This is a genomic window from Shewanella nanhaiensis (assembly GCF_019457885.1).
Taxonomy (GTDB): Bacteria; Pseudomonadota; Gammaproteobacteria; order Enterobacterales; family Shewanellaceae; genus Shewanella; species Shewanella nanhaiensis.
Genome location: NZ_JAHZST010000011.1, coordinates 1 through 114,721 on the forward strand (window position 1 = coordinate 1; position 114,721 = coordinate 114,721).

A 114,721-nucleotide genomic window follows, 5' to 3' on the forward strand; every position below is an offset into this window, starting at 1 on the left:
TTAGTCTGGAAACAATAGCATTGTGGTCCCACCTGATCCCATCTCGAACTCAGAAGTGAAACGCAATCGCGCCGATGGTAGTGTGGGGTCTCCCCATGTGAGAGTAGGTCATTTCCAGGCGCCTAATTTAGTTTTATGCGTAAGCTTGAAACTAAAGGAGCGGTAGTTCAGTTGGTTAGAATACCGGCCTGTCACGCCGGGGGTCGCGGGTTCGAGTCCCGTCCGCTCCGCCAACACAAAGACGAAAGCCTCTACAGCAATGTAGAGGCTTTTTTCGTTTAAGAGAAAAAAGTAAAGGAGCGGTCACTTTCGACCATCCATGGTCTACGTGACATTTGTGCATCCATGCACTTTACCGTTCGCGACCATCCTTGGTCTTCACGGCATTTGTACTTCCATGTACTTTGTAGTTCAGTTGGACTCACATTGTTCCAGACAATGTTGAGCATACACTCCATCCATGGAGGTATTAGGGCTTTTAATTAGAGATAGTCGGCCTGTCTCACGTGCCGAAGGCACACGGGTTCGAGTCCCGTCCGCTCCGCCAACATTACGATAAGCCCTAGTAGAAATGCTAGGGCTTTTTCGTGTCTGGAATTTAATGTTTTTGATGTAGTGGCAGTCCCGTCCAACAGCATCCATGCTTAACAACCAAGTTCGGCATCCGCCCCTTCCGTTAATGAACACATCGCTATCGCCACTCTCATTCACAAATATGACGATCATTTTTGATTTTGTTTCGTCCAGCGGCTCCTTCTATTTTCTTTGTTTAGCTGTTTCAGAATATATTCGTAATACTTGTCTGAGAATAAGGTTGCTTATGCTGTTATGCTGTACACTGCGTTCCAAATTTTTATATTGCTATACTGAGATCAGTATTAGTTCTGATTATTGTTGAATATCTAGAAGGGTAGAAGTCACTCATGAATTGTCGTCTCGGATGCGGAGCATGTTGTATCGCCCCATCAATCACTAGCCCTATTCCTGGTATGCCAAGTGGAAAGCTGGCTGGTGAGCGCTGTGTACAGCTTTCTGATGATAATTTATGTAAGATATTTGGTATGGATGAACGCCCAGAAGTATGTAGCTCTTTTTCTGCTGCAATAGATGTGTGTGGAAAAACCAATGCCGAAGCGCTTTATCTAATTTCAACATTAGAGTGTCAAACTAGTTAAATATTAAGTAGGTCAATTATGCAGTTAACTCGTTATACCGATTTTGGTATTCGTACCTTAATGTATCTAGCGTTACAGCCTGAAAGAGAAACTCTGTTTCGCATTGCTGAGATCACTGATGTATTTGAGTTATCGCCTAATCATGTTTCTAAAATTGTTCACCATCTTGGCAAGCTTGGTTATTTAGAGACAGTTAGAGGTAAGAGTGGTGGATTTAGATTAGGCATGCCTGCGAGTGAGATCAATATCGGTCAATTAGTGCGGGTGCTTGAAAACTCTCTGGCTCCTATCGATTGTAACAAACCCTATTGCCGTTTTACGCCGGCTTGTAAACTTAGAGGCGTACTCGCTGAGGCTGTTTCAGCTTATCTTGCCGTACTAGATAAGCATAGCTTGGAGGATGTTGTCAGTAATCGTCAGCAACTATTGAAGCTTCTTCCTGAACACAAAATCCCAGTGCTAGAGCTGGTTGGCTAGTTATATCCATTTAGATTGAGTGACATTAAAGTCTTAGCTCCTCTTCTGTTGTATGGCTCTCCTTACTGGCAAGTCTGTAAGGGAGTAGTTCAGAGGTTTTTACTAGCTTAATACCTGCTTTTTGTAACCTAGGTAGATTAAGCTTTAAAAATTCGATAGTTTCTGGGTAAGGATGGGCGATGGCAACTATTTGACCTTGGTTATGGGCTAAAGTGATTAGTTTTGAAAACTGCCTGTCTAAGGCCGCTGCAGATATATCGTTATCTAAAAATAGCTCGCGTTTTAATTGAGGTATGCCTAGCTGATCGGCAGTTGTTCCCGCTTTAGTAAAGCGTGTTGTCACACTGTCTACAAAGTAGAGATCTTGCTGTTTTAGGCTCTCCATTACCCAAAGCATAGGTTCCTCAAGTTGAGTCAATAAACTTCCCATATGGTTATTGGCTCCCTTAGCAAAAGGTACGCTGAGAAAGGCCGATTGAATACTCTTTTTTAGTTCACTCTCCCCCATAGTATTGGTTAGCCCCCCGGGACCTAATGCTTTCCCGTTAAGAGCCTGCATCGGGAGGTGTACCATTATCTCATGGCCTCTCTCATGGGCTGCATTTGCCACTGAATGACCCAGTGGAGTGTGGGGTAATACTGATAGCGTTATGTTTTCAGGGAGTGTCAGTACGGCTTCATCGGATTGACGATAACCGATATCGTCAATGATGATCGCGACTTGAGCTGCATGTGTAAAACTACTTATAAAAACTGCTAAAAAGATTAATGTTAAGCGCACTATAATTATTATCTTTTAGTACCTTATACACGTGGTATTAAAGGTATTTATTGTTTTGTTTTAATCCAAGTAATTGCAGAATTCAGAATTTTATCCTGTGTGTTTTCATCTTGAATTATGATTTCGTCGATTATAGGCACATTTTTGTTATTTGTAACAGTCGTAAGATCCAGTTTTATATCGGGCTCTATACCTTTGCTGTTGATGTCACGCCCATTTGGCGTTGTGTATTTAGCTATGGTGAGTTTAATAGCGTTTCCCTCAATTAGTGTGGGAATTAAACTTTGCACGGTTCCCTTACCAAAACTGGTCTCCCCTATCACTTTGGCTCTGTTGTTTTCCTGCAGCGCGGCTGCAAGCACCTCTGAGGCCGAGGCCGAACCTTTATTGATGAGTATGGTCATTGGAATATTGGAGAGCATGGTTTGTGGTGAGGCGTAATATTCTGAATTAGCATCAAAAAAACGTCCCTCTGTGGATACTATTCTTCCTTTAGATAGGAAGATATCTGCAATTTTTATGGCTTGATCTAACAGACCGCCAGGGTTGTTTCTTAGATCGAGAATGATGCCGGAGAGTTCGACATCTTGCCACTGAGTTAACTCTTTAACCAACTCCTCTGTAGAGTTGTCTTGAAAGCTGGCCAATCTTATATAACCAATTTGATCTTCAAGAACTTTGGCTGTAACCGACTGGATTGAGATAATACTAGGGATAAGAGTTACTTCAAACTCAGTGTCCATACCGGTATGACTTAAGGTCAGCAAGATTGGCAAGTTATTCTGACTGTGCCGTTTAATCTCTTTTAACAGGTAGTCTAATCTGTTGGAGTCGACGGGCTCATTGTTAAGTTTGAGTATCTGATCGCCAGGCTCTATACCTGCTAGATCTGCTGGGGAGTTTGCAAAGGGGGTGATGATGGTGATTTTATTATCTTCAGTGGCTATTTCGACACCAAAGCCAAAGTACTCTCCCTTATTGGCATCTCTGATGTTGGAGAACTCTTGCTGATCGAGAAAGTTTGAGTAGGGATCCAGCTTAGCAAAAATCCCTTCAATGGCTGCTGCGATTAACTCATCTTGAGTGAACTCTGTGACATAGTAAGTTTCAACTGTATCTATGATATCGAGAAGCAGTGGATAGTTTAGACGTGATTGAGCTTGTTCTGCATTTTCCTGACTTGATAGGGTGACAGAAACGCCTAACGCCAAGCCTAACAGGGTGAAGGATAGATAACGTATAAGTTGTGACATAGCAGCCCCTATATGTGGGCTGATGTCATCTTTTAGCGTTTACAATATCTCGCCGGATCGACAGCTTGCCCTTTATGCCTTACTTCAAAGTATAGGCCAGGCTCTGTCTGTCCACCTGATCGTCCGACCAAAGCAACTGATTCGCCTTTATTTACAAGGTCTCCGGCATTTTTAAGTAGTGTCTGAGCATGACCATATAGGCTCATATAGCCCTTTCCATGGTCAACAACTAACACCATACCAAAGCCCCTTAGCCAGTCAGCATAGATCACTTTTCCCGGCGCAATTGCGGTAATTGTCTGCCCTTCTGGTGCTGAAACTGTGACACCTTTCCATTTTACTTGTCCCGATCTCTGGCTGCCAAAACCGGACTTTATACGACCTTTGGTCGGCCATGATAGCTTATTTTTACTCGATAACCCGTCCATCTTTGGACTGTTTCTCATTGCAGTTATCGCTTGCTCAACGACTCGCTTTAAGCTTGCTTCCTCTATTTGGAGCTGCTCTAACTTAGCACCGCTGCTGTTTAATGTTTTTTGCAGTAATGACAGGGTATTTTGGCGCTGGGTCTGTTCAAGGGTGAGCTGTTTAGCTTGCTGCTGCTGGTTTAGGATCAGTTTATTGAGGCGATCTTTTTGGCTGATTTGCTCTTGAGTGATCTTCTCTAGCTCTATCATGGTTTCCTGAAGCTCATTGATGGATGCCATACGAGCATTATTCAAGTATTGATAGTAAGTTAGTAGTCGCTCGATTGTTGCTGGGCTCTGCTGATTTAATAGCATCTTACTGTAATCATGATTACCAGCTAAGTAGGCGCTGGCTAATTGATTCGATAGAGATTCTTGTTGGATCTTTTTAAGTTTATTTAATTCAATTTGTCGGTTATTGAGCTTACTTAGCTGCTTATCTGTTTGGGTTAATGAGGTTTTAGTCTCATTGACTTTTTTGGCCGCAGAGGCGATCGCTTTCTCATCTTTCTTAAGCAGATTGATCAGTTTCTCTCTCTGCTTACTGGTGTTTTTCAGATCTGATTGTTGTTTACTTATTTGGGATTGAAGCTGTTTCAGATCGGATTGACGTTGCTGCAGATCGGAGGCCTGCAGTGGCGTGGAAAGCATGATAAAGCCAGCAAAAATGCTGGCTTTAGAAAGAAAGCGAAAGTTTACCAATTATTATTTACTCATCGAGTTTTATTATTGAGCGGCCAGTCATCTCTGATGGCACATCTTGTCCCATCAAGGTTAACATGGTTGGGGCAAGATCGCTTAATCGTCCGCCCTCCTGAATAGTGCCGTTACGTCCAACATAGATCAATGGCACTAACTCACTTGTGTGAGCCGTATGAGCCTGACCTGTTGATTCATCTGTCATCTGTTCAGCGTTACCGTGGTCGGCAGTAATTAAACACTCTCCATCGACTTTTGCTAAGGCATCGACAACACGACCAATACAGGTATCTACCGCTTCACAGGCTTGTACCGCTGCCTCGAAACTTCCTGTATGACCTACCATATCACCATTCGGGTAGTTACAGATAATTACATCATATTTGGTCGACTCGATCGCTTCGACTAGCTTATCGGTTAGCTCTTCTGAACTCATCTCTGGTTGCAGATCGTAAGTGGCGACTTTAGGTGATTGGATAAGGATCCTATCTTCACCATCAAAAGGCTGCTCTTTGCCACCATTGAAGAAGAAAGTCACATGAGCATACTTCTCAGTTTCCGAGATGCGTAGCTGGGTTTTACCTTCTTTTTGTAGCACTTCACCTAGAGTATTTACCAGATCTGTAGATGGGTAAGCGATAGCGGCACTAATGTCAGCGGCATATTCTGTCAGCATCACAAAATGAGCTTTAGGTGTGACCTCTCTGGCAAAGCCATCGAAATCACTGTCCACAAAACTACGGGTTATCTGGCGTGCTCTATCAGCACGGAAGTTCATAAAGATAAGGGCATCTTCATCATTGAGCTGAGCCGAGTTGCCTTGAGCATCTGTGATAGCAGAGCTGCCAACAAACTCATCATTTTCATCACGGCCATATGCGGCTTCAAGTGCTTCAACAGCATTTGAGTACTGATGTAGTGATTTACCTTGGGTGATTAAGTCGTAAGCTTGAGATACTCGATCCCAGCGGTTGTCGCGATCCATGGCGTAGTAACGGCCAATAATCGAGGCCACACGACCTGTGCCTAATGTAGTAAAAAGATCATCAAAATGAGCTAGGCTGGACTTTGCACTACGAGGGGGAGTGTCACGTCCATCGAGGAAAGCGTGCAGATAAACCTGCTTAGCACCACGTTTTACCGCTAGGCGGCACATGGCTTCGATATGACTTTCATGGCTATGGACACCACCAGGTGACAAAAGCCCCATCACATGGACTGTGCCATTGTTTGCAACGGCTTTATCTATAGCTTCGACAAGTGCTGGGTTTTCATCAAATTCACCGTCATCGATAGCTTTCCCAATTCGGGTTAGTTCCTGATAAACAATGCGGCCTGAGCCTATGTTGATATGACCAACTTCAGAGTTACCCATCTGTCCATCGGGTAAGCCTACATCTAAGCCAGAACCGGAGATCAGGCTATTCGGGTATTGGGCGTTGAGTCGATCTAGGACTGGAGTGTTTGCGTGAAATACAGCGTTTTTTTGCGTATTTTCACGGTAACCCCAGCCGTCGAGGATCAGCAATGCCAAGGGGCGTTTGCGTGTCGTCATACTAGTACCTTTAAGTTTGATAAAGTGGGTAAGTTAAAATTGAATTGGTTAAATATTACTACGTAACACTAGGTGGAAAAAGCAATTTACCTAGATTGAGCTTATCGAAATTGGCTTTGTATGGTTTATGCTCAGCTTTTGAGGAGTTTATTGGGGGAACAACTTGCTGCAATCTACTGCTGCGATGGTATACTCTGTGCCCTTATTGTATTTTCAGCCCTTAGAAGTAGGCAGTTTACCATGCAAGAATATATTGAATTTTTAAAAGCTAACCCAATGCTTAGCTTAGCCTGGATAGGTCTATTCATTGGTCTTATCGTTAGCGTTTTCAAATCAAGTGTTTCAAAAGTGACAACAGTTGATCACCAACAAGCGACTTTATTGATCAATAAACAAGATGCGAAAGTGATCGATGTAAGGGAAAAAGCTGAGTTTAAAAAGGGACATATCATTGATGCAATCAATGTTCCTTTGTCAGAAATTAAAAATAATCAAATGTCTGCCCTTGAAAAGTTTAAAGCTAGTCCCATTATAATGGTATGTAATGCTGGTATGGTGTCATCTCAGGCAGCGCAATTGATGGTTAAAGCAGGTTTTGAATCTGTTAATAATCTAAAAGGCGGCATGGGTGACTGGCAATCAAATAATCTGCCAGTAACGAAAAGTAAGAAGTAGAAATAACTAAAAACCGGGATGGTGATTGAGGGCTATTTCCTCAAGTAACAAAAGCCCTTAAAGAATAGGTTTCAATTTAGGAACCAATAACTTGGATAGGTAGAAAATTATGGCTGAAGTAGCAAACAACGAACAACAAGATCCGCAATTCAACATCCAACGTGTTTACACGAAAGATATTTCTTTCGAAACGCCAAACAGCCCTGCTGTATTCCAAAAAGAGTGGAATCCAGAAGTTAAGTTAGATCTTGATACTCGTAGCGCTAAGTTAGCTGACAATGTATTCGAAGTTGTTTTATCTCTTACTGTTACAGCTAAGAATGGTGAAGAAACTGCATTCCTATGTGAAGTTCAGCAAGCTGGTATCTTCGCAATTAACGGTCTGACTGAGCAGCAACTTGCTCACTCTCTAGGTGCATACTGCCCTAACATTCTTTTCCCATACGCTCGTGAAGCTGTGGGTAGCTTGGTTGCTCGTGGTACTTTCCCACAGCTAAACCTTGCACCAGTTAACTTCGATGCACTTTTCGCTCAGTACGTTAACCAACGTCAAGCTGGTGCTGAAGAAGCTGCTGCTAAAACTGAAGAAGCAAGCGCTTAATTAAAAACTGAACATATCTGTTCAGCATTTTTCAGTCGCTGCTCAGATAGCGCCATTTCGTCCTCGTTTACTTAGTGACGAAATGGCAATAAGCGAGTAGTTATATGAAAAACACTGCCGATATTACGGTACTGGGGGCGGGGTCTTATGGCACCGCCCTTGCTATTTCTTTAGCCAGTAACGGACACAGAACCTTGCTTTGGGGCCATGACCCTGAGCATATCGAAAACCTCAAGCGTGATCGCGCTAACGAAGCGTTTTTGCCTGGTATTACTCTTCCTGATCTACTTGTTCCCGAAGCTGATTTAGCAACGGCACTTGCAGCGTCTAATAATGTATTAGTTGTTGTTCCTAGCCATGTATTCGGTCTGGTGCTTGAACAAGCTAAACCACTTTTGCGTGAAGACTCTCGTATCGTTTGGGCAACTAAAGGTCTTGAGCCTGAAACAGGTAGGTTGTTGCAGGAAGTTGCTCGTGAAGTGTTAGGTGATAAATACCCTCTGGCTGTACTGTCTGGACCGACATTTGCTAAAGAGCTGGCTGCTGGCATGCCTACGGCTATTTCGGTTGCGGGTACTGATGAGAGTTTCACTCAAGATCTTGTCGAACTACTTCATAGCTCTAACCGTTTACGTGTATACGCCAATGATGACTTTACCGGTCTTCAGCTTGGTGGCGCTGTGAAAAATGTGATTGCAATCAGTGCTGGAATGTCTGATGGAATAGGTTTTGGGGCTAATGCTAGAACAGCACTTATTACCCGAGGCTTAGTTGAGTTAACCAGGCTCGGTGAAGCGATTGGTGCTCAAGCTAGTACCTTTATGGGGATGGCTGGACTCGGTGATTTAGTGTTGACCTGTACCGATAATCAATCTCGCAATCGTCGTTTTGGCTTAGCATTAGGTAAAGGCCAAGGCGTTGAAGAGGCACAGGTTGAGATTGGCCAAGTGGTTGAAGGCTATCGAAATACCAAAGAGGTGTACACCTTAGCCAAGCGGTTAGGCGTTGAGATGCCGATCACTGAGCAGGTATACAAGGTGCTTTATCAAGGCGGCACGCCTCATGAAGCGGCTAAGTCTCTGTTAGCTAGAGAGAAGAAATCTGAGACTGAAGATAGCGAGTGATCTACCTCTTCTGTTTATGAGAAAGAGTGAAAAGGATGCTAAAATAGCGTCCTTTTTTGTGTTTGCTCTTCTTAGTGAATACCAAGTTTTAGCCATGTTTGGAGTTAGTAGTGAAACATCATGACGTAATTATTATCGGTGCAGGTGCTGCGGGTCTTATGTGTGCAGCTACCGCAGGTTACCGTGGCCGTGATGTACTTGTTCTCGATAATGCTAAGCAAGCGGGTCGAAAAATATTGATCAGTGGTGGTGGGCGTTGCAACTTTACTAATCAAAAAGTTGAGTCTAATAACTTTATCTGCAGTAATAACCACTTTGTAAAATCCGCTTTAGCTCGTTATCGCTCGAGCGACTTTATTGAGCTGGTCGAACGCCATGGCATTGAGTATCACGAGCGAGATCATGGCCAACTGTTCTGTAATGACTCAGCCAAAGAGATCGTCACCATGCTGATGACCGAGTGCGAGTGGGCAGGGGCTAAAGTTAAGCTAAGAACAGAGATTAACGCCATCGTAAAGTTAGAGTCTGGTCAGTTTCAGCTGACGACAGATAAAGGCGAGTTAGTCTGTGACTCTTTAGTTATCGCTACTGGCGGCCTCTCTATGCCTAAGCTGGGTGCCAGCCCGTTTGGTTATCATCTAGCAGAGCAGTTTGGTCTTAAAGTGTTACCGACTCATGCAGGTCTGGTCCCTTTTACTTGGCATAGCGATCAAAAGATAAAGTTCGAACCTCTTTCTGGAATAGCAGTACCAAGCACTATCACGGCTAAAGATGGCACTCAGTTTAGTGAAGCTTTGCTTTTTACTCATCGTGGCTTGTCTGGTCCCGCAATATTGCAGATCTCAAACTTCTGGAAGCCTGGTGAAACGATTAGCATCAATCTACTGCCTGGTATCGATGTCCGCGCCGCTATCGGGTTAGTACTAGCGAACCATCCTAAACAGAATCTGAGAAATAGCCTAAGCCACTGGCTTCCAAAGCGTTTAGTTGAGGCTCTGTTTGAAGAAACTCTGCTTAATAAGTCGATGAATCAACTGATCCATAGTGAGTTGGAGCAAGTTGCCGTCTCTCTCGAGTCTTGGGAGATTTTGATGAATGGCACCGAAGGCTATCGCACTGCGGAGGTCACGTTAGGTGGCGTGGATACTGATGAGTTGTCATCGAAAACCATGGAGGCTAAATCTGTCTCTGGCCTGTTTTTTATCGGTGAAGTGATGGATGTTAGCGGTTGGCTGGGAGGCTTCAACTTCCAGTGGGCTTGGTCATCAGGTGTGGCAGCAGGACAGGCTGTTTAATTATTTATACTAATCAAGCTCCAATAAATCTAGATTATTGTTTAGTATGTTTTGTGAAAAAATATCTAAAATAGTGACTGGTAAAGTCGATTTAAATTACTGCGACTAGTCTTTATGTAGTGATAGTATCATTAAACTTTCCCTTTACTATTTGGATGAATTTTTTGCTGAAGCTCCTCTTAAGCTTGTTATTTATATTGCTTATCACAGCTTGCTCAAGTGCTCCACCTAGCCCATCAATAGGCTCTGGAGGAGCAAAAACGAATGCGCAAGTTAGCCAAAGTGCGTTAGAGGAGCAATTACTGACTTTTTACAAGGGATGGAAGGGCGTTCCCTATCGCTTGGGCGGCATGAGTAAACGAGGAGTGGATTGCTCTGGCTTTGTTTATCTGGCGTACCAGCAATTACTGACTAAACAGGTGAACAGCGTATTTCCTAGGACCACTGCAGATCAAGTGGAGCTGGGTCGTAAGGTTGGTAAGTCTCAATTAAAAACTGGTGACTTAGTGTTTTTTAAGACTGGATGGTCGACAAGACATGTGGGGATCTATTTGAGTGATAATCGCTTTTTACATGCTTCAACCAGCCAAGGCGTAATGATCTCACGTTTAGATAATAGTTACTGGAAGCAGAAGTATTGGCAATCCAGACGTTTGTCATTTCCTACCTAGATTTACGATCCCATTAACTTTTCAATGATTATATACCCAAACAGCTCTCATTTTTGATGATAAGCCAGATATAATAACGACCAATTATGCTAGTTTAGATGCAACTAATACCATCAGCTTCGGTGCCGTAGATAAGGTTTTCGAAGATATAATCAGGAGTAAGACTTAAGATGACTAAAGCTAAGATCGGTATCGTGACTGTGAGTGATAGAGCCAGTGCTGGTGTTTATGAGGATCTTTCCGGTAAGGCGATTATCGATGTATTAAATGAGTACCTTACTTCTGAGTGGGAGCCTGTTTATGAGGTGATCCCAGATGAGCAGGATGTGATTGAAGCGACACTCATTAAGATGGCCGATGAGCAGAGCTGTAGCTTAATTGTCACCACTGGTGGTACTGGTCCTGCTAAGCGCGATGTTACCCCAGAAGCAACCGAAGCTGTATGTGATCGCATGATGCCTGGCTTTGGTGAGTTGATGCGCGCAGAGTCTTTAAAATTTGTGCCTACCGCTATTTTATCTCGCCAGACTGCAGGTCTGCGTGGTGATTCATTGATTGTGAACTTACCGGGCAAGCCTAAGTCTATTCGTGAGTGTCTAGATGCTGTGTTCCCTGCTATCCCTTACTGTATCGATCTGATGGACGGCCCATTCTTAGAGTGTGATGAGTCAGTGATTAAGCCATTTCGCCCGAAAGCTAAGTAGTTAGTAGTCTGCTCAAGAGCGCGTTTAGATGCGCGCTCTATCACTTTCAATAAATCTATCTGTTCCAATATCTGCTTCAATATCTCCTCGCTTTAACAGCATGAGCTTTTCTTACTTGCGAGATGATAAGCGCTAAAGCCAGTAAACAGCAGTAAGCTGGGGATCGCTACTAAATGTGCAAAGGCATTGGGCTCAGTACTGAAGTGTAACCAGAGAAGCAGCGTCCAACTTAGGATTAAATAACTTAGGCTCAATAGATAACTTTGTGGTTTTCTCATACATCCTCCGACTCTCACATTGCTTAACTTTTCCGTTTTGATTGGTAATAAGTATAAAAACTGGACAAAAAAAGCAGAAGTGTCATTATTGACAAAATAAAGGTGATTAGTGACATTTGCTGTTGGGCAATAGTGAGGAGCTTAAGTGAAGACTATCTATATATTAGCGGCTGGTAATGTCGTTGCTGGTGGTATTATCAGTTTCTTGGATGTGTTCAGCTTCTGTAATACCTATTGGCGGCGTATGAACCCAGGCATTAGTGAAGATCTGTTTCACTGCCATGTGATTTCGCCTGACGGCAACCCTGTCAATACCAATCAAGGGATACAGGTTCCAGCAATTGGATTGGAGGAGCCGGAAGATATCTTAAAGGCGGATGCGGTTATTTTAGCTTCTGCGTTTGTGACTAATCGGGAGGAGTTTCAGCATTATCTTGAAGATTTTACTCCTCTTTTTAAACCCTTAACTCTCTTTGCTGATTCTGAAAAGCCGTTAGCTGCATACTGCTCTGGAACCATGATGTTAGCCGCATCAGGTTTACTCAATGGTAGAAGGGCGACTACTGTCTGGTGGTTGAGTGAGATGTTTGAGCGTAACTTTCCAAAGGTGAGCCTCTGCCTTGAACACTTGGTTGTTTCCGATGGTCATCTGCATACCGCGGGGGCAACCACCTCCAATTTGAGTTTGGCATTGCACATCATAGGTTTATTGGCGGGAGAGCAAGTTGCCAACCAGATGGCTAAGATACTGTTGATATCACCGAATAGGAGCTCACAACAGCCCTTTATGAATATGGCGTTGGCTGTGGATGGCCATAACCATAAAGATGAATTGGTCACTAAGATTCAAAACTGGATGCAGCAGCATATTCAGCAAAGCTTTTTGCTTGATGAGGTTGCCGATAAGTTTGCTGTGGGAAAACGTACCTTAATTAGGCGCTTTAAGAAGGCGCTAAATGAAACACCTGCCAGCTATATGCAGCGTTTACGTGTTGATGAGGCGAAACGCCTGCTTGAAACGACAGAGTTAGCTCTGGAGCAGATAGTTGAGCGGGTAGGCTATGAGGATGTTAGTTCATTTCGAAAGCTGTTTATCCAACTGACTAGCCTCTCTCCCCGCGCATATCGACAGAAGTTTAACACTCATGCTTGCTGTTAGCATTAGAGCTAAAGGGCATTAATCTGCTGTTTTAGATCGTAACTGCTATCTGTCACTATCTTCTCTAGTGTCTGTACCCTGTCTTCTAGATGGCGGTTTTGCTTGCGAAGCAGCTCAAGCTCATCGAGTTTGATATCCGCCTTGGTGATCTTCTTCATTCTGAAGTAGTGTTTAAGGCCTTCGCTAATTGCTGTACTGATGATAAGTGCCAGCATAATAACCATAACAATAATCTCTTTATCCATCGTAAACTCCTTATTAACTTTCTGTTTTAGTTTTGTTTGCGTATTTATCGACAACCTTGCCTGTTGTCGCCCATATCAAGACACCGCCCCAAGCTATAAATGATAGCCCTGCCGGAATACAGGCCAGTAAAATTAGCTTAAAATGCTTGCGGTTAAATATCAGTGCGAGCATGGCAGGTAGAAACCAGATAATGAGCACTCCAACGGCTAGCAGCGCCATAAAGGCATAATTCTCTTGGGCTAAAATCTTATCTATAAATTCCATCTTCTCTCTCCTTTAATGTAAGCCCATCGCCATGAGTACGACGGGCTAAACTGTTTCTATTTATAATCCGAAAACGATTTTCTCGCTTTTGAGTGATCTCTCCATGCCGAAAGCTAATCCGATAGCGATAATAAACGTGGTCAATGAGGAGAGTAAAAGTTGTAGCATTGGGATTTCACGTCCCTTGATAAAGGCGATTAATGCTTGTTGTTGACCAGATACTGGTAACCACTGCAGAATATCTGGCGCTATGTTGTAGCTGGCTGCCATCGACAGCATCATAGGAACAATAAGCACTAAGGTTAGGTATGACTGAGCCTCCTTAAAGGTTTTCGCCATAAAAGAAACAAATAGCTGTAGGCTAGCGGCCATCAAGGCGATAGGCAGTCCAGTCAGTAGCATAAGTAAGATAAACTCTGTGCTGATTGACACCGTAAAGCCAAGCTCCTGCCATGGCACAAAGGCATAGGATATCTTGGATATTATCAGGGTGAGTAGTAGACCAACCATGGCGAAAACAGTCACGGCGATAACTTTGGCCAGTACGATATTACGAGTTGAAACTGGATGACTGAGAAGTAGCGCCAATGAGTTACGCTCTCGCTCTCCTGCACTGGTGTCTATGGCTAGGTTCATCCCTGAGATAAATACCGCGTAGATCATGGTCATGGTTGCCACACCTAATATGACGCCACCTTTAGAGTCAGGTGTCGCCTCATCTTCTACATTGACCTTAATCGGTTGCACAACCCTTGGGTCAATCCCTCGGGCAATTAAGCGTAAGCTACCCATCTCACTGCTGTATGTCTGCAGGTTTCGCTCGAGGCGACGAATAGAGTTTTGCAGCTTTTCGTTTGAGTTATCTGCGATAAGGGTGATCTCCGCACTCAAGCCTTTAGCCATCTGCGCGGCGTAATCATCGCTGATCACTAAGCGGATATCCTTAACATCCAACTTGTCACCATTTTCATTGGTGCTCTGGCTGTCGCCATGGGTGATCCCTTGGCTCGAAAGGTACTTAACCAGATCAGGGGCGTTGCTACCATTTTCTATTTTGATATTTAGATCTTCTGGGCTAGTCATCTGCCCAATCAGCAACATAAACATGCCGCACATCAATAGAGGCGTACCGATAGCGTAGTAGAGGCCTGCCATGACGGAACGTTTGTCTCTTGCTGCATCTATCAGTTCTTTTCTGACCATAGTGATTATATTGCTTATCATGCTGCTATCCCTTCATCTGTGCCGATCAATTGAATGAAGGCATCCTCTAATGAATCCTTTCCTGTTTGCTGACAAAGCTCATCTGGGCTGCCAACGGCGACAACCTTTCCCTCTGCCATAACGATCACTTGATCACATAACGCGGCAACCTCCTGCATCACATGGCTTGAGAAAAGTACGCAGTGACCTTGCTTTTTTAGTGCTTTCAGTAGGTCTCTAAGTACACGGGTACTCATCACATCCAATCCACGAGTGGGTTCATCGAGAATGATATTGGTTGGCTGGTGGACGATGGCTTGAGCCAGTGCCGTTTTCATACGTTGACCTTGAGAGAAACCTTTGCAGCGGCGATCGGCAATATCATCCATATGCAGCTCGGTTAGCACTTTTTGAGTTGCGTCTTTAGCTTGAGTTCTTGATAAACCATTTAGCTCGGCGAAATAGCTGATATATTCTCTTGGAGTGAGTCGCTCATAGAGCCCAAATGGATCGGGAAACAGACCAAGTTGCTGCTTCGCTTGAATTGGAGATTTAGCCACGTCGACACCGTCTATCTCGGCATGGCCTTCATCAGCTTGTAATAGGCCGAAAACGGTACGCAAACAAGTCGTTTTTCCTGCGCCATTAGGCCCGAGTAGTCCGGTTATCTGGCCATCATTAGCCTCGAAACTTAAGTTATTGAGCGCTTGAACATCGCCGATCTTCTTCGACAGATTACAGACCTTAATCATGGCTATCTCCTTGCTCAATAGCGTGTTTTGATTCATCAAGAGGGATGGCCTCAACCGTGCTGGCGTTGAGGTAGAAGTTACGACTGACATCATTGTTTAAACACTCACTGTCGAGCTCGGCAACACTGCCGCTATCGACAAGTTGAGCAATAAGCTCATTACCACATGACTGACCAGCTACACCGTGACTGGCGTAGGGAGCGATAAAGTGTTTTGCATTGGTGAGCTTCTCCATGGCAAGCTCACCCCAACTGGGTGGTGTCGCAGGATCAATCTCTCCTGATAGAACAAGAGTGGGGATATCACTGCTGATCGCAGCTGAGAAGCTTTTATCAACTGCGGGCATCTGCCAAATATCACATGATTGCTCGAATGTGGTGATCATCTCCTGACCAAAATAGGTACTTGCCACCTCTTCTCTCTCATCGGCTGTCAGTCTTTGCCAGTCTTCACCGCAGACAACTGAAGCATGCATCCCCATGGCGATGCCTGTGCTGTCGAGGTTAAGTGCGTATAACCCCATAATTGGCTGAAAATTATTATTGGCGGCTTGATGTATGGCGTGGGGAATAAGCGCACGTATATTGGGTGCATAAAGTGCCATACGAATAGCGCCCATAAACTTACCGCGTGTCATGGTGAGCTGAGTATTCTCGCCTGTTAGAGGGTCACTGACCTGAGTGATGACCGGTGCGAGAGCTAACTTAGCATCGACAGCTTCAAGCTCCTCTTTTAACTGAGGGAACTGTTTATTACACAGGGCATTATCGCTACAGCCCTGAAGAAGAAGGTCAAAAGAGCGACTGATAGCCTGCCCTATCGCAAGTACGTTTTGCTGCATAGGCACAACACCGTCGATGGTGACTGTAGAGAGTACCTGTGGATAGTGGCGCATATAGAGTTGTGCCATGCGTGTGCCGTAGGAGATCCCGTAAACATGTAGTTTCTGGTAATTCAGGTGCTCCCTTACTGCCTCAAAATCTTTTAACGCATTTAGGCTGCCGTATTGAGTCACATCGCTACTGGCTAAGTTATCTAAACAGGCTTGAGTCTCTTTAGTGGTATCAAAGTCAGCTTCATTGGCTGCCAGTGAACCTTGGTAACCCTCACTCTCACAGTTGAGAATGTTAGAGCGTCCAGTACCGCGCTGGTCGATAAGTAAGATATCTTTTTGCTGTCTGACTTTGCTAAAGGTGCGATCGAAAAAAGCGGCATTATCCATGGCCGATTGTCCCGGTCCGCCAGCGATGGCAAGAAAAGCTTCACTGTGATCGCTGTTTTTAATAGCTGGAAGTACAGCGTAATGGATCTGGATCTGCTTGCCTTCAGGTTTATCGGCATTTTCAGGCACTGTGACAAAGCCGCAAGTGAGCTGCTCAGACAACCCCTCAAGGTAACAGCTGCTCTGCTCGCCCAGCTTGTTATCACTTTGAGCTGAACTACTGGCAAGAGCAGGCAGGCTTGAGATGAACCCTGTGATCACGAGTGCACTTAACAGTGTGGGGAGCGCTCTCCCTTGATGGCCAAAACGGGAGAGGAGAGAGTGTTCTCTCGTTCGCTGTCCGTGATATGTCATGCCGATATCCTTAGTTGAAATTTATTCAATGTATGCTAAATTAATACTGTATCGGTGTATCAATGTATTAATACAGTATCTAAAGGCTAATGTTAGAACAAATAAATGTCAACCCCAGTAGTGGTGAACCCATATATCGACAATTGAGCGAGCAGATTGTGCGTTTGATTGTGGGTGGCCAACTGCAAGCTGAGCAGGTGTTACCTTCGGTAAGGCAGATGGCTGAGCATTTTTCTGTTAACCCTATGACTGTGTCCAGAGCGATACAGCAACTGGTTGAGCAGGGATGGTTAGAGCGAAGACGGGGACAGGCGACTCGAGTTGCCACTCGAGAGGTTGACGAGAACAGTTCTAGTCTTGAGTTGGTAAAGCCTCAGGTTACCGCTTTAGTGTCCCAGGCTAAGCAGTTAGGCATTACGCCTGACGAGTTAGCAAGCTTGATAGAGAGCTGCTGGAAAAGTCGTTAAAGCAGAAAAGAAAAAGGATTAAATTGATGGATATCAAGCTAGAACCGCTCCTCGAATTTTGTGATGTAACTAAACAATTTGTCGATAAAACAGCGATTAGTAAGCTGAGTATCCAGTTGTACCCAGGTATGGTCGTAGGGCTACTTGGTCAAAATGGTGCTGGTAAATCGACGTTAATGCGCTGCGCTTTGGGGATTATTGAGCCGAGCTGCGGCAAAATAACCACTTTAGGTGAGCCTGTTCAACAACTGAGCTCAGAGGCAAAGACTCAAATAGGCTATGTGCCACAGCAGCCCTTCGGTTATGAAGGCTTCTCCATTTCCAGAGCATTAGAACTGCATAGAAGTTTTTACCCTGAGTGGGATATAGAGTTAGAGCAGGAGTGGTTGCAGCGCTTTGACTTAGATATTAAGCAGCAAGTTCAGCGACTCTCTGTGGGACAACGTCAATCTTTAGCGCTGATCATGGCGATGGCATATCGCCCCAAGTTACTTATTTTAGATGAGCCTGTGGCGAGTTTAGATCCCATTGCACGTCGAGCATTTATGTCTGATCTGTTTGAGTTAGCGATAGAATCAGGTTCAGCAGTGCTCTTCTCATCCCATATCACCTCAGATCTTGAACGAGTTGCCAGCCATTTAGCGTTAATGCGAGAGGGGGAGCTGATTCTCTTTAAGGAGATGGATAGCGTAAGAGAGGAGGTGAAGTTACTCACTTTAGCTGAAGGTGAAGTATTAGAAGGAGATATACGGGTTCTTAACAGACTGGGTAATAAAGTGCTGGTGGACAACTTCTGCGCTGCTCAGTATCCAGAGATTAAGTCAGAGCCGATGAACCTTGAGCAACTCTTTATGGCGCTTCACCAATGAGCAGCTCTTCGGTGATAAAGTTGACGATTAATCGCTTCGATGGAGCGGTGAGGCTCTGGCTGTTTGATGTCGTCTGTGCCAGTTTTTTTGGGGTGGCGCTGCTTGGGTTACTCCTGCTACTGCCTATCTTTTGGTTTGAAAAGTTTGATGTCATCCCGTTAATGCTCAGTATGTTTCAAGTTTCTGTCTCTATCTCTGTGGCTTGGCAGCTAAACAGATTAGCGGCGACCGAGTGGTCAGTACTCATTCCTCGGTACCGAGGCAATCTTCAGTTTCAGGCTGCCACTCTGCTTCTTTTCTCTTTTCTTATCTGCGCACTGATATCGCTGGTTTCAGGTGTCGATGGCAGTTTTATGCAACTTCAGTTGGCAACAGCCGCAGGATTAATTTTTATCTATCTTTGTCTGATTAAAGTACAAACCTACTATTGGTCTGTGCTGCTCTACCTTTTTCTGATGTCACTCTCATCTTTAGCTAGCCAAATTCCTACAGAGATCAATCTTCCTCTATTGGTGGCTAATGGCGTACTGGCTTGGTTGTTATGGCAAAAAGCGAATGGAAACCCTTGGCACCCAGATGCCAGATCTGTCTATCTCAATGCACAAGAGATGGGAGGAGTTTGGCTACCTGGGCTTAAATCAACCCCCCAATTAGCTAAGTTTGAGCTTTGGCTACATCCAGTCAACTTCTTTATGGGGCCTCTATTGACCATATTGCTGCTCGCTATGCCTATTGTGACCTTGGTCGTTGCCGGCTTATCTAGCGCGATTGGAGGAGATATTCCCGCTCTGTTCCTCTATACCCAGTTTGCTTGTGTAGCTTGTAGTATGGTGCATTGGAGCCGCATTCATCGTTGGCGCGCAGTGGAGTCGCTCTACATGTTGCCGGGGTTTGATGGTAAACAGGGGATGAGAGATGCCTTTAATCTTGGCCAGGTTAAACTGCTTATTTTATTGACCTCTATGATGGGATTAGTGGCTGCAGTGATAAGCCTATTTGATCCGTTAATCAATATAGGCGTTTGGTTTCACCTCGTACTCAGTACACTTTTTGGCTGCGGTCTTATTTTAGGTGTTGGTAGTGGCTGCAAAAATGCGTTGCAGCTTTCGCTATTGATGTTGATTATTATCTGTCAATCTGTGTGGATCTCGACCTCTTTAGGTCAAATTAGCGATGGTGGTGAAATTTGGCTTTGGTTAAGTATTGATATCATTCTTATGGTTTTTTCTTTTGTAACTCTATGGTGGGGAAGTAAAAAACTTTGGGAGGGTGATTTTTTCTAACAGGCTGAATTGAGAGTATCTGTGATCGGTTTAACAATATTTGAGCAAATACTCTTATTTTTTCCTGCACACTCAAGTAAAATAGCGAAAAAAGAGGTACACCTGTACGCTAAAAAGGTCCCAAAATATGTCTCTCGAGCAATACCATGTAACACGTTTAATTAAACAGCAAAGCCATGAAATGGGTGATGCTATCGCGCTCGAAGGATTCGAAATGGCGGCCCCATGGCATCAGGTTAGCTGGCATGATTTTGATAGCATCAGCTCTCAAATTGCTCAGGCGATGATCAATTTAGGCCTAGAAGTACAAGACCGCGCCGTTATTCTGTCTCAAAATTGCCCTCAGTGGACCTGTGCGGATGTGGCCACTCTTAAGGCAAGGGTGATCGTGGTACCTATCTACCCGACGAGCACCTTTGAACAAGCTAAATATATTGTTGATGATGCAAAAGCTAAGTTAATTTTTGCTGGTGATCAAGCTCACTATCAGATGGCTTGTGAACTTGCTGAACAGTGTGACAGCCTAGCTCATATCATTGTATTTGATAAAAATATTTCACTTCAAGATAAGCCAACTCATTATTATTTTGATGACCTTATTGAAAATGCATACTCTTCAGATGTGTTAGTTGAACTGAATCAGCGTCTAGAAGATGCCAATCTTGATGATCTGCTGACCTTAATCTATACCTCTGGCACTACGGGCGACCCTAAAGGGGTGATGTTGGATTACCGTAATATTGCTTCTATGGTACGTCAGCATGATAACTTTTTACCTTTTACCCCAGGTGATGTTTCACTGGCATTTTTGCCATTGAGTCATGTATTTGAGCGTGGCTGGAGCTTCTATGTACTCTGCCGTGGAGGACATAATGTCTATCTTAAAGATCCTATGGCGGTAAAAGAGGCCATTGTGCAAGTTCGTCCTCATACCTTATGTGTCGTACCTAGGTTCCTTGAGAAGGTGTATAGCGCAGTTCAGGATAAGGTCATTAAAGCCCCTGAGCTTAGACAGAAGATGTTTACTTGGGCTATGTCTGTTGGCCATAAGCAGTCTGAAGTTGGTCAAGGGCGGCATAAAGCATCTTTAGGTTTAAGTTTGCAGTGGAGATTGGCGAACAAACTGGTTTTCAGTAAGTTAAAGCAAGTATTAGGTGGTCGACTGAAATTCATGCCCGTTGGTGGTGCAGCACTAGATCCTAATGTGAGCGCATTCTTCCAGAGTATCGATGTTCCGGTGCTTTGTGGTTACGGAATGACGGAGACCACAGCGACGGCAACCTGTAATACCTTAAGTAATCGTGTACCTGGCTCTAACGGTAAGGTGATCCCTGAGGTTGAGATAAAACTAGGCAAAGATAACGAGATATTAGTCCGTGGTGATACTGTGATGCGCGGTTACTATAACCGTCCGCAAGAGACCGCAGAGACCTTCGAAGATGGCTGGTTGAAAACTGGCGATGCCGGTCGTATCGATGAGCAGGGGAATCTGTTTATCACCGACCGTATTAAGGAGCTGATGAAGACCTCCAACGGTAAGTATATTGCGCCTCAACGTGTCGAAGGAAAGGTTGGTTGCTGCCCCTTCATCGAGCAGGTTGCCATTGTTGCAGATGCGAAGAACTATGTTTCAGCCTTGATTGTTCCAGCGTTTGAAACCTTGGAAGCATGGGCTAAAGAGAAGGGGATTCATTATGAGTCGCCGATAGAGCTGCTACGAAACAATCGTGTGATTGAGCACTTCGAGCAGCGTTTAAAGACACTACAGAGTGAGTTAGCTGGTTTTGAGAAGATTAAAAAGTTTACACTCTTACCTGAGGCTTTCTCGATGGAAGCGGGACTTATCACACCAACGATGAAGTTACGCCGTAAGGTTATCTATAACAAGTACGCGTGTGAGATTGATAAGATGTATGCGAGGTAAGTCTCCCATATAAAATAACAGAAAGGATGCTTAGGCATCCTTTTTTGATTCTGGTGGATGGTATTTCGTGGCTAGGTTCTTGTCCTGTCATTGCTTCTGTTTAAAAACTCAGTTAACGTCTTTGGGATAAAAATAACACTCAATAAAATAGGATGGTTATTACCGTGTCAGAGACCTTCTTCAGCTTAGATATTCAGCCCAGATTTAATGAAACCGATGGCTTAGGTCATATCAATAATACTGTTATCCCAGTATGGTTCGAGGCGGCGCGGGAGCCTGTGTTTGAGATCTTTAATCCTACTTTAGATCTGACTAAATGGAACTTGATCGTTGCAGGTTTTACCATCGCTTATACCTCTCCCACTAACTATGGTAAGTCGGTATCGGTTAAAACCTGGATCAGCCGTGTGGGGAATTCAAGTTTTGAGGTGGCGCAGCAAAGTTGGCAAGAGGGGAAGATGACGGCTGAAGCTAAAACCACACTGGTGCACTACGATTACGCCGTCGATAAGAGTCAGGCCATTTCTGCCGATGTTAAATCCCAGCTCTCTCAACTGACTGGGGTTTAACTGTAAATAGAATCATAGAAACTTCTGTACATACCAGCAGCTGGCTTCAATGTTGAGGTTAGCTGAATTAGCCCAAGATAGACCACTTCTTACTAACTTCTCTGCCAACCCTTGGCCACGTAAGCTATCGGGAACAAACGTGTGGGTAAAAACGACTCGGTCATCATAAAGGTTGTAAGTTAATAGTGCCTGTTGCTCATTGATATTAATAATAAATTGCTCTCTATCTTGCTGATGTAATACCTTTAGATCGGCCATTATCGCTCTCCATCAATGCTTATATTAATTAGTGTTAAACCTGTTTTTCATGGCTTTTGAGTGAATCTAGCAGGGTACCAGTTAGCTTAGATTTTTTGCCTGTTTTGAAGTTAAACATCACTACTAGTGAGCTGCCTAAGGTTGTTACTGCTTGCTGAGCCTGACTAAATGCCGTGTAGTGCATCATAAAACGATCTGACTGTACGTCGCTTATTGTCACCCCGACAAGCAGAGTATCTGGATAGGTTACTGGGCGCTTATAGCGTGCATGGTTATCTGCTAACACAGGGCCTATATTGGCGGTTTGCAGCTCACTGAAGAGATTTATCTGATTGAAAAAGTCGATACGGGCTGATTCAAAGTATCTGAAATAGACAACATTATTGACGTGTTGAAGGGCGTCCATCTCTCCCCAAGCTACGGGTATCTCAGTATAGATAGGGTATTGCTTGATAAAGTCATCCATCTTCTTGCCTCGTCGGTGTTCTCAGTAGGTATTCAAACATGTGTTTGACTTGAGGCTTAGCATAACAGCATGGCATAGTGTCAACAAGTTAGTCACTTAGGCTGGAAAAATGAAAAATATTTTTATAGTTCTATCAGTACTTTGTTTGGTTATCTCGCTTTCCTCTCTGGCTTCAGCTAAGACTACACAAATCTATTTACCCGTTAAAAATAGTGCGGATAAGCAAGCACGAGAGGTGATTAAATCGGTTGAAGCTCAGATACAACAGTTAGTCGGTGAGCTCCCTATGAATTCAAATCTTGAGATCCGTTATGGCGCTAAGGATGGGCCATTGTTTGATCCTGAGTCGATGAGAATAGAGATCCCCTATGAGTTTGTGACAGAAGTATTGGAGCGCTTTGAGAAAGACAATTACCAAGAAACAGGTGTGATGCCCTATGAGGCAACACAAGATGCACTACTGCACACTTTAGGCCATGAATATGGCCATGCCTTTATTTTCGCTAATCAAGTCATCGTTTTGGGCCGTGAAGAGGATGCTGTTGATACGTTGGCGACGCTGCTGCTACTCCATACTTTTGAAAATGGCAGTGATATTGCGCTAAGCGCCGCGGATCTGTTTTCGCTGGAAGATGAGGAAGTTCAGGAGTTTGAGGATGATCACTTTTGGGGGGAGCATAGCTTAGATGCTCAGCGCTATTTCAGTACGCTTTGCTTAATATATGGCAGTGATCCTGATAGATATGGCAATATTATTCCTAAAGAGCAGCTTTATATTCAAAGAGATAGTTACTGTGAAGAGGAGTTTTTTCGCCAGACTGAGAACTGGCAGAAGTTAAAAAGTCGCTATCGTGTTTCTTCCCCTAAACATTAACCATAAAAAAAGGCACTCAATGTTGAGTGCCTTATATAAATTCAATCTTTATTCATTTCACTCTTAAAACGTAAGCTCTTTAAAGTTTGCGATCTGCTTAAAGTTGCCAGTGCGTTGATCTGCTGAACGAACCATCTGCAGAGTGCGCATTCCTGCTTCTTCTGCCGCTTTTAGCTCTTCAATCACATCTGAGATAAAGAGCACCTGCTTAGGGGCTAAACTGATGGTATTAATGATATTGCAGTAAGCTTGCTTAAACAGCTTATTACCAGTGCGGGTATCGAAGTGACCATCAAAATGTGGTGTTAAATCGCCGCCATCGCTGTGGCTAAAGAGTAACTTCTGCGCCTCTGCTGAACCAGAAGAGAAGCTGTAGATACGGATGTTTTGCTGTTTTATGGACTCAATCGCATCGATAAAGTCAGGGAAGATATGACCAGTAAACTCGCCTCGGGCATAACCTTGCTTCCAGATCAGACCTTGAAGTGTTTTCAAAGGGGTCGCCTTACGATCCTCTTCAACCCACTGTTGTAGGATCTCAACCACACGTTCAAGTGAAGCATCTGGCTCAAGGGCAATATCTCTAACATCACAGATGCAGTTATCGACTAAGACATTGGTTTCATTTTCTTTTAGAAAGTCGGGTAAGGCTTGAGCTGAATACGTAAAAAGCGTGTCTTTAATAAAGTTAAGATCGGTTGTCGTACCTGCTGTATCTACAACTATGGCTCTGATACCCATGATGTCTGCTTACTCCACAATCTGATTCTGTTAAGTGCTCATATTCGCACTGCTCAGATCCTAAGCCGAAACGGCGACTATTGCTAGTGAATTATGTTCTCTGGTTTGTGTGTGCATTTGAGCTTTTTATACTGCTTTTACTCAACTTTCGATGCTCCCTACTGTTATTGAAGTTAAAAAGGTCCATTAAAAGGTTTTTTACCGCTTATCACTTTTATTTACCGTTTGTCATGTTTTAAGAAAATAAGTTTAGTTAATTAATATTATCTAACTCAAGCGAAAGCTTAGTTTAAATGAAAGTCAAATAATTATAACTTTAAGGATATAAAAATGAAAATTGAAAACACAACAGAGCTTAAGTCGCAATTTGGTGTTGCTGGAACTTCTCAACTGCAAGTTGTTGGTGGCCCAATTTGTATCGGTGTTATGGTTGTTTTAATTGCACATTAATAAGCTAAATAAGGAGAACAAAATGAAAGTTGAAAATACGGCAGAGCTTAAATCACAATTTGGTGTGGCGGGAACCTCTCAATTGCAAGTAGTTGGTGGCCCAATCTGTATCGGTATCATGGTTGTTTTAATCGCACATTAATAAATTAACTAAGGGTAATAAAATGAAAATTGAAAATACAGCAGAGCTTAAATCACAATTTGGCGTAGCGGGAACCTCTCAATTGCAAGTAGTTGGTGGCCCAATCTGTATCGGTATCATGGTTGTTTTAATTGCACATTAATAATTTAACTAAGGACAATAAAATGAAAATTGAAAATACAGTAGAACTTAAATCACAATTTGGCGTGGCGGGAACTTCTCAACTGCAAGTTGTTGGTGGCCCAATCTGTATCGGTATTATGGTAGTGCTAATTGCACACTAATAATTTAACTAAGGACCATAAAATGAAAATTGAAAATACAGTAGAACTTAAATCGCAATTTGGTGTGGCGGGAACTTCTCAACTGCAAGTTGTTGGTGGCCCAATCTGTATTGGAGTGATGGTTGTACTGATTCAAGCATAAACTATAAATGGGTCGCTGACTTGCGTTTACATTATGTTTGCAAGTTAGCTCCCCCCTCATCTTTATTATAAGGAGAGATAAAGTGAAGTTTAATAATAAATTAGAAAGCTTTATGGATAATCCGTCTAACTGGGAAAGTACTGTTCACCGCATGGAGGAGAGTCGTAAAACTAATCTTGATTTCGAGCTTGTACATAAATTAAAAGATATTATGTTTGAAGAGAAGGAGATGGACATAGATAAAGTTTCAAATATCATCAAGGAAAATTCTGGTGCTGTTATTGATAGCATAATATCAGAGGGGCTCAATAATATGGGAGTCGATGACTTTTATGTCTACCCTATTGCTGGGCACACCACATTCTTTGCACAAAGGATCATTTTGGATAGTAATGATCACTTTGATTTAAGTATTGATATTATAGATAGTGGCTTGTTAAATAAATACAAAGCACAGAGTAAGGTGAACCTTAAAGAGAGAGGTATTTCATTTTATGGAAGAGAGACTCTTACTTACTTTATAAAGTCTGGCGGCATGAATATCTCTAACTGGTCGCATAATACCCAAACTAAAGACTTAAAAGGCGCTAGTTGTCAGTCAGATGGTGATAAAAAAGTTAATGATGGCGATGTTGTTTATAAAAAGTCAAATGAAACATATATGTTTGAGTCATCAACTGATAATGCTATTGCTATCTCATTGGAGATAAAGAGAAATAAATCTCCATTAAGCTTAATGTTCTCTGCCTATGATTATCAATTGAAGTTTCAAAACCCATCGGATGAGGTTGATTCTAGAGTACAGCTGCACATTTCACTATTAAAAGCCATGAACTGTATTGAAGCTGTACCCACAATTAAGAAGTTCTTATCTCATCCGCAACATTACATACGTTGGTATGCGATGCAGCAATTACTTGGGTTAGATGCTCTTTTAGTTCTTGAAGAGTTGGAGTTTATGGCTAAATCAGATATCCATGAAGAGGTACGTTTTGCTGCTACACAGACTTGGAATTTGGTTCAGGAACAGTTACTAAAAAAGGCATCATAACAGGCTTATGCTAAGAAAAGTCTTAGTTTATAAATGCGGCTATCTTGATGGCCGCGCCTTTGTTTTTATTATTTAGTATCTAGTTTTATTAACTTTTATAAAGGGTTACATAATCACGGTCTCTATGTGCACAAGATCTTAGGTTAGATTTTTCTTTACCGAAAATCATTTAAATAGACCGATTTTCACTTTTCAACAATACGTATCAGAAATGGTTGATAGTCTTATATTAATCCAAATGCACAGATTAATTGTTACTTTTTTATTGAAACTATTTTCTGTAATTAGCCAAATAAAAGTAGGGAATATTATTATGCCGTTGAAATTTGATTTAAATGAAATCACAGAGTCAATAGAGTTAGATGACTGTTATGAACAGCTAGTTGAAAGCAAGTTTGACTCATCAGATGATGAAAGTTTTCAAACCGTTGCTCCAATTTTAAAGAAGTTAAATAACAATAAAACATTTTTACCTGAAATATTAATGGCAGAACTTGAGAAGCACTGTGATGTGCAAAAGCAAACTAACAAATATACCCCTCAAGTTATTATGCTTAAACCAGCCTCAAAAGGTATCAACTTTTTTATGAGGGCAAATATTTGGTTAGCAAAGAATGATCCATTACTGACTACATCTGGTGAAAAGTCTTTCTTCTATCATGTGCCACATGATCATAACTTCAGCTTTCTAACTTCAGGTTATACAGGGCCTGGCTATGCTAGTGATTACTATGAATATGATTACTATGATGTTGTTGGGTACCCAGGCGAACCTGTTGACCTTAGTTTTATAGAGAGAAAGAATTTAACAGAAGGTGAAGTGATGTTATATAGAGCATATAAAGATGTTCATAATCAACTGCCTGCAGATGAGTTATCTGTTTCTCTAAATATCATGCCGTCAACTATGTTTGCTCACTTAAGACCTCAATATGTGTTTGATGAGACCTGTTCAAAAATTGCTAATAGCACAGTGACTTCTAACTCTTCTGTTGAGCCTATTTTACACCTTATCGCAGAGATGAGAGATGATAAAAGTCGTGAGTTTATGGAACGTTATGCCACAACCACTTGTGTTGAAGAGGATAGATTTAGAGCGGTTAAGGCATTAGTTTCAGTAGAGAATGATGTAGATAAAAAATCTGAGTTGCTGGAGTCTTTAGGTATTAAGTCAAACTCTAAGCTTGTTGCTGAGCTTAGTCGTCAACATCAATCTGTTTTAGGTTTAGTTTAATATATTTTATTGAGGATAATACTATGTTTCTATCAAATTTTGGTTCTGGAAAAATGGTTTTACTTTTACCGCTATTGTTTGCTATCTATTTTTTACCATCAATTATTGCAGTATTGCTTAACCGCGAGCATAAAGGAAAAATTATGGCTGCAAACATTCCTGCAGGGATATCTTGGATAGTATGGTTTGGTATTCTAGCATGGGCTATTTCAGGTAGAGAGAAGGTAAAGTTTTGAAGATGATTTTAGTAAGCGTTTAAACTTAAATATGAAGTTTAAACGCTTATCTATTTTTGTTCTAACCCTCTTTCTTCTTACTTCTTGGGCCCCTATTTAGTCATTAATCCCTCCAAATCTTTCCTTCTGTTAATACTTCCCTCTTACCGTTTTACCGAAAATCATCTTATGTAACCGTTTATCACTTTTCATACATTGCTTTCAGCTGTTTTTGCTATTTTTCCTTTATGTACTTTTAGTTGAGAGAAAAATCTTATGACAACAGTGAACACAGTATTGGATGCATTCGTTGCACCTAGTGCTCTATTTGAAAGGTTTGAGTATAACCAGCGGCAAAGCAGTATTGTTTTAGTGATTCTGTTTGGGTTGATTTTAGCCAGTTACTACCTGTTTTTTGCAGGGATGACAGATGAGTGGTTACTCGCTCAGCAATTGGGTCAAGTTGGTGATTTAAGCATTCAGGAGCGAGAGATTGCACAGGAGATGATGGTGAAAACTTTACCATACACCTGGGTATTTGTTGGTGGTATGACGATAGTTGGTCACCTTTTTACTGTTTTAGGGTTAAGTGCTTTTTTTACTCTGTTGGCAAAGGTGCCGAGTATTGGTATCGGTAGGTTCAGCTTTAGAGATTGGTTCTATTTTATCTCTTGGTGTCAGCTACCTTGGATCGTTAACTATATTGGCTTCTCATTTCTTTTCTTGAGCTCTTCAGCATCAGATCTGCCTTTATCATTAATGCACTATGCATCTTTAGAGCAGCTATTTTTCAACCTAAACCCTAACGACTCTGCATATGGGTTGTATACCACGCTGAACCTGTTCTTAGTTTGGTCGGTAACTATCTCAGTTTTAGGTTTGAGGAAGTGTTTTAACATGAAGCCAATGATGGCGATATTTATCTCTGCCTTTCCATACTTTGCATTTTTTGGGATCTGGTTTCTGTTTATTTAACTTGCTCTTAATGAGAGCTTGGAGTTTAAGATGAAAAAAATATTATCGTTTGCTTTTATTTTACTTAGCGTCTCTCTTTTGATCTTGGTAAGTAAAGAGAAGTCTCTATCTGACGGCCTTGTTGTTGATACTCACGTTGTTTCAGAAGATAAAATTAATGACACCATTTTAGCATCTGGCAATTTAAGATTTGCCAGTGAAATTCAGATCCGTTCAGAGGTTACCGGTATTGTTAATCAGATCTACGTTAAAGAAGGGCAACTTGTAGAAAAAGGTGACCTTCTAATGGAGTTAGATCCAGAAATCTTTATTGCTGAGGTCCGAAAAGCTCGTGCTTCTGTTGAGATTCAGCTTATTGAGATACAACGATTAGAGGAGTTAGCCAATGAGGCCGCTAGACGTGCTGGACAGTATCGAGAGTTATTGGGTAAAGGGTTAACGGATCAAGATACAGCGGCACAACTGCAGAGTCAGTTGAAAGTTGCCAAGATTAATGTGAGAGCGGCAAAACAGGGATTGGAGCAATATAAAGCTATCTTAGCTCAAAGTCAGAGCCGCCTTGATAAGTCTCGTTTTCATGCCGCAATTGATGGTTTGATCTCTACTGTTGACATTAAAGAGGGAGAAACGGTTATTGCTGGGACAACCAATATTATAGGTAGCCCACTAATGACCTTGGCTGATGTCGACTCTTATGTCGCTCAGATCAGAGTGGATGAGGCTGATGTTGCTAACATTGAACTTGGCCAGGAGGTCGAGGTATTTGCTGCGGCAACCCCACAAATGGCTTCCTTGGGACGGATATCCTCAATCAGTACATCTGCCAGAAAAGATGGTGTTAATAAGGGCCTTTACTACAAGGTAGAGGTGATGCTTCAAAAAGAGCAGTTCGCATACCCAGGTATGAGCTGTCGTGCCGAGATTGTTTTAGCCCGTTCAGATGTTGAATTAATTATACCTATTGCTGCGGTAAAACAGTTTGATGGTAAAAGTTATGTTTGGGTGGTTGAGGAGAATAAAGCTGTAAGACGAAATATTCAGCTTGGTTTGTCTACTGACACTGAGCAGATTGTGCTATCAGGGTTGAGCAATAGAGAAGTTGTTATTGTTGGACCTAGTCGCCAAGTCAAAGCGTTAAAAGAGGGGACTGAAGTACAACATAAGGAGAGTTACCATGCATCACTCTAAACCTGTCATTCAACTAAAAGGTGTGACTAAAACCTATCAAATTGGTGATGAAGGTTATACCGCGTTGAAAGGTGTCGACCTCTCTATTCATACCAATGAGTTTGTTGCTATTACTGGCCCTTCGGGGTCAGGAAAGTCTACCTTGATGAATATTCTTGGGTGCCTGTCGACGCCAACAACTGGTGCATACCAACTAAATCGTCAAGATGTGGCTAATTATGATGAGGATAAATTAGCTCATGTTAGAAACTACTCTATCGGATTTATTTTCCAAAGTTTCAACCTGTTACCTCGACAGAGCATATTGCAAAACGTGATACACCCTCTTAAATATCGTGCCATGTCATCGAAAGAGCGTAAAAGCCGAGCCTTGAATGCTTTAGAGAAGGTTGGACTTGGAGATAAAGTTAAGTCACTTCCGAGTCAGCTATCTGGAGGACAAAGACAAAGAGTTGCCATAGCGAGAGCTTTAGTGACTGAGCCTGAAATATTGTTAGGTGATGAACCAACAGGAAATCTGGATAGTAAGACAACCCAGGAGATTATGGCGTTATTTGATGAGCTACACGCTCAAGGTCAAACAATTGTATTGGTGACCCATGAGCAAGATATTGCAGAGCATTGTCAGCGAGAGATTAGGTTGGTCGATGGGCTATTAGCATCGGATGTGTCAAAGAGCAAAGTGGAGTGGGGGGTAGCATGCTAAATAGAGTATTTCATAGCGCATATGAGGGCACTGTGGCTGCGATTGAGTCTATTTTTGCCCATAGTTTTAGAAGTGCATTGACCACGTTAGGTATCATAATTGGTGTCGCCGCTGTCATTACTGTTGTTTCTATAATGGAGGGGTTGAGTCAGGGGGTTGGCAACCAGCTTAAGGATTTAGGCAGTGATATGGTGACGATCAAAGCTCATACCAATACAGAGCTAGAGATGCTTGGGGTGACGAACCAGTTAACCTATGACGACTACCTGCTAATTAAGAGTAAAGTGCCTGGAATTAAAGAGATTGCGGCTAAAATGCGCGCATTTAGTTTTGGTTCAGAGGCAAGGTTTGGTCAATACAGTACTCATACACAAGTTATTGGTACTGAAAGTGATTATCAAAATGTAGTTAATATTTTTCCACTCGAAGGGCGTTTTCTTTCTAATACTGATGACATAAAACGTAGACGAGTTGTATTTGTTGGTAGTTCCGTGTTAAAAAAGTTAAATCTTCCGCAACATCCTGTCGGCGAATTTATATTGTTGGGAGGTGAGTGGTTTAAAATTATTGGTGTTGCAGAGACTAGAGGAAGCTTATTTGGCTTCGATCAAGATAACTATATTATCGCACCTTTTAGCACTATTCGTTCATTAAATGGATCAGACCGCACTAATAACATAGATATTGTTTTCCGCCCAGAGCTGGGTGTTGATTTAGCTTTGTTAAATGACAGAGTTCGTAATTTATTAAGAGGTAAATATCGATTAACTGAGCAAGACCAAGATTTTTTTGAATTTGAAACCGCTGAGAGAACGCGTAAACAATTTAGTGATATAACAGACTCTATTACCTATGTTGCTGCTGGAGTTGTTGGTATTAGTCTAATTGTTGGTGGCATAGGGATTATGAACATCATGCTTGTATCTGTAACAGAGAGAACCAAAGAGATAGGGATAGCAAAAGCGCTTGGTGCTACCTCCAGAATTATTTTGACTCAATTTTTAGTTGAGGCCAGTGTACTAGCTCTTTTTGGAGGGGTTGTAGGTATCTTATTAGGTTACCTGCTCGCCGGTGTTGTGTTTATGTTTATGCCTGTAATAGGTTCCTTGTCTGTACCAACGTGGGCTATTTGGCTTGCACTTGGTTTTAGTGGAACAATTGGCGTTGTATTTGGTATTGCTCCAGCAATTAAAGCTTCAAAATTGGATCCCATCGATGCCTTACGCTATGAGTAGTGCTGTTGAACCTAATTGGTTTGTAAACTATTACCGAAATAGCCGTAACACAAGTAAGAGTTACCGTGCAGCCATGCTTATTATGTTTTGGCTGCATTTTATTTTGACTTGGTCTGTGATGCTTTCACTCATCGAGGTTCCAGAACGTCACTATAACGATATTATTCTTCGTTCTTTTTTAGAAGCTTCATTACTCGTTGCCGTATGCCATTGCTTGCTTAGACCCTACCTAAGAATGAACTTAATTGGCTCGAGTGTGGATATTAAAGGCTCACTTAAAGGCCTCCTATATGTCGCTCTAATCTCTTTTATCTATTTTTTGTCTTCCTACAGCATGGGCCAGATGAGTTTTTTAAAAGGAACTGATATTAGTCAAATCCAAGTGATGACTCAAAAAGGAGAGTTGGGTGGGGAAGTTACTCTATTAGCTATCGCTATTATCGGTACCTTAGAGTCTTTTGCCACCCTATTTTTATGGAGTGTTGCCTACCTCGTATGGCAGTTTCATAAGAATAAGAAGGAGCTGCAGGTTCAAGTTAATGAAAGCCAAATTCAGCAGCTAACTAATCAATTAAGCCCACACTTTCTGTTTAATACCTTAAATAGCATTAGAGCATTAATTTTTGCCGATCAAGAAAAAGCCGCTGAAGTGATCACCCTTCTGTCTGATCTGCTACGAAATCAGATGCAGTCACAAATTCAAATTCAGTCAACCTTAGAGCAAGACTGGTTATTGACCTCTAAATATCTAGCTATTGAGAAAGTACGTTTTGATAAGCGATTAAAGTTAACCGTGGATCTTGATGAGAGTACTTTGCAGGAGCAGATCCCGACATTAACTTTACTGACGTTAGCGGAGAATGCCATAAAACATGGTATCTCAACTAGCAGCAAGCATGGTTTTATCCATATTAAGAGTCAGACTATAACACCCGATACGTGGCGTTTGTCTGTTATAAATAGTGTTTACTCCCCTAAAGATCAACCTGGTACACGAGTTGGCCTACACAATGTAAAAAAACGATTAGAGTTGATGTTTGCCAGACAATATAAGTTTGCCAGTGCTTTAGATAATGAGCAATTTACCGTTTCAATGGAGCTTCCCCATGTTAAAAGTACTAATCGTTGACGATGAGTATTTAGCTCGCTTAGAGCTAACCCGTCTATTAAGCAAGTATGCCGATATTGAAATTGTTGGCGAGGCGGAAGATGGTCATCAGGCACTAGAACTATTAAAAAAAACCTCTGTTGATTTAGTTTTTGTTGATATACAGATGCCAGAGATGGATGGCCTTGAGTTTGCTAAGCAGGCTGAGTCTCAGCAGTTTCAGCTAGTATTTTGTACAGCCTTTAGTGAGCATGCTGTGGATGCGTTTGAGCTAAATGCATTTGATTATATTGTTAAACCAATCATGCCCGAACGGCTGGAGGCTGTATTAAATAAAGTCCGTCTTGTACAGGAAACTTATGATGAGTCTGAACAGGATGATATTCAGTGCTTACCAGATAATCATGGCCTGTTATTGAAGTTTGGTTCCGATTATAAGATTGTCAGAATCAATGAAATTAGCCGTTTTGAGTCTTTGGGAAACCATGTGGCTGTTTACTCTGATTCAGGTAAATCTTATCTCCATATCTCACTCTCTAAAGTAGAAAAGAAGCTCGATCCCGCTGTTTTTTTTAAAGCCAGTCGTAGCGATATTGTCCGTGTTGATCAAATTGACAAAATTGAGGAGGGTATGGCATCTGGGAGCCTACAGGTACATATGAACAATGGACAAGAGATCGATGTTAGTCGAAGACAGGTTCAGCTATTACGTAAAATATTTAGCATCGATAGTTTTTAATTGACTTTAACCCACCTAAATCACGGAAGATAACAGCATGCTAAAAAGGCTAATGTTGAGCTTACTTTTTATTCTTGTGCTAAGTACTGCTTCGGTCAATGCTCAAAACGGTGCTGAACAGAAACTCATCACGACGCTAGATGTCGCCACTTCATACTCTGATAAGCCTATCACTTTTAATGTGATCTTACCTCCGAGCTACTTTAATAACAAAGATAAACGTTATCTTGTGCTATTTGACTTTCATCCCCGTAGTCAGGCGTATCTTAACGGTATGCACGATTGGATGAGCCACAATGGTGATTGGCCATGGCTGGAAACCATTATAGTCACAGCGCCCGATGGCGATAAAACTCTGGGTGAACTAAAAGAGTTAGCCATTGAGGAGAGAGGTGATATTAAGTTGCTCGACTTTATGGAGTTGGCACTATTGCCAGCTATCGATAAGCAGTATAGAACCAATGGCTTTCGGATCATGAATGGCTTTACTGGTAATGCTGGACTTGGCCTCTATACCTTGCTCAACCGACCTGAGCTGTTTAATGCATACTTTGTTGCAAGCCCAGTATTAAGCAAAGACTTTGCTTTTGTCATTAAAGATGCGCCGAAAAAACTGGCTGCAATGAAAGGGAAGCCGCGTTTTCTATTTATGAGTACCAGTGACAGTGGCTTTGAACAGAGGCAACTGGCTAGCTTTGCAGAGATGGAGACCATAATAAAAACCAGTGCTTCGCCAGTGTTGGAATATCATATCAAACGTTTTGATGGCAGCTATTACATGACTCAGCCTATCTTGGCGACAGCCTATGGTATTGAGTTACTCTTTAATGATTATCATAAGGTGCTCGAGCCCGACTCAGAGATATCAAGTAAAGGCCCACGAGCGATACTTGCTCATTATCAATATCTTACTGAAGAAAAGTATGGGTTCGAAGTGCCAGCAACGGCCTCTCTCATTGCCCTTGCTAAGTACGAAGCTGATAAGGGTGGTAAAGCGGTAAAAGATAGAGCGATAGCCATCTATCAAGTGGCTGTGGATGCCTATCCTCACTCACATACTGCCCATCATGCTCTTGCACAAGCCTATGCTGAAGTGGGAAAGTTTGAGAAGGCTGTTACCCATGAAAAGTTAGCTTTGAAAAATACAGATCATCCTTTTTGGAGAGATAAATACTCCAAGAGTTTGGCCGCTTTTGAGAATGATTCTTTGCTTTAAATTTATCTTCTGAGTTTTAAAAGGTTACTGCGGTAGCCCTTAACCTTGTTCTCCCTTTGTTTTTTGTAGATAAAAGGTTAGTATCTCAGCGATTTTAAATATGTTTACTGTTAAATGGATATGGTAAACGGATAAATTTAGGGATAGTAATGAAACTCAACTCTCTGTTAACTGCTGGTATATTACTGGCTGTATCAACACCTGCTTTTGCCGCTAAAGATCTAGGCTTTTACCTAGGTGGTCAAGTGAATCAAACTAGTCTAGAAGATAACATCGGTGTTTTAGATGAGTCAGCTAAGGGCCTAGGAGTCTATGGTGGTTATAACTTCAATGATAGCTTTGGTATAGAAGCGGGTGTTTTCGCAACCGATAGTTTTGTCGATGAGGTTGATGTTCGCATGGCGGCGTTTTCTCTCTCACCTGTAGTACGACACGCTTTTACTGAGAGTGTGACTGGCTACTTGAAAGCGGGACTCGTGCTTAACCGAATCTACAGTGATGATGACGAGATTGATGATAGTTATCAAGGCACGGGATGGCTATTTGGTGCTGGCGTCGATGTCACTATCACCGAGTCTTTGGCGCTAAGAGTGTTTTATGAGATTAATGAAACAGAGCCTGAAAACAGCGAGCTTGATAATTATTATGCCGACATCAGCCTAGTCCAATACGGTATAGGCTTGCACTATCGTTTCTAGCTACCTATGGATCTATCATAGGTTTGAGTTTTCTAAGTTTAGTTTGCTGTTTGAGTTAATCCTTGTTGGGATTTAATTATGCCATAAAGGGCAAGCCCGAAAAGAATGTAGAATAGTTTTACTGACGAAAACTCAAGGGAAATAGGGGAGTGTTCTAGGTGGCTGTATAAAACAGTTGCAGAGGACACTTCAATAACCGTCTTTATTATGGGGTATAGGATGAGTAAGAGTGCCCCCCACTTAGCGGCAATATAAGTGGAAGGAGCTCCGATAAACTTGGCCATAAGCAAAAAGGCAGCAGCTAAAATGCCATTACTAATCCAAAGTAGTGCACTCGCTTGTTGTATTTGAACTGAAGTTACTTCGATTGCAAGAGGGTACTCTTCTAATAACTCAGTTAAGTAGGTTGTTGGTTGCAATACGCCCCAGAGTGGGTAGGCAAGTAATGACACCGAAGCTAAAATTAATATAATCCGAATCATGATAGCTATCTCTAAATTCCATTTTTAATTAAGACAAAAGTAATTTATGTTTGTTCAATAAAAGTGAGTGTCTTACGGAAATGAGAAGATGAAGCTAGTTCGATATCTACCTGCACTGGCTATGGGCTTTTTGCTGGCTCAAATGATACTGACTTTGTTTGGTTTGGCTTCGAGTTATATCTTGGGTTATTTAAGCGCAGCAGATCTCAATGAAAATAGCATTCAGTATCTGTCCTGTTGATTTACAGCCTAAGTAGGTTTATTAGACAACGAGGGGAGATTAAGGACTAAGTTTTATTTTCAAACTTCGTTTGGATTAACGTCGTGGGTCTTCAACCCGCACCCGACCAAGGAGGACAGCTTGTCCTCGCCAACAACATCCTTGTCTAAAAGCCAGTTCGGTATCCGTACCTCTCGCTCAGAGAGGTCATTATCATGACCTTCGCCCTTGGAACCACCATAACGCCCCGACGAAGTTACATGCATTAAATACGGGCCTCATATTCCAATAAAAATTGCCTAACAGCTCAGATGCTGCATCTGATGTGAATGGACTCACAAATGCCGCGATGGCATGGATGCCAAATAGCGGCCATGCAGCCCCGAGCTTGAGTCATCATCCTTGATGGCTCTACAGCATTTTTATCACCATATTTCGGCATGTAAATCCATTTACAAAGCCAGTTCAACATCCATGTTTCTCGTTCATGAACTTATGGCTGCGCCGTATTCACCTTCCAACGGGGATTTATCGAATCTACAGAGTAGATTGTGGATAGAGGACTAAATCATGCTTGCTCAGTCCGTCTGGTTTAAAAATGATGATTCAATAGCACGCTGCACAACTTGTTAAATATAATTATGTGAGTGGCTTTAGCTGTATTGAGTATTGATTCAGTTAAAAGATACTTAGATTTAGGCGGTAGTATCCAAGGGCGCTATATGATGTTCACGTTTGAAGTAAAATCGAAGAGATAGATAACTAGGTGTAAGTGCAGCCGAGGACTTCGATTTCAGGGATGAAATCGCAGAGCGCCCATGGACGGGTTCACAGCGTACCGAGGAAGTACTTGCTCATAAGCCCACGGCAGGTGATAGGTAACATTAGGGGTTAATGTTTATAATGAATCTTCATGGAGTGATAGAAGATTTGCACATGAGGTCGTTTATTCACGTCTGACTTATAGGGATATAGGGATATAGGGAATGCCGTTATTATGTCGGGAACATCGTTGGCCATGTGATCACGACGTTGGCATGTCCATATGTAGCACCTGCTGCAAGCAATAAACATCAGCAAAATTATGGATACCATACAGCCACCAAGTACCCATAACTCCAGATAAAACCATCTAAAACGAGCTAACCTCTATCGTAAGAGAGGTGATAAATTACTGGTGTACCAAGTGACCTGCCTTCACCACTTCAAGGCACACTCCAGCGCCATAGGAGTAGGCAAGCTCTGCTGGTGTAGTGATATCCCACAAACAGAAATCCGCTTGCATACCAGCAGCTAACACGCCAACTTTGTCTTCAACACCGAGTGCCTTGGCGGCATTGCGAGTCATGCCTGTTAAGGCTTCCTCTGGTGTTAAGCGAAATAGAGTGCAACCCATATTTAGCATCAGTAGGCTTGAGCATAGTGGTGATGAGCCAGGGTTATAGTCACTGGCCAGTACCATAGGCACTTTATGTTTACGTAGTAGAGCTATCGGTGGCATCTGGGTTTCACGCAGGAAGTAGAATGCGCCGGGTAATAGGGTGGCACAGGTACCACTTTTACTTAGTGCTACCACTCCATCTTCATCAAGATATTCAATGTGATCCACTGATTTAGCGCCAAGCTTGGCGGCCATGGCTGAGCCGCCTAAATTTGAGAGTTGCTCGGCATGAAGCTTGATATCTAATCCCGCATCTTTGGCAGCAGTGAGTACCCGCTCTGTTTGCTCAATATTGAATGCGATGTTTTCACAGAACACATCGACGGCATCGGCTAAATCTTCTGCAATAACAGCCGGCAACATCTCGTTGATCACTAAATCCACATAGCCTTCGATGTCATCTTTATACTCTGGTGGAATAGCGTGGGCACCTAAGAAAGTGGTCTTCACATCGACATGGTGGTGCTTGCCTAGCTCACGGGCGACACGTAAAAGTTTCAGCTCTGTTACCGTGTCTAAACCATAGCCAGACTTTATCTCAACTGTAGTAACTCCCTCTTTTGCAAGCGCATTAAGGCGTTTTCTTCCCAGCTCAAATAGCTCTGCTTCACTGGCTTCACGGCAGGCTTTAACGGTGGATATTATCCCGCCCCCGCTACGAGCTATCTCTTCATAGCTTGCACCTTGTAAGCGTTTTTCGAATTCGTTCGCGCGGTTACCGGCAAAGACCAGGTGTGTATGGGCGTCGATAAGTCCAGGTGTGATCCAGCCACCTTTACCTCTGTAAAGTGGCGTTGACATAACATCAAACTCAGGCAGCTCTCCTCTGGGCCCCACCCAGGCAATTTTTCCATCTTTTACAGCTAGCGCTGCATCTACTATTGCGCCGTAAGGTGCTGATACAGAAGGGTTCATACTTGCTACGTTGACGTCAATCCAGACCTGATCCCAAGACATGATGTGCTCTCTTATTGATAACTGCGTTTTGTCGAATCAATACTAAATAAAATAAAAGTGTGATCCAACTTGTATTTACTTGTATATACAAGCTAGGATTATAGCGGTAATTTTAATCGTTTGAAAAGAGCGGTTGTTCCTAAAAGGGAAATAAGCACTAAAAACCACCAAAATTGCTCACTTAGATAGGGAGTAAGGTAACAGCTTATCTCGTTTCTTTTAGCTTAGCGCAATATTCAAATATAAGGAGCGCCAGTGGCCACGCCAAAGTTTGCTGAGATCAAACAATATATTCTAGCCCGCATCGAGTCTGGTGAGTGGGAGGAGCATACTCGTGTCCCCTCTGAAAACCAGTTGGCTGAACAGTTTGAGTGTAGCCGAATGACGGCTAGGCGAGGATTAACTGAGCTGGTGGAGAGTGGCGTGCTTGAGCGAACTCAAGGCTTGGGAACCTTTGTTGCCGAGCTTAAGTCTCAATCCTCCATGATGGCGATCCGCAATATTGCCGATGAGATTAAAGACAGAGGACACGGTTACAGCGTGAAACAGCTGGAGCTCACCAGCATTGAAGCGATCGCGCCTATTGCCATCGCGCTTGGGCTAGAAGCTGGAAGCCAAGTGTTCTATTCAGTACTGGTTCACTGTGAAGAGGGCGTGCCCCTGCAGCTAGAGGAGCGCTTTGTGAACCCTAAGCTAGTGCCTGAGTATTTAGCTCAGGATTTTACCACTCAGACACCCCATGAATACTTATCTCAGGTCGCTCCGCTGACTGAAGCTAGACATACCTTAGAGGCCGTTGTCGCCAATCAACATAATCAACAAGCATTGAATATTGAGGCGACAGAGCCCTGTTTACAGATTTTACGTCGTACCTGGTCACGTCAAGGCGTGGTGAGTTTTGCCAAGCTAATACACCCAGGAAGTCGCTTTAGATTGGGCGGTCACTTGACGTTCTAATCGATCTGCTGCGAATTTCGATGAATACCACTGCGTGGTGAAGAGCATAAAAAGCTGAGTAAAAGCGTGAAAAAGATGAAGGGTAAAGCAAGAAGAGTTGGCTGAGTCCAATCGAGATCAAGATGTATATACAAGTAACAAACAAAGTAAAAAACAATAGATCAAATAAAACCAAAGCTCTCTAAAAGAGAGTGATAAGAAACAGATAAATTGAAAGAGGTTAACTAAGATGGATAAGAGACACGACCCTAGCCGTCGCATTATAGCTCCACACGGTAGCAAGTTAAGTTGTAAGAGTTGGACCACCGAAGCGCCAATGCGCATGTTGATGAATAATCTTCACCCTGATGTCGCTGAGCGTCCTGAAGATCTGGTTGTTTATGGTGGCATTGGCCGTGCAGCCCGTGATTGGGAGTGTTACGACAAGATTATTGAAGTACTACAGCGCCTTGAAGAGGATGAAACCTTACTGGTGCAGTCAGGTAAACCTGTTGGGGTTTTCAAGACCCATAATAATGCGCCCCGCGTTATTATTGCTAACTCAAACCTAGTGCCACATTGGGCAAACTGGGAGCACTTCAACGAGTTGGATAAGAAAGGTTTGGCCATGTATGGCCAGATGACAGCGGGTTCTTGGATCTATATTGGCTCCCAAGGGATAGTACAAGGCACTTATGAAACCTTCGTTGCTATGGCTAAGCAGCATTTTGGTGGTTCATCTGCAGGCAAGTGGATCTTGACTGGTGGCCTAGGTGGTATGGGCGGCGCTCAGCCACTTGCAGGTACTATGGCGGGTTACTCTGTTCTCACCTGTGAAGTTGACGAGACTCGTATCGACTTCCGTCTGCGTACTCGCTATGTCGATAAGAAAGCGACCTCACTTGATGAAGCCTTAGCTATGATCGATGAAGCGAACAAGAGCGGTAAGCCTGTCTCTGTTGGCTTGCTTGCAAACGCTGCCGATGTATTTGCTGAGTTAGTTGAACGTGGTATCACGCCAGATGTGGTCACTGACCAAACCTCTGCTCACGACCCGCTCAACGGTTACCTGCCACAGGGCTGGAGCTTAGAGCAAGCAGCCGACATGCGTAAGAAAGATGAAGCGGCAGTGGTTAAAGCGGCTAAGCAGTCTATGGCTGTGCAGGTTAAAGCTATGCTTGCACTGCAAGCTGCTGGTGCTGCAACAACCGATTACGGTAACAATATTCGTCAGATGGCGTTCGAAGAGGGAGTAGAGAATGCATTCGACTTCCCAGGTTTCGTCCCTGCCTATGTTCGTCCTCTGTTCTGTGAGGGTATTGGTCCATTCCGTTGGGCAGCGCTTTCTGGCGATCCAGAAGATATCTACAAGACAGATGCAAAAGTTAAAGAGCTTATTCCTGATAATCCACATCTGCATAACTGGTTAGATATGGCCCGCGAGCGTATCGCCTTCCAAGGCCTGCCTTCTCGTATCTGTTGGGTTGGCTTGAAAGATCGTGCCCGTTTGGCGTTGGCCTTTAATGAGATGGTGAAAAGTGGTGAGCTTTCTGCGCCAGTTGTGATTGGTCGTGATCACTTAGACTCTGGCTCTGTTGCCAGCCCGAACCGTGAAACTGAGTCTATGTTAGATGGCTCGGATGCAGTATCAGATTGGCCATTAATGAATGCTCTGCTTAACACTGCAAGTGGCGCTACTTGGGTATCGCTACATCACGGTGGTGGTGTGGGCATGGGCTTTAGTCAACACTCAGGTGTGGTGATTGTTGCCGATGGTACTGATGATGCCGCTGCTCGTCTTGGTCGCGTGCTTTGGAATGACCCTGCAACGGGTGTGATGCGTCATGCTGACGCTGGATATGATATCGCTAAAAACTGCGCTAAAGAGCAGGGCTTAGACCTGCCAATGTTGGAGAAGTAGAGATGAGCCATTTAGTATTAAAGCCAGGTACCCTGACTCTGTCGCAGATCCGCGATATTAGCCGTAACAAGTTAACACTTGAGCTTGCCGATGAAGCGATTGCCGATATCAATATCAGCTCTGGCATAGTGCAGAAGATTATCGATGAGAGCCGTACTGTTTATGGTATCAATACAGGTTTTGGTCTGTTAGCGAATACCAAGATTGAAGATAAAGATCTGCAGCTACTGCAGCGCTCGATCGTACTTTCCCATGCTGCTGGTACTGGGCAATATATGCAAGATGCGACAGTGCGTCTGATGATGGTCTTGAAAATCAATTCACTGAGTCGTGGCTTTTCTGGTATTCGTCTAGAGGTGATCAACTTCCTGATCCAGCTGGTTAATGCTGAGGTTTACCCTTGCGTTCCAGAGAAGGGCTCTGTTGGCGCATCGGGTGACTTAGCCCCACTATCACATATGAGCCTAGCACTACTTGGCGAAGGTGAAGTGAGCTACAAGGGCCAGATCATGTCAGCTAAAGAGGGGCTTGAGATAGCTGGTCTTGAGCCGATTGAACTGGCTGCAAAAGAGGGGCTCGCTCTACTTAACGGTACGCAAGCCTCTACTGCATTAGCGCTTGAAGGCCTGTTTAACGCTGAAGATCTGTTTGCGGCAAGCTCTGTGATTGGCGCGATGAGCGTCGAAGCTGCAATGGGCAGTCGCAGTCCGTTTGACCCACGTATTCATGCTGCCCGTGGCCAGAAAGGTCAGATGGATGCCGCTGGATTATTCCGTCACCTCTTGGGTGATGAGTCTGAGATCAGCCTAAGCCATGTAGATTGTGAAAAAGTGCAAGACCCATACTCACTACGTTGTCAGCCGCAGGTACTCGGTGCGTGTTTAACGCAAATTCGTCAGGCTGCTGAAGTGTTAGGTACTGAAGCCAACGGCGTAACAGATAACCCATTGGTTTTCCAAGATACTGGTGACATCATCTCAGGGGGGAATTTCCACGCTGAGCCTGTCGCGATGGCTGCCGATAATCTAGCGATTGCACTTGCTGAATTAGGTGCGATTGCTGAGCGTCGTATTGCGCTACTTATCGACCCTAATCTGTCTAAGCTGCCACCATTTTTAGTTGAAAACGGCGGGGTAAACTCTGGCTTTATGATTGCTCAGGTCACAGCGGCCGCATTGGCCTCTGAGAATAAGACCTATGCACACCCAGCTTCAGTAGACAGCTTACCAACATCGGCAAATCAGGAAGATCATGTCTCTATGGCAACCTTTGCGGCACGTCGTCTGCGTGATATGTCTGAAAATACTCGTGGCGTATTAGCTATTGAGTTGCTGGCTGCGGCGCAAGGCCTTGATTTCCGTGCTCCACTGCAACCAAGTGCGGCTGTGGCTAAGGCGAAAGCTGAGCTGCGTGAAGTGGTAACTTACTATGATAAGGACAGGTTCTTCGGCCCTGATATCGAAGCGTCGACAGACTTGCTCCTGACCTCTAGCTTCAATAGCTATCTTCCTGCAGGTGTACTACCAAGCTTGTAGGAGTTAGATTGACTTAGTTAGTTGAAACGAAAGGGCCTAAGGGCCCTTTTTTGTTGCTGGCTTTTATTCAGCGCTAAAGCTTCTATTTTATCTTCTCGAGCTCTAGGGATCATTTGGTTCTGAGATTGAGCGCTAAGTTAGCGGATCTGTTTTTCGATATGATTGGGGGTGGCATAGGCCATATTTGATAGGTGAAGTTGAATGCTTGCAGACTCCAAAATAAAGATGCGTCAAATTGAAGCATTTCGTTGTTTTATGTTGTCGGGAACAGTAACAGGCGCTGCAGAGCTGCTCTATATATCTCAACCTGCGGTGAGCCGCCTCCTGTCTGAGTTGGAGTATCGGGTTGGCTTTCCTCTGTTTGTGCGTACCCATAATAAGTTAGAGGCAACACCTGAGGCTAAGTTGTTCTATCAGGATGTGAAGCGCGTGTTTGTGGGGATGAATAGCCTGACTACCTCGGCAGATGCGATTGCGCGAAATAATCAGGGGCGACTGCGTGTCGGCGTGATGCCTATCTGTTCCAATAGTTTTATGACAGACGTGCTTGCTGAGTTTTTGACTCAACATCCTAATGTGGCGATTGAACTTGAGGCCGCTCCCAGAATTCAACTGCTCGATTTAGTGCGTAGCCATCAGGTTGATACGGCGATTGTGACCAATATTGAAGCCGGTGAAGATGAGTTTAATTTTCAGTTTTTGCGTAAGCATCAAGCTGTGGTTGTGTTAAGTGAAGGGCATCCATTAGCTGATAAAGCTTCTCTGTCACCGGTAGATTTGAAAAATGAACGCTTTATGACTTTAGGTTACGGCAGCCCATTTCGCACCAGAGTCGAAGATGCGTTTATTAAGCAGAATGTAAAACGAAATATTATTTTGGAAGCGCGCGAGCAGAGCACCTTGTTTCAGTTAGTGAAGAAGGGGGTTGGAATCGCGATTTTAGATCCCTTTATTCTACACCTAGGGGTTGAAGGTGTGGTGGTGCGGCCGTTTGAGCCAGTAACTGAGTGGGAGTATTATGCGGTTCAGGCTAAAGGGATACAGATGCCTAGAGTGGTGGGAGCCTTTCACTCCATATTATTGGACTACTTTGAAAGATAATCTTTCAAAAATCTGTAGATTGTTTATTAATGGTAATCAAAAAGCGGTAAAACCGCAGACGAACTTATTCGACTGCGGTATTAGCTAAGCTGAAATGCTCGACTAGCTTCTTACTGCTATCGCTTCGATCTCAATCTGTGCATCTTTAGGTAGACGAGCCACTTCGACACATGAACGCGCTGGGTATCTTGCTCCAAGCTCATCGAAAAACTTCTGGTAAACCTCATTCACAATCGGAAAGTTATTTAAGTCTTTCACGAAAACCGTCATCTTAAATACTTGGTTCATTGTTAGCTCTGCCGCTTCAACGATCGCCTGAACATTTTTTAGAGACTGGTAAGCCTGCTCTGCCACATCGTCTGACATCTCACCAGTTACAGGGTCTATAGGGAGCTGGCCTGAGGTGAATACCATATTGCCGAGATCGACACCCTGGACATAAGGACCGATAGCCGCTGGAGCTGATTGTGTGTTTAGTGCTGTAGACATTTTTATTTCCTGTTTTTATCAGTGGCGGTCACTGCCGCCACCTGTATTGTTTGGTAAATGAAACTTGTTTTAGGCTGGCTGTACCTGAGATTGAAGCTGTTTGTTGTAACGCTTCCAGCCAGTCATGATAGAGAACATCATCACGCCAAGTAGGGCCCAAGGATAGGGAGCCATAAAGCTAATTGACGCACTCGGTACGGCTAAGCCGGAGGAGATAGCCGATGTTTCGACTGCGGAGTACCAGACCATTACCGCAAGACACCAAGGCATCATGTAAAAGATTGAGCAGACTGAGGCGCTCATCAAGTTGGCTCTGCGTTCTGGGCTAATATTGTTCTTCTCGCCTAGTGGTTTAACCAAAGTTGGGCCAACCAAGAGCTGAGAAGGCGCGTTTGAGCTAACTAAGAGTGATGAGACTGAGGTTGAATAGAACATCAACAGCTCAGTGCTTCGGGTGCTGTCAGAGACACGTTCGGTAATAAAGGTCAGTATGTCATCCATGATCCCGCTGTTCATGAATATTTTAATCACGCCCAGTATCAAGATAACGAAAACCACAGCACCTGTAACACCGGCTATCGCATCTTCGATGATGCCGTTGGAGTGGCCACGTTGAGATGGCACTGTGAAGAGATCTGATATAGCAAAAGCTCCGATCCCAAGGCCAACAACAGCAGCGACCAAGATCCCGTAGCTCAAAGCTTCTAATAGGTGGCGACCTTTGAGGGCAAAAAAGACAACGGCAGCGACAGAGAGCAGCATAAGTAGACTCTCAGGTCGGGCACTTTCACCATTTTGAGAGGCTGTTTCCACCAAGCCGTCACCTTGGCCGAAAAAGACTAAGGCCACAAGGGCGATGGCCCCTGCGGTTAAGGATAGCGGCATACGTTGACGAACCGTGGCGCCAAAATCAGCTCCCTGTGTGGTACAGCCAACGATGGTGGTGTCGGAGATTGGTGCGACATTGTCACCAAAAACAGCGCCTGAAAGCAGGGCGAGAGCAACGAATGCAGGATCGGCACCTAAATAAACACCTGCTGGGAATAGAATGGGTGCTAAGGCTAAGTTTGCACCGTTTGATGATCCCGTTCCCATGGCAAAGATAGCCGTAGACATAAAGACAATAACAAGGAACATACTTCCTTGAATACCAGTCGACATACCGAACCAGAGAATACCGTCAACTAAGCCACCGGCTTTCATTAAGGACCCGAGTACAGCGGCGAAGATCCAAGCAGTGATAACAACGACGCCTGTTTTATCTGCGATACCATCTAAGATCGATTGAAAGTAATCCCGCTTACTCTTAACCAGAAACATACCTAAGATGATAGCGATAAAACCTGGTGCCCAGGCTGCTTTAGGACCGCCGACACCGTTGAAAGTAAGCAGTAACATCAGACCGACCATGGTCAGAAGTGGAACCATTCCACCAATTTTTCCAATATGAAACTCAAGCTTTGTTGACTGAGACATAATGATTCTACCTATCACTGAGTGTTAGCTTATAAACATCAGAGATAAAAAGTGTGGCCAAAATGCCTGAGAGGGACTCTGCAGGCATATATATTTTTAGTTATTACTTATTGGCAATCAGTTCTGGGTAGCCGAATAGGGCTGGTGTACCACCTGTATGTAAGAAAACGATGTTTTGATCTTGAGTAAATTGACCGTTGCGGATCATACCTATCATTCCAGCCATGCTTTTTGCTGTGTAGGTTGGGTCTAATAATATCCCTTCTTCTTGACCTAAAATCTCGATTGCTTCATGAACTTCAGCAGTTAACTGACCATATCCTGGGCCTAACACCCAATCTTCACACTTAACTAGGTCGTGAGTAACCCTGTTCTCATCAACACCAAGTAGCTGCAGGACTTTGCGCGTTTTTACTAATACACGCTCGAACTGAGCCACTTTGTCGCGGCGGACGCAGAAGCCATACACGGGAATATCACTGTTTAGGGCGATAAGACCGGCTAAAACACCTGCGTGAGTGTTAGCTGAGCCTGTTGGTAGTACGATGGCATCTATTTTCATGCCAGTTGCTTGTGCTTGAAGGAGTAGCTCTTCGACACAGTCAACATAACCTAGTGCGCCCCAAGGTGTTTTACCTACGGCTCCTAGTGGGATAACGAATGGCTTATAGCCCTCTTTCGTTAGCTCGTCGGCTCTGTCATACATCACCTGATCGGCGCCGTTCTCATCTTCACCCACTGGATAGGTGTGAATTTTTGCACCCATAAGTTTATCTAAGAATGGGTTACCGCTATCTTCATATTCAGGAAGTCTGCCATCAACGCGGTGCTCTAATTGAACCTCTACATGCCAGCCCATCTTACGTGCTGCAGCAACTGTCATACGAACATGGTTAGATTGAACTGCGCCTGTAGTGAGCAGAGCATTACAACCATCAGCTTGCGCCTTACCAACATAGAACTCTAATTGGCGAGCCTTATTTCCACCCATAGCTAAACCAGTAGCATCATCACGCTTTATCCATAATTTTGGCCCATCGAACTTCTTCGTCATATTTGCCATAAATTCGAAAGGTGTTGGTGTATGTGCTAATTTAGCTTTAGGGTATTTATCAGTAAGCATTTTTAATTCCTTTATATTAATTTATTTTCTTGTATCAATATTTATAAGAACAGCTGTATTTAATTTTTGATTGGTTTTTGTTTTATCTAGATGTTGAGTAAGATATTTACACCACTACCAAATAAAACAACTAAAGTAATTTTTTTAAAAAGATTTTGATTAATGAACTTAGCGATATAGTCGCCAAATAAAGCGCCAATAAAAGTCGCTGGAATTAACATCAAAGATGTTTTCAGTGTTTCATTCTCAATGCCGACAAAGGAAGCTTGCAGGCCTAGAGCTACAATATAGGAGAAGGTTGAACAGGTGATCACTGTGGCACGGATCTGATCTTTAGTGAGTGGGCTGCGGGTCAGGTATGCCACAACAACTGGGCCAGGCATCGCCATTGCACTGGCCATCACGCCTGACATAGTTCCGATACCAAAGCAGGAGCCCCTACCCATCTTGGCTGGAATAGCTTCATGGCCTTTACGTACCTTAACCATCTCTAAGATATTCTGGGTTGTTATCGCTAGAATAAGTAAGGCAACGGATATTTTAAGGGCTGTAAGATCGAAGTTACTGAATATAATAATGCCGATTGGGTAGCCTAATGCACAACCTAGCATTATTTTCTTTACTAAATCCATTGGTGCTATTTTTCGGATTTTTATCCAGTGAACGAGAGACATAGCTAAAGTTAATATAATGACAATTTGAACAGCAGAATTAGATTGAAGTAATACAATTAAAAAACTAACGCCAATTAATCCAAATCCAAATCCCGTTGCAGCTTGTAATGTCGCTGCGAAAAACACCGTCATTAATAATAATGAGAGTTCCATAAATGAACCAAAGTTATATATTTAATCTATGGTTCGAATTATATGTTTAAGACACCTATTTAGGTCAATTGACTAAAGATTCCTCAGCTATAACAAAATGTTATGCTGAGGGGTTTTACATTAAAAAGCCGGAAAAGCGTTGCTCTTCCGGCTTTACATTATTTAACCCGTCACTTTGGTTAGAGGCTGACATGGTTAATAGATCACATTCTTGAGTCCATCTCACCTATTTTTAAGCTCACTAGCTCTTTGGTCCAGAGGTTAGGGTCTATGCCTTCGAACCAGAAGATCTTACTTTCACGTTGTTGCCCCTTGCGCAGGTAAGTATCAGGCATTCTGAAAATCGCTTTCCAGACCTTAATGGTTTTGGTCTCTAATAGCTTACCTGTGTCGTCAAACAGGGTGACATCTAGGTTGATCAAAACGTAGTGTTCTGAGCTGTTGCTGGCCAGATCGAAAGTTAGGCCTAAACGGCCATCTTCATCCCATTGACTGTTAAGAAAACTGACTTTGACTCCACCCTTAGCGGTACTTTTAAGTAATTCAGCTTGCGACATGGCGTTGGCTGTTAAGGTGGGAGCTGATATTACTGCTGCTTGAGCTGAGGCTTGTGAAGTCGGGGCACTCGTTGTGGTCGCTGTGCCGACAACTGGAGTTGTTGTCTCTAAAATCACATATTCCCAAGTAAAGTCATCATTAAGTCTGACCTTAGTGCCGTTGTTCAATGTGACTGTTGTTACCTCTGCCGCCATGGCCGGTATAGCTAGAGTGAGGAGTGCGAACCCAATCAGGGTATTAAGTGTTTTACGCATAGGTTTGAACCCAAATAGATAAGTTGGCTCTAGCATAAACCGAATGGAAAGATATTTCATGGAGTTGTCATAGACAAATGCCCTAGAGTTGAACCTGCGCTACAGTTTACATCGCATAGCCTATGCTAATGACAGCAGAATCTGTTGAGGTGTTATATCCAACACCTAGCATCAAGCCCATATCCATCATATAACGTATGCCTAACTCGCCTCCCCAGGAGGTATCAGATCCTTTTTCCCAAATAGGCTCACCATCAACAATTTTAGGGGTTTTACCTGTGGTGGAGTGTGTTTCAAGACTATAGTGAACTGCGCCGCCATAGAGACTCAGTTGCTGAGTTAGGCTATAGCTGAGACCAAATCGCCACATCTTATCTTGGGTGTAACCCTCGGCGGGCTTTATTAGTGCGAGATCTTCCTCTTGGCTAGCGGCATAACCTATGTAGTAGCCCCAACTGGAGTAGTCTGGGTCGAAATGATAGGGGGCTAACGTGATGCCGTACATATTGTTTTCGGCAGGTATATAGTCCAGGCTGATGCTCATTTTAGGCTTAAAAAGCTTTGATGTATCATCTTCGGCCTGATTAGCCATGACATTGAGACTGACTGTTAACGCACTTAGCATAATTAGGTATCTCAACATCGACATACTCCTACTTTTGACTGTATTAAAGGTAAATTGTTGGTAATCTTTGTCCCTCAGTCAATTAAGAATGACTAAACCTATTGAAAAATAAAGAGTTGTGATTGATTTGTTTTGCCTTTGTGGCGAGTTGTTTCTCGGGGTGTTATCCGTTTAACATGGTGCTAATACTTTTTAAGGAAGATTGATAGTGGATCAAGAACTAAGATTGCGGATCTCAAAGTGGTTATCCGACTGGGGAGTTAACAGCACGCCATCGGACGATGTGTCAACTTCGTTGCTTGTCGTGGTAAGTCTCGTGTTAGCCATCATCGCTTACCTGTTTGTCAGGCGTGGTGTTGTGCGCGCCATGAATATCGTGATCCACCGCTCTAAAGTGAGTTGGGATGATATCTTTATGAGGCATAAGGTACTGGAGAAGTTCTCCTATGTTGTACCTGCCCTTGTTATGAACCTCTTGATCCCATTGGCATTGAAAGAGCATCAACTAATAAGCTCACTGGTCGATCGCCTGCTGAGTGTTTGGATTGTGGTGATGTTGGTGCGCGCCATCTATAGTGCACTGGATGCGGTGAATGAGATTGCCGATGTCAATTTAGTGAGTAGGCGTCTGCCGATTAAGAGTTTTGTTCAGCTATTTAAGCTCTTTCTCTTCTTTGTTGCCATCATCATCTCTATTTCAGTTCTGGCAAACCAATCTCCGGTCTACTTCCTCAGCGGTTTAGGTGTCGCGACCGGTTTGGTGATGTTGGTGTTTAGGGACACCATATTAGGCTTTGTCGCTGGAATTCAGCTGGCTGCTAACCGCATGGTGAGCACGGGCGATTGGATCCAGATGGATAAGTATGGTGCCAATGGATCGGTTGTTGAGGTGTCTTTAACCACAGTCAAGGTGCAAAACTGGGACAATACACTGACGATGATCCCCGCCTATGCCCTGGTTTCCGATGCATTTAAGAACTGGCGTGGTATGTCTGAGTCTGGTGGTCGACGCATTAAACGTGCGGTCTCCATCGATATTCACAGCATACACTTTCTCTCTGAGGAGGAGCAGGCCAAGTTAAGTAAGATTAACTGTTTAAAAGAGTATTTCTCCTCGAAAAGAGAGGAGATATCCCTCTTTAATCAAGGTGTTGAAGATGCTGATATGCCAGTAAATAGTCGTCATCTGACGAATATCGGTACCTTTAGGGCTTATCTGATTGAATATGTGACCAGACACCCGCTGATCCATAATGATATGACCTTGCTAGTGCGTCAATTAGCGCCAACATCCGAAGGTGTTCCTATTGAGGTCTATGTGTTTACTACCGATATTCGCTGGAACAATTACGAAGATATTCAAGGTGATATTTTCGATCATATCTTTGCGATCTTACCTGAATTTGGCTTAAAAGCTTTCCAGGGGCCAACAGGTTCAGATATCCGAAGCTTGAAGGGAGAAAGTTAAGAGTTAGAAGTGGAAAGTTTTAAGCTAAGTTCGTTAGCCGTGATTCTGAACAGGTTTCAGAATCCAGCTTTTATGTTTTTAGCTCGCTATTAGTTTTCTCGAGTGACTAAGATGGCCGCTAAGCCGATAAACACACCACCACTGGTTCGATCGAACCAGTGCAGTTTATTGCTAGTTTTTAGAGTTGGCGCTAACACATTGGCCATGCTGGCGTAGAGCATCACAAAGCTGAAATCCACGACAGCCCACGTGATTGCAAGAATGGCTAGTTGGGGGGCTTGAGGAGCTGATATGTCGATAAATTGCGGGAAGAGCGCGCCAAAAAAAAGCAGGTCTTTCGGGTTACTAATTCCCACAAGAAAGGCCTGTTTAAACATCTGGGGTGGCGTGCCTTTGCTCTTGATATGTTGCAGATCTAACCCTTGAGAGCTGGCTTTTGTTAGCAGTAGTTTGATACCGAGAAACAGCAAGTAGGCTGCGCCGCAGTATTTTAAAATCGTAAATCCATACTCAGTTGCACTCAGTAGGGCGCCGAGCCCCGCCGCCGATGCTGCCATCAAAATAAGCGCTGAGGTAACACTACCTAATGCGGTTGCCAAACTGCGGGTTTTACCAAAATGGATACCATGACTCATAGATAATACCGCCATGGTTCCCGGAGAAACGGCGATCAGCAGGACTGCAAAAAAGTAGAGTAGCCAAGTATCAAAGAGCATAGAGCTAATAATGTTTGTGAGATGGAATCTGCACTATAACGAGCGCTGACAGGATTTGCCAGTCTATTTTCCCGGAGTAAAATCTGGGATCACTTTAGGGTGGCAGCCCTTTATAGAGCGGTAGAATTCGATGATCTTATCCATATCTTGCTGCATATCTTCTGTGGTATCTATGCCATTGGCGATCAGTACAGTTTTACTGCCAAAATCTAAGCCGACGGTGACAATGGGAACATTAGCCTTGCTGGCAATATGATAAAAGCCTGTTTTCCAACGTTTTACAGGGCTACGAGTACCTTCTGGCGCTAAGGCTAGTGAAAACTTAGGGTTATCCTGAAACAGGTGCACGACGCCATCGACCAAGTTGTTGCTCTTTCGTCTGTCGACTGGGGTGCCGCCTATCGCCTTGAAAAACCAACCCCAAGGCGGAATAAAAAGCTGATGCTTGCCGAGAAAGTTAACTTTTGCTCCTAAAGCTCCACGGGCTAAAACGCCAATAATAAAGTCCCAGTTGCTGGTGTGTGGGCCCACAATCGCAACATATTGGTGCTCGGTTGGAAGCGCACCAGAGATTTTCCAACCGGTTAATTTTAAAACTAATTTGCAAAACTGTTGAAACATATAGGGAGACTCTAAGCCTTGAAAATAGAGAATGGCCTCAAAACAGGAATATCGAGGCATGAGACCATGAATTAGGTTAGTATACATTATCGCTCACTTCTGGATATATCATGTTTAAAAAAGGACTTTCTCTTATCTTATTGCTGTTTGCGTTTAGTGCGTCAGCCGTGCCTACTGATGATATAGCTCAGGTATTGAAAGCGCAGGAAGCTGCGTGGAATCGTGGCGATCTCGATGCTTATATGCAAGGTTATTGGAACAATGAAAAGATGCGTTTTGTCTCTGGTGATAAGTTTCGCTATGGCTGGGAGGAAACCTTAGCTGCTTATAAGAGGAACTACCCAGATAAAGCGACCTTGGGCACATTGAAGTTCACCATCAAGGAGATCAAGATGCTGAGTAACTACGGGGCCATGGTGGTTGGTCGCTGGCAGCTGACTCGTGCGAAAGATAAGCCCGGTGGTGTGTTTACCCTGCTGGTAGAGAAGATAGATGATCGTTGGGTTATCACCCATGACCACACCTCAGATTAAATTGAACTCCTGTTGGCCTAAGTTGCGTCCTTTACCGTCATACCTGACCTCAATAAAGCGGGTGTTCCCCGATGTATCTTGCAATATGATGCTGGTGGATCGGGTTCCATATTCAGGGTGGCGGATATAGATAGAGGAGAGTAGACGCTCCCACTCTATGGCTATCCCCGTCTGGGGAAGCTCACTCTCTTCTGCGCGAGTTTCATCTTTCATTATGGCGAGCAGGGCTTGAATATCTGGCTCATCTGACTGTGTAATACTCGTCTCTAATGCAATGGTGCCCCGAGCCATTTTAGGCCAGACATCGTCTAGCGCGCCGTTACTGATAGAGTGAAATCCAGGAGTTAACCTTGTTAGTGCTTTCTGGCTACTGTTATAGCAGTAAAGCTCTCTTCTGTTGCCGAAGACCAGATTGAAGGGGTTGTAGTTTTGGCTGTGCTCTCTTAGCCAAGCCGTGGTCATAGGTTCATGATGTTTAAGGGCGTTGATGACCAATTCCCCACGGCTTCTCATTCCATCTTGCTGCGCTTGTGGATCTCTAAAGTTTGTCAGCGCAGCGAAGTCACCGAGCCGGTTTACTCCAAGCCAACTTCCACCTGCCTGAAGATCTTTCCCTGCGAGTAACTCGTTTTCTGGCATCCAGAAATGGGCTTGTTCTGTGGGTCTGTGATGGAACTCATCACGATTAGCACAGACGATAAGTGGGTATTTAGGGTGTTGCTCTAGCGCGATAAACAAGATGCACATAGGCGGTCTAGATCCAAGGATGATATTTTGAATCTAAACCCTATTTAAGCTGATTGCTATCTATTTAATGCTTATGGCTGTGTCCATGGTCGTGGCCATGATCATGTGAGTGGGCTTTGGGCTGAAGATGCATGATCCTAGCCATAAACTTTCTCGGCCCCAAACGCAGTAGACTTGCGGCAAACAGGCAGGCCAGTACCGTTAACGATAGGGTATTGACGCTATCGGGCATGACCATCAAGGCGTGCCACTGTGGCTGGATCATATTGATGGTCACTAAGCTTGCCAGTATTAATCCAAATAACAGAGCGCGTTGAGACCAGTTCATCAGTTTCAGCTGAGCGAGATTGAAAATAGGGGCGACTAAAAGTGCCAGCATCACAGCCTCGGTACTCCAGCCGCTATAGGCCAGAGAAAGAGCCAATACTGCTCCCCCTAGATTACAGAATCGCATCGGTAAAAATACCAACAGCAGAACTGCTACTTGGGTGATTGGGCTAGCTAAAGGCACTGATGGATGACCAATCAGGTTCGCTAAAATTAAGCTCAGTATTATCCAAGGTGCACTGCGATCGACTAAGTGCGAAAAGCCGAAACGTAGCGCGGATTTTGGCAGATGAAGATGAGGATCTGTGGGCTCAACTTTGGTTAAGGTGAGCACTGTGCCTATCATTATAAGTCCGATAAGTTGCAATAGGGCGAACACTGGACCAAGTAGAAGTGCCGTGATGATTAATGCTTCTGGTCCCGCCAAGCGCTGCAACCATCTTTGGGCTAGCGAAGTGTTATCGGGTGATAAACCAAAATGGAATCTAAGGCTAGCTGCGACGTAGCTAAGTAGCAGAACAGGTGCGAGAGTCAATAACCAATCGGCAAGCTGCTCAGTACTGTGACTGTGGTTGTGATGTTCATGTCCGCCAGAGTCGACCATTAATAGTAGTCCAAGCAGAGCGATACCCAGTAAGCTTCCTATCCCTGCGTGATACTCATATTTTCCCTGCTTATCTTCATGGCTTTCACCATGGGGCTGGTGTAACACCACGTGCAAGATAGAGCCGGTGACAAAGGCTTGCAGGTAGACAGTGTTATCTAAGCTTAATTGGGTTAATAGCTGCTCTCCGGCAAAATAGCCAAAGCCTGTTAGTAACATCATCGCGGCCAATACCGCCATAGCCCAGCGCGCACCTAACTGTGGCTTGAGTAACCACCAGATAGCTAAGCCGACCGGTAATCTATGCAGTATCACGCCCAATGCTAGCAGTATGGAGTTGTCATCATGCTGAGCCAGTACCATGGCACTGCCATCTGTGATGGTATGCAGGAGTAGTCCGCCTATGCCTAAAGTCAGTGTTAGGTTATGGGTGACCTCAGAGTAGCGATGGAAGAGTTTTTCACTGGCAGTGGGGCCCCACAAACCTATGATGACGAAGATAATAGCTAGAAACCCGCCATGCTCGAGTAGCTCAGGTAGAATATGCACCAGCACTAAGCCGCCCAGGGATACGAATATAAATCCGTCCAGGCCTTTTTGTAGCCCGTTTTCTGTCGAAAGATATCGGTAGAAGAGTGGGCCTAAAAGTAGAGCGATACAGCTGGCTAATAGATAAAGCATGATTTGTTTAGCTGGGACCTTTAAAAAAGACGGGCTAGTATACCAGTTTCTATAAAATAAGCAGTTAAGCTCGCATTATTTACATCAAGTGTGATCATATTTCACCTCAATAGGGCAGAAACACAGTTAACTGACTTTAGCTTGGGTCATTAATAAGGCATCAAGTGAGCATTATTGTGTAATTTTTCTGTCTGATTGTTGCTAAATAGTTATAGAATATAGTTATTCCTTACCCTAAAAGAGAGGCTTTCGCCCCTATGGATACCTTTTCCGCCGCAGTTATGCTGTTTCTGATCATGGATCCGCTTGGTAATTTGCCGATTTTTGCCTCCATATTACGCCATATCGATCCAAAAAAGCGCCGCAAGGTATTAATCAGAGAACTCTTCTTCGCTTTGATCATCATGTTGCTGTTTCTGTTCGCCGGAGAAGCAATCCTTAATTTTCTGAACTTGAAATCAGAGTCTGTCAGTATCGCTGGCGGTATTATTCTCTTTCTCATCGCGATTAGGATGATCTTCCCACAGCCTGGTGGTGTGGTTGGCTTAGCAGCCGGTGAGGAACCCTTTATTGTGCCCATGGCGATTCCGTTAATGGCAGGACCTTCGGTGTTGGCTGCACTCATTTTACTGGCACATACAGACAGCACACGAATGTTAGATTGGACTATTGCTCTGCTTGCTGCCTGGGGGGTGAGTGCCGTTATTCTCCTCTTCTACAAGGTTTTCACTAAGGTGTTGGGTGAGAAAGGCTTAACGGCGGTGGAGCGTCTGATGGGAATGGTACTTGTGATGATCTCTGTGCAGATGTTCCTCGATGGAATTGCAAACTATATGGCGCACATTGGTCAGGTAAAATAGAGACTGAACAACAAAGGTCTAGTTGTGAGTACTTCAACTGCTCTCCCCTTGCTGTATTGATAATTCATAAGGCTTAGCTAAATAAACTGTGCTGTTTAGCTAAGCTTCCTGCCTTAATTACATCTCCATAATCAGCCAAGCATACGGTATGAATGGCTACTTTTTATCTTAATCCTCTATTAAGTGTAAATATCTCCACAACGTGAGTTTTGTTGCGGTTTATTGCTGTGAATAAGGGGGAAGTGCTGTTACCTTTTGTTGCTCACCTGTTGTGGTTGTGATGATTTTTTGAATCTTATTTTGTTTAAATTGTCATAGGTTAAGACACGTATCACCAAAATAAATGAACCAATACAGCTTGGGATCCGTACTAAACTTAATCGACATGAGTTGTATTGAAAGCGGTGTTAAAAGTGGTAGCTCTGTTAAGTGGGTGCTCAGCTCTTATGAAGAGTGGTAAAACTCTTAATAAATAGAAAGGAAGTCAAGGTTATGATATCGAAAAGCAACGAAGGCATGCTCTTTAAAATATGCCTCTCTATTACGCTCTCTTTAATGGGCTCGACCTTGATGGCTAAACCTTTCGATCTTGCTAACGCAACGTTGGCTGATGCTGGAGTGGTAAATAAGGAGCAGATCTTATACTGGTTGATTAAGCGCGGTGAGCTCTCTGAAGATGCATCTATTGATGAGAAAGCTGCCGCCGTGGATGCATACTCATATCGCAAATTTGGAGGCAGGAATAAAGGCGATCTACTGAGTGCCAAATTTGAGCAGAAACGATTAAAAGCGCTTAAAAAGCACCAAGCGCTGAAAAGTCGTAAAGGGTTTAATGCTCAGCAGTTAGAAACTGAGGCTCTGGCCGATAGTGATGTGACTAAAACCGTCAAAGTGTTGGGAGTCTTAATCGATTTTCCAGATCTTCCCTATGATAATAATCGCCTCTCTGCCAGTGATACTGCTATGTATTACCCCAGTTACCCTAACTCTCATTATGATAATTTGATGTTTTCTACTACAGGTTTTACTGGACCTCAGGGACAGAATTTGCAAACCGGGTATCAATATTATCAGGCGGTGTCTGGTGAGAGCTTCTTCTTTACTGGTGAGACAAAGGGCTGGTTTACTGCTGAAAATAATGCAGCGTATTACGGTGGTAATGATGACAGCGGTGATGATAAAGCGGTACCTGAGCTAGTTAAAGAGGCGGTAACCCAAGCTGTCGCAGGCATGTCCAGTGCAGAACTTGCCAGTTATGATGTGGAAGATCCAATGGATCTCGATGGTGACGGTAATTTTGATGAGCCCGATGGTAATATCGACCATGTGATGCTGTTTCATTCAAGTATCGGTGAGGAGGCGGGTGGTGGCGTGCTGTCTAAAGACGCTATCTGGTCCCATCGATTCTTTGTCTACACAGGCAATAACCCTGGATATACCATACCTGGCACAGGAATGAAGGTGTTTGGCTACACTGTTCAGCCTATTGATGCTGCGGCGGGGGTGGTTGTTCATGAGTTTGGTCACGATCTAGGTTTGCCTGACGAGTATGACACTAGTAACGAAGGGGACGGCTCTCCCGTAGGCTCATGGTCTGTGATGTCTGGTGGTAGTTGGACTGGTAGCATTGCTGGAACTCAACCTACAGGTTTTAGTCCCTATGCAAGATCTTATCTTCAGGAGAGATATAAAGGGCGCTGGGTCAATGAGCAGGAGGTTCTGCTTAACACGATTGATGATTCAGGGGTTGAGGTCGTGCTCAATGAAGCGGTAAATCACGGCTTTGTTAACCAACTCTCTATCCCTTTGCCTGCAGCACCTATCCCTTTTAAAGCCCCCTATGCCGGCGAGTATCAATACTACTCCAATCAGGGCAATCTGATTAATAATGCACTCTCATTTGATGTTAGCTTGCCGAGCTTAACGCCACTGAGTTTAACCATGAAGGCCCATTGGAATATTGAGCAAGATTACGATTATGCTCAGCTGATGGTCAATGGTGTGTCAATTGAAGGTAACCATACTAAAGCCAGTAACTTAATTAACGATGCGAGAAACATAATTACTGCCAGTTCAGCAGATATTGCTGGAGCCGAAGGCGCTAATAACTGGGTGGATCTGGCGTATGACCTCAGTAATTATGCGGGGAGCTCAGTTCGGATAAGTTTAATCTATAAAACTGATGTGGGCTTAAGCGAGTATGGGATAGTTATCGATAACCTTGAGCTCACTCAAGGAACGAGCACTGTTTATGCGGATGATGCTGAAACTGCAGGTAGAATGGATCTTGTTGGTTTCTCTAGAATCGATAATCAACGTCCAGGGGCAGAACGTCGCTATATCGTGCAGCTGCGTAGCCATAATGGTGTCGATGCGGGGCTTGATAGTCACTCCTATGAGCCTGGTGTGCTGCTATGGTTAGAGAATTTTAGCTATGCAGACAATAACTCTAGCTCACACCCTGGAGTCGGCTTGATTGGGGTTGTCGATGCGGATCAGCAGATGATTCTCGGTGGTAATAGTGGGTCTGATACGCAAATTCGTGATGCTACCTTTAGTCTGTTTAATCAGTCGAGCTTTTCTGGTGATGAGCATCTTTCAGCTATCTCCACCTTCGATGATAGCCAAGATTACACCGCACCACTTCAGCCTCAATCGGGTATTATTTTGCCGAAACTTGGCTTAACCATGGAGGTGATAGAGCAAAATGTCGACTCATCTCTTGCTAAGGTGGAGTTTAATTTTGCGGGGGCAACTACGCCCCCTCCTGCATCTAATCTTAGCTCTGAATTCAGTGCTACTCAGGAGGTTAAGGGAACAGTGCTCTTTACTCCAACAGTGACAGGTGGTGATGGTAACTACTCCTATCTTTGGAGCTTTGGTGTTACCGGAGCCACCAGTGCAGAGGTAGAGCCTAGCTACACCTATGCCGCATCTGGCAGTTATTTGGTGACACTAAAGGTGACAGATGGTCTAGGTTCGACTGTTGAAAGCAGCCAGACAGTTGCCGTTACACTGCCCGTAGCCCCTGTCGCTGGATTTACCTTTTCAAGCAATGAGTTGGAAGTTAGCTTTACTGATGGTACGACGGGAGGAGAGGGTGCTTTAAGCTATGCTTGGCAGTTTGGTGATGGACAAACGAGCAGTGCTCAATCACCAACACATACCTATGGTTCTGCTGGAACTTATAGTGTCACCTTGACCGTTACCGATAGCTTGAATGTGCAGAGTAGCAGTACTAGCTCACTAACTGTGACGGCCCCTGCCGCGCCAGCAACAAATGTGACGAGTTCTGACGACGCCGGTTCTGGTGGTGGTAGCCTAGGTTGGTTAACACTATGTTTGCTGGGATGGTTAGGTATTAGAAGAGCGAATCGTTAGTTTTTAATCAATTGCTGAGCCGCGGGAAGAAAGGTCTCACTGACGATCAACTCCTCATCGTGGTAGGAGAAGTAGCGTCTTCGCCCCCAAAGCTCGTGATTGGCATCTTGTTTGAGTGAATGCATTAAGTTGGCCAGCTTATGGCAAGGGGTGAAGTGGGCGACCTCTATTCTGCCGGGAGAGAATTCGTCACTGGAAAATAGCAGCTCTCCCAAAGGCCTTGTGCCTAAAGTGAGGAAGTCGGATTCTTTTTGCTGCAGTAAACTTCCTGGAATTAAGGTACGGGCAAATACCCAAGGGATCCCATCAAGACAGAGCAGTACTTCCCGTACCCAAGCTTGAGTCTGAGAGGGAAATTCACCGCTAAAAGGAGTTAATGTGCCCTCTCCGAGAACTTTTACTTCAAATTCAGCACAGTGTGATCTTAGTTTTTGGGTTAAACTTCCTTTAGAGAGCAACCAGTCTTTTAGAGGTGATTTTGGGAGTTGGTCGATTTTTTCTGGTGAAAACCACTGAATTGATTCACCATATGGAAAGCTTAACCTAATTACACTCATCTGATTCTCGGTACAATACTGACTTGAAAACTGCTGCAGTCTAGCATGTAAAATCCGCGAGCACAGTTTTTTGAAAAATCGAATACAATGCCCTGCATACAATCGCTTGAAATGGAAAATTTGGCTATGAAAAAATGTGACATTTGTACTCTGTTGATAAAAAGAGTGACCTCTTTGCTGCTTATTCTTTCTATCAGCATCTTTAGCTTAGGTGTCAATGCCGAAGAGGAGGAACCTCAGGAGGAGCAAACACAGGCTGAGTACGCTTATTATGGCTTTGAGCCTGAGATAGTGACCAATTACCTTTCAACTGGCAGAAAGTTAGGCTTTGTCCGGATAAGCGTTGAGCTAATGGTGAGAGCGCCAGAAGATCTGGTGGCGATTGAACATCATGATCCTCTGTTGCGTGCGGCGATTATTGAGATCTTGGGAAGCCAAACTGCTGACAAGGTTAAATCTCTTACTGGACGTGAAGAGATCCGCCGTGAATGCTATGAGGCGGTTAATCGTCTTATTGAGCAGGAAACCGGTAAGCCTCTTGTTGTGAATATGCTATTTACTAAATACCTCTACGATTAGTCGCTCAAAAATTTAAAAAATCGTTAATTTCCCCTCTATGATTGCCGTTAACTCCCCTGTTAACGGTATAATCCGCCTTGCCTTCAGCGCTTTAAATGTTCGCTGATTCATTTAATTGGTAAATTTTTTATGACGAAGCCAAGCTCTAAAGCAAGCCGAAAACCTGTGATTAAGTCGGGTAGAAATTCAAAGAGATCTCGCTCTGGTAGTGGCAAAGGAGATGTACAGATTGCTCGATCCATCAATAATCAAAAGCCTGGCCTGCATCCGCGTAACTTACACCGTGATGGTTATGATTTTGATAAGTTAACTAAGGTAAGCCCAGCATTAATCCCCTATGTTCAGCCAAATCCTTACGGTAACCTCTCTATTGATTTTGCCGATCCCCAAGCCGTAAAAGCGCTGAATACAGCATTATTGAAATTAGATTATCAGATAGAGAGTTGGGATATCCCCGAGGGCTTTCTCTGTCCGCCAATTCCAGGAAGAGTCGACTATCTTCACTATATTTATGATCTCTTAGCTGGAGTGGAGCGCTTTGAAAATAAAGCTGAAACTGAGGCAGAGGGACAAAATGTCCCACCTGTAAACTCCCACACTATCAAGCCTAAAAAGATCAAGATTAAGGCACTAGATATAGGCACTGGGGCTAACGCTATCTATCCACTTCTGGGGATCCAGACCTATGGCTGGCGCTTTGTTGCAAGTGATGTCGACCCTATCTCGCTGGCTAACGTCAAGGCTATTGTAGAAGCTAATACCAGTTTGCTGGGTAAACTGGAGACTCGCCTGCAGAGCGATCATCAAAAAGTATTTAGCGGTATCATCAAGCCCGATGATAGGTTTGATATCACCCTGTGCAATCCTCCTTTTCACGCCTCACTTAAGGAGGCGAGTGAAGGTAGCCAACGTAAACTGAAAAACTTAGCTGAGAATAGAGCGTCTAAGGGACACAAGCTTGAGTCTAAAACTCCAAAAGATAAGTCTCAGCTTAATTTCGGTGGCCAAAAGGCGGAGCTTTGGTGTGAGGGCGGTGAGAAGCAGTTTCTTCATAACATGATATGTGAGAGTAAAACATTTGCGACTCAATGTTTATGGTTTACAAGCTTGGTCTCTAAGAAGGAGAATTTAGAGGTTTGTTATGCCGAACTTGAAAGGGTGGGGGCTATCACCGTCAAGACTATAGATATGGCTCAGGGAAATAAGCTGACCCGTGTGCTGGCTTGGAGCTTTTTAACACCATCACAAAGAGGTTTATGGGCAAAGTATCGTGGTTAATACCAATCAGTATAAAGATTTGATCGCTCAGCGAGAGTTTAGCGGTCCTGAGGCAAGGTCCTTAATTGCTCCTGCATTAATGACATTCACCACATCCATGTGGTTTGCAACGAGTGAAGAGCATAGTGAAACTAGGGTTTAGCTCCCTCTTTGTTTATAAAAAGTCGCAGTATCAGAACCGCTAAAACTCGCCTGTAAGGAGTGTTTTTGGCTTGCCTACTTCTGCGTTGAATGAACTCACAAGGGGACAACCATTCTATCATCCATTCGCCTTGAATTAGTTTGCCAAAAGACACTCTGAGTAGATCAACTTCTTATATTGATTGGTATAATTCACGCGGAAACTTGCGCTTAGTGCTGTGACTGCTTTTATCCACTCATCATTGTCATATTGAATATGCCTCAAATATGGGGTTGAAAAAATAGCTTATGCTGTTAGTTTCATATATTCATTTATGGCTTTGGAGCAGTGTTGGATGCAGAGGTATAGGATAAGTACCGAGTTAAGTGAGATGGATATCGATGTGATCCATGGATTTGTCTCCGAAAGTTATTGGGCTAAAGGTATTCCTAAGTCTGTATTGAAAAAAGCATTAATGAATTCACTCTGCTTTGGTGTGTTTACTGACGATAATGCGCAGGTAGGTTTTGGCCGTTTGATCACTGACAGAGCCACCTATGCTTACCTTGCGGATGTCTTTATTCTCGATGAGTACCGCGGAATAGGTTTGAGCAAAGCATTAATGACAAACATAGTTTCTCACCCAGATCTTCAAGGACTGAGGCGTATGGTATTAGCCACACGAGATGCCCATGGCCTATATGCTAAGTTTGGTTTCGAGCCTGTACCGAATCCCGAAATCCTAATGCAAGTTTGGCAACCAGAGGTTTATAGTGTTAGTGAATAACGCCTTAATTCTTTTTTAAATTTAATTTCATCCCACCAATAACATTGGCTAGCTTGTTGAAGTCTCCCTCTTATTGTTCTTTTTTTGTCAACAGTATCTTTCGTTTTCTCCTGTTTATCCTTATTTGGTGACAAGTTAATCTTGGTTCATCGCAAAGCTTTATTGGATAGCTTTTGCAGTGATATGAGGACAAAATCATGGAAAAACTATCAAAATTTGATCTTAGAGAGGGCGGATTTGCAGGCCTAAAAGAGCATAGGTTCGTGATGGATAGCCGAGTATTTGGCCGAGGAAAGGAGCCAAAGACTTGGGATGGTGTCGGTCACTTTGTTTATCTGGCGGACGCTAGGTTTATGCCCAAAGGGGAGACCATGATGCATGGTCACAGAGAGGTCGATGTGATCTCTGTGATGGTTAAGGGACAGATAGCCCATGAAGGCTCCCTTGAGCATGGTCAATCTATAGTGGCTAAGCAGGTACAAGTACAGAGGGCTGGTGGTGAAGGTTTCTCCCATAATGAGATTAATCCTGATGATGTTGAAAATCAGATGATCCAACTTTGGGTGATGCCGGAAACATTAGGTGAAAGAGCCGCTTATCGCTTGTATTCTCCTGTCGATGGTGAGCTCACCCCTATTTACGGTGGTGCAGCACAAACCTTCAATAGCCGAACTCAAGTGAGTGTCGCTAACTTAAACTCAGGAGATGAGATTGCATTGCCAACACCTGCACTCATCTATGTTAGTGATGGCAGTGTCACTCTAGCTAATGAGACTGTTTCTGCAGGGACACTAGTGCGAAGTTCAGTAGCTCAACTTGATGCTAAGTTAACGGCAGTTGAGGAATCACAAGTAATAGTAATAAGCCTATTAGATAGTTAATTTTATTATCTATTTTCATCTGCTTGGAAACGAATTTAGGTGTATGCTATTTTCGTTTCCAAGAGTGGGAAGATGATGGAGTTAGGTTATTACTATGGTGTTTGAGCGAGTACAGAAGCAGAATCACCATGTTGCAGATTCAGAGCTAACTATCTCTTACGATCGCTTTACTACTCGTTTCACCATTAAAGCTGCAGAGGAGGAGGTAATATATTCCGCTCTGCTTATGTTTATCCCTATACGCAATAAAGAGTTATCCATAAACAACCAGTTATTCACTCTGAAAATACGCTGGCTTATCTTGTGGCAATCTAAGCTAGAAAACAGCAAAGGAGTTGTCATCAAGGAGCTCCTCTACCTACGCCGCCGAAAATCCATCAACCTGTTTATCTATTTGATACTAATCACTAGTATTAAAGCCGGCATAATCTTGTCAGCCTAAATCGCTTGCTCGTGCAAAGTAGTATATAAGCCAATTTTCAAGGCTAGTTAGACGTCCACCTCTCTCGCTATAAGCACTGTTGCTGCAGTAAACTATTTGTCCTCTAATGGATACTGGTAGTATTGGTTGGATGATCTACTAGTAAATACTAAGTCGAAGAGAGTGATAACTAGGTGTAGATGCTGCTGCGAGCTTCGGTTTCAGGGCGAAGTTTCACTTTGTGAAACTCTTTGAGCGAGAGGCAGGGATGCCGAACTGGCGGTTTAACATGGACGTTGTTTGAAGACGTAGAGCCCACAGGGCAGAAAATGTTCCAGACATTTTTTCTGCATTTCCACCATCCATGGCGGTCAGATGTACTTGCGGCGTCTCGTAGAAGTAGCTGCACATTCAGCGAGCCGCAGGCTATAGATATAAGTGAAGGTTTGAATATCGAGCATCTACTAAGTACCAACAAAGATAAAAGCTTGATCTTATCAGCTCATAAATCTTGTAGAAGAATCTGTACTTAAGCTGCTGCAAGCAATTGATACGATAAGGGGGCAATGTTCAAAATGACCCAATTCAATACCAAATCAGGCCAAATCAAAAAGTTACTCAGAAAATTGTTAACCAAAAATCCCGTTTATGAAGGGTTCCACAACAACTGCCCACAATCAGTTAGATCATACCCACCTAAGGTGGCTGCCAACTGACGAGTCTGAGTACTTCCTAGCATATCAAATAGGTGCTGTAACTGGCGGCGAAAGTAGATCCCCTGTGGCATCACGAAGTCAAATGACTCGGTGACGAGTGGGATAAAGCCTAGGCCACTCTCCATAGCAACCGACTGACAACCAAAACCGATATCCGCATCGCCCCGTGCTACGTATGCAGCAAGTTCACGTTCACTGTAAGCGGTGACGTTGGCATTGAGGTGTGACAGGGCTGCTCCCTGCTTCATTAACCAGTGCTCTAAATGTTGTTGGCTACCGGCGCCAGCTTGTCTGGCGACCCAGCGCCATGGCAGGGAGACGATTTTATCCTCCTCCTGACACTGCTGTAGCATGTTACTACGCACCATCAGCCCCTGTTTACGGGTGTAGCCGTGTACCATGACCCACTGTTGGTGGTTAGGGTAGCTCTTCAGTAGTGCCGGGTGGCGGACATTACGCTCATCGACACTGCCCCAGTGTAGAGTACAGACATCGGCATAGCCTCGAGAGAGCAGATCCAGGCCCATGCGTGAGCCTGTGGAGCTATAACTGACCAGATCGCTCTTGCCTATCTGTGTCATTAGGCGAGACACTAACATGGATAGCAGAGGATCATCGCTGCCTGTGATGTGCATGCGGTCTGAGAGCATACCACTGTGGCAGGAGTCCATGATCCAGCGGTCGATCAAGATCTTAGGAAATAACCACTTTCCTGTGATTTTGGTTGCAGGTAATACTCTATCGTTCGCCATTGAGTAGACCTTTTTTTCATTAAGATCTAAGTATTCGGCGACCTGTTTAGCACTCATGTAGATGAGCTCACTTGGCTCTGTCATCTGTTTTTCCCGCAAAAATCACTTCTATTGAGTTGATTGTGCATTAAATATTTTCTAATGGTTTCTTAGGACGCTTAGGTGGAATAGCATCAAATTCGATGTTTTCTGCGCCGTTATAGATAAGGAAATGTTTACCTTTAGCGCGGGCTATCATAGTGATCCCAAGCTTTTGAGCAAGCTCAAGTCCCATCTGGGTCGCGCCGCTTCTTGATAGCACTACCGGGATCCCCATCTTGGCAATTTTAATTACCATCTCTGAGGTTAGTCGCCCCGTCGTGTAGAACATCTTGTTATGACCAACATCTTGCCTTAGCCACATCTCGCCAGCGAGGGTATCTACCGCATTATGACGACCGACATCTTCGACAAAACCAACAATTTTATCACCCTGGCATAGGCCGCAACCATGAACTGCGCCAGCATTTTTGTAGGTTTCATTGTAGGCACTGATGTTTTTAAGCAAGCTGTAGATCATACTCTGTTTTAATTGAGGTTGGGGGAGATCTATCTCATCGAGCCCATCCATAAATCCACCATAAACAGTTCCTTGGCCACAACCTGTAGTCACGGTTTTCTCTGAGAGTTTCTCCTCAAGGTCTTGAGTCGATTCCTTAGTTAATACCGCGGCAGAGCTGACATCCCAGTCGATAATAACTGATTCAAGTTGCTCAAGATCTGAGATAAATCCTTGGTTTTTTAGATAGCCTAATGCTAATGCTTCGGCTCTTGCACCTAAGGTCATCAGGGTCACAATGGGGCGCCAGTTTAGGTAAACGGTGAGAGGGCGCTCGCAGGCGATATGTTTCTCTACCTGTTCACCATTTTCATCGATGGCATTCACTGAGATAGTTAATGGCACCTCTGCATCGGTTTTGATTAAGCTAGGTTTATGCTGGCTCAAGGCTGGTAACTCACAATTAGTTATGGACCCTAGCAGCATAGCAATTTTTGTTCCTAGGTTTAGATCCCTAGATTGAATGCGTGATCTCCCTCATTTTCTACTCTTTATTAGGCTAAAAAAGCCCTTTTATGTCCTAGATAAAGCACAGGTGTGGACAAATTGTCCTACTTTTAGAGAGGATTTGATGATCTAGCTCAAAAAAGTTTAGCTTTTACGGTGGCATATAAATTGCTTGCTATAGTGAAATTGCGGTGAAAAGCGCGTAAATACTCGTTATTAGCAGGCTCTATCTCTGATGAATCGCCCGCTATATCTAAGGTGAGATTGAATGCAACATACCGAAAGCCAATGGCCTATGCACGTTTCTCTTAAACGCATTGAGAAACAAGTCGGACGCTGGACCTCTATAAGCTGGGAACTTGATCAAGTACTTCCAGCAACTTGCGAAGCTCCTGAGGGATCTAAGCTCATTATGCTTGAGCTACATAAAGATGAGCGTGGAAGCTACCGTATCAATCTGGATATGGATAACGCCATGCTGTATGTCGTTTGCGATGAGCTTGAAGATGGCACTTGGATACCCGCCATGATATCAGCCGATCAAAATGTCGCAGCCGGTTGTCTAGAGGGTGATACCCCTGTGTTGAACTTGTCGATGCCAGAAGCGGTAGCTTGCTGGATTGAGGCGTTCATTACCCGTCATGGAGAGGTAGAGATATGTGCTCACCGTCGTAAGCATGTAAATCGCCGCAAAAATGAAGGGCCGAGTAATAACAATCAATTTGGGCAGAACTCCTAATGAGCGGATCGGGTGGATTTTTATCACGCTGGAATCTTCGTCGTCAGAAGGTTGAGGATGAGAAATTAGCTGAGGAGAGTGAGGTAGTCTCCCAGCAGGCAGAGCCTATTCAGGAACCTCTTGATACTGAGTCGGTTGATGATCAGCAACTTGAGACTGAGCTTGAAACCCAATCTCATCCTATTACTGCCGAAGAGTTACCAGATCCTGAGAAGATTGAGATTGGCGGAAGTTTTGCCAGTTTTATGGGGGCCAATGTTGATCCAACCGCCAAGGCGGCTGCGCTTAGAGCACTGTGGAAACAGCCTCAATACAATGAGATTGATGGTCTGCTTGAATATGCCCTCGATTACAGCAACCAGCCTAAACTGACTCCTGAACATTCAGCCGAAATAGCCAAGAAGATCTTCCGTCACGTAACCAAGAGTGATGATGAAGAGGTTGAAGCGACGGGCACTGAGTTGGCGCAGGAAACTGCTGAAGAGACAAATTTATTAAGTGAAACCACTGAGGACATTTTGGACGGCGATCATGTTCAGGTGTCCCAAAATGAACCAGAGGCATGTGACGAACCGAAGCCGAGTGTTTCTTAACGTCACTTTAGAGAAGTTTATTATCCATAACTTTGGTATGTGAATTGCTATCTTTCTATCAATAAAAGTACGAACTGTATAAGAAAAGAGAAGCAGCAAGGTCGGCATTAGAGTATTGGAAGTGATGAGCCAATATTTGGGAAGTAGGTAAGCTAGCGTAGATAAGTATTGCGCACTAATGGTTAGAACTAGCTGCCTAGCTGACTGAAACAGCCAAAAACTGTTCGGGAATGCAACGTGAGCAAACATTTGAATAATGATACCGTCGAACTTAAAGAGGTTCGACAACAGGTGTTGGCAAAGACTCAGATCCTCCAAAATCTGATCCCGCCAACCGTAAGCTATACCACAGAGGGAAACGTGTTAGTTATCGGGCCAGAAGATCTGGCTCGTTTAGCGGCAGGTAAACTCTCTAATATGGGTAAGCTGGCGATTCTGGCTAATGAGTCGATCACCAGTCAAGATGAAGACCACCTTGAAAAAGTGATGGCTGCGGCTGAAGACGTTGAGAGCTTTTATAACAAGCTTATCGAGATCAAAGGTTTCTTAGGTCAGTTTCAAGTTAAGGTGGACTCAGGTGATGAGGGAGACGCTAAGACAACAGACTTGAGTCTTGCTGCTATCCGAAAGGCCCACTTCGATCTCATTTTAGACTTGAGCCAATCTCCCTGTATTAACCTTGAGATGCTACCACCTGGCTACTTCTACGTAGGTCAGGATGAAGCTAAGCTCGAAGAGGCGATAGCCCAGCTGCCAGATCTTATTGGTGAGTTCGACAAGCCACGCTACGTTAAGGTTAACAGTGAGATATGTGCGCATAATCGTAACGGTATCGATGGCTGTAACCGCTGCTTAAACTTCTGTCCAGCCGATGCGATTCAAAGCATCGACAAGATGATTGAGATAGACCCTTATCTTTGTCACGGTGCAGGTAGTTGCACTAACGCGTGTCCTACAGGGGCGATAAGTTACGATCTGCCTACACCACAAGCTCTTCACTCCTATCTTCATAAGCTAGTGACACGTTTTCGTGAGCAAGCACAAATAGCGCCAGTTATTCTATTCCATGATGCTGCTAACGGTGCCAAGTTGGTGGGTGAAGATCTGCCCGGCAGTGTTATCCCAGTTGAGTTGGAAGAGATCACTGTGGCCAGTATGGATCACTGGATGTCTGCGCTAGCTTGGGGCGCTCGTCAAATCTTAGTGTTAAATACTGAGGCTACAGCGCCAACCTTGACGCAGATGTTGCAAGGTGAGCATAAGCTGGCAAATGACATTCTCGACGAGATGGGTCAACCTCAGCGTGTCTCAGTTCTCGACGAAACTAGCATAGCCGATCTCAGCCGTATTCTTGAAATCAGTGCTAATTGGCCTGTGATTGTTCCGGGTGAATTCACCGCGACGACAAAACGAAATACCCTATATGCGGCTATCGATCACCTCAATGAGCAAGCGGGTTCAGTCGATACTTGCTTGAGTCAGAGCAATCTTCCCTATGGTCAAGTGAGTGTGAACACGCAAGCTTGTACTCTCTGTCTCTCCTGCGTCTCTACCTGCCCAACTCAAGCATTAACCGACGGTGGTGATAAGCCTGCGCTGCACTTTGTTGAACAGGACTGTGTTCAGTGTGGTCTGTGTGAGTCAGCTTGTCCTGAAAAAGCGATCAGCCTCACTTCGCAGATGAATTTTGATAAGGCGGAGCGCCAAAAACGTCAAACCTTGAAAGAGGAGGTGCCATTTGACTGTGTTCGTTGTGGAACCCCTTTCGCCACCCAATCCATGGTGCATAGGATGCTGGAAGTAGTCGGAGGCCATAGTGCCTTTAGTGCAAATATCGAAAGATTAAAGATGTGCAGCGACTGCCGGGTAAAAGATATGTTTGAAGACATCCTTCAAGATCCTGAAAAGCAACTTCGATAAGAGTTTAGCTATGACCGAATTAGTAAGAGAAGTATCAGAAAACGATCAGTTAAGAGCTGATATCTATCAGCTTCTGGCTGCCTTGTTACGTAGCCAGCCTAGCCCTGAACTGTTGCAGTTTTTATCGGATCTTGAGATCGATACCGAAGATGACAGTGAGATGACCAAGGCGTGGTTAGCCCTTAAGTTAGCGGCTAATCAGTTTAGTGGCGAGCAGCTAGAGGATGAGTATTTCAACATCTTCTACGGTGTGGGCAGTGGCGAGATCATGCCATATGGTAGCTGGTTTATGACTGGCTCCTTAATGGATAAGCCCTTAGCACTTTTGCGTCAAGATTTGATGCAACTGGGTTTTGAGCGTGAAGAGAACGTTAAAGAGCCAGAAGATCACGTTGCCGCTCTTTGTGAAGTGATGGGCGTGCTGATTCTGGAAGCACCAAGTTATCGTCAATTGGCTTTCTATCAGCGTCATATTGGCAGCTGGATAGCGCGTTTTTGTGATTCACTGGCTAAGGCGCCGAGTGCAGCTTTTTATGCAACAGTGGCGCAACTGGCTAAATCATTCTTTGAGGTTGAACAGAGCGAATTTGAGCAGCTACAACTGGATATTCCTGTTAACTGTCCTGGCTCTGAGGCAGAGAAGAGAGCAGCTGAAAGTGCTGTGGAAAAGATTGAACCTAGCACCAGCGAACTTGCATCTTAAGTTCATCGTGTTGGGTTGAGTATTAACACCTGTTTTATCTTGATGAGAACAGGTGTTGCAAAAAACGAAGGGCAACCTTCAACCATCATAGGGCCAATCTCAGATTGGCCTCATTTAAGTAAATATCTAGGAGACACTATGAAGAAGCAAGCTTCCGATATGGGTCGTCGTCAACTGCTAAAAGCCTTAGCTGTGGGTAGTGCGGCTGGTGCAGTCGCGACTGTCAGTGGACAGGCTATGGCGGCATCACCAAGCGAAGAGCCTGTTATGGCTAAAGGTGACGGCTATCAGGAAACGGATCATGTTCGTAGCTATTACGCGTCGTTAAAAGACTAAGTAGCACTAACTAAAGATAATAATATGAGGAGTGTGTGATGCGACTAACTCGCAAAGCAGACCAGGCGGAAGTGGTAAAAAAACCAGCCTTAGGTCTTAATCGTCGTCAGTTCCTTCAGTCTGCAGGTCTTGCAACTGGTGGTATTGCCGCGGCATCTATGCTTGGCGCTGGAATGATGCGTAAAGCGCAGGCGAAAGAGGTGCCACATGATGCGCCGACTGAAACTAAGCGTACTATCTGTTCTCACTGTTCAGTGGGTTGTGGTGTTTATGCTGAAGTGCAAAATGGCGTTTGGACTGGCCAGGAGCCAGCATTCGATCACCCATTTAACGCTGGTGGTCACTGTGCAAAAGGTGCGGCCCTTCGTGAACATGGTCACGGTGAGAAGCGTCTTAAATACCCAATGAAACTCGAGGGTGGCAAGTGGAAGAAGATCTCTTGGGATCAAGCCATTGAAGAGGTAGGTCAAAAAGCATTAGATATCCGTAAGGAATCAGGCCCAGATTCTGTGTTCTTTATGGGTAGTGCGAAATTTTCAAACGAACAAGCTTATCTGTACCGTAAATTCGCAGCAATGTGGGGCACCAACAATGTCGATCACTCAGCGCGTATTTGTCACTCTACCACTGTAGCCGGTGTTGCAAACACTTGGGGCTATGGTGCGCAAACTAACTCTTTTAACGATATCCGTAACGCTAAGGCGATGATGTTCATCGGGTCTAACCCATGTGAAGCGCATCCAGTTGCCATGCAGCATATTCTGGCTGGTAAAGAGCGCGGCGCTAAGATTATCGTCGTCGATCCTCGCTTTAGCCGTACCGCGGCTAAGTCGGATGAATATGTGCATATTCGTCCAGGTACCGATATCCCATATATCTATGGTCTGCTTTGGCATATCTTCGAAAATAAATGGGAAGATCAAACTTTTATCGACCAACGTGTGTACGGTATGGAGCGTATTCGCGAAGAAGCGGCTAAGTGGAATCCTGCCGAAGTTGAGTTGGTAACCAGCGTACCTGAGAAGCAGATGCGCCGTGTGGCTAAGATGCTTGCAGAGACTAAACCTGGCACCGTTGTTTGGTGTATGGGTGGTACTCAACACCATGTCGGTAATGCCAATACTCGTGCTTATTGTATTCTGCAACTTGCGCTGGGTAACATGGGTGTATCAGGTGGCGGAACGAACATCTTCCGTGGTCACGATAACGTTCAAGGCGCCACTGACTTTGGTTTGTTGTTCGATACCCTTCCTGGTTACTACGGCCTGAAAACAGGCTCTTGGAAACACTGGTGTAACGTGTGGGATCTTGATTATGAGTGGGTTAAAAACCGCTTCGATCAAGAGGAGCACTTAGGTCAGGTTCCAATGAACTCAACCGGTATCCCTTGTTCTCGCTGGCACGATGGTGTCTTAGAAGATAAGTCTAAGATCGCTCAGAAAGATAATATCCGTATGTCATTCTTCTGGGGACAGTCTGTTAACACCGAAACCCGTGGCCGTGAGGTGCGTGAAGCACTGAATAAGATGGACACAGTAGTGGTTGTCGATCCGTTCCCTACTATGGCTGGTGTGATGCATGAACGTACCGATGGTGTGTATCTGCTTCCTGCTGCAACTCAGTTTGAAACCTATGGCTCTGTTTCTGCTTCTAACCGCTCACTGCAGTGGCGCTCTCAGGTTATTGAGCCGCTATTCGAGTCTAAGCCTGATCATGTGATCATGTACAAACTGGCGAAGAAGTGGGGCATCGAAAAGGAGATGTTCAAGCATGTTAAGGTCAATGGTGATGAGCCACTGATTGAAGATCTGACTCGAGAGTTCAACAAAGGTATGTGGACCATTGGTTACACAGGCCAGAGTCCTGAGCGTTTGAAGATGCATCAGGAAAACTGGGGTACCTTCGACATTAAGTCTCTAGAAGCACCGGGTGGCCCAGCTAAGGGCGAAACCTACGGTCTGCCTTGGCCATGTTGGGGTACACCAGAGATGAAGCACCCTGGTTCTCAAATCTTGTACCGCACAGGTCGCGAAGTGAAAAACGGTGGTGGTAACTTCCGTGCTCGTTATGGTGTTGAACATAACGGCAATAATATTCTTGCGGAAGGTTCTTACTCTAAAGGCAGTGAGATCCAAGACGGTTATCCAGAGTTTACCGCCGATATGCTTAAGCAGCTTGGCTGGTGGGACGATCTAACAGCCGAAGAGAAGGTGGCTGCCGAAGGTAAAAACTGGAAGACAGATATTTCAGGTGGTATTCAACGCGTGGCGATTAAGCACGGTTGTATCCCTTACGGTAACGCTAAAGCGCGTTGTATCGTTTGGAACTTCCCTGATGATATTCCGTTGCACCGTGAGCCACTCTATACACCACGTCGTGACTTGGTGGCTAAGTACCCAACTTATGATGACCGTATGGTTGCGCGTCTTCCTACCCTGTATAAGTCTATTCAGGAGCAGGATTTTGCCAAAGACTTCCCAATTGCTCTGACCTCTGGTCGTTTAGTTGAGTATGAAGGTGGTGGTGAAGAGACTCGTTCTAACCCTTGGCTTGCCGAGTTGCAACAGGAGATGTTTATCGAGATCAACCCTGCTGATGCTGCCGATCGTGCACTTCGTGACGGTGATGAAGTTTGGGTTCACAGTCCAGAGGGCGCCAAAATTAAAGTTCAGGCCATGGTAACGCCACGCGTTATCGCGGGAGAGTGCTTTATGCCTTACCACTTCGCAGGAGTATTCGAAGGTAAGAGCTTAGAGAAAAACTACCCTGAAGGAACCGTACCTTATGTGATTGGCGAGTCGGCTAACACGGTACTGACCTATGGCTATGACGTGGTGACTCAGATGCAGGAAACTAAAGCATCTTTGTGTCAGATCACTAAAGCCTAACTGAACTTGATGAGGAGATAGCCAATATGGCAGTCATGAAATTTTTGTGTGACACCAAACGCTGCATCGAGTGTAACGGTTGCGTCACAGCTTGTAAGAATGAAAACGATTCCGCTCTTGAGTGGGGAATTCAACGTCGCCGCGTAGTGACAATCAACGATGGTGAGCCCGGTGAGACATCAATATCTGTGGCTTGTATGCACTGTACCGATGCGCCTTGTCAGGCAGTCTGTCCTGCAGATTGTTTCTACCGTACCGACGACGGCATAGTACTTCACAACAAGGATACCTGTATCGGTTGTGGTTACTGTCTCTATGCATGTCCGTTTGGCGCGCCTCAGTTCCCTAAAAAGGGTGCTTTTGGTAGCCGTGGCAAAATGGATAAGTGTACCTTCTGTGCTGGTGGTCCTGAGAAGAACTTCTCAGAAGCTGAGCGTGAAAAGTACGGTGCAAACCGTATCGCAGAGGGTAAGTTACCTATGTGTGCAGAGATGTGTTCCACTAAGTCTCTTCTCGCTGGTGATGCTGAGATCGTATCTAACATCTACCGTGAGCGTGTTGCTGCACGTGGTAACCCAGGTGCTATTTGGGGTTACACTCCCAAGGTTGGCGCGTAAGTGAAGTGAGTTGTGAGCTTAGCTCACAACTCAACTCTTAAAGGAGTGACTATGAAATTAACATCACTACGCAGCCTGTTTGCTTCGCTTGTTTTACCGCTCGTTATCTTAATGGGTTTAGGTTTAAGTACGTCAGCCTTAGCGGCAGATGGACAAAATAGCCAACAAATTGCGAATGCAAAAACCAGTGATGCGGATCTTTGGCGTGCTGTTAAGGCCGGTGATTCCGGTTATACCGTTGCCCAAGGGAGTGAGGCCGGCGTATTAATTAATGTTGTCGGTAATGAAGGCAAAAACATTAAGAATGAATACCTGACACCTGCCATGGGAGTGGCGGTACTTGGGGTATTTAGTGCCTTCTTAATCTTCTATTTTGTTAACGGCCCTTCAAAGCTAACCAAAGGCTTCTCCGGTAAAATGGTGCTGCGTTGGTCGAAGGCCGATCTGATTATCCACTGGGTATTAGCCATCTCATGTTTGGGGTTAATATTTACGGGCATCAATATCATGTTGGGCAAGCATATTCTTCAACCTTATGTGGGTGAGGGAGTGTGGGCCGCACTGATCTACGGCAGTAAGACTATCCATGATTATGTGGGTCCGCTGTTTATCGTGTCATGGATCTTATGTGTGGTTAAGTGGATGCCGCTGCAGACGCTTAAGATGTATGACCTGAAATGGTTCCTTGTAGTGGGTGGTTACATCAACTTTGGACCATTTAAAGGGAAGCACCCTGACAGTGGTTTTGCCAATGCGGGTGAGAAGATGTGGTTCTGGACCTTAGCTATCTTCGGTCTGTTTATCAGTGTTTCCGGTATTATGCTGGTATTGCCTGGCCTAGATCTTCCTCGCGAAGCCTCGATGGCAGCTCTGCTTATCCATGGTCTCAGTGCCATTATTATCATCGCATTTACTATCGTGCATATCTGGATGGCGACGGTATTGAGTGAGGGTGGTATGGAGTGTATGAAGTCCGGTTATTGTGATGAAAACTGGGCTGTACAGCACCATAATCTTTGGTATGACGAGATTAAAGAGAACGGCACATTAGAGTATAAAGACTAGCTATACGCTACCTGTCTTAATTGAAGGTCAAAAGCCCTAGCATTAGCTGGGGCTTTTTTATATCAGGAGGATTCATGCTCGTTTGGGCTGATGTGAATTGAAAAATATCTATTTAAAACAGTAGGCTTTGCTAGCAGTGTGAAGATTAGATACTGGTCTTCAAATAGCTCTACACCCTCTTTTTTACCCGATTTATCTCCGTTAACTCCCCCTTGTGACAGCATAAAATATCAAAATAATCGCCAAAACGATATTTTTTGTCTCATTTTTGTTGATTTTGTGTTTTCAAGTACGTATGGTTTCTTAAGTGAGATTATTTGTCTCATTTTGATTTTTTTTAGGAAAGAGCTTTTCGCTGTAGGTAGACAAAGTGGCATGCCATATGGGCTCGATTCTTTATCTTTTGCTGCTGGCCAGTGGGTCAAGACAGGTAAGAGATGACTGTCATCAGTCTCTGGGATTTTGGTGCAGAGACTTATAAAAAGGAGAACGAGAAATGATTTTGATGAAGTCTAGTGCCCATAAAAAGCTGGCAGGAGTTATCTTGCTTACTTTGGGATCAACCGCTCATGCGGGCTATGAAATTAAACTTGGTGATGAAGACAAAATAGAGTTTGGTGGCTATATCAAGGCCGATGGCCGTTATGTTAGTGGCGCTGTACCTTACCGCGATTACTGGATTGGCTCTGGATCTGTTGGCGCCGATGATTCGGAGTTCCGTTTTAATGCCCGTGAAACTCGATTTAATACTAAATATACCCACAAAGATGTGGTGGGATTCTTAGAATTTGACCTGTATGGCGGTAATAGCAATGTGGGTAATGAGGTTATCTCAAACTCCTACGCCCCTAGGTTACGCCATGCCTATATAAAATATGAAGATTGGTTGCTAGGCCAAACTTGGACAACCTTTATGAATACCTGTGCTATCCCTGAAACGGCGGATTTTGGTGGTCCTCTGGTAGGTGAAGCATTTATTCGGCAGGGGCAGATACGTTACACCTATGGCGGTTTGCAGTTAGCACTGGAAAACCCAGAGAACTATGGTGGGGTCGATGCGAGCGATAAACTGCCTGATTTTGTTGGTAAGTACAGCTTCAATGGTGACTGGGGTGGTGTGTCGGTGTCAGCCTTGGTGCGTAAGTTAGATTCTCTAGGGGTCGATGAGGTGACATTTGGAATGTCGGTAGCGGGGAAAATTAATACTTTTGGTAAAGATGATCTGCGCTTTCAGTTCAGCAAAGGCGAGCTAGGACGTTATGTGGGAGTGGTCGTTGCGAAAGATGTATTTGAGGAGCAGGTAGAGGAGACGACAGCTTATACCGTCGCATACCGCCACTTCTGGAGTGACGATCTAAGATCAACCCTATTTTACGGAAGAGGGAAAGCAGATCTCGCCAATACAGATCGTAGTCACTATGGCATCAACCTCTTTACTAATCTGACCGACAAGTTATCGGTTGGTATGGAATATGGCAATTATGATGTTTCCGATTTAGGTATTGAGGGAGATTCTGACTATTTCCAACTATCGGCTAAATACAGTTTATAAACCTTGATTTTGTAGGGTTTATCACTTTGAGCAGTTACATCTCTAAATAAAATAATGACAAAGGAATAACTATGAAATGCCAAAAAATAGCGCCACTCACACTCTGTTTAACTTTACTGAGTATGCCGATGTTTGCCACAGCTTCCGTGACACAAAATGATATCAACAATGTCGGGGCATATATAAATGCGGTCTTGGTACCTAATTTTACCGATACTCAAAATCAAACGGGAACCACCTATAAAACCCATCAACCTACATCAATAAATCAAGCGCGCAGTGCCCTATATTACCTGAACTTTGCAGAGCAAGTTAATAGCGCTTATGGTGCACCGCGAGGCTGGCAAAGGGTTGAGAATATCAGCTACTCCTCAGGTTTTTATGCCAGTGTTTATCAAAAAGATGCAGATATTATCGTCGCCTTTAGAGGCAGTGAGTTAGGCACTTCTGATTGGGTTACTAATGGGATTATGGTTCAGGATATCGTTCCTGCTCAGTATCAGCAGGCGATCGATGAGTCGAGTCGATTAAAAGTAAAATATCGTAACTCATCGATCCACTATACAGGCCATAGCTTGGGCGGTGGATTGGCAACGGCTGCGGCGATAACTACTGGTGATGCGGCAACGGTATTCGATGCTTCCGGTTTGGCCGATGCTGTGCTTACTCGAATTAAGCAGACGTTATCCGCGGCAGGGAGTGCCGATAATGCCTGGCATACTCATGCAGGTAAGGTGACAAACTTTAATCTTGAGGGCGAGTTTGTTTCAGATATCGATCTGCAACAAGATGCCGATACGCTTGGAGATACCTCTAGGCAGTACGGTGATATCTTTTACCTTTCAGATGATAGATTTACTCCCTTTTACTTAGTCGATAATGGCTTAAGTCGCCACTTTACCACTCCTTTAAAGGAGGAGTTACAGTTCCTATCTCAACCTGTATTTAGAAATAACCCATATGATCATGATTCAATCGATAATGATCTTAATCCTAATACTAGTTTTTTCTATCTTGATTTAACCGATGACACTTTAGATATTTTATTGTGGCAATTTAGTTTTTCAATAAACTCACTGCCAAGTTTACTTGATGATCTTAATCTTTAATTGTTTAGGTTTAAAATCTAAAATATTTAGTAAGGTTTAATATTAATTAAGTTGTAATTGACTTGAACTGTTTTTTTTGCTGAGTAATTTTAGCAGGGAACTCTGCACTCTTTTTTCAGCTGTTTATTTTCGAGTTAGTGTTTTAGTTATGTCTTACAGCTTTATTTTAAATAAACTAATTGGAGTTCAATATGAAAACCATAAAGAAATGTTTTGACAATTTATTATTGAAAAAGATTGTCAGTGTTTGTTTAGTTGGAGGGGTTATCTTTAGCCCTCAAACAATTGCCGATGAGAAATTACGCTGGAAAGTGCAAGCTGTTTTTGGCACTCATCTACCTGCATTAGGTGATCCTATTAAATTTGTTGCAGAGGATATTAAAAATGCCAGTGGTGGAGATATTCAGTTCAAGATTTATGAACCCGGTAAAATCGTTCCACCTTTTGGTATTACCGAAGCGGTCAAAAATAACCAGATATCAGCTGGCTATACTTGGCTAGGCTATGATCAGGGGAAAATACCTGCAGCAGCACTGTTTGCTGCCGTTCCTTTTGGAATGGAGCCTTGGGCTTACTCCTCTTGGTGGTATGACGGTGAAGGGAAAGCATTAGCTGAGAAGTTGTACGCCAAGCACAATATCCATCCGATACTTTGCTCGGTTATCGGTCCCGAAACTGCTGGCTGGTTTAAGAAGCAGATCACCTCTCTTGAAGATATTAAGGGTTTAAAGATTCGCTTTGCAGGCTTAGGCGGCAAGGTGATGCAAAAAGCTGGAGCATCAGTGACGGTTCTGCCTGGTGGTGAGATCTTCCCCGCTCTTGAGAAGGGAGCAATTGATGCCAGTGAGTTCTCAATGCCTGCTATCGATCAGATGATGGGGTTCGATAAGATAGCTAAGAATAACTACTTCCCTGGATGGCATCAAACCTTTACCGCTTCACACTTAGTGGTCAATAAAAAGAGTTGGGATGAATTGAGCAATAGTCAACGAGCCCTTATCGATATGGCTTGTACGGCTGGAACTTTGCGAGCCTTAACGCGAGGTGAAGCGCTACAGGGGGAGGTGATTAAAGGTTTCCCTGCAAAGAATGTGACAGCCAGAACCCTTCCGTCGGATCTGCTCAGTGAATTAAAGGTGTACACAGATCAAGTGATGACAGGTATCTCTGAGAAGGATGCGGACTTTAAAGAGATCTATCAATCCCAACAGAAGTTTTATGAGAGCTATAAAGTTTGGAAGAAACTGGCTTACTTGCCAAACGAGTATTAATTAAGGGCGGTCGTTAGACCGCCAAACTTAATAACGTCTGGGAGAGAATTATGCATACTGATGAGCCTGAGTCAGTTTTGACTAAGTTACCTCATACAAAATTATCAGCTTGGATTGAGTCGGTAATTATAAAAATAAATGAGTACATATTCTGGCTATGGCCAATATTAATGGTTGTAATTGTCTTGAATGTATTAATGCGTTACTTCCTCGGTGAGGGAAGGGTTGAGTTTGAAGAGTTGCAGTGGCACTTATATGCGATTGGTTGGGTTATAGGTTTAAGTTATTGCGTTGTGAAAAATGAGCATGTTCGTGTGGATGTTTTTTATGAACGATTCAGTATTAAAACTCGTTGCTGGGTTGAGTTGTTGGGAATGGTGTTTTTATTATTGCCATTTTTAATACTTGTTATTATTTACGCCATCCCATTCGTTTTATATTCCTGGGAACTATCTGAAGTTTCTACTGCACCAGGAGGCTTACCTTATCGTTGGTTTATAAAGTCAATATTGTTATTTGGCTTTGTGCTTTTAGGTTTATCTGTGATAGCAAAATTATCTCAGGTTATTAATTATCTTATTACTGGAGGTAGATCTACTGCCGAAAAGGAAGGCAAAAATGGAAGTTAATGAGTATTTAGTTATCGCTATGTTTTCCACTTTTGTGTTGCTGCTATTTACGGGGTTTCCTGTGGCCTGGGTGTTAGCGGGTGTTTCAATTATTTTCTCTGTTATTGCGATGGCGTTTGATACTTGGGGGGATACCTGGATAGGCATAGATTGGCAGTATGTCTCGATTGTGATCCCGCGTATCTGGGACACCATGAACAACTGGGTGTTGGTTGCCTTACCTATGTTCATTTATATGGGATTAATGCTGGATAGATCCGGTATGGCAGAAAGCCTTATGGTTAATCTGGTCAAACTCTTCGGTAAGGTGAGGGGTGGACTGGCGATATCGGTTATTTTTGTTGGTCTGTTACTGGCCGCATCAACCGGCATTATAGGTGCTGCGGTTGTGTTACTGACAGTGCTAAGCATGCCCTTGATGCTAAAGCAGGGCTATAACAAGTCGCTGGTTAGCGGCACTATCTGCGCTACTGGCACTTTAGGGATCTTGATCCCTCCCAGTATTATGTTGGTGATGATGGGGGATAGGATAGGCGTTTCTGTGGGGGACCTGTTCTTAGGCGCGCTATTTCCTGGATTATTACTTGCTGCACTCTATGTACTGTACATCTTGATTGTTGGCTTCATTTTGCCCTCAAAACTGCCAGCACCAAAAGATTCAGAGGCGGTATCTTTAGTCGTTATCTTAAAGGTATTTAAAGCCATTCTGGCCCCTGCTGGGTTAATCCTGCTAGTGCTTGGATCTATTTTCTTTGGTATCGCCACTCCGACAGAAGCCTCTGGCGTCGGCGCTGCGGGAGCTACTTTGCTTGCTTGGTGGCACAAAAATCTTAGCCGTAAAGTGATGTTTGAGGTGTGTGAAGCAACCTGCAAAACCACGGCGTTTATTTTTGCTCTATTTGTTGGTGCGTCGGCTTTCTCTTTGGTGTTAAGAGGGCTTGGTGGTGATGAGCTAATTTCGGGTGCCTTGCTGGGGTTAAACCTTAGCCCTACCGGCATCATTATTGCCATACTCTTTGGTGTGTTTCTGCTTGGCTTTTTTCTGGATTGGATAGAGATAACCCTGATTATATTGCCGTTGGTTGCCCCCATCGTCTCTACCTTAGGCTTTGATCTTATCTGGTTTACCGTGTTGTTCTCTGTTTGTTTGCAAACATCCTTTCTCACACCACCAGTTGGTTTTGCTCTGTTTTATATGAAGGGAGTAACCCCCCCAGAGATCTCTATTGGGGATATATATCGGGGGGTCGTCCCCTTCGTGATATTACAAGTTATTGCTTTGATTGTTATTTTTAATTTTCAGCAATTAGTTACTTGGTTGCCAAGTGTTACTTACGGGTATTGATTAGTGGAGTTGCGGACAATGAGTTATCAAGTGTATTTACCTAAGATTATGGAAGTCGGAGGCGGGGCCAGTAAGAAGATTACTGAAGTTTTGCGTAAATTGGGTTGTCAGCGGCCCTTAATCATTACCGATAAGGTGATGTTGGAGCTGGGTTATGTGGCCGCCATTGGCGAGGAGTTAAATTTTGCGGATATCCCTTTTGATGTGTTTGCCGACACTGTTCCTGAGCCGACAGTGGCATCTATCGTTGCGGGCGTTCATCAATTTCACACCGATAGATACGATTCCATCATCGCCTTAGGTGGTGGCAGTCCTATCGATTCTGCCAAAGCTATCGGTATTTTAGGCAGTTATGGTGGAGAGATTCGGGATTACAAGTTCCCCTGCTCAGTTGATGAGAAGAAGATCCCCGTTATAGCGATACCAACAACAGCAGGTACGGGCTCGGAAGTCACTCGTTTTACCATCATTACAGATGACGATGCCGGTGAGAAGATGCTCTGTGTTGGTGCAGGTTTTATGCCTGATGCCGCACTTATCGATTATCAACTGACCTTGAGCCTGCCCTCCAGAGTGACTGCTGACACCGGCATCGATGCTTTAACTCATGCGATTGAAGCGTATGTAAGCAGTAAAGCGAATGCGTTTAGCGATAGTCAGGCGCTCTCTGCAATGAGATTAATCGCCCCTAGTTTGAGGCGTGTCTATCGTGATAGTGACGACACTGAGGCCAGAGAAAATATGATGTTGGGGTCAACCTTGGCTGGCATCGCATTTTCAGCTGCTTCAGTTGCTTTAGTGCATGGTATGAGTCGACCGATTGGGGCAAATTTCCATGTGCCTCATGGCCTCTCAAATGCCATGTTACTGCCAAAAGTAACTGAATATTCTATCTCTGGAAACATTCCCAAATACGCTGATTGCGCTAGAGCTATGGGCTTGGCAGAGAGTCATATTTCAGATGATGACGCTTGCTTAATGCTGATTGTCGAGCTTATCCAACTCAATATGGCTCTTGATGTTCCTACTTTGTCTGAGTTTGGCGTAGAGAAGGAGGCATACCTATCACTCTGTCCGACAATGGCGGATCAGGCATTAGCATCAGGCTCACCAAGTAATAATCCCAGAGTGCCTAACAGGGCGACATTAATTGAACTTTATCAAAACATATGGGCATAGGAGCCTTATCTATGAAGCAGTTGACACATTTTATCAATAATCAGATCACTGAAGCTCACAGTTTACGGGTTGGAGCAGTATTTAACCCAGCTACTGGGGAGCAGGTGGCGGAGGTTGATTTAGCCGATAGCGCTGTTACCGAAGACGCCTTAGTGTCTGCCAGTAACGCCTTTACATCATGGTCTAAAACATCGCCATTACTCCGTGCAAGGGTGATGTTTAAGTTTAAGGTGCTTATCGAAGAGCATAGGGATACCTTGGCTAAGTTGATCACCGAGCAACATGGAAAAGTGTTATCCGATGCTCAGGGGGAGATAACCCGAGGACTCGAAGTGGTTGAGTTTGCCAGTGGTATTCCTCATCTGTTAAAGGGCGAGCACTCATTAAATGCAGGGAGTGGTGTGGATAGCCATTCGATGATGCAGGCCGTGGGCGTGTGTGTCGGGATCACCCCGTTTAATTTTCCTGTCATGGTACCTATGTGGATGTTCCCCGTCTCTATCGCCTGTGGTAACACCTTTATCTTAAAGCCTTCAGAGAAAAATCCGGAGCCTGCACTCTTTTTGGCTGAACTACTTCGCCGAGCGGGGCTCCCCGATGGCGTATTTAATGTCGTTAATGGTGATAAAACCCTAGTGGAAAGCTTGATTTCGGATAGTCGAGTTGAGGCGGTGAGCTTTGTGGGCTCGACCCCCATTGCTGAAGCGATATACAGCAAGGCATCGGCATATGGAAAACGCTGTCAGGCTCTGGGTGGAGCAAAGAATCACATGGTCATTATGCCTGATGCCGAGGTAGAACAAGCTGTCAATGCGCTGATGGGTGCGGCATATGGCTCAGCTGGTGAACGCTGTATGGCGATATCTGTTGCAGTTTGTATTGGGGACGAGACTGCCGATAGAGTCAAAACCAAACTGTTAAAGGCCATCGAAACACTTAAGATCGGTAACGGTGCAGATCAAATGCCTGAACCTGATATGGGACCTTTAGTCAGTGCAGAGCATAAAGACAGAGTGATGGGATATATTGAAACTGGTGTTGCCGAAGGCGCAGAGCTCGTTGTTGATGGACGTGACTTGTCAGTTGTGGATCATGAAGTGGGTTATTTTGTCGGACCAACCCTGTTTGATCATGTTACTAAGGAGATGAAGATCTACCAAGAGGAGATATTTGGTCCTGTACTTGCCATAGTACGAGTGAAGGATTTAGATGCCGCCCTTGCATTAGTGAACAGCCATGAGTTTGGCAATGGTACGGCTATTTTTACCCAAAATGGTCGCGCATCTAGGAGGTATCAAGAGGAGGTTAAAGTTGGCATGGTTGGGATCAATGTGCCAATTCCCGTTCCTATGTCGTTTCACTGTTTTGGAGGGTGGAAGCGCTCAATCTTCGGTCCATTGAATATGCATGGTCCAGACGGTGTGCGTTTCTATACCAAGATGAAGACGGTGACCTCAAGGTGGCCAAAAACCACAGACAGCATTGCAGAATTCTCTATGCCCACCTTGGAGTAATAGATGCTGTTATGGCGACAGGGAGGTCGCACTAATATTATTCGCAACCACCTTTTATCAGCTTTGGGGTTCAGTTTCCCGCTAAGTGGGCGCGGACTTAGTTGGTGGTTCTGTGATCTCCTACTTTTTATGGGGTAAAGAGTTGGTCGTCAGCCAGTAAATAATCACTTCAAAGCGGCGCTGGATCCCTGTATTGTTCTGTAGATGAAAACCTCTTCAATAGTAGAGATGGGTGTGAATTTTTGGTTGGATTCACCGGACTAATAAAGAATAAACAGGAACTCAGTATTACTTATGAGTGAGATAAAGCGAGAGAAAGCATCATCAATTGTCCGTATTCTTGAGGTCGTTGAAGCGATCTCTACCCATGAGTCTCCTATGTCACCGACAGATCTGGGCGTGCTGCTGGATATCCCCAAGCCTACGGCTCATCGCTTAGTCACGACTTTGATTGAGGAGGGCTTTGTTTATACCGATATGCGTGGGCATTTGATGCCCGCTGACAGGCTGCACTCTATCTCATTAGGGGTGATGTATAGCCGTCGTCATACGGCGTTGCGTCAGGCTATATTGAAAAAGCTCTCCAGCCAAATAGGTGAAACCTGTGGGATTGCCATCCCTTCTGGTGCTGAGATGATCTACTACGATAAGGTTGAAGCTAACTGGCCGTTAAGAGTCCATCTACCTGTTGGTAGCAAGGTACCAGCATGGTGTTCTGCTAGTGGTAAGCTCTATTTGAGCACTCTTCCAGATGCCAGACGTCATGCGGTTATTAAGAATATGGTGCTGGAAAAGCTGACAAAGAAAACCATCACTGATCCTGCCTTGTTAGAGCAGCAACTACAGAGCATTAAATCCACAGGTATAGGGCTTGATGATGAAGAGTTTATTGGCGGTATGTCTGCGGTTTCTGTGCCCATCTATTCCGATGACGGTAAACTGTTTGCCTGCCTGTTTTGTCATGCGCCTTTAACTCGAAAGAGCTTAGATGAGTTGCAGAGTTATGTCGGCTTGCTTCGTTCTGCAGCCGAGGAGATTGCAGATATTATCAATAGTAAAACCAGCGCCTATTAAGTTAATTATGCCTATCGAGTCGCGCCTGTTTGGCGCTTCTTGAGTTAGCTCTACAGCTTCAGTCATCTTTAAATTTATCCCTCATTCAGACTCAGATACAGTAGTAAGAAAAGCCTTTTGTGGCTGAAATAGTAATCACTCTTAATTGCCAATCTTCTTAATTAAAAACAACTTAACTTATTACTGTTGTTAACATTTTATTTGCTTTCTTATTGCTGCTTTTGACCCTCCTCCCTACTCGTATTTTATAAAACATGATTCGGTTAACATTTTAGAGGTAATGACCTCTTTTTCGAGATCTGAATCGGGGTTAGATCAATTTTTCTGCTTATTAATTCTCTTATATTGCCCGTGAAATTTATGGATGCTTTTAATAATCAAAATTTTGTACATAGCAACTCGTTAAAAGATAACACTTGGATAACAAGTGACCGCGCTAGAGGTTAATCGATAAAGGTGTTCTGACTATTACAAATAACAAAAAGTAACCCTTTCACACCAGGAGCAAGAATGAAAAAGCAACAGCCTGATCTGAACCGCAGATCTTTGCTGAAAGCACTCACCATAGGCGGAACGGCGACTGTCGCCCTAGCCGCTACAGGTATCAGTGCTGCGCAAGCAACAGAGAGCAATGTGAGTGCTAAAAGCACTGACGGCTATCACGAAACAAATCATATTCGCAGTTATTACAACAGCCTACGTAGCTAAATTAGGAGTGTTCGAGCGATGCAATTAACTCGCAAATCCAACGAGGCACCTAAAGTTGAGAAAAAGACTCTAGGTATTAGCCGTCGTCAGTTTATGAAGCATGCTGGTATCACATCTGGTGGTATTGCTGCAGCTTCACTTTTGGGTACTGGCATGATGCGTAAAGCTGAAGCTAAAGATATCCCACATGATGCACCAATCGAGATCAAGCGTACTGTATGTAGTGCTTGTGCGGTAGGTTGTGGTCTATACGCTGAAGTTCAAAATGGTGTTTGGACAGGTCAAGAGCCTGCATTTGATCATCCTTTCAATGCTGGTGGTCACTGTGCAAAAGGTGCTGCTCTGCGTGAACATGGTCACGGTGAGAAGCGTCTTAAATACCCAATGAAGCTTGTTGATGGCAAGTGGAAGAAACTATCTTGGGAGCAAGCTTTCAACGAAGTTGGCGACCAGATGCTAGATATCCGTAAAGAGTCAGGTCCTGATTCACTTTACTTTATGGGTAGTGCTAAGTTCTCGAACGAAGGCTGCTACATGTATCGTAAATTTGCAGCTATGTGGGGTACGAACAACGTCGATCACTCTGCACGTATCTGTCACTCTACCACGGTAGCCGGTGTTGCTAACACTTGGGGCTACGGTGCGCAAACTAACTCTTTCAACGATATTCAGAATGCAAACGCAATCTTCTTCATCGGGGCGAACCCGGCTGAAGCGCATCCTGTTGCTATGCAGCATATTCTGCTCGCGAAAGAGAAGAACAACGCTAAGATTATCGTGGTTGATCCTCGTTTCTCTCGTACTGCCGCTCACTCTGATCTTCACTGTGCACTGCGTCCAGGTACTGATATTCCATTTATCTACGGTATGCTTTGGCACATCTTTGAAAATGGTTGGGAAGATAAGACTTTCATCAAAGAGCGTGTGTTCGAGATGGAGTCAATTCGCGCAGAGGCGAAGAAGTTCCCACCTAAAGAGGTTGAGCATGTTACTGGTGTTAGCGAAGCTGAAGTTTATCAAGCTGCTAAGCTTATGGCCGACAACCGTCCAGGGACTGTAGTTTGGTGTATGGGTGGTACTCAGCATCACGTGGGTAATGCGAACACTCGTGCTTACTGTATTCTTCAGCTTGCCCTTGGCAACATGGGTGTGTCTGGTGGTGGTACTAACATCTTCCGTGGTCACGATAACGTACAGGGGGCAACAGACTTAGGTCTGCTATTCGATACGCTACCTGGCTATTACGGTCTTAAGACTGGCTCTTGGAAGCACTGGACCCATGTTTGGGACCTAGACTTTGATTGGGTTAAAGGTCGTTTCGACCAAAATGAATACCTAGGTCGCGTTCCTATGAACACACCTGGTATCCCATGTTCTCGCTGGCACGATGGTGTACTTGAGACGCCTGAAAAGTTGGCTCAGAAAGACCGTGTTCGTATGGCTTTCTTCTGGGGACAGTCAGTTAACACTGAAACCCGTCAGCGCGATGTGCGTGAAGCACTAGATAAGATGGACACTGTGGTTGTTGTGGATCCTTTCCCAACAATGGCGGGTGTTATGCACAACCGTACAGATGGTGTGTATCTACTACCAGCAGCGACTCAGTTTGAAACTGAAGGTTCTGTGTCTAACTCTGGCCGTAGCCAGCAGTGGCGTGAGAAAGTTATCGAGCCATTGTTCGAGTCTAAGACAGATCTTGAGATCATGTACCGTCTATCTCAGAAACTTGGTTTCGCCGATGAGTACACTAAGCGTATCGCTAAGAATGCTAACGATCTGCTTGTTATTGAAGACATTACTCGCGAAATTAACCGTGGTATGTGGACAATTGGTATGTCAGGCCAAAGCCCTGAGCGTATCAAGCAGCACACCATGAACTGGGGCACATTCAGCAACAAGACGCTTGAAGCTGAGGGCGGTCCTGCGAAGGGCGAAACTTACGGTTTACCTTGGCCATGTTGGGGTACACCAGAGCAGAAGCATCCTGGTACTCAAATTCTTTATAACACACACAAGCATGTGCTTGAGGGTGGCGGTAACTTCCGTGCTCGTTATGGTGTGGAATACAAGGGTGAGAACATTCTTGCCGATGGTAGCTACTCTAAAGGAAGCGAAATCCAAGACGGTTATCCAGAGTTTACCGCTGAGATGCTTAAGCAACTTGGCTGGTGGGATGACCTGACTGCGGCAGAGAAAGCGGAAGCTGACGGTAAAAACTGGAAGACTGACCTTTCTGGTGGTATCCAGCGTGTGGCCATGAAGCATGGTTGTATCCCTTATGGTAACGCTAAAGCGCGTTGTATCGTGTGGACCTTCCCTGATCAAGTGCCTGTTCACCGTGAGCCGCTATACACTCCTCGTCGTGATCTTGTGGCTAAGTATCCAACTTATGCTGATATGCAAGTCCACCGTCTACCGACGCTGTACAAGACAATTCAAGACAATGACAACACAGCTCAGTACCCATTAGGTCTGACCTCTGGTCGTCTGGTTGAATACGAAGGTGGTGGTGAAGAGTCTCGTTCTAACCCATGGCTTGCAGAGCTTCAACAAGAGATGTTTGTTGAGATTAACCCTGCTGACGCTGCTGATCGCGGTATCCGCAACGGCGACACTGTGTGGTTAGAGGGTGCTGAAGGTGGTCGTATTAAGATCCAGGCCATGGTTACGCCTCGCGTTAAACCTGGTGTGACTTGGATGCCGTACCACTTCTCTGGTGTGATGCATGGCGAAAGCTTAGCGCCTAACTACCCAGAAGGCACAGTTCCTTATGTTATTGGTGAGTCTGCGAATACTGCATTGACTTATGGTTATGACCCTGTGACTCAGATGCAAGAAACGAAAGCATCGCTTTGTCAGATAACTAAAGCCTAAATGCAGAATTAGCTAGGAGAAATGCCGTTATGGCTACAATGAAATTTTTGTGTGATACCAAGCGTTGCATCGAATGTAATGGTTGTGTCACAGCATGTAAGAACGAAAACGACTCTGCTCTAGAGTGGGGTATCCAACGTCGCCGCGTTGTTACCATCAATGATGGTGTGCCAGGTGAAGCATCAATATCAGTGGCATGTATGCACTGTACCGACGCTCCTTGTCAGGCTGTGTGTCCTGCAAACTGCTTCTACAAGACTGAAGATGGTTTAACACTGCACAACAAAGATACCTGTATCGGTTGTGGTTACTGTCTCTATGCTTGCCCATTCGGTGCTCCTCAGTTCCCTAAAAAGGGTGCATTTGGTAGCCGCGGCAAGATGGACAAGTGTACTTTCTGTGCCGGTGGCCCAGAAGAGAACTTCTCAGATGCTGAGCGTCAGAAGTACGGTTCGAACCGTATCGCTGAAGGTAAGCTGCCTATGTGTGCTGAGCTATGTGCGACTAAGTCGTTACTTGCGGGTGATGCAGAGATTATCTCTTCAATCTTCCGTGAGCGTGTTGCATACCGTGGCTCTAAAAATGCAATCTGGGGTTAATCCCTAGCCTGTATTCAGCCCAATTATCCACACCATGGCGACATGGTGTGGAAGATAAGGATGTAATATGAACAATTGGTTCAAACAGATTGGCTTGACCTTAGTGCTAATGTTCAGCGCTATCGGTCTAGCTCAAGCTGGAGCAGAGCAGCCTGTTGCTACTGATGGTCAGATCTGGTCTCAGTTACAAGCGGGCGCCACTGGTGTGACTACCTCTCATGGTGAGTTCCACAATCAGCCGATCAATACCTATGATCTTCGTGTCCTAGAGTTACGTAGCGACCTATTAGCACCAGCGTTAATGGCTGCGCTATTTGGCATGATCATCATCTTTGTGGTTTTCATAAAGATTAACGGTATCTCTAAGCTACATGGTGGCTACTCAGGTAAACTGGTCTACCGCTGGTCTAAGTTTGATGTCTCAATCCACTGGTTAGGCGCGATCCCATGTCTACTGCTGATCTTGACTGGTCTGACTCTGTTGGCAGGACGTTTCTTCTTCCAGCCATACATAGGTGAAGGCCTATGGGCAGGCTTAGTTTACGGTGCCAAACAGGTGCATGACTTCATGGCGATCCCGTTCATGTTAGGTTGGGCGCTTATGACTGTGCTGTGGGCTAAAAATCAGCTGCCTAAGATGTATGACCTTAAGTGGATGATGGTGGTTGGTGGTTACATCAACTTCGGTCCATTCAAAGGTAAGCACCCTGATGCTGGTTTTGCTAACGCAGGTGAGAAGTTATGGTTCTGGGCATTTGCAGTATTTGGTCTAGTGATCTCTGCTTCAGGCATGCTACTGCTATTCCCGAACTTGTTCGAGCCTAGCCGTACATTAAGTCTAATTGCGTTAGTGCTTCACTCTGTTGCCGCTATCATCATTACTGCTTTCTCAATCGTGCATATCTTTATGGCAACGGTTATGTCTGAAGGTGGTATGGAGTGTATGGTGTCTGGATATTGTGACGAAACATGGGCAAGCCAACACCACAACCTTTGGTTCGATGAGATCAAAGAGAACGGTACGCTTAAGTATAAAGACTAGTCTTTAGTGTTGAGTACCTAGGTCCTAGGCGCTAGGAGCTTTTTTAAAACACCTCGCAGGGAAACTTGCGGGGTGTTTTTATATCTGGGTTTTAGCTATTTATTGAGCAACAACTAAAACATGACTCGCTTAACAAAATTCCTCAGTTTTCCCTGCTAGGTGATAGTAACTTATAACCAGTTCACATTTTGATTAACTCTAAAGTGGTATTTTTGTGCTCTGCATTTTGGCCGTGCCATCGCATAAGTTCTATTTTCTTCACGGCTAATAAACTCTGTAACTGCTAATTTAAGGATCTCTATGTCGTCAATTATTCAATCAGCTGGCAGTGAAATTATTAAGCCTTACCAGGCTGATATTACTGTCCCTAACTGGATGCTTAGCTCTATGGAGCGGGTGATGCAGTTCTATGTTGATAGAAATTTGCGACTCGATACTCAGTCGGCAGATATGATGCCTGCACCAGTAGAGGGTAAGAAGTATATGCTCTATGCCCATGTGCCTTTCTGCCACACGCTCTGCTCTTTCTGCACCTTCCACCGTTTCCTATTTAAAGAAGATAAGGCTCGCGCTTACTTTATCTCTCTACGTAAAGAGATGGATATGGTGAAGGCGCTGGGTTATGACTTTGAGTCCATGTATATCGGTGGCGGCACAACAACTGTGCTGGAAGATGAGCTCGCCCGTACCATTGAGCATGCGAAAACCCTGTTTCCAAATATTAAAGAGGTCTCATGTGAGTCGGACCCTCAGCACTTAGATAGCCCTGAGTTTAAACAGCTCGAGGGTTTAGTCGATCGCATGTCTATCGGGGTTCAGAGTTTTAATGATGATATTCTAGCGATGACAGATAGGCTAGATAAGTTCGGTTCGGGTCAACAGACATTCGATAAGATCATGGCGGCTAAAGAGCTGTTTCCTATTATCAACGTCGATCTGATCTTTGGCTTCCGTGGGCAAACCGATGAGATTATTCAACATGACTTAGATATGGCCTCTAAGTTAGATCCTCGTCAGATCACCACCTATCCCTTGATGATCACGCATCAGACACGTAAGAGTGTGAAGGGTAAATTGGCAGCGTCTCAGGGAGATATGGCTCGTCAGTATCGCCAGATCCTTAATAGTTTAAACGGACAATACAATCAACTGTCTGCATGGGCGTTTGGTAAGGCTAACAACGAAGGTTTCGATGAGTACGTTATCGATTATGATGAGTACTTAGGTGTGGGTTCAGGGTCATTTAGTTTCTTGGATGACACCCTTTATGTGAATAACTTCTCCCTTAGAAAGTATCATGAAAATATCAATGCAGGACGCATGGGGGTTGAGCAGCAGAAGAACTACAGCAAGAAAGATGTGATGCAGTATCGCTTCCTACTGGGGATGTTCTCTGGTCGTTTGTCCCGTAAGTATTTCCGTGAAACTTTTGGTGTGAACTTAGATACCGCACTCTTTAAAGAGATGACCTCGATGAAGGTGATCGGGGCAATCAAGAATGATCCTACCGACCCTGATAAGCTGATTGTGACCGATAACGGCAAGATGATGGGGTTATTGATGATGAAGGAGTTCTATTCGGGCATGGATAATGTCCGCGCTCAGCTGCGTAAACCTTTGAAGCCTTGTGATATGTAGCTTCTTTTAACGCACTAAGGCTGTATTTGACTAAAAGGTTGAGGCTGAGCTTCAACCTTTTTGGTTTTCTGCTCTAATCAACTGTGAGTGGGGATGATTGCTGCAAAGGGGTGAAGATATCAATGGCTATGCTATCTGGCTCTATTAGGCTGATTAAATGGTTTAGTGAGTCGGTTGGTGCCATGATGGCATTGGAGTTATGTGCAGTCTCTACCGTGTCCCAGTAGTAGAGCTGTAACCATTGGCTCGATGCATCTTCTGAGTTATCTCCTTGTATTGACTCCTTCAACGAAAGAGATTGATATCTGAATCCCGGTACTTTTTGCAGGTCCGGTACCATCTTCTCTACAGCATCGATCATCTGCTCTGCTTCTACACCTGTTTTTGCTGTCCAGCTAACGGTTTCCACTATATACATCTGTAATCTTCCTTACTTATCTTTTCAATGTTTTATAGAGTTTAATTGTTATTCTGAAGTAGATAATCTACGGTTTCATAAAGTATTAATTTCTTAATAGGAAATAATGTGGGGTCATTTGAGAGGGCACAGCTCTTTAAGTTAATCGTTGAGCTGGGTTCTATGGTAGCGACAGCTAAGGCTCTCAACATCAGTCCATCGGCTGTGAGTAAGCGCTTGGCTGAGTTGGAATCTGAGCTCGGGGTACAACTGCTGAAGCGCTCGACACGGAGCATTGTAATCACTGAAGCGGGTGAGCACTTTTATCAGGAAGTGAGAGAACTTAGTGGACGTTGGCAGTCTTTGGTTGATGAAACCGCTACATTAGGAGAGAGCCCCAGTGGTCGTTTGACTGTAGCCGCACCAGCCCCTGTTTTAAGTCGAGTGTTAATGCCTATGTTGCCCGGTTTTAATGCTAATTTTACTGAGATTAAGTTGGAGTTATTGTCGGTTGATTACGATGACTTACCATTGCGCAGTGCCGATATCTCTCTTGCAAGGCATATAGAAACGTTCGACTCAGGTACTTTTGTTGGTGTGCCGCTGTGTGAATACCGTAATGGCCTGTTTGCTTCACCTGAATATATTGATAAGCATGGTAGTCCTCACAATGTTGAGGAGCTGGTTCAACATAGTTGCCTCTGTTATGGAAAAGAGAATCGCTCTTACCTTTGGTATTTAGGTGAGGAGAGTGTCGAAGTGAAAGGAAGGTTGGTGAGTGATAATACTGAGGTCATTATTCAAGCTGCGGTGCAGGGGATGGGGATCGCCTATATTCCTAGGATGATTATTGAGAGAGAGCTTGCTTGTGGAGAGCTTATGCCTGTCTTAAATCATATTGAAAGTCAGCGCTTTTCCATGTGGGGCTACTACCAGCAGTTAGCTTATCTGCCGGCGAAGACCCGTGCTTTTATCGATTATTTTCGTCACTCTTGGTAACTTTATCTGGGCAGCAGAGGCTGCTCAATAGAGGTTCGGTGGTCAGTTGCAAACTTGGTCTATTCGCTAAATTTGAACCAAGTATTTTGCGTCTTAGACTCCTTAATCTTCTGTTCCAACCTCCTTGCTTCCTCACGTATCTGCCTGATAAAGGGATCATCGTAATTGAGTCGGTCGAACTCATTAAGACAGGCCTGGTATCGCCTTAGCTTGCTCTCTGGTGTGCCTATATTACCCAGTAATTCATCTATGCTAATTATTGATTCCATTCAATAATCCTAGTCTTCCCTGATGTTGATTGTATTTTATCAAGCTTTATATACAGTTAAAAAGTGACTGTGATGTAAATTTTCATATTTAGATAAGCCTTTAATGATTTTCTTTGTAAAACAAATGGTTATAGTTTTGTTGTTGATGTGGATATTTCAGCCTACCCTTTTTCTGACAGAAGCTTGAGAGATCTCTTACATAAAGATTGGCTTTCGGGTCATGCCTAGTGGCTGAGTAAAAATTAGCAGTACGAAAGCTTGAGTTGTTTCCTGAGGTATTTGCTTAAGAGATTATTTAGGGTAGTTTTGGTGATATCAGTTTTAAGATGAGGCTAGAGAGTATGATTGTTCGAGTTGGAGAGTTTCAAGCCGCACCAGGACAAGCTGAGGCTCTGTACCAGTTTCTACTCTCACTTGCGCCCTACATTCAAGGCTCAAAAGGTTGCCTCTCCTATCAAGTGTTGCGTAAAGAGGGAGAGGTAAATGAGTTTGCTGTGATAGAGAGGTGGGATTCTGTCGAGAGTCATCAGCGATCAGTAAAGGGATTTCCACCTGAGCAGATGCAAACTGCAATGCCACTTTTTGGCGCAGCGCCGAAAGGGACATATTACCGTGAGTGAGGAACTGTGCATGGAACTGTTATTTCAGACAGAACGTATTATCTGCCGTCAATTTGAGTCTGGCGATCTACAGGCATTTGCCGATTATCGTGCCCTTCCAGAGGTCGCTAAATATCAAAGCTGGACCGAGTACAGTTATCAGGATGCGTTGACTCTATTTGATGAGATGCAGGGAGCAGAATTTGGCAGTTTAGGTCATTGGTTCCAACTGGCCATATTAACTAAGGACTCTAAACAGATGCTGGGAGATCTGGCTGTTCATTTTATCGATGGAGAGCAGATTGAGATAGGTTTTACGTTTGCCCCAGATTTTCAGGGACAAGGGTACGCATCTGAAGCGGTAATTGGTTTGCTAACTTACCTCTTTTCAAATTTAAAACCTCACAGGGTGATAGCGACGACTGACTGCGAGAATCTTCCCTCTTGGTTGTTATTGGAAAGAGTGGGTTTTCGACGCGAGGCACATTTTATCGAAAATGTCTTCTTTAAAGGTGCCTGGGGCAGTGAGTTTCAGTATGCGATGTTAGCGTCGGAGTGGCGCAGTGGTAACGGAGGTTAGTGAGTTGATCAGAATGGATGCAAAGTTAATTGAAACCGTTGTGTCAGCAGAAGATTTTACCCGTTTAAGAGATATATCTGGATTATCACCAAGATCAATTGAGGCGGCCAGAGTTGGCTTGCCCCGCAGTTTGTTTGGGGTACAGGTGTTGGTTCATCAATATGTCGTGGGTATGGGAAGAGTGGTGGGGGACGGCGCACTGAATTTTGAGATTGTCGATATCGCGGTAGATCCTGCGTATCAAGGTAGAGGTTATGGCAGAATGCTTATGCAAGCCATCATGGAATACCTTGATAGAGATGCTCCAAAGGGCGCCTATATTACCTTAATGGCTGATGTTCCTGAGCTGTATGAGAAGTTCGGTTTTAAACTTAGCCGCCCCGCCAGTGAAGGTATGTTTATCATTAAGCGCTAGTCTACTCTTTCGACTAAAAGAGGATGCGGTTTATGCCTGTATTACTCTATTATAGATTTCTGACGCCAATTTCTCGGAACTATTATGGCTAATATTCTTCTCGTGGCTAACCTCAACTGTGATCGTATTCTGAATCTGGATAGACCCTTACAGATGGGCGGGCGTTTTCATTACCAAGATGGTGGACAAAGACTGGGTGGCGGCGGAGCCAACACCGGAATTGGACTGGTTTGGGCCAAACATAGGGTTGCCCTTGTGAGTCAAGTTGGTAGGGATAAGGTGGGGGATTGGTTGCTTGCTGAAGCGAGCACTCAAGGGATAGATTGTCACCTTATTCAACGTCATAAAGAGAACTCCTGTGAGATGTTACTTGTGATGACTCCGGATGGTGAACGCACTATTATTCGTCCTCAAAGGCCTGTATTTGAGCTAGCATCACCACCAGTGTGGCAGCAATGGGACGCGGTATATTTTAACTCCTCGGCTGAGGGAAGTGTTAGTTGGGCTAAAACAGCACTGAAAAACTGCTTGGTACTAGCCCAATTAGCCAAGGATGAACGCCCTAGGCCTTGTGATATCTTGATTGCGTCGAAAACTGATATGCAGGGGCGCAGTCAGCTCTCTCCATGGGAGTATGGATTGACCATAGCTGGAGATTCTCTTAAATATTTTATTGTGACCGACGGTGCTGATGGCGCTTATCTGTATACCCAGGATGACTGCCAACAGGTGGAGGCGACACTGTCTGAGGTTATCGATACGACTGGCGCTGGTGATGCCTATGCGGCAGGTTTAATACATGGACTTACCACAGGATTAGGCATTCTTGAGTCCATGAAGGAAGCTGGGGTGTGGGCAGGGTTTGCGGTTGCCACACAAAGTTCCATTCCTGGGGAGGGACTGAAGCAGTATCTGAACAATTAATACCAATCTGTGTCATTAATCTGTTATATCGCTGACATTAATTTGTAGTGTTTAACTTTTATATTAACCACATCTATTCAATGCAGATCATTATCCTGAGTTTCCTTCCTATTTTGCCTCGCTAACAGCGAGGCATTTTTTATCCCAAATTCACTATTCGCTTAATTTTGATGCAATTAAACCTGTTTTTAAGTTAAGCTTTAAAGCGTTGTTAATTAAAAGCTCAGATATAAGGGCTATGAATTAAAAGTATTGGGTAGGTGTAAATGGGAAAGGCTGTATGGAGTGATAAGAAGCGGTTTATCTGGATCCTATCGGTTCTTTTGCTAACTGCATTTATTTTTACCAGTGGTATCAGTTATAAAGTAGCTCACGACTCACTGAGTGAGCAGATCTCAGAGAATACTTTACCCCTCACCAGCGACAATATCTATTCAGAGATCCAGCAAGATCTGTTGCAACCTATCTTTATCTCCTCGTTAATGGCTCAAGACACTTTTGTTAGGGATTGGACCATCAATGATGAGGAGGATCCCCAGCAGTTGATCCGCTATCTGAAAGAGATTCAGAATAAATACGATACTGTCACTAGCTTTTTTGTCTCAGAGAAGAGTCGAAAGTATTACCACTCCACTGGCGTACTCAAAAAGATTGAAGATACGGATCCCAATGATGCTTGGTATTTTCGTGTTCGCTCGCTGCCAACATCTGAGTCCTATGAAGTGAATATCGATCTTGATACTGCAAATAGAAGCCGCACAGTCGTCTACGTTAACTACAAGGTGCATGACTTTGAAGGCAACTTTATCGGTGTGACCGGTGTTGGTTTAGCGGTAGAGCGGGTACAAAAGCTGATAAAACTTTACCAGAAACGTTATAACCGCCGAGTCTATTTTGTTGATACCGAGGGGCATGTCACCCTTCATGGAGAGCAGTATTCAGGCAGCCAGACACTACAAAGTTCACCAGGGTTAGAGAAGTATGCTACCCGTATTCTGACCAGCCCGAGCGCCTCTTTCTCCTATGTTAGAGATAATAAAACTGTTTATCTGAATTCGCGCATGGTGTCTGATTTTAAATGGTACTTGATGGTTGAACAGGAGGAGGCAGAGGGAGAGAAGAAGATCTTAAATACCTTCTGGGTCAACATAGTGCTTGGTTTATTGGTTATTGTTGTGATTTTAGTGATTGCGAATCTAACCTTGGGTCGTTATCAGAGAAAGTTAGAGGTGATGGCGTCAACTGATAAACTTACAGGTGCCACCAACCGGCAGATGTTTGAAGAGTATTTCTCCCAATCACTACAAAACGCCGAGAGCTCAGCCGTGCCTGTGTCGGTCATTTTGCTGGATATCGATTACTTTAAGAGTGTGAATGATAACTTTGGCCACAGCATTGGCGATCTCGTGATTAAGACTGTGGCAAATATAATTCGGCATCAGCTGAGGAGCGAAGATATTGTCTGTCGCTGGGGGGGAGAGGAGTTTTTACTGCTTCTGCCTAATATTGACCTTAGTCATGCTGCCGATATGGCAGAGAGAATTAGAGAGTCGATCGCCGAGCGAAAAATCAGTGTCAATGAGCATGAGATCGGTATTACAGTTAGTTCTGGTGTCGCTCAATATAAGCTTGGTGAGCCTAGAGCCGATCTGATCAATCGAGTTGATGTTGCACTTTATCAGGCAAAAGATAGAGGACGTGATCAGGTGGTGCTATCCCATTAGCCATGCTAGCTTCTTGGGAGAAAGAATTGACTTAGGAGGAGTAGATTAAATGTCGGAGCAGTTACTGGTTAAACGTTTATCGGGTCTATATCTGGGCGAAGAGTTCAGTGAGTCGACAGGGATTATTAGTGGGATAGCCAATAAAAAGTCCTCCACCAGATTAGAGGTCAATGTTGATCGGGTCTGTGGTGATGCTCAAGCCGATCCTAAGCATCATGGTGGGCTAGATAGAGTTTTACATCACTTTCCTCGAGAGCATTATGGTCAATATCGCCGCTGGGATATGATGGCGGGTTTTAAGGATGCGCCAGCCATGGGCGAGAACATCAGTACCGTTGGGCTAGATGAGGTTCAGGTCAATATCGGTGATATTATTGCTATCGGTGAAGTTCAGCTACAGGTGACTCAACCCAGATCGCCATGTTTCAAGTTAAACCAACAGTTTGGCCATAAGGAGTTTGCACTTGCGATGCAGACCAGCGGCCTGTGTGGCTGGTTTTATCGAGTGCTCAAACCAGGTGTGATCCAACAAGATGATAGTGTAACCCTGTTAGAGCGACGTACAGAGATAAGTGTGCGTGACGCTATGGCTATCTACTTTGCACCTGAATTTGATGCATCAGCTTATGATCGTCTGGTCAGTTGTGAAGGGCTCGCCACCTCTTGGGTAAATAGTTTACAGAGAAGGTTGGAGAGCCAAAAGATTGAGAACTGGCAGATACGTCTGTTTGGTCCACAAGCGAGTTAAATCATTCAAGGAGAGGAAAGGTGACAGAAGAAGCACAGGTTGAAGTACAAGAAGATAAAGAAGCGCTTAGCCAAGATGAGCGTAACATGGGGATTGCTGTGCATGCCTCAAGTTTTGCAGGTTATATCATCCCCTTTGGCAGCATACTCGGTCCGTTAATTGTTTGGTTGATGAAGCGTGATGAGATAGCTTTTGTTGATGAGTGTGGTCGTAACTGTTTAAACTTTAAGATAAGTTTAATGATCTACATGATGATCAGTGCCATTTTGATGTTTGTGGGTATTGGGTTTATCTTGATCGGTATACTTGCGGTGGTCGATATCGTCTTTACGATTATTGCAGCCATGAAAGCCAGCGAAGGGATAAGTTATCAATATCCCATGTCGATTAAATTTTTAAAGCCACGAAGCTAATCGGTCTAATGCCGAGTTCCTAGGCTCAAGGGTCTAGGAACTGGCAATATCATTCCGATGTTATTAAACCTTAAAACCCGCCACTAAACTATCCAAACGATGAGCCAGTTGATTCAACGACTGACTTGCCTGGGCAACTGCTTCTGATGTATCTGCAGTTCTTTGGGTTATCTCATTGATCTCTGTGACATTACGATTAATATCTTCAACAACTGTTGATTGCTCTTCAGTCGCTGCAGCGACTTGAATGTTCATGTCTGTGATCTGGCCAATCTGTTCACTGATCCCTGAAAGCGACATACTTGCTTCATCGACTGCAATAACCCCCTCTTGAGAGCGAGAGCGACTTAGGGACATAGCATCGACGGCTCTGCTTGCCTCGGCTTGTAGTTTATCGATCATGATCTGAACTTCGTTGGTCGATGTTGCTGTGCGTGATGCTAAATTTCTAACTTCATCGGCTACCACTGCAAAACCACGACCCGCTTCACCGGCGCGAGCGGCTTCGATAGCCGCGTTCAGGGCTAGTAGGTTCGTCTGCTCAGATATGGCGCGAATGACATCTAAAATACCGCCGATTGATTTAGTGTGAACAGCTAAAGATTCGATCACCTCACCAACAGATTCAACATCGCCAGAAAGCTGATTAATGGTGTCTCTAGCACGCAGTACAACCACTTGACCTGAACTGGATTCAGTATCGGCATCTCTTGCGGTATCGGCTGCCTGAGCGGCACTACCAGCGATCTCATTGACTGTTGCGCCCATCTCATTGATTGCAGCGACGACCATCATGGTTTGATCTTTCTGTAGTTGGCTATCACTAAGGGTTTGTTGCGCCTGAGTGGCTACATCTTTTGCCGAGAGGCTAAGCTGCTCGCTGGTCTCGGTCACTTCGATAATTGAGCTTTGGATCTTACTGATAAAGCTGTTAAAACCTTTAGCCAGTAGAGTTAGCTCATCATTTCCCTCTACAGGAAGACGCTGACGAAGATCCCCTTCACCCTCACCGATATCTTGCAGCATGGAGGCGACAACTGAGATTGGTCGGCTCACTGACCCTGCGACAAATATGGCTAAAATAATAAATGCGCCTGCAATCAATAGGGTCCAGATTAAGATCTGATAAGCAGACTCCTGCAGTAGGGCGAAGATCTCAGCTTCTGGGACTTGAGCAACAAGGTACCAGTTCATCGAAGGGATATAGCTACTGGCCACTAACATGGATTCACCATCAACCTCAGTTTTTAGCAGGCTAAAATCACTGCGGTTCAGTAGAGCATTAGTGTTCCCTTCGCGGTAGAAGTTGCTTAGGGAGCCTTTACCAATCTGCTTAGTGTCTGGATGAAGCTTTACTTGCCCCTGAGCATCCACAAGATAGACGAAGCCCGTCTCCTCAATTTTAAAGGATTCCAAAAGAGCAACCATATCATCAAGCGACTTGGCTAAGCCCACTAGTCCACGGCCATTGGGTTGCTGATAGTTGATAAAGAGTTTTACCTCACCATTGGCTTCGGTAAACACATTGAGCATGCGCTCTTGACCACTGTTTTTATAATCGAAAAACCAGCCGTCCTGAGAGGGGTTTAATAAGCGTAAAAAACCATCTTGCGTGTAGTAAGCCGCTGTCTCTCTATCGGCAAATGAAGCTTGAGCGAGTCCATATTGGCTCTTAATTCTCTGTAGCTGCTTAGTGACTAACTGCTCGCTTTCAGCTGGGCGATCATTCTCTAACCATTCGATCAACATATGGTTATTAGCCAGCTGTTCGGCAGCATTCATTAAACTATTGATATCCAACTCAACCTTGTTGCGGATCTGCTGCAGCATATTGGGCAGTTCAGAGGTCAGCATCCGCTGTTCGACCACATGCTTTGCGCTACGCTGGCTCAGTACGCCAACTAAGGCGGTGGATAGGAGTACGGCAAGCGTAACCGTGAGGAGTATCTTCTGTTTAATGGTGAGCATATTAAATTTCATAGTTAGCGACCTGCTGACGTTATCTCAGTTGGCGAAAGTAAATTGGGTGACAATGTAGGATGTGTTGTTTCGGTAGAAACTTAGCGTTTGGTATGAAATTTACGCTTTATTAGAGAGTTGGATTATGGTTATTTTCTGACATAAGCGCAATGTTTTATTTACATCTTAAAGTAAAAACGCACTCATAAGAGTGCGTTTATCTGCTTTTTACATGTTGGGGTAGTTTGGTCCACCACCGCCCTCAGGCGTTACCCAAGTGATATTCTGGCTTGGGTCTTTAATATCACAGGTTTTACAGTGGATACAGTTTTGACTATTGATGACAAATTTCTTTTCACCCTCCTCCTCGATCACCTCATAGACACCGGCTGGGCAGTATCGTTGAGCTGGCTCATCAAACTTAACTAAGTTGACGTCGATAGGGATACGCGCATCTTGTAGTTTGAGGTGACAGAGCTGATCTTCTTCATGGAAGGTATTGGACAGATACACAGAGGAGAGCTTGTCGAAACTCAACTTGCCATCGGGCTTAGGGTAATCAATTTTACTGTAGGCGCTGGCATCAGCCATCTGAGCATAGTCGGGTTTCTCATCCCTTAAGGTGATAGGGAACTTACCACCGAACCAGTTCTGATCGATAAAGTTAAAGGCGCCACCTAAGTAAGTGCCGAATTTGTGCATGGCTGGACCGAAGTTACGGGATTTATACAACTCCTCCTGTAGCCAGCTCTGCTCAAATCTCTCAGCAAAGCAGTCGAGATCTTTTCCGCCCTCTACGCCAGCCATAATTGCCTGACCTATGGTTTCTGCCGCGAGCAAACCACTCTTCATGGCGGTGTGTGTACCCTTGATTTTGGCGAAATTCAGGGTGCCAGCGTTACAACCTATGATAAGTCCACCGGGGAAGCTCATCTTAGGCAGTGAATTAAGGCCGCCCTTAGTGATCGCCCGCGCTCCATAACTTAGACGCTCGCCATCTTTTAGGTATTGAGCGATAACTGGGTGTGTCTTATAGCGCTGGAACTCATCGAAAGGGCTAAGGTGTGGATTTTGGTAGTTAAGATCGACAATAAGACCCACAGCCACTTGATTATCTTCGAGATGGTAGAGGAAGCCACCACCGGAAGCGCCATCGGTGAGAGGCCAGCCACCAGTATGGACCACTTTACCTTGCTGATGTTGTTCGCTGGGGACTTTCCAGATCTCTTTAAACCCTAAACCATAATGTTGTGGGGTTTTGCCATTATCCAGATGATATTTTTCTATTAACTGTTTACCTAAATGACCACGGCAACCTTCACTAAATACAGTGTACTTAGCATGCAGCTCCATACCTGGCTCATAGCTTCCCTTCTCCTGACCATCGGCACCGACACCCATATCACCTATGAGTATGCCTTTAACACTTTGATCTTCATTGAAGAGCAGGCCGCTTGCGGGAAAACCAGGGAATATCTCGACGCCAAGCTCCTCTGCACGTTCGGCTAACCAGCGAGCCAAGTTGCCAACACTGATAATATAGTTGCCTTCGTTGTGCATGGTTTTGGGCAGAAGCGCGTTAGGCATGGCGCGTGAAGCTGAGGCTGAACTCAACATATGGATCTCGTCGCTTTCCACAGCCGTATGTAGTGGTGCGCCTGTGTCACGCCAATCGGGAAATAGTTCCTCGAGTACTGTGGGTTCAAATACCGCGCCAGAAAGAATGTGGGCCCCCACCTCTGAACCTTTCTCTACCACACAGACAGTTATCTCCTGTCCGCTGTCTTTCGACACCTGCATTAGTCGGCATGCTGTGGCTAATCCCGCGGGACCGGCTCCAACAATAACGACATCGAACTCCATCGATTCGCGTTCCATCACTTCACCTCTAGGTACATTTCCCCGTTAAACGGGTGTTTTAATCATGCTCACCACCTTACAACAAAATAAGCCGATGGCACAGTGATATGAGTCTACCGCATCTCTTCTTTGAATGTGAGTGTCGTCACAAAATGTTAACGCTCAATTGATCCTGAGCAAGAAATAACGCTTTAAAGCTAGGGTTCAGAGAGCAAATAGGCCTATAATTGCTCACTGACGGTTCTCCGAGCTTTTTGTCCTACGTCAACGGATATGGACGCTAAGCCGTGGCAATATCGCCACCGGGGTGTGATAAGAAATTCTCTCACCTCCCCTTACTTGGAAAGGTGATCATGTCTCAACTACAAGACAATTTTGGTCGAAGGTTTCACTATCTGCGCATGTCAGTCACTGATGTGTGTAATTTCAAATGTACTTACTGCCTCCCCGATGGCTATCGACCCAATGGTCGTTCTAAGTTTTTGGCGCTTAGCGAGATTGAAAACTTAGTCGCGGCTTTTGCTGAAGTCGGCACTCAAAAAATTCGTATCACAGGCGGCGAACCTACGCTGCGTAAAGACTTTACCGATATTATTCGTGCGGTTGCTGATAACGATAAGATTAAAACCATCGCAACAACGACAAACGGTTACCGTTTAGAGAAGCATGCTAAAGAGTGGTATAACGCAGGCTTAAGGCGCATCAATGTGTCGGTCGACAGTCTAGATCCTAAGATGTTTTATCAGATCACTGGCGAGAATAAGTTTGATGAGGTGATGCGGGGCATAGACGCTGCTCTAGACGCTGGATTTGAACGGGTGAAGATCAATGCGGTTCTGCTGAAAGGCTTGAACGATAAAGATCTGCCACGTTTCCTGCACTGGATTAAAAATACTCCCATAGATCTGCGCTTTATCGAATTGATGGAGACGGGACTTGGGCGTGATTATTTCCAAGCACACCATCTTGCTGGGGCGGATATTAAATCTCAGCTGCTTGCCGATGGCTGGGGCTTGGATCAATCCGCGGTCGATGATGGCCCTGCGCAAAACTTTAGCCGAGATGATCATAAGGGGCGTATCGGTTTAATCATGCCCTATGACAAACATTTCTGTGCTAGCTGTAATCGATTACGTGTATCGGCGAACGGTAAGTTGCATCTGTGTCTGTTTACTGAAAACGGTGTCGATCTTAGAGATCTATTGCAAGATGAGTCTCACAGACCTGAGTTGATCCAGCGACTTCATGGCCAGCTTGCTCAGAAAAAAGAGACACACTTCCTCCATGACGGTATTACAGGTGTGACGCAGCATTTAGCTTCTATCGGTGGCTAAATTCATGTTTATAAAGTGAATCCCATGACCTAGTGCAACTATTTTGCTAACTGTCATGGGTATAATTTCTCAGTCTTCTTCGAAACATAATTAAACAGAGAGTTACTATGGGCCATTGCACTACTAGCCAGTTTATCCCTTTGAATATTGCGGTACTCACTCTTTCCGATAGCAGAGATTTGAGCCAAGACACCTCCGGACAGTTTCTCGAAGATAACTTAATAGAAGCTGGGCATAAGCTTGTTGATCGTAAACTGATCAAAGATGATAAATATGCGATCCGCTCACAGCTCTCTCAATGGATAGCTTCCAGTGAGGTGCAGGTGGTTATCACCACAGGTGGTACAGGTTTTACTGAGCGAGATAATACACCAGAAGCTGTCAAACCTCTGTTTGATAGAGAGATTGAGGGTTTTGGTGAGCTGTTTAGGCATATCACATTTACTGAGCTAGGTACCTCGACGGTACAATCTAGAGCGCTGGGTGGATTTGCTAATCAAACGGCCATTTTCTGCTTGCCGGGATCGACTGGTGCCTGCAGAACGGGTTGGACAAAGATCCTCAAAGAGCAGTTGGATGCCAGACACAGACCGTGTAATTTTGTGATGCATGTAAAAAAGCCTGTATCTGAGTAAATAAAGAATCAATCGTAAAGTAACAGCTGAAACAGATTAAGGTTTTATGTAATGAGTAATGAATTCACCCATATTAACGCCGATGGCAATGCCCATATGGTGGATGTAACTGAGAAAGCGGTTACCGAAAGAGAAGCACGCGCAGAAGCTTTTATCGAGATGGCTCCAGCAACATTAGAGATGATCATGAGTGGCAGTCACCATAAGGGTGATGTGTTCGCAACCGCGCGTATTGCCGGCATACAAGCTGCGAAGAAAACCTCAGATCTTATTCCTCTTTGCCATCCTCTGATGCTGACTAAGGTTGAAGTTGAGCTTGAAGCCCAACCTGAGCATAGCCGAGTGCGTATCACGAGCTTATGTAAGCTGTCAGGTAAGACAGGTGTTGAGATGGAAGCGTTAACGGCAGCCTCTGTTGCGGCGTTAACCATCTATGACATGTGCAAAGCGGTACAGAAAGATATGGTGATCTCACAGACGCGTCTGTTAGAGAAACGTGGCGGTAAGTCAGGTCATTTCAAGGTATAAAAATATGATTAATGTTTTGTTTTTTGCTCAAGTAAGAGAGCTGTTAGGTGAGAGTGCTATTCAAGTTGAAGCGACCGCTGAGATAAACAGTGCCGAAACACTTCGTGCTGTGCTTGCATCAAAAGATGAGAAGTGGGGTAAGGTATTGGCCTCAGATAAACTGCTTGTGGCCGTCAATCAGACCATCAGTGGTTGGGATACTCAGGTGCAAGATGGTGATGAAGTCGCCTTTTTCCCACCAGTAACCGGAGGTTAACCATGTCCGCGAATGTAAGTAAGGTGCTGGTTCAAACTCAGGACTTTAGTGTTCCTGAAGAGTATGCACTGATAGCTGATGATAATAGTGATGGTGCTGTGGTTACCTTTGTCGGAAAAGTTAGAGACTTTAACGATGGCAGCGCGGTGACTGATCTGACTCTTGAACATTATCCAGGAATGACTGAGTCGGTATTGAATCAAATTGCGACTGAAGCCCGTGAACGCTGGCCCCTTAACAAGGTGACGATTATTCATCGTGTTGGCACTATGTCCCTAGGGGAGCAGATCGTGTTTATTGGTGTGACCAGTGCTCATCGTAAAGCTGCTTTTGCTGCTTGTGAGTTTTTGATAGATTTCCTCAAAACCAAGGCACCATTTTGGAAGCTTGAGGCTGGCGAAACGGGCAAGAGCTGGGTTGAAGCTAAAGATGCTGATGAGCAAGCTGCCAAGATGTGGGACAGATCCTAACAGCATCTAAATTAAGGGATGAGCATGATTCGATTGAAGAGGGGATTAGGGCTGGCATTAGCTAGCATAATCTTAGTTTTTGGGCTTAGTGTGACGCAGGTAAAAGCGGCGGATGTGCCTGCTATTGCTGCGGCATCAAATATTAAGTTTGCCCTCGATGAGCTGGCTACTGCGTTTACCCAAGACACAGGTCTTAAGGTGCGGCTCTCTTACGGGTCATCGGGTAACTTTGTTGCTCAGATTAAACATGGCGCCCCTTTTCAGATGTTTCTGTCGGCGGATGAGAGATATATTGAGCAGCTGGCTAAATCTGGCGGAACGCTCGATGATGGCGTGCTCTATGCTGTTGGCAGACTCGCGATAGCTGCGCCAAAAAACTCTCCACTCCAGTTAGATCCTGAGTTAAAAGGGTTAAAGCGTTTAATCGATAGCGGTGAGCTGAAACGTTTTGCTATTGCAAATCCAGATCATGCCCCCTATGGAGAGCGAGCTCGCTTCTTACTAAAAGGCTTTGGCCTTTGGGAGTCTATTACCCCAGCACTTATCTACGGTGAGAACGTATCTCAAGCTGCACAGTTTGCCGTGAGCGGCTCAACTCAGGGCGGTATTATCGCGCTTTCGCTAGCAATAGCGCCGCAATTTCAGAAAATGGGGCGCTATCAGGCTTTGCCTGAGTCACTGCATGAGCCTATCTATCAACGTATGGTGCTGCTAAACAGTGCTGGATCAACAGCGAAGGCCTTCTATCAATACCTGCAAACCGACAGAGCGCGCCAAGTCTTCAGTGATTTTGGTTTTGGTTTACCTCCAGGTGTTGCCAATGGTGCATAGTTGATGGACTGGCAAGCCCTACTTCTTTCGGTCAAGCTCAGTAGCGTTACTGTGCTTATCTTGATCCCTTTTGCTATTTTTGTGAGCCGCTTTCTAGCCTATCGACAATTCAGAGGTAAGTCTTGGGTTGAAGCGCTGATCATGGTGCCTTTAGTGCTGCCACCGACTGTGATTGGTTACTATCTTTTAGTGGGATTGGGAAGCCAATCTTGGCTTGGTCAGACGTTAGAGAGTCTGTTCGGTCATCAGTTGGTATTTAACTTTTCTGGCCTAGTTATCGCCTCCATCTTGGTGAACATCCCCTTTGCAATTCAGCCTATTCAGCGCTCATTTGAAGCTGTACCCGAAGATGTTCGTGATGCAGCGGCTTGCTGTGGCATGAGTCGGCTCAAGGTGCTTTTTAAAATTGAGCTGCCGATGGTATGGCCAGGCGTGTTAACCGCTTTAGTGCTCTGTTTCTCCCATGTATTAGGTGAGTTTGGTGTAGTTTTGATGATGGGCGGCAATATTGCGGGAGAGACCAAGACCATAGCAATCTCCATCTATGACAGTGTACAGGCCTTCGATTTTGCCAGCGCAGGGCAGATGTCATTGGTATTACTTATTTTTGCGGTCACGGTACTGGCATTTACAACCAGTCTGTCTAGACGTATGGGAGCAGGGCATGCCTCAAGACGTCGGTGATCTCTATTGTCAGATCAAACAAGATAAGCAGATCCGTCTAGATGCCGAGTTTGTCTGTAAGGCGGGTGAAGTACTCGCTGTGGTTGGCCCTTCCGGTGGTGGTAAGTCAACGCTACTGCGTATGATTGCCGGTTTGAACCATCCAGAATCCGGTGTGATCCGTTATGGTGAAAGGGATTGGTTTAACGATGGAGATAAAATTCATCTTACGCCTCAGCAGCGTCACTTAGGCTATGTGCCACAACATTTTGGACTATTTCCCAATCTGACCGCCTTAGGTAATGTCGTTGCTGCTCTTGATCATATTCCCAAAGCTGAGCGTGAGCCCAGAGCCAAAGAGTGGCTTGAGCGAGTCAATCTTGACGGTTTGCCCGATCGCTTACCTGCTAACCTTTCTGGTGGCCAGAGGCAGAGGGTGGCTCTCGCTAGAGCTCTAGCTCGTGAACCCTCAGTCTTGCTGCTTGATGAACCATTTTCCGCGGTGGATCGGGAGACCCGTGAGCGACTCTATCTGGAGCTTGCTCGTCTTAAATCACAGCTCTCTATTCCTGTGATCATGGTGACTCACGATCTCAATGAAGCACTACTGCTCGCCGATAATATGATTTTAATTAGCCAAGGTAAGATGCTTCAACAGGGGATCCCCCATGAGGTATTGACCAGGCCGCGAACCGAAGCAGTGGCGAAACAGATGGGTTTGAGAAATATCTTCGATGCTTATGTTATCGCCCAAGAGGAGGAGCGTCAGATCACTTGGCTGAAGTTTGGTGAGCACCTGATAGCCAGTACCTATTTCGATAGCTTAGAGGTTGGCGCCAAAGTGCGATGGGTTATCCCTAATCAGGGGATACGGTTTAACTCTATTAAGCAGAGGCGTCTTTGTCGCAGCTTTAATAAGCTAGAGATCACCATAGATTCCATGTTAACCATGGGAGAGACAGTTCGCTTGATTGCCAGTGTTAAAGGAGTTAAGCATCAGTTACATGCCGAGGTTCCTCTGCATTACTCCAATAAAATAGGCTTAGCGGTTGGGGTGGTGACTGAGGTCGCGTTTAAGTCTGAGCTGATCCATATTTTAGAACCCTAAGAGTGACGCATTAGAAGTAACAATTAATGATCAAAGGTTAATCTTTATTCCATCTCTACAATATGGTCGACCCTTTAAGATATCTGTTAATTTCTAAAGGAGAAACAAGATGTCTAAAGCATTAGCAGGTTCAATTATTTTATCATGCGTATTAACTCTGCCAGCATTCGCTGCATACAATGGCCCAGGCGTCGAAACCTTAGTTAAGAGTGCGAAAGATGCAAGTCACGCGACCGATGATACCCCTGTTGAGTTGACCGGATATCTAGTTAAGAGCTTAGGTGATGAGAAGTACCTTTTCCGCGATCAGTCTGGTGATGTTGAAGTGGAGATAGATAATGCACTTTGGCGTAATATCGAGGTCAATAGTGATACTAAAGTGACCCTTAAAGGCGAAGTTGACGATGAGTGGCAAGGTATTGAGATTGAGATCGATAGCTTAAAGCTAGTGGCTCAATAGTGCGAAGGTATGCGCTAGTATAGATTGCATGCTGGTCTGGTAAATATAAATCCTTTATCTTCAATAATGTGGGTAAAGTGAGTAAAATCCTTGGTAGAGCTGCTTCGTGGTGACGGCTTTTTCCGATTGAGATAAGATGAAGGTTATAGTGATGATTAAGGGAGGATCCATGGCGCGTTGGTTAGTGGGTTTAGTGCTTTTTTCAAGTGTAGGTTTTTCAGCACCAACTTGGGCTGAAAAATCGGTACTAGAGCTGCTGTCTGATCGACAAAACCTCTCTCCTCAGTCCCTAATGCTTAAGATCGAGAAGCAATACTCAGGTGTTATCTGTGAGTTTGAGATCGATGTTGAGAACGGTGAATTGATCTATGAGGTGTCGATAATCGATACCCAAAGAGAGACGATCACCGAGTTTGAATTTAAAGCGAAAGACGGTCACCTAATCAACCAAAAGGTGGAAACCTTAGAGGCTGATGATAAAGACGGTCTTAAGGCTGTTAACCTGATGGAAGATATCGGACAGAGTTTCTACTCATTAGTTCATAAAGCGATGGACGGTCGCCATGGTCATATCTTAGAAGCCCAAATCGATCATGATCTTGGGATCAGTTACCTTGAGATTAAACTTATCGACGAAACTGGCAAGCACAGACTGGCCTTCGATATTCAAAATCAACGCCCATTGCCACTGCTAACCTGGGATTAAATTAGCATATGAAGATATTACTCGTAGAAGATGACGCAACCACTATCGAATATGTGGTTAAAGGATTTACCGAGCAGGGTCACAATATTGAGACGGCTTCAGATGGTCACCAGGGGTTACTGCTTGCCACAAGCATGAAGTACGATCTGATCTTGCTGGATCGCATGTTGCCACAACTTGACGGTCTTAAGCTGTTGGCGGCATTGAGAGCCACAGGGAGCCAGACTCCGGTATTGATCTTGTCGGCTTTAAGCCATGTGGATGAGCGAGTAAAAGGTCTGCGCGCTGGTGGCGATGATTATATGACTAAGCCTTTTGCTTTTTCTGAGCTATTGGTTAGAGCCGAAAAGTTGATGCAGCGTGGTTTATCACAACCAGCCGAAACCGGATTAACCGTAGGTAATCTGGTGATGGAGTTGTTGACTCGCAAAGTGACCTTAGATGGGAACGAGTTGATGCTGCAGCCAAAAGAGTTTCAGTTGTTGAAGTACTTGATGGAACACCCGAATCAAGTGATCAGCCGTACCTTGCTGTTTGAAGCTGTGTGGGATTACCACTTCGATCCTCGTACTAATGTGATTGATGTTCATATTGCAAAACTTAGACGTAAATTCGAAGAGCTAGGTTTTGGCGAGTTGATTGAAACGGTCAGGGGTGCTGGCTATCGTCTCCGTCAAGGGAATTAAGCCCTATCAGAGTAGTGCCTGGCGCATTACTATTATCTTTTCGGCTCTTGTTACGCTCATCATAGGTACCTTACTGCTTGGCATGTATCGTCAACTGATGAATGAACAGGAGCTACAAACAAATCAACATTTGGCTGCAGAGAAGGCGCGTTATCAACAGATGGCGCTGACCTTAGATAAGCGCAGCTTTGCCGTGCAGGTTAAGGCTGCCGATCCTAAAACGGCCTTGGTCGTGTGGCGTAGCTCGTTAGATCTCGTGGGAGCATTAAGTTTGATCCCCGATGATATGCCCATGTTACCCAAAACCCGAGAGTTCCCCATCTTAACGGCGGGCCCCGATAAACTGCATATTTTAACGGGTGGCTTAGTGATGACCCGTTATGGCCCTGTGCTTATTGCTACTCGTACGGATCAGCTTGCGACCTTGATTGATCGCTTCGTGAACGCCGCGATCACCGCTTTGATGCTAACTATCGTACTCACATTAGCCCTAGGTTATCTATTCTCTAAAGCGATATTACGCCGTTTAGTGCAGTACAATCGTCTGAGCCGCTTGATTGAGAAGGGGGAGTACTCCACGCGTCTGCCGGTGAGTTGGCGACAAGATGAGTTTGATATGTTGGCGGGTAAGTTTAACCGTGTGCTCGATACCTTAGAGAATAACCTGCTGGCTGTTCGAGGGGCGACCGATAATATTGCCCACGATTTACGAACCCCATTATCACATCTAAGGATAGGCTTAGAGCAGTTGCCAGATAAGAGTGCGCAAGAGCTACCGGAAGCGTGTGCCATCTTGACTGAAAAGTTAGATCACTGCTTAGCCACGTTTGATGCCATGCTCTCATTGACCCGTATCGAAGAGGGACAGCAAACATTAGAGTTGCAGGACTTTAATCTTAAGGTCTTGTGTGAAGATCTCTATGAGATGGCCGAAGTGATGGCGGAGAGTAATGAGCAGACATTGAGTTTATCCACCTCTGACGATGTTGAGATGACCGGGGATAAGTTTCTGCTGTTTCAGGCGCTATTTAATCTGGTGGATAATGCAATTAAGTATGCTGGTGAAGGTGCTCAAATTGAGATTGTTCAGCAGGGAAGTGAGATCCAGATCCGTGATAACGGCCCTGGTATCCCAGATAGTGAGAAGGAGCGAGTATTCGAGCGCTTGGTGAGGTTAGATCCCAGTCGTCATAATCAAGGCACAGGCTTAGGCTTATCTTTGGTGAAGGCGATTTTTGCTCGCCACAATGCGCAAGTTAAGTTGATGGATAACAAACCTGGCTTGATTGTTAGCATTACTTTTTAACTGGAAGTTCGAAATTAATGAGAGATAGATGTACCAGATAGTTGCCGATGAAACCGATTTTATCGTGATCGCTAAGTCCCATAATGTTCATTTTCATAGCCAAGATGGTAGTGCGGGTGTGATGGCGCAGCTTGAGCAAGATTTAGGGATTAAACTCTTCTCTGTGCATAGGTTAGATACCTTAACATCGGGGCTTTTGCTGTTTGCTAAGTCGAGTCAAGCGGCGGCTGAGTTTACCCGTTTGTTTACTGAGCACAGAGTACAGAAGTACTACCTGGCTTTAGCGAAAGGCAAGCCAAAGAAGAAGCAAGGCTCGATTGTTGGTGATATGGCTAAGTCTCGCCGTAGCATGTATAAATTGATGAGAACGATGGAGAATCCGGCTAAAACGCAGTTCTTTTCTCAGTCGGTGGCAGAGGGCCTACGTCTGTATCTGCTAAAGCCGTTAAGTGGCAAGACTCATCAGTTAAGAGTCGCACTCGCGAGCATAGGTGTGCCTATTTTAGGCGATACACTTTATGGTGGTGAGGAGTCGGATAGAGGCTACCTGCACGCCTTTAGTTTGCACTTTATTTTTAGTGGTAAAGAGTATCAATACATTAATTTCCCTAGTGAGGGGGTGAGTTTTACTGCCCTTAATACAATAAAGCAGTTGCAAATGTGGTCAGAGCCTGAGAAATTAGATTGGCCTAAACAGAAATAATTATTAAAGGAGTTAGTTAATGGACACCAATAAGCTATTACTTGTTGTGATCGCCATCTTGTTACCACCCGTGGCTGTATTTTTAAAATCAGGCGTGGGTAAAGATCTTTTGATCAATATTATTCTATGTCTATTATTCTTCATCCCAGGTTTGCTACATGCGCTTTGGGTTGTGACTAAGTAACTTATAAGTAATTAAGTTATATAGAAACAGAAACGCAGCCAACTGGCTGCGTTTCTGTTTTTTGGCTGTCTACTTCTGAGTAGATCAAATCTTTATTCTGATTAGTATTAGAAAGGCATTGTGAAGCCAATTGTTGCGGTTCGGCCCATCCCCTTAAAGTAACGGGTATCTTTACCAACAGTCTGTGAGTAGTAGGTGTAGTAGTCTTCATTCAGCAGGTTTTGGATCCCTACACTTAAAGTACCATCGTAAACCGGAATAGAGACAGAGGCGTCGACGGTGGTGTAGCCGTCAAATGTTGAATAGATCTCATCGCTGGCATCTTTAAAGTCTTTATCCATAAAGAAGTTTGCCTGAAGTCGAGTGGAGATTTCGTTGTCGAAGTTATGTGTCCAAAACAGATTGATTCGGTTTGGTGACAGGTTTGCACCATCGAGATCGGTATCGACACTCATATCATCGTTTGAGTCGTAACGACCCTTCTGTATCGCTAGGTTCATGCCCACATCATCATGATCGCCAAGATAAGCGGTTATATTGGACTCTATCCCCTCAATGACACTTTTCTCTCGCTTGACCACAAATGAGCCGCTGCCATCCTCTTTCTCTACCATACGCGTGCCATAATCGGTAGATGAGCGGTAGTAAGCTATTTTAGCGCTGAAATACTCCCCCTGATAATCGGCACCAAACTCTATATTGTCGGTCACAACCGGTGTTAGTGCCAGCGAGTCATCTATGCTTGGATTCAGATCTGGGAAGCTGTCGCCGTCACGCAGTACTCGTCCAATATCCGGCATACCGAAACCTTGGTTAAAGCTGGTATAGATACGGGTCGATGGAGTGATTTTATAGGAAGCACCTAAGTTAAATAGGGTTTCGTTAAAGTCTGGTGAGCCACCCTGGATATCTTTGTCACCATAACCATAAAGGGTTTTATAGTCATCGACTTTAAGTCTGGCATATTCATAACGGATCCCGCCCGATAGGGTGAGGTTATCGATAAGATCATAATCCAGTTGTGCGTAGGGAGCGATATTCTCGTAGGTGCTTTGTGGTACCCATGAGGCGCCACTCACGACCATATCTTGTTGTGTGGTGTCACGGAAGATATCCATACCGTAAGCTAAGTTAAGGCCAGAGCCTGCAATATTGTTGGCGAGCATTGAGGCTTTCACTCCCCATTTGACCGACTTATTGCGCGATTGCTCGTAGTAGAGAGATTCACCATTGCTGCCCGTTCCACAAACGGTGACCTGATCGCTACCCTCTAGGCTGGGATCATAGAAATCTGACCAACAGCCACCGCCGTAAACCGCTTCAAAGTTTTGATTGAAAAACTGCAGTTGCATCTGTTGTCCTGCAATATTCTCATGACTATAGGTTAAGCTGGTGGTCGTGACTTGGTTATTGGCCGCTTCCCAAGGCTGATTCTGTTTTATTGCACCAGTAGGGACACCGTTTTCTTTGTCACCTTTAATGGCCATATAGTCGCCGTTATTCTCCATATTAAAGTGGTTAAGCATCAGCTCTAAGCGAGATTCATCAAAGTCATGGCCGAGTTTGAGAAAAAGGTCGGCACTTTGGCTATCCATGGACTCGCCCTGAGTCGTGTCTACACCAATCATCTGATCGTTAGCATCATAATAGACGCCATTGTTACGGTAGCTCACAGAGCCTATCATATCGAGCTGATCTGATTCTCCAGAAAAGGCATAGCTGGTACCAAAGCTGATGCCGTCGGAGTCTAGGCTGTTAGG

116 protein-coding genes, 1 tRNA gene, 1 rRNA gene and 1 riboswitch (1 of these 119 cut by a window edge) are annotated in these 114,721 nt (G+C 44.4%); of the genes, 85 read left to right on the plus strand and 33 right to left on the minus strand.

Going from position 1 to position 114,721, the window contains the following annotated elements; translation table 11 throughout:
* Positions 1-4: 4 nt before the first annotated feature.
* From rrf to K0625_RS14900, 4 genes are all read left to right on the plus strand, one after another.
* A 5S ribosomal RNA gene (gene rrf, locus K0625_RS14885) occupies positions 5-120 on the plus strand.
* A 36-nt stretch (positions 121-156) separates the two neighbouring features.
* Positions 157-233, plus strand: a tRNA-Asp gene (locus K0625_RS14890).
* Positions 234-923: 690 nt separating this feature from the next.
* On the plus strand, positions 924-1,175 hold the full coding sequence (locus K0625_RS14895; protein WP_220110421.1) for a YkgJ family cysteine cluster protein: 252 nt from the start codon (positions 924-926) through the stop codon (positions 1,173-1,175).
* 18 nt (positions 1,176-1,193) lie between these two features.
* Positions 1,194-1,652: an Rrf2 family transcriptional regulator gene (locus K0625_RS14900; RefSeq protein WP_220110422.1), complete on the plus strand. Its 459-nt coding sequence runs from the start codon at positions 1,194-1,196 to the stop codon at positions 1,650-1,652.
* Between the two features lie 25 nt (positions 1,653-1,677).
* Here the strand turns inward: K0625_RS14900 and K0625_RS14905 are convergent, their stop codons facing one another.
* Genes K0625_RS14905 through gpmM form a run of 4 tightly spaced genes read right to left on the minus strand, consistent with a single transcriptional unit; the run spans position 1,678 to position 6,407 of the window.
* Positions 1,678-2,433, minus strand: coding sequence for a divergent polysaccharide deacetylase family protein (locus K0625_RS14905; protein ID WP_220110423.1), 756 nt, complete (start codon positions 2,431-2,433; stop codon positions 1,678-1,680).
* A gap of 47 nt (positions 2,434-2,480) precedes the next feature.
* Positions 2,481-3,686: a S41 family peptidase gene (locus K0625_RS14910; RefSeq protein ID WP_220110424.1), complete on the minus strand. Its 1,206-nt coding sequence runs from the start codon at positions 3,684-3,686 to the stop codon at positions 2,481-2,483.
* Between the two features lie 32 nt (positions 3,687-3,718).
* Complete coding sequence (locus tag K0625_RS14915) at positions 3,719-4,804, minus strand: murein hydrolase activator EnvC family protein (RefSeq protein ID WP_220110572.1); 1,086 nt, start codon at positions 4,802-4,804, stop codon at positions 3,719-3,721.
* Between the two features lie 58 nt (positions 4,805-4,862).
* Positions 4,863-6,407 (minus strand): 2,3-bisphosphoglycerate-independent phosphoglycerate mutase, encoded by a 1,545-nt coding sequence (gene gpmM / locus K0625_RS14920; RefSeq protein ID WP_220110425.1) that lies wholly within the window; start codon positions 6,405-6,407, stop codon positions 4,863-4,865.
* 240 nt (positions 6,408-6,647) lie between these two features.
* Between gpmM and K0625_RS14925 the strand changes: the two genes are divergently transcribed.
* The 6 genes from K0625_RS14925 (at position 6,648) to mog (ending at position 11,477) form a co-directional block, all read left to right on the plus strand.
* On the plus strand, positions 6,648-7,082 hold the full coding sequence (locus K0625_RS14925; RefSeq protein ID WP_220110426.1) for a rhodanese-like domain-containing protein: 435 nt from the start codon (positions 6,648-6,650) through the stop codon (positions 7,080-7,082).
* A gap of 109 nt (positions 7,083-7,191) precedes the next feature.
* Positions 7,192-7,683 (plus strand): protein-export chaperone SecB, encoded by a 492-nt coding sequence (gene secB / locus K0625_RS14930; RefSeq protein ID WP_220110427.1) that lies wholly within the window; start codon positions 7,192-7,194, stop codon positions 7,681-7,683.
* A 104-nt stretch (positions 7,684-7,787) separates the two neighbouring features.
* Positions 7,788-8,807, plus strand: a complete 1,020-nt coding sequence (gpsA, locus tag K0625_RS14935; RefSeq protein ID WP_012327440.1) for an NAD(P)H-dependent glycerol-3-phosphate dehydrogenase — start codon at positions 7,788-7,790, stop codon at positions 8,805-8,807.
* A gap of 110 nt (positions 8,808-8,917) precedes the next feature.
* Positions 8,918-10,102: a BaiN/RdsA family NAD(P)/FAD-dependent oxidoreductase gene (locus tag K0625_RS14940; protein ID WP_220110428.1), complete on the plus strand. Its 1,185-nt coding sequence runs from the start codon at positions 8,918-8,920 to the stop codon at positions 10,100-10,102.
* A 155-nt stretch (positions 10,103-10,257) separates the two neighbouring features.
* Complete coding sequence (locus K0625_RS14945; RefSeq protein WP_220110429.1) at positions 10,258-10,773, plus strand: NlpC/P60 family protein; 516 nt, start codon at positions 10,258-10,260, stop codon at positions 10,771-10,773.
* Positions 10,774-10,943: 170 nt separating this feature from the next.
* Positions 10,944-11,477, plus strand: a complete 534-nt coding sequence (gene mog, locus K0625_RS14950) for a molybdopterin adenylyltransferase (RefSeq protein ID WP_220110430.1) — start codon at positions 10,944-10,946, stop codon at positions 11,475-11,477.
* 92 nt (positions 11,478-11,569) lie between these two features.
* Here the strand turns inward: mog and K0625_RS14955 are convergent, their stop codons facing one another.
* Entirely contained in the window at positions 11,570-11,755 is a 186-nt protein-coding gene (locus K0625_RS14955) for a hypothetical protein (RefSeq protein WP_220110431.1), read from the minus strand.
* A 145-nt stretch (positions 11,756-11,900) separates the two neighbouring features.
* Here K0625_RS14955 and K0625_RS14960 point away from each other — a divergent pair, with 145 nt between their 5' ends.
* Positions 11,901-12,914, plus strand: a complete 1,014-nt coding sequence (locus tag K0625_RS14960) for a GlxA family transcriptional regulator (protein WP_220110432.1) — start codon at positions 11,901-11,903, stop codon at positions 12,912-12,914.
* Positions 12,915-12,922: 8 nt separating this feature from the next.
* On the opposite strand, the gene K0625_RS14965 is transcribed toward K0625_RS14960, so the two are convergent.
* Genes K0625_RS14965 through K0625_RS14985 form a run of 5 tightly spaced genes read right to left on the minus strand, consistent with a single transcriptional unit; the run spans position 12,923 to position 16,955 of the window.
* Positions 12,923-13,159, minus strand: coding sequence for a hypothetical protein (locus K0625_RS14965; RefSeq protein ID WP_065204458.1), 237 nt, complete (start codon positions 13,157-13,159; stop codon positions 12,923-12,925).
* Positions 13,160-13,172: 13 nt separating this feature from the next.
* Positions 13,173-13,424 carry a superinfection immunity protein gene (locus K0625_RS14970; protein WP_012327433.1) on the minus strand — a complete coding sequence of 84 codons (252 nt, stop codon included), beginning with the start codon at positions 13,422-13,424 and terminating at the stop codon, positions 13,173-13,175.
* Positions 13,425-13,484: 60 nt separating this feature from the next.
* Positions 13,485-14,645 (minus strand): ABC transporter permease, encoded by a 1,161-nt coding sequence (locus tag K0625_RS14975; protein WP_220110573.1) that lies wholly within the window; start codon positions 14,643-14,645, stop codon positions 13,485-13,487.
* Positions 14,645-15,379 carry an ABC transporter ATP-binding protein gene (locus tag K0625_RS14980; protein ID WP_220110433.1) on the minus strand — a complete coding sequence of 245 codons (735 nt, stop codon included), beginning with the start codon at positions 15,377-15,379 and terminating at the stop codon, positions 14,645-14,647. Before K0625_RS14980 ends, K0625_RS14975 begins: the two co-directional genes overlap by 1 nt.
* Positions 15,372-16,955: an alpha/beta hydrolase gene (locus K0625_RS14985; protein WP_220110434.1), complete on the minus strand. Its 1,584-nt coding sequence runs from the start codon at positions 16,953-16,955 to the stop codon at positions 15,372-15,374. The genes K0625_RS14980 and K0625_RS14985 overlap by 8 nt, the downstream gene beginning before the upstream one ends.
* An 89-nt stretch (positions 16,956-17,044) precedes the next feature.
* Here K0625_RS14985 and K0625_RS14990 point away from each other — a divergent pair, with 89 nt between their 5' ends.
* The 5 genes from K0625_RS14990 (at position 17,045) to K0625_RS15010 (ending at position 22,067) form a co-directional block, all read left to right on the plus strand.
* Positions 17,045-17,422, plus strand: a complete 378-nt coding sequence (locus K0625_RS14990) for a GntR family transcriptional regulator (protein WP_220110435.1) — start codon at positions 17,045-17,047, stop codon at positions 17,420-17,422.
* A 26-nt stretch (positions 17,423-17,448) separates the two neighbouring features.
* The gene (locus K0625_RS14995; RefSeq protein WP_220110436.1) at positions 17,449-18,291 is read left to right on the plus strand and encodes an ABC transporter ATP-binding protein; all 843 of its coding nucleotides are present in this window, start codon (positions 17,449-17,451) and stop codon (positions 18,289-18,291) included.
* Positions 18,288-19,574, plus strand: coding sequence for a hypothetical protein (locus K0625_RS15000; RefSeq protein WP_220110437.1), 1,287 nt, complete (start codon positions 18,288-18,290; stop codon positions 19,572-19,574). The genes K0625_RS14995 and K0625_RS15000 overlap by 4 nt, the downstream gene beginning before the upstream one ends.
* 127 nt (positions 19,575-19,701) lie before the next feature.
* Positions 19,702-21,498, plus strand: coding sequence for an AMP-dependent synthetase/ligase (locus tag K0625_RS15005; protein ID WP_220110438.1), 1,797 nt, complete (start codon positions 19,702-19,704; stop codon positions 21,496-21,498).
* Between the two features lie 164 nt (positions 21,499-21,662).
* On the plus strand, positions 21,663-22,067 hold the full coding sequence (locus K0625_RS15010) for an acyl-CoA thioesterase (protein WP_220110439.1): 405 nt from the start codon (positions 21,663-21,665) through the stop codon (positions 22,065-22,067).
* Between the two features lie 12 nt (positions 22,068-22,079).
* Here the strand turns inward: K0625_RS15010 and K0625_RS15015 are convergent, their stop codons facing one another.
* The gene (locus K0625_RS15015; RefSeq protein ID WP_220110440.1) at positions 22,080-22,325 is read right to left on the minus strand and encodes a GNAT family N-acetyltransferase; all 246 of its coding nucleotides are present in this window, start codon (positions 22,323-22,325) and stop codon (positions 22,080-22,082) included.
* 34 nt (positions 22,326-22,359) lie between these two features.
* Positions 22,360-22,791, minus strand: a complete 432-nt coding sequence (locus K0625_RS15020) for an acyl-CoA thioesterase (RefSeq protein WP_220110441.1) — start codon at positions 22,789-22,791, stop codon at positions 22,360-22,362.
* A gap of 109 nt (positions 22,792-22,900) precedes the next feature.
* On the opposite strand from K0625_RS15020, the gene K0625_RS15025 reads away from it, so the two are divergent.
* A complete protein-coding gene (locus K0625_RS15025; protein ID WP_220110442.1) occupies positions 22,901-23,665 on the plus strand; it encodes a DUF4344 domain-containing metallopeptidase in 765 nt (254 codons plus the stop codon).
* Positions 23,666-23,728: 63 nt separating this feature from the next.
* Here the strand turns inward: K0625_RS15025 and mtnC are convergent, their stop codons facing one another.
* The gene (gene mtnC / locus K0625_RS15030; RefSeq protein ID WP_220110443.1) at positions 23,729-24,406 is read right to left on the minus strand and encodes an acireductone synthase; all 678 of its coding nucleotides are present in this window, start codon (positions 24,404-24,406) and stop codon (positions 23,729-23,731) included.
* 1,100 nt (positions 24,407-25,506) lie between these two features.
* Between mtnC and K0625_RS15035 the strand changes: the two genes are divergently transcribed.
* The 11 genes from K0625_RS15035 to K0625_RS15085 all read left to right on the plus strand — a co-directional run bounded on the left by K0625_RS15035 (position 25,507) and on the right by K0625_RS15085 (position 35,789).
* Positions 25,507-26,475: a hypothetical protein gene (locus tag K0625_RS15035; RefSeq protein ID WP_220110444.1), complete on the plus strand. Its 969-nt coding sequence runs from the start codon at positions 25,507-25,509 to the stop codon at positions 26,473-26,475.
* A gap of 313 nt (positions 26,476-26,788) precedes the next feature.
* Complete coding sequence (locus K0625_RS15040; RefSeq protein WP_220110445.1) at positions 26,789-27,709, plus strand: hypothetical protein; 921 nt, start codon at positions 26,789-26,791, stop codon at positions 27,707-27,709.
* 23 nt (positions 27,710-27,732) lie between these two features.
* Complete coding sequence (locus tag K0625_RS15045; RefSeq protein ID WP_220110446.1) at positions 27,733-27,945, plus strand: superinfection immunity protein; 213 nt, start codon at positions 27,733-27,735, stop codon at positions 27,943-27,945.
* A 255-nt stretch (positions 27,946-28,200) separates the two neighbouring features.
* Positions 28,201-28,899 carry a YIP1 family protein gene (locus tag K0625_RS15050; RefSeq protein WP_220110447.1) on the plus strand — a complete coding sequence of 233 codons (699 nt, stop codon included), beginning with the start codon at positions 28,201-28,203 and terminating at the stop codon, positions 28,897-28,899.
* 30 nt (positions 28,900-28,929) lie between these two features.
* Entirely contained in the window at positions 28,930-30,087 is a 1,158-nt protein-coding gene (locus tag K0625_RS15055) for an efflux RND transporter periplasmic adaptor subunit (protein WP_220110448.1), read from the plus strand.
* Complete coding sequence (locus K0625_RS15060; protein WP_220110449.1) at positions 30,074-30,793, plus strand: ABC transporter ATP-binding protein; 720 nt, start codon at positions 30,074-30,076, stop codon at positions 30,791-30,793. The genes K0625_RS15055 and K0625_RS15060 overlap by 14 nt, the downstream gene beginning before the upstream one ends.
* 32 nt (positions 30,794-30,825) lie before the next feature.
* A complete protein-coding gene (locus K0625_RS15065; protein ID WP_333473859.1) occupies positions 30,826-32,028 on the plus strand; it encodes an ABC transporter permease in 1,203 nt (400 codons plus the stop codon).
* On the plus strand, positions 32,009-33,157 hold the full coding sequence (locus K0625_RS15070) for a sensor histidine kinase (protein WP_220110451.1): 1,149 nt from the start codon (positions 32,009-32,011) through the stop codon (positions 33,155-33,157). Before K0625_RS15065 ends, K0625_RS15070 begins: the two co-directional genes overlap by 20 nt.
* Positions 33,135-33,875, plus strand: coding sequence for a LytR/AlgR family response regulator transcription factor (locus K0625_RS15075; RefSeq protein WP_220110452.1), 741 nt, complete (start codon positions 33,135-33,137; stop codon positions 33,873-33,875). The genes K0625_RS15070 and K0625_RS15075 overlap by 23 nt, the downstream gene beginning before the upstream one ends.
* 37 nt (positions 33,876-33,912) lie before the next feature.
* Positions 33,913-35,091 (plus strand): alpha/beta hydrolase-fold protein, encoded by a 1,179-nt coding sequence (locus K0625_RS15080; protein WP_220110453.1) that lies wholly within the window; start codon positions 33,913-33,915, stop codon positions 35,089-35,091.
* Positions 35,092-35,240: 149 nt separating this feature from the next.
* The gene (locus K0625_RS15085) at positions 35,241-35,789 is read left to right on the plus strand and encodes a porin family protein (protein ID WP_220110454.1); all 549 of its coding nucleotides are present in this window, start codon (positions 35,241-35,243) and stop codon (positions 35,787-35,789) included.
* 38 nt (positions 35,790-35,827) lie between these two features.
* Here K0625_RS15085 and K0625_RS15090 read toward each other — a convergent pair whose 3' ends face one another.
* A complete protein-coding gene (locus K0625_RS15090; RefSeq protein ID WP_220110455.1) occupies positions 35,828-36,271 on the minus strand; it encodes a hypothetical protein in 444 nt (147 codons plus the stop codon).
* A gap of 88 nt (positions 36,272-36,359) precedes the next feature.
* On the opposite strand from K0625_RS15090, the gene K0625_RS15095 reads away from it, so the two are divergent.
* Complete coding sequence (locus K0625_RS15095) at positions 36,360-36,512, plus strand: hypothetical protein (protein ID WP_220110456.1); 153 nt, start codon at positions 36,360-36,362, stop codon at positions 36,510-36,512.
* A 1,150-nt stretch (positions 36,513-37,662) separates the two neighbouring features.
* Here the strand turns inward: K0625_RS15095 and hutI are convergent.
* The gene (hutI, locus tag K0625_RS15100; RefSeq protein WP_220110457.1) at positions 37,663-38,889 is read right to left on the minus strand and encodes an imidazolonepropionase; all 1,227 of its coding nucleotides are present in this window, start codon (positions 38,887-38,889) and stop codon (positions 37,663-37,665) included.
* A 255-nt stretch (positions 38,890-39,144) separates the two neighbouring features.
* Here hutI and hutC point away from each other — a divergent pair, with 255 nt between their 5' ends.
* From hutC to K0625_RS15120, 4 genes are all read left to right on the plus strand, one after another.
* Positions 39,145-39,846, plus strand: a complete 702-nt coding sequence (hutC, locus tag K0625_RS15105) for a histidine utilization transcriptional repressor HutC (protein ID WP_220110458.1) — start codon at positions 39,145-39,147, stop codon at positions 39,844-39,846.
* A gap of 229 nt (positions 39,847-40,075) precedes the next feature.
* Complete coding sequence (gene hutU / locus K0625_RS15110; protein WP_220110459.1) at positions 40,076-41,746, plus strand: urocanate hydratase; 1,671 nt, start codon at positions 40,076-40,078, stop codon at positions 41,744-41,746.
* Positions 41,747-41,748: 2 nt separating this feature from the next.
* The gene (gene hutH / locus K0625_RS15115) at positions 41,749-43,281 is read left to right on the plus strand and encodes a histidine ammonia-lyase (RefSeq protein ID WP_220110460.1); all 1,533 of its coding nucleotides are present in this window, start codon (positions 41,749-41,751) and stop codon (positions 43,279-43,281) included.
* A 201-nt stretch (positions 43,282-43,482) separates the two neighbouring features.
* Positions 43,483-44,382, plus strand: coding sequence for a LysR family transcriptional regulator (locus K0625_RS15120; RefSeq protein WP_220110461.1), 900 nt, complete (start codon positions 43,483-43,485; stop codon positions 44,380-44,382).
* A gap of 102 nt (positions 44,383-44,484) precedes the next feature.
* Here the strand turns inward: K0625_RS15120 and K0625_RS15125 are convergent, their stop codons facing one another.
* From K0625_RS15125 to K0625_RS15150, 6 genes are all read right to left on the minus strand, one after another.
* Positions 44,485-44,871 (minus strand): RidA family protein, encoded by a 387-nt coding sequence (locus K0625_RS15125; RefSeq protein ID WP_220110462.1) that lies wholly within the window; start codon positions 44,869-44,871, stop codon positions 44,485-44,487.
* A gap of 69 nt (positions 44,872-44,940) precedes the next feature.
* Positions 44,941-46,347, minus strand: coding sequence for a Na+/H+ antiporter NhaC family protein (locus K0625_RS15130; RefSeq protein ID WP_220110463.1), 1,407 nt, complete (start codon positions 46,345-46,347; stop codon positions 44,941-44,943).
* 103 nt (positions 46,348-46,450) lie between these two features.
* Complete coding sequence (locus K0625_RS15135) at positions 46,451-47,470, minus strand: D-cysteine desulfhydrase family protein (RefSeq protein WP_220110464.1); 1,020 nt, start codon at positions 47,468-47,470, stop codon at positions 46,451-46,453.
* Positions 47,471-47,556: 86 nt separating this feature from the next.
* On the minus strand, positions 47,557-48,297 hold the full coding sequence (locus K0625_RS15140; protein ID WP_220110465.1) for a sulfite exporter TauE/SafE family protein: 741 nt from the start codon (positions 48,295-48,297) through the stop codon (positions 47,557-47,559).
* Between the two features lie 203 nt (positions 48,298-48,500).
* Entirely contained in the window at positions 48,501-49,109 is a 609-nt protein-coding gene (locus K0625_RS15145) for a DUF3157 family protein (RefSeq protein ID WP_220110466.1), read from the minus strand.
* Between the two features lie 106 nt (positions 49,110-49,215).
* Positions 49,216-49,752 carry an outer membrane beta-barrel protein gene (locus K0625_RS15150; protein ID WP_220110467.1) on the minus strand — a complete coding sequence of 179 codons (537 nt, stop codon included), beginning with the start codon at positions 49,750-49,752 and terminating at the stop codon, positions 49,216-49,218.
* 190 nt (positions 49,753-49,942) lie between these two features.
* Here K0625_RS15150 and K0625_RS15155 point away from each other — a divergent pair, with 190 nt between their 5' ends.
* Positions 49,943-51,202, plus strand: a complete 1,260-nt coding sequence (locus K0625_RS15155) for a mechanosensitive ion channel family protein (RefSeq protein WP_220110468.1) — start codon at positions 49,943-49,945, stop codon at positions 51,200-51,202.
* An 89-nt stretch (positions 51,203-51,291) separates the two neighbouring features.
* Here the strand turns inward: K0625_RS15155 and K0625_RS15160 are convergent, their stop codons facing one another.
* Both K0625_RS15160 and K0625_RS15165 read right to left on the minus strand, forming a co-directional pair.
* Entirely contained in the window at positions 51,292-51,918 is a 627-nt protein-coding gene (locus tag K0625_RS15160; protein WP_220110469.1) for a LysE family translocator, read from the minus strand.
* Positions 51,919-51,981: 63 nt separating this feature from the next.
* Positions 51,982-52,539, minus strand: a complete 558-nt coding sequence (locus K0625_RS15165) for a lysophospholipid acyltransferase family protein (protein ID WP_220110574.1) — start codon at positions 52,537-52,539, stop codon at positions 51,982-51,984.
* Between the two features lie 110 nt (positions 52,540-52,649).
* On the opposite strand from K0625_RS15165, the gene K0625_RS15170 reads away from it, so the two are divergent.
* The gene (locus K0625_RS15170; RefSeq protein WP_220110470.1) at positions 52,650-53,072 is read left to right on the plus strand and encodes a YybH family protein; all 423 of its coding nucleotides are present in this window, start codon (positions 52,650-52,652) and stop codon (positions 53,070-53,072) included.
* Here K0625_RS15170 and K0625_RS15175 read toward each other — a convergent pair.
* Positions 53,064-53,819: an NRDE family protein gene (locus K0625_RS15175; RefSeq protein ID WP_220110471.1), complete on the minus strand. Its 756-nt coding sequence runs from the start codon at positions 53,817-53,819 to the stop codon at positions 53,064-53,066. The genes K0625_RS15170 and K0625_RS15175 overlap by 9 nt on opposite strands.
* A gap of 64 nt (positions 53,820-53,883) precedes the next feature.
* On the minus strand, positions 53,884-55,431 hold the full coding sequence (locus K0625_RS15180; RefSeq protein ID WP_220110472.1) for a metal transporter: 1,548 nt from the start codon (positions 55,429-55,431) through the stop codon (positions 53,884-53,886).
* 257 nt (positions 55,432-55,688) lie between these two features.
* On the opposite strand from K0625_RS15180, the gene K0625_RS15185 reads away from it, so the two are divergent.
* Positions 55,689-56,291 (plus strand): YhgN family NAAT transporter, encoded by a 603-nt coding sequence (locus tag K0625_RS15185; protein WP_065204487.1) that lies wholly within the window; start codon positions 55,689-55,691, stop codon positions 56,289-56,291.
* Between the two features lie 492 nt (positions 56,292-56,783).
* Positions 56,784-59,672 (plus strand): immune inhibitor A domain-containing protein, encoded by a 2,889-nt coding sequence (locus tag K0625_RS15190; RefSeq protein ID WP_220110473.1) that lies wholly within the window; start codon positions 56,784-56,786, stop codon positions 59,670-59,672.
* Here K0625_RS15190 and K0625_RS15195 read toward each other — a convergent pair.
* Positions 59,669-60,229: a chorismate--pyruvate lyase family protein gene (locus K0625_RS15195; RefSeq protein ID WP_220110474.1), complete on the minus strand. Its 561-nt coding sequence runs from the start codon at positions 60,227-60,229 to the stop codon at positions 59,669-59,671. The two genes, K0625_RS15190 and K0625_RS15195, sit on opposite strands and share 4 nt — an antisense overlap.
* A 126-nt stretch (positions 60,230-60,355) precedes the next feature.
* Between K0625_RS15195 and K0625_RS15200 the strand changes: the two genes are divergently transcribed.
* The 5 genes from K0625_RS15200 to K0625_RS15220 all read left to right on the plus strand — a co-directional run bounded on the left by K0625_RS15200 (position 60,356) and on the right by K0625_RS15220 (position 64,317).
* Positions 60,356-60,808: a flagellar basal body-associated protein FliL gene (locus K0625_RS15200; RefSeq protein ID WP_232847124.1), complete on the plus strand. Its 453-nt coding sequence runs from the start codon at positions 60,356-60,358 to the stop codon at positions 60,806-60,808.
* A gap of 129 nt (positions 60,809-60,937) precedes the next feature.
* Positions 60,938-62,086, plus strand: a complete 1,149-nt coding sequence (gene rlmF / locus K0625_RS15205) for a 23S rRNA (adenine(1618)-N(6))-methyltransferase RlmF (protein ID WP_220110475.1) — start codon at positions 60,938-60,940, stop codon at positions 62,084-62,086.
* A 476-nt stretch (positions 62,087-62,562) separates the two neighbouring features.
* Positions 62,563-62,994: a GNAT family N-acetyltransferase gene (locus K0625_RS15210; RefSeq protein ID WP_220110476.1), complete on the plus strand. Its 432-nt coding sequence runs from the start codon at positions 62,563-62,565 to the stop codon at positions 62,992-62,994.
* Between the two features lie 197 nt (positions 62,995-63,191).
* On the plus strand, positions 63,192-63,875 hold the full coding sequence (locus K0625_RS15215) for a pirin family protein (RefSeq protein ID WP_220110477.1): 684 nt from the start codon (positions 63,192-63,194) through the stop codon (positions 63,873-63,875).
* 94 nt (positions 63,876-63,969) lie between these two features.
* On the plus strand, positions 63,970-64,317 hold the full coding sequence (locus tag K0625_RS15220; RefSeq protein ID WP_220110478.1) for a hypothetical protein: 348 nt from the start codon (positions 63,970-63,972) through the stop codon (positions 64,315-64,317).
* A gap of 625 nt (positions 64,318-64,942) precedes the next feature.
* On the opposite strand, the gene K0625_RS15225 is transcribed toward K0625_RS15220, so the two are convergent.
* The gene (locus K0625_RS15225; RefSeq protein ID WP_220110479.1) at positions 64,943-65,848 is read right to left on the minus strand and encodes a substrate-binding domain-containing protein; all 906 of its coding nucleotides are present in this window, start codon (positions 65,846-65,848) and stop codon (positions 64,943-64,945) included.
* A 43-nt stretch (positions 65,849-65,891) separates the two neighbouring features.
* The gene (locus tag K0625_RS15230; RefSeq protein WP_220110480.1) at positions 65,892-66,788 is read right to left on the minus strand and encodes a formate dehydrogenase accessory sulfurtransferase FdhD; all 897 of its coding nucleotides are present in this window, start codon (positions 66,786-66,788) and stop codon (positions 65,892-65,894) included.
* Between the two features lie 289 nt (positions 66,789-67,077).
* Between K0625_RS15230 and K0625_RS15235 the strand changes: the two genes are divergently transcribed.
* From K0625_RS15235 to K0625_RS15335, 21 genes are all read left to right on the plus strand, one after another.
* The gene (locus K0625_RS15235) at positions 67,078-67,548 is read left to right on the plus strand and encodes a DUF3305 domain-containing protein (protein ID WP_012327384.1); all 471 of its coding nucleotides are present in this window, start codon (positions 67,078-67,080) and stop codon (positions 67,546-67,548) included.
* Positions 67,548-68,141: a DUF3306 domain-containing protein gene (locus K0625_RS15240; RefSeq protein ID WP_220110481.1), complete on the plus strand. Its 594-nt coding sequence runs from the start codon at positions 67,548-67,550 to the stop codon at positions 68,139-68,141. The genes K0625_RS15235 and K0625_RS15240 overlap by 1 nt, the downstream gene beginning before the upstream one ends.
* A 249-nt stretch (positions 68,142-68,390) precedes the next feature.
* Positions 68,391-70,061: a 4Fe-4S binding protein gene (locus K0625_RS15245; protein ID WP_220110576.1), complete on the plus strand. Its 1,671-nt coding sequence runs from the start codon at positions 68,391-68,393 to the stop codon at positions 70,059-70,061.
* 10 nt (positions 70,062-70,071) lie between these two features.
* Positions 70,072-70,764 (plus strand): TorD/DmsD family molecular chaperone, encoded by a 693-nt coding sequence (locus tag K0625_RS15250; protein WP_220110482.1) that lies wholly within the window; start codon positions 70,072-70,074, stop codon positions 70,762-70,764.
* Between the two features lie 138 nt (positions 70,765-70,902).
* Positions 70,903-71,100: a twin-arginine translocation signal domain-containing protein gene (locus K0625_RS15255; RefSeq protein ID WP_012327380.1), complete on the plus strand. Its 198-nt coding sequence runs from the start codon at positions 70,903-70,905 to the stop codon at positions 71,098-71,100.
* Between the two features lie 38 nt (positions 71,101-71,138).
* Positions 71,139-73,988 (plus strand): formate dehydrogenase subunit alpha, encoded by a 2,850-nt coding sequence (locus tag K0625_RS15260; RefSeq protein WP_220110483.1) that lies wholly within the window; start codon positions 71,139-71,141, stop codon positions 73,986-73,988.
* Positions 73,989-74,014: 26 nt separating this feature from the next.
* Complete coding sequence (gene fdh3B / locus K0625_RS15265; RefSeq protein ID WP_220110484.1) at positions 74,015-74,605, plus strand: formate dehydrogenase FDH3 subunit beta; 591 nt, start codon at positions 74,015-74,017, stop codon at positions 74,603-74,605.
* Between the two features lie 51 nt (positions 74,606-74,656).
* Entirely contained in the window at positions 74,657-75,670 is a 1,014-nt protein-coding gene (locus K0625_RS15270; RefSeq protein WP_220110485.1) for a formate dehydrogenase subunit gamma, read from the plus strand.
* Positions 75,671-76,166: 496 nt separating this feature from the next.
* Positions 76,167-77,222 (plus strand): DcaP family trimeric outer membrane transporter, encoded by a 1,056-nt coding sequence (locus K0625_RS15275; protein ID WP_333473860.1) that lies wholly within the window; start codon positions 76,167-76,169, stop codon positions 77,220-77,222.
* 71 nt (positions 77,223-77,293) lie between these two features.
* Positions 77,294-78,331 carry a Tle-like phospholipase domain-containing protein gene (locus K0625_RS15280; protein ID WP_220110486.1) on the plus strand — a complete coding sequence of 346 codons (1,038 nt, stop codon included), beginning with the start codon at positions 77,294-77,296 and terminating at the stop codon, positions 78,329-78,331.
* A 191-nt stretch (positions 78,332-78,522) separates the two neighbouring features.
* The gene (locus K0625_RS15285) at positions 78,523-79,602 is read left to right on the plus strand and encodes a TRAP transporter substrate-binding protein (protein WP_220110487.1); all 1,080 of its coding nucleotides are present in this window, start codon (positions 78,523-78,525) and stop codon (positions 79,600-79,602) included.
* 50 nt (positions 79,603-79,652) lie between these two features.
* Entirely contained in the window at positions 79,653-80,231 is a 579-nt protein-coding gene (locus tag K0625_RS15290; protein ID WP_220110488.1) for a TRAP transporter small permease subunit, read from the plus strand.
* Positions 80,221-81,576, plus strand: coding sequence for a TRAP transporter large permease (locus K0625_RS15295; RefSeq protein ID WP_220110489.1), 1,356 nt, complete (start codon positions 80,221-80,223; stop codon positions 81,574-81,576). The genes K0625_RS15290 and K0625_RS15295 overlap by 11 nt, the downstream gene beginning before the upstream one ends.
* A gap of 18 nt (positions 81,577-81,594) precedes the next feature.
* Complete coding sequence (locus tag K0625_RS15300; RefSeq protein ID WP_220110490.1) at positions 81,595-82,755, plus strand: iron-containing alcohol dehydrogenase; 1,161 nt, start codon at positions 81,595-81,597, stop codon at positions 82,753-82,755.
* Between the two features lie 11 nt (positions 82,756-82,766).
* Positions 82,767-84,269, plus strand: coding sequence for a CoA-acylating methylmalonate-semialdehyde dehydrogenase (locus K0625_RS15305; protein ID WP_220110491.1), 1,503 nt, complete (start codon positions 82,767-82,769; stop codon positions 84,267-84,269).
* Positions 84,270-84,563: 294 nt separating this feature from the next.
* On the plus strand, positions 84,564-85,343 hold the full coding sequence (locus tag K0625_RS15310; protein WP_220110492.1) for an IclR family transcriptional regulator: 780 nt from the start codon (positions 84,564-84,566) through the stop codon (positions 85,341-85,343).
* 510 nt (positions 85,344-85,853) lie between these two features.
* Positions 85,854-86,051: a formate dehydrogenase region TAT target gene (locus K0625_RS15315; RefSeq protein ID WP_012327376.1), complete on the plus strand. Its 198-nt coding sequence runs from the start codon at positions 85,854-85,856 to the stop codon at positions 86,049-86,051.
* 18 nt (positions 86,052-86,069) lie between these two features.
* Entirely contained in the window at positions 86,070-88,925 is a 2,856-nt protein-coding gene (locus K0625_RS15320; protein WP_220110493.1) for a formate dehydrogenase subunit alpha, read from the plus strand.
* Between the two features lie 29 nt (positions 88,926-88,954).
* On the plus strand, positions 88,955-89,524 hold the full coding sequence (gene fdh3B, locus K0625_RS15325; RefSeq protein ID WP_012327374.1) for a formate dehydrogenase FDH3 subunit beta: 570 nt from the start codon (positions 88,955-88,957) through the stop codon (positions 89,522-89,524).
* A gap of 67 nt (positions 89,525-89,591) precedes the next feature.
* A complete protein-coding gene (locus K0625_RS15330; protein ID WP_220110494.1) occupies positions 89,592-90,566 on the plus strand; it encodes a formate dehydrogenase subunit gamma in 975 nt (324 codons plus the stop codon).
* A 300-nt stretch (positions 90,567-90,866) separates the two neighbouring features.
* Positions 90,867-92,204, plus strand: a complete 1,338-nt coding sequence (locus tag K0625_RS15335; RefSeq protein ID WP_012327372.1) for a coproporphyrinogen III oxidase family protein — start codon at positions 90,867-90,869, stop codon at positions 92,202-92,204.
* A 73-nt stretch (positions 92,205-92,277) separates the two neighbouring features.
* Here K0625_RS15335 and K0625_RS15340 read toward each other — a convergent pair whose 3' ends face one another.
* Positions 92,278-92,622, minus strand: a complete 345-nt coding sequence (locus tag K0625_RS15340; RefSeq protein ID WP_232847125.1) for a hypothetical protein — start codon at positions 92,620-92,622, stop codon at positions 92,278-92,280.
* Positions 92,623-92,730: 108 nt separating this feature from the next.
* Here K0625_RS15340 and K0625_RS15345 point away from each other — a divergent pair, with 108 nt between their 5' ends.
* A complete protein-coding gene (locus K0625_RS15345; protein ID WP_220110495.1) occupies positions 92,731-93,600 on the plus strand; it encodes a LysR family transcriptional regulator in 870 nt (289 codons plus the stop codon).
* Between the two features lie 59 nt (positions 93,601-93,659).
* Here the strand turns inward: K0625_RS15345 and K0625_RS15350 are convergent, their stop codons facing one another.
* Complete coding sequence (locus K0625_RS15350; protein ID WP_220110496.1) at positions 93,660-93,869, minus strand: hypothetical protein; 210 nt, start codon at positions 93,867-93,869, stop codon at positions 93,660-93,662.
* A 341-nt stretch (positions 93,870-94,210) separates the two neighbouring features.
* Between K0625_RS15350 and K0625_RS15355 the strand changes: the two genes are divergently transcribed.
* The 7 genes from K0625_RS15355 (at position 94,211) to K0625_RS15385 (ending at position 99,272) form a co-directional block, all read left to right on the plus strand.
* Positions 94,211-94,489 (plus strand): putative quinol monooxygenase, encoded by a 279-nt coding sequence (locus tag K0625_RS15355; protein WP_220110497.1) that lies wholly within the window; start codon positions 94,211-94,213, stop codon positions 94,487-94,489.
* 10 nt (positions 94,490-94,499) lie between these two features.
* Complete coding sequence (locus K0625_RS15360; RefSeq protein ID WP_220110498.1) at positions 94,500-95,048, plus strand: GNAT family N-acetyltransferase; 549 nt, start codon at positions 94,500-94,502, stop codon at positions 95,046-95,048.
* A 13-nt stretch (positions 95,049-95,061) separates the two neighbouring features.
* Entirely contained in the window at positions 95,062-95,463 is a 402-nt protein-coding gene (locus tag K0625_RS15365; protein WP_220110499.1) for a GNAT family N-acetyltransferase, read from the plus strand.
* A gap of 84 nt (positions 95,464-95,547) precedes the next feature.
* A complete protein-coding gene (locus K0625_RS15370) occupies positions 95,548-96,387 on the plus strand; it encodes a PfkB family carbohydrate kinase (protein ID WP_220110500.1) in 840 nt (279 codons plus the stop codon).
* 266 nt (positions 96,388-96,653) lie between these two features.
* Positions 96,654-98,111, plus strand: a complete 1,458-nt coding sequence (locus K0625_RS15375; RefSeq protein ID WP_220110501.1) for a sensor domain-containing diguanylate cyclase — start codon at positions 96,654-96,656, stop codon at positions 98,109-98,111.
* A 49-nt stretch (positions 98,112-98,160) separates the two neighbouring features.
* Positions 98,161-98,859, plus strand: coding sequence for an MOSC domain-containing protein (locus K0625_RS15380; RefSeq protein WP_220110502.1), 699 nt, complete (start codon positions 98,161-98,163; stop codon positions 98,857-98,859).
* An 86-nt stretch (positions 98,860-98,945) separates the two neighbouring features.
* A complete protein-coding gene (locus K0625_RS15385; RefSeq protein WP_220110579.1) occupies positions 98,946-99,272 on the plus strand; it encodes a DUF4870 domain-containing protein in 327 nt (108 codons plus the stop codon).
* 63 nt (positions 99,273-99,335) lie between these two features.
* Here the strand turns inward: K0625_RS15385 and K0625_RS15390 are convergent, their stop codons facing one another.
* Together K0625_RS15390 and K0625_RS15395 are read right to left on the minus strand one after the other, a co-directional pair.
* Complete coding sequence (locus K0625_RS15390) at positions 99,336-101,252, minus strand: methyl-accepting chemotaxis protein (RefSeq protein WP_220110503.1); 1,917 nt, start codon at positions 101,250-101,252, stop codon at positions 99,336-99,338.
* Between the two features lie 207 nt (positions 101,253-101,459).
* Positions 101,460-103,109 carry an electron transfer flavoprotein-ubiquinone oxidoreductase gene (locus tag K0625_RS15395; protein ID WP_220110504.1) on the minus strand — a complete coding sequence of 550 codons (1,650 nt, stop codon included), beginning with the start codon at positions 103,107-103,109 and terminating at the stop codon, positions 101,460-101,462.
* A 213-nt stretch (positions 103,110-103,322) separates the two neighbouring features.
* A riboswitch (molybdenum cofactor riboswitch) is annotated at positions 103,323-103,457 on the plus strand.
* Here K0625_RS15395 and moaA point away from each other — a divergent pair.
* The 14 genes from moaA (at position 103,445) to K0625_RS15465 (ending at position 112,961) form a co-directional block, all read left to right on the plus strand.
* Positions 103,445-104,425, plus strand: coding sequence for a GTP 3',8-cyclase MoaA (gene moaA, locus K0625_RS15400; RefSeq protein WP_220110505.1), 981 nt, complete (start codon positions 103,445-103,447; stop codon positions 104,423-104,425). Its footprint overlaps the riboswitch before it by 13 nt.
* A gap of 107 nt (positions 104,426-104,532) precedes the next feature.
* Positions 104,533-105,060, plus strand: coding sequence for a molybdenum cofactor biosynthesis protein B (moaB, locus tag K0625_RS15405; protein WP_220110506.1), 528 nt, complete (start codon positions 104,533-104,535; stop codon positions 105,058-105,060).
* A 51-nt stretch (positions 105,061-105,111) separates the two neighbouring features.
* The gene (gene moaC / locus K0625_RS15410; protein ID WP_012327357.1) at positions 105,112-105,588 is read left to right on the plus strand and encodes a cyclic pyranopterin monophosphate synthase MoaC; all 477 of its coding nucleotides are present in this window, start codon (positions 105,112-105,114) and stop codon (positions 105,586-105,588) included.
* Between the two features lie 4 nt (positions 105,589-105,592).
* On the plus strand, positions 105,593-105,844 hold the full coding sequence (gene moaD / locus K0625_RS15415; protein WP_012327356.1) for a molybdopterin synthase sulfur carrier subunit: 252 nt from the start codon (positions 105,593-105,595) through the stop codon (positions 105,842-105,844).
* 2 nt (positions 105,845-105,846) lie between these two features.
* Positions 105,847-106,314: a molybdopterin synthase catalytic subunit MoaE gene (gene moaE / locus K0625_RS15420; RefSeq protein ID WP_220110507.1), complete on the plus strand. Its 468-nt coding sequence runs from the start codon at positions 105,847-105,849 to the stop codon at positions 106,312-106,314.
* A 24-nt stretch (positions 106,315-106,338) separates the two neighbouring features.
* The gene (gene modA, locus K0625_RS15425) at positions 106,339-107,145 is read left to right on the plus strand and encodes a molybdate ABC transporter substrate-binding protein (protein ID WP_220110508.1); all 807 of its coding nucleotides are present in this window, start codon (positions 106,339-106,341) and stop codon (positions 107,143-107,145) included.
* 3 nt (positions 107,146-107,148) lie between these two features.
* On the plus strand, positions 107,149-107,829 hold the full coding sequence (gene modB / locus K0625_RS15430; RefSeq protein WP_065204505.1) for a molybdate ABC transporter permease subunit: 681 nt from the start codon (positions 107,149-107,151) through the stop codon (positions 107,827-107,829).
* Positions 107,810-108,916: an ABC transporter ATP-binding protein gene (locus tag K0625_RS15435; protein WP_220110509.1), complete on the plus strand. Its 1,107-nt coding sequence runs from the start codon at positions 107,810-107,812 to the stop codon at positions 108,914-108,916. Before modB ends, K0625_RS15435 begins: the two co-directional genes overlap by 20 nt.
* A gap of 109 nt (positions 108,917-109,025) precedes the next feature.
* The gene (locus K0625_RS15440) at positions 109,026-109,376 is read left to right on the plus strand and encodes a NirD/YgiW/YdeI family stress tolerance protein (RefSeq protein ID WP_012327351.1); all 351 of its coding nucleotides are present in this window, start codon (positions 109,026-109,028) and stop codon (positions 109,374-109,376) included.
* A gap of 169 nt (positions 109,377-109,545) precedes the next feature.
* Positions 109,546-110,082 (plus strand): PepSY domain-containing protein, encoded by a 537-nt coding sequence (locus tag K0625_RS15445; RefSeq protein WP_012327350.1) that lies wholly within the window; start codon positions 109,546-109,548, stop codon positions 110,080-110,082.
* Positions 110,083-110,090: 8 nt separating this feature from the next.
* The gene (locus K0625_RS15450; RefSeq protein WP_012327349.1) at positions 110,091-110,768 is read left to right on the plus strand and encodes a response regulator transcription factor; all 678 of its coding nucleotides are present in this window, start codon (positions 110,091-110,093) and stop codon (positions 110,766-110,768) included.
* 82 nt (positions 110,769-110,850) lie between these two features.
* A complete protein-coding gene (locus K0625_RS15455) occupies positions 110,851-112,074 on the plus strand; it encodes a sensor histidine kinase (protein ID WP_220110580.1) in 1,224 nt (407 codons plus the stop codon).
* Between the two features lie 28 nt (positions 112,075-112,102).
* Positions 112,103-112,777 (plus strand): TIGR01621 family pseudouridine synthase, encoded by a 675-nt coding sequence (locus K0625_RS15460; RefSeq protein WP_220110510.1) that lies wholly within the window; start codon positions 112,103-112,105, stop codon positions 112,775-112,777.
* Positions 112,778-112,796: 19 nt separating this feature from the next.
* Positions 112,797-112,961, plus strand: coding sequence for a YqaE/Pmp3 family membrane protein (locus K0625_RS15465; protein WP_012327346.1), 165 nt, complete (start codon positions 112,797-112,799; stop codon positions 112,959-112,961).
* Between the two features lie 107 nt (positions 112,962-113,068).
* Here K0625_RS15465 and K0625_RS15470 read toward each other — a convergent pair whose 3' ends face one another.
* Positions 113,069-114,721: the 3' portion of a TonB-dependent receptor gene (locus tag K0625_RS15470; RefSeq protein WP_220110511.1), read on the minus strand. The gene runs 504 nt beyond the window's last position; only the last 1,653 of its 2,157 coding nucleotides appear in the window; the start codon falls outside the window, past its right edge — the gene reads right to left on this strand; it ends in the stop codon at positions 113,069-113,071.

What these genes read in the sequence shown, in the direction of transcription:
- K0625_RS14895 (WP_220110421.1), top strand. Translation starts at nt 924, where the DNA reads ATGAATTGTCGTCTCGGATGCGGAGCATGTTGTATCGCCCCATCAATC.
- K0625_RS14900 (WP_220110422.1), top strand. Translation starts at nt 1,194, where the DNA reads ATGCAGTTAACTCGTTATACCGATTTTGGTATTCGTACCTTAATGTAT.
- K0625_RS14910 (WP_220110424.1), bottom strand. Translation starts at nt 3,686, where the DNA reads ATGTCACAACTTATACGTTATCTATCCTTCACCCTGTTAGGCTTGGCG.
- K0625_RS14915 (WP_220110572.1), bottom strand. Translation starts at nt 4,804, where the DNA reads ATGCTTTCCACGCCACTGCAGGCCTCCGATCTGCAGCAACGTCAATCC.
- gpmM (WP_220110425.1), bottom strand. Translation starts at nt 6,407, where the DNA reads ATGACGACACGCAAACGCCCCTTGGCATTGCTGATCCTCGACGGCTGG.
- K0625_RS14925 (WP_220110426.1), top strand. Translation starts at nt 6,648, where the DNA reads ATGCAAGAATATATTGAATTTTTAAAAGCTAACCCAATGCTTAGCTTA.
- secB (WP_220110427.1), top strand. Translation starts at nt 7,192, where the DNA reads ATGGCTGAAGTAGCAAACAACGAACAACAAGATCCGCAATTCAACATC.
- gpsA (WP_012327440.1), top strand. Translation starts at nt 7,788, where the DNA reads ATGAAAAACACTGCCGATATTACGGTACTGGGGGCGGGGTCTTATGGC.
- K0625_RS14945 (WP_220110429.1), top strand. Translation starts at nt 10,258, where the DNA reads ATGAATTTTTTGCTGAAGCTCCTCTTAAGCTTGTTATTTATATTGCTT.
- mog (WP_220110430.1), top strand. Translation starts at nt 10,944, where the DNA reads ATGACTAAAGCTAAGATCGGTATCGTGACTGTGAGTGATAGAGCCAGT.
- K0625_RS14955 (WP_220110431.1), bottom strand. Translation starts at nt 11,755, where the DNA reads ATGAGAAAACCACAAAGTTATCTATTGAGCCTAAGTTATTTAATCCTA.
- K0625_RS14965 (WP_065204458.1), bottom strand. Translation starts at nt 13,159, where the DNA reads ATGGATAAAGAGATTATTGTTATGGTTATTATGCTGGCACTTATCATC.
- K0625_RS14970 (WP_012327433.1), bottom strand. Translation starts at nt 13,424, where the DNA reads ATGGAATTTATAGATAAGATTTTAGCCCAAGAGAATTATGCCTTTATG.
- K0625_RS14980 (WP_220110433.1), bottom strand. Translation starts at nt 15,379, where the DNA reads ATGATTAAGGTCTGTAATCTGTCGAAGAAGATCGGCGATGTTCAAGCG.
- K0625_RS14985 (WP_220110434.1), bottom strand. Translation starts at nt 16,955, where the DNA reads ATGACATATCACGGACAGCGAACGAGAGAACACTCTCTCCTCTCCCGT.
- K0625_RS14990 (WP_220110435.1), top strand. Translation starts at nt 17,045, where the DNA reads ATGTTAGAACAAATAAATGTCAACCCCAGTAGTGGTGAACCCATATAT.
- K0625_RS14995 (WP_220110436.1), top strand. Translation starts at nt 17,449, where the DNA reads ATGGATATCAAGCTAGAACCGCTCCTCGAATTTTGTGATGTAACTAAA.
- K0625_RS15000 (WP_220110437.1), top strand. Translation starts at nt 18,288, where the DNA reads ATGAGCAGCTCTTCGGTGATAAAGTTGACGATTAATCGCTTCGATGGA.
- K0625_RS15005 (WP_220110438.1), top strand. Translation starts at nt 19,702, where the DNA reads ATGTCTCTCGAGCAATACCATGTAACACGTTTAATTAAACAGCAAAGC.
- K0625_RS15015 (WP_220110440.1), bottom strand. Translation starts at nt 22,325, where the DNA reads ATGGCCGATCTAAAGGTATTACATCAGCAAGATAGAGAGCAATTTATT.
- K0625_RS15020 (WP_220110441.1), bottom strand. Translation starts at nt 22,791, where the DNA reads ATGGATGACTTTATCAAGCAATACCCTATCTATACTGAGATACCCGTA.
- K0625_RS15025 (WP_220110442.1), top strand. Translation starts at nt 22,901, where the DNA reads ATGAAAAATATTTTTATAGTTCTATCAGTACTTTGTTTGGTTATCTCG.
- mtnC (WP_220110443.1), bottom strand. Translation starts at nt 24,406, where the DNA reads ATGGGTATCAGAGCCATAGTTGTAGATACAGCAGGTACGACAACCGAT.
- K0625_RS15040 (WP_220110445.1), top strand. Translation starts at nt 26,789, where the DNA reads ATGCCGTTGAAATTTGATTTAAATGAAATCACAGAGTCAATAGAGTTA.
- K0625_RS15045 (WP_220110446.1), top strand. Translation starts at nt 27,733, where the DNA reads ATGTTTCTATCAAATTTTGGTTCTGGAAAAATGGTTTTACTTTTACCG.
- K0625_RS15050 (WP_220110447.1), top strand. Translation starts at nt 28,201, where the DNA reads ATGACAACAGTGAACACAGTATTGGATGCATTCGTTGCACCTAGTGCT.
- K0625_RS15055 (WP_220110448.1), top strand. Translation starts at nt 28,930, where the DNA reads ATGAAAAAAATATTATCGTTTGCTTTTATTTTACTTAGCGTCTCTCTT.
- K0625_RS15060 (WP_220110449.1), top strand. Translation starts at nt 30,074, where the DNA reads ATGCATCACTCTAAACCTGTCATTCAACTAAAAGGTGTGACTAAAACC.
- K0625_RS15070 (WP_220110451.1), top strand. Translation starts at nt 32,009, where the DNA reads ATGCCTTACGCTATGAGTAGTGCTGTTGAACCTAATTGGTTTGTAAAC.
- K0625_RS15075 (WP_220110452.1), top strand. Translation starts at nt 33,135, where the DNA reads ATGTTAAAAGTACTAATCGTTGACGATGAGTATTTAGCTCGCTTAGAG.
- K0625_RS15080 (WP_220110453.1), top strand. Translation starts at nt 33,913, where the DNA reads ATGCTAAAAAGGCTAATGTTGAGCTTACTTTTTATTCTTGTGCTAAGT.
- K0625_RS15085 (WP_220110454.1), top strand. Translation starts at nt 35,241, where the DNA reads ATGAAACTCAACTCTCTGTTAACTGCTGGTATATTACTGGCTGTATCA.
- K0625_RS15090 (WP_220110455.1), bottom strand. Translation starts at nt 36,271, where the DNA reads ATGATTCGGATTATATTAATTTTAGCTTCGGTGTCATTACTTGCCTAC.
- K0625_RS15095 (WP_220110456.1), top strand. Translation starts at nt 36,360, where the DNA reads ATGAAGCTAGTTCGATATCTACCTGCACTGGCTATGGGCTTTTTGCTG.
- hutI (WP_220110457.1), bottom strand. Translation starts at nt 38,889, where the DNA reads ATGTCTTGGGATCAGGTCTGGATTGACGTCAACGTAGCAAGTATGAAC.
- hutU (WP_220110459.1), top strand. Translation starts at nt 40,076, where the DNA reads ATGGATAAGAGACACGACCCTAGCCGTCGCATTATAGCTCCACACGGT.
- hutH (WP_220110460.1), top strand. Translation starts at nt 41,749, where the DNA reads ATGAGCCATTTAGTATTAAAGCCAGGTACCCTGACTCTGTCGCAGATC.
- K0625_RS15120 (WP_220110461.1), top strand. Translation starts at nt 43,483, where the DNA reads ATGCTTGCAGACTCCAAAATAAAGATGCGTCAAATTGAAGCATTTCGT.
- K0625_RS15125 (WP_220110462.1), bottom strand. Translation starts at nt 44,871, where the DNA reads ATGTCTACAGCACTAAACACACAATCAGCTCCAGCGGCTATCGGTCCT.
- K0625_RS15130 (WP_220110463.1), bottom strand. Translation starts at nt 46,347, where the DNA reads ATGTCTCAGTCAACAAAGCTTGAGTTTCATATTGGAAAAATTGGTGGA.
- K0625_RS15135 (WP_220110464.1), bottom strand. Translation starts at nt 47,470, where the DNA reads ATGCTTACTGATAAATACCCTAAAGCTAAATTAGCACATACACCAACA.
- K0625_RS15140 (WP_220110465.1), bottom strand. Translation starts at nt 48,297, where the DNA reads ATGGAACTCTCATTATTATTAATGACGGTGTTTTTCGCAGCGACATTA.
- K0625_RS15145 (WP_220110466.1), bottom strand. Translation starts at nt 49,109, where the DNA reads ATGCGTAAAACACTTAATACCCTGATTGGGTTCGCACTCCTCACTCTA.
- K0625_RS15150 (WP_220110467.1), bottom strand. Translation starts at nt 49,752, where the DNA reads ATGTTGAGATACCTAATTATGCTAAGTGCGTTAACAGTCAGTCTCAAT.
- K0625_RS15160 (WP_220110469.1), bottom strand. Translation starts at nt 51,918, where the DNA reads ATGCTCTTTGATACTTGGCTACTCTACTTTTTTGCAGTCCTGCTGATC.
- K0625_RS15165 (WP_220110574.1), bottom strand. Translation starts at nt 52,539, where the DNA reads ATGTTTCAACAGTTTTGCAAATTAGTTTTAAAATTAACCGGTTGGAAA.
- K0625_RS15170 (WP_220110470.1), top strand. Translation starts at nt 52,650, where the DNA reads ATGTTTAAAAAAGGACTTTCTCTTATCTTATTGCTGTTTGCGTTTAGT.
- K0625_RS15175 (WP_220110471.1), bottom strand. Translation starts at nt 53,819, where the DNA reads ATGTGCATCTTGTTTATCGCGCTAGAGCAACACCCTAAATACCCACTT.
- K0625_RS15180 (WP_220110472.1), bottom strand. Translation starts at nt 55,431, where the DNA reads ATGCTTTATCTATTAGCCAGCTGTATCGCTCTACTTTTAGGCCCACTC.
- K0625_RS15185 (WP_065204487.1), top strand. Translation starts at nt 55,689, where the DNA reads ATGGATACCTTTTCCGCCGCAGTTATGCTGTTTCTGATCATGGATCCG.
- K0625_RS15190 (WP_220110473.1), top strand. Translation starts at nt 56,784, where the DNA reads ATGATATCGAAAAGCAACGAAGGCATGCTCTTTAAAATATGCCTCTCT.
- K0625_RS15195 (WP_220110474.1), bottom strand. Translation starts at nt 60,229, where the DNA reads ATGAGTGTAATTAGGTTAAGCTTTCCATATGGTGAATCAATTCAGTGG.
- K0625_RS15200 (WP_232847124.1), top strand. Translation starts at nt 60,356, where the DNA reads ATGAAAAAATGTGACATTTGTACTCTGTTGATAAAAAGAGTGACCTCT.
- rlmF (WP_220110475.1), top strand. Translation starts at nt 60,938, where the DNA reads ATGACGAAGCCAAGCTCTAAAGCAAGCCGAAAACCTGTGATTAAGTCG.
- K0625_RS15210 (WP_220110476.1), top strand. Translation starts at nt 62,563, where the DNA reads ATGCAGAGGTATAGGATAAGTACCGAGTTAAGTGAGATGGATATCGAT.
- K0625_RS15215 (WP_220110477.1), top strand. Translation starts at nt 63,192, where the DNA reads ATGGAAAAACTATCAAAATTTGATCTTAGAGAGGGCGGATTTGCAGGC.
- K0625_RS15220 (WP_220110478.1), top strand. Translation starts at nt 63,970, where the DNA reads ATGGTGTTTGAGCGAGTACAGAAGCAGAATCACCATGTTGCAGATTCA.
- K0625_RS15225 (WP_220110479.1), bottom strand. Translation starts at nt 65,848, where the DNA reads ATGACAGAGCCAAGTGAGCTCATCTACATGAGTGCTAAACAGGTCGCC.
- K0625_RS15230 (WP_220110480.1), bottom strand. Translation starts at nt 66,788, where the DNA reads ATGCTGCTAGGGTCCATAACTAATTGTGAGTTACCAGCCTTGAGCCAG.
- K0625_RS15235 (WP_012327384.1), top strand. Translation starts at nt 67,078, where the DNA reads ATGCAACATACCGAAAGCCAATGGCCTATGCACGTTTCTCTTAAACGC.
- K0625_RS15240 (WP_220110481.1), top strand. Translation starts at nt 67,548, where the DNA reads ATGAGCGGATCGGGTGGATTTTTATCACGCTGGAATCTTCGTCGTCAG.
- K0625_RS15250 (WP_220110482.1), top strand. Translation starts at nt 70,072, where the DNA reads ATGACCGAATTAGTAAGAGAAGTATCAGAAAACGATCAGTTAAGAGCT.
- K0625_RS15255 (WP_012327380.1), top strand. Translation starts at nt 70,903, where the DNA reads ATGAAGAAGCAAGCTTCCGATATGGGTCGTCGTCAACTGCTAAAAGCC.
- K0625_RS15260 (WP_220110483.1), top strand. Translation starts at nt 71,139, where the DNA reads ATGCGACTAACTCGCAAAGCAGACCAGGCGGAAGTGGTAAAAAAACCA.
- fdh3B (WP_220110484.1), top strand. Translation starts at nt 74,015, where the DNA reads ATGGCAGTCATGAAATTTTTGTGTGACACCAAACGCTGCATCGAGTGT.
- K0625_RS15270 (WP_220110485.1), top strand. Translation starts at nt 74,657, where the DNA reads ATGAAATTAACATCACTACGCAGCCTGTTTGCTTCGCTTGTTTTACCG.
- K0625_RS15275 (WP_333473860.1), top strand. Translation starts at nt 76,167, where the DNA reads ATGATTTTGATGAAGTCTAGTGCCCATAAAAAGCTGGCAGGAGTTATC.
- K0625_RS15280 (WP_220110486.1), top strand. Translation starts at nt 77,294, where the DNA reads ATGAAATGCCAAAAAATAGCGCCACTCACACTCTGTTTAACTTTACTG.
- K0625_RS15285 (WP_220110487.1), top strand. Translation starts at nt 78,523, where the DNA reads ATGAAAACCATAAAGAAATGTTTTGACAATTTATTATTGAAAAAGATT.
- K0625_RS15290 (WP_220110488.1), top strand. Translation starts at nt 79,653, where the DNA reads ATGCATACTGATGAGCCTGAGTCAGTTTTGACTAAGTTACCTCATACA.
- K0625_RS15295 (WP_220110489.1), top strand. Translation starts at nt 80,221, where the DNA reads ATGGAAGTTAATGAGTATTTAGTTATCGCTATGTTTTCCACTTTTGTG.
- K0625_RS15300 (WP_220110490.1), top strand. Translation starts at nt 81,595, where the DNA reads ATGAGTTATCAAGTGTATTTACCTAAGATTATGGAAGTCGGAGGCGGG.
- K0625_RS15305 (WP_220110491.1), top strand. Translation starts at nt 82,767, where the DNA reads ATGAAGCAGTTGACACATTTTATCAATAATCAGATCACTGAAGCTCAC.
- K0625_RS15310 (WP_220110492.1), top strand. Translation starts at nt 84,564, where the DNA reads ATGAGTGAGATAAAGCGAGAGAAAGCATCATCAATTGTCCGTATTCTT.
- K0625_RS15315 (WP_012327376.1), top strand. Translation starts at nt 85,854, where the DNA reads ATGAAAAAGCAACAGCCTGATCTGAACCGCAGATCTTTGCTGAAAGCA.
- K0625_RS15320 (WP_220110493.1), top strand. Translation starts at nt 86,070, where the DNA reads ATGCAATTAACTCGCAAATCCAACGAGGCACCTAAAGTTGAGAAAAAG.
- fdh3B (WP_012327374.1), top strand. Translation starts at nt 88,955, where the DNA reads ATGGCTACAATGAAATTTTTGTGTGATACCAAGCGTTGCATCGAATGT.
- K0625_RS15330 (WP_220110494.1), top strand. Translation starts at nt 89,592, where the DNA reads ATGAACAATTGGTTCAAACAGATTGGCTTGACCTTAGTGCTAATGTTC.
- K0625_RS15335 (WP_012327372.1), top strand. Translation starts at nt 90,867, where the DNA reads ATGTCGTCAATTATTCAATCAGCTGGCAGTGAAATTATTAAGCCTTAC.
- K0625_RS15340 (WP_232847125.1), bottom strand. Translation starts at nt 92,622, where the DNA reads ATGTATATAGTGGAAACCGTTAGCTGGACAGCAAAAACAGGTGTAGAA.
- K0625_RS15350 (WP_220110496.1), bottom strand. Translation starts at nt 93,869, where the DNA reads ATGGAATCAATAATTAGCATAGATGAATTACTGGGTAATATAGGCACA.
- K0625_RS15355 (WP_220110497.1), top strand. Translation starts at nt 94,211, where the DNA reads ATGATTGTTCGAGTTGGAGAGTTTCAAGCCGCACCAGGACAAGCTGAG.
- K0625_RS15360 (WP_220110498.1), top strand. Translation starts at nt 94,500, where the DNA reads ATGGAACTGTTATTTCAGACAGAACGTATTATCTGCCGTCAATTTGAG.
- K0625_RS15365 (WP_220110499.1), top strand. Translation starts at nt 95,062, where the DNA reads ATGGATGCAAAGTTAATTGAAACCGTTGTGTCAGCAGAAGATTTTACC.
- K0625_RS15370 (WP_220110500.1), top strand. Translation starts at nt 95,548, where the DNA reads ATGGCTAATATTCTTCTCGTGGCTAACCTCAACTGTGATCGTATTCTG.
- K0625_RS15375 (WP_220110501.1), top strand. Translation starts at nt 96,654, where the DNA reads ATGGGAAAGGCTGTATGGAGTGATAAGAAGCGGTTTATCTGGATCCTA.
- K0625_RS15380 (WP_220110502.1), top strand. Translation starts at nt 98,161, where the DNA reads ATGTCGGAGCAGTTACTGGTTAAACGTTTATCGGGTCTATATCTGGGC.
- K0625_RS15385 (WP_220110579.1), top strand. Translation starts at nt 98,946, where the DNA reads ATGGGGATTGCTGTGCATGCCTCAAGTTTTGCAGGTTATATCATCCCC.
- K0625_RS15390 (WP_220110503.1), bottom strand. Translation starts at nt 101,252, where the DNA reads ATGAAATTTAATATGCTCACCATTAAACAGAAGATACTCCTCACGGTT.
- K0625_RS15395 (WP_220110504.1), bottom strand. Translation starts at nt 103,109, where the DNA reads ATGGAACGCGAATCGATGGAGTTCGATGTCGTTATTGTTGGAGCCGGT.
- moaA (WP_220110505.1), top strand. Translation starts at nt 103,445, where the DNA reads ATGTCTCAACTACAAGACAATTTTGGTCGAAGGTTTCACTATCTGCGC.
- moaB (WP_220110506.1), top strand. Translation starts at nt 104,533, where the DNA reads ATGGGCCATTGCACTACTAGCCAGTTTATCCCTTTGAATATTGCGGTA.
- moaC (WP_012327357.1), top strand. Translation starts at nt 105,112, where the DNA reads ATGAGTAATGAATTCACCCATATTAACGCCGATGGCAATGCCCATATG.
- moaD (WP_012327356.1), top strand. Translation starts at nt 105,593, where the DNA reads ATGATTAATGTTTTGTTTTTTGCTCAAGTAAGAGAGCTGTTAGGTGAG.
- moaE (WP_220110507.1), top strand. Translation starts at nt 105,847, where the DNA reads ATGTCCGCGAATGTAAGTAAGGTGCTGGTTCAAACTCAGGACTTTAGT.
- modA (WP_220110508.1), top strand. Translation starts at nt 106,339, where the DNA reads ATGATTCGATTGAAGAGGGGATTAGGGCTGGCATTAGCTAGCATAATC.
- modB (WP_065204505.1), top strand. Translation starts at nt 107,149, where the DNA reads ATGGACTGGCAAGCCCTACTTCTTTCGGTCAAGCTCAGTAGCGTTACT.
- K0625_RS15435 (WP_220110509.1), top strand. Translation starts at nt 107,810, where the DNA reads ATGCCTCAAGACGTCGGTGATCTCTATTGTCAGATCAAACAAGATAAG.
- K0625_RS15440 (WP_012327351.1), top strand. Translation starts at nt 109,026, where the DNA reads ATGTCTAAAGCATTAGCAGGTTCAATTATTTTATCATGCGTATTAACT.
- K0625_RS15445 (WP_012327350.1), top strand. Translation starts at nt 109,546, where the DNA reads ATGGCGCGTTGGTTAGTGGGTTTAGTGCTTTTTTCAAGTGTAGGTTTT.
- K0625_RS15450 (WP_012327349.1), top strand. Translation starts at nt 110,091, where the DNA reads ATGAAGATATTACTCGTAGAAGATGACGCAACCACTATCGAATATGTG.
- K0625_RS15455 (WP_220110580.1), top strand. Translation starts at nt 110,851, where the DNA reads ATGTATCGTCAACTGATGAATGAACAGGAGCTACAAACAAATCAACAT.
- K0625_RS15460 (WP_220110510.1), top strand. Translation starts at nt 112,103, where the DNA reads ATGTACCAGATAGTTGCCGATGAAACCGATTTTATCGTGATCGCTAAG.
- K0625_RS15465 (WP_012327346.1), top strand. Translation starts at nt 112,797, where the DNA reads ATGGACACCAATAAGCTATTACTTGTTGTGATCGCCATCTTGTTACCA.